Origin of the sequence: Streptomyces sp. WZ-12 (assembly GCF_028898845.1) — a bacterium.
Lineage (GTDB): Bacteria > Actinomycetota > Actinomycetes > Streptomycetales > Streptomycetaceae > Streptomyces.
Genome location: NZ_CP118574.1, coordinates 4,854,298 through 4,969,640, shown reverse-complemented (window position 1 = coordinate 4,969,640; position 115,343 = coordinate 4,854,298). Strand labels below are relative to the sequence as shown.

The 115,343-nt window shown below is 72.6% G+C and carries 89 protein-coding genes, 8 tRNA genes, 3 rRNA genes and 1 riboswitch (2 of these 101 only partly in view); of the genes, 36 read left to right on the top strand and 64 right to left on the bottom strand.

The window, feature by feature from the left end:
- Together PV796_RS21475 and PV796_RS21470 are read left to right on the top strand one after the other, a co-directional pair.
- On the top strand, positions 1–251 hold the 3' end of the coding sequence (locus tag PV796_RS21475; RefSeq protein WP_274914943.1) for a DUF4232 domain-containing protein. The gene continues 475 nt to the left of window position 1, outside the view; 251 of the gene's 726 nt are visible here — the last part of the coding sequence; its start codon lies beyond the left edge, outside the window; it ends in the stop codon at positions 249–251.
- Between the two features lie 113 nt (positions 252–364).
- Positions 365–910 carry a DUF4232 domain-containing protein gene (locus PV796_RS21470; RefSeq protein ID WP_274914942.1) on the top strand — a complete coding sequence of 182 codons (546 nt, stop codon included), beginning with the start codon at positions 365–367 and terminating at the stop codon, positions 908–910.
- A 76-nt stretch (positions 911–986) separates the two neighbouring features.
- Here PV796_RS21470 and hemB read toward each other — a convergent pair whose 3' ends face one another.
- The 5 genes from hemB to PV796_RS21445 form a co-directional block, all read right to left on the bottom strand.
- Complete coding sequence (gene hemB, locus PV796_RS21465) at positions 987–1,979, bottom strand: porphobilinogen synthase (protein ID WP_274914941.1); 993 nt, start codon at positions 1,977–1,979, stop codon at positions 987–989.
- Positions 1,980–2,108: 129 nt separating this feature from the next.
- Entirely contained in the window at positions 2,109–3,767 is a 1,659-nt protein-coding gene (locus PV796_RS21460) for a uroporphyrinogen-III synthase (RefSeq protein ID WP_274914939.1), read from the bottom strand.
- Complete coding sequence (gene hemC, locus PV796_RS21455) at positions 3,764–4,741, bottom strand: hydroxymethylbilane synthase (RefSeq protein WP_274914938.1); 978 nt, start codon at positions 4,739–4,741, stop codon at positions 3,764–3,766. The genes PV796_RS21460 and hemC overlap by 4 nt, the downstream gene beginning before the upstream one ends.
- Entirely contained in the window at positions 4,738–6,135 is a 1,398-nt protein-coding gene (locus tag PV796_RS21450) for a glutamyl-tRNA reductase (protein WP_274914937.1), read from the bottom strand. Before PV796_RS21450 ends, hemC begins: the two co-directional genes overlap by 4 nt.
- Before the next feature lie 73 nt (positions 6,136–6,208).
- The gene (locus tag PV796_RS21445; protein WP_274914936.1) at positions 6,209–6,988 is read right to left on the bottom strand and encodes a redox-sensing transcriptional repressor Rex; all 780 of its coding nucleotides are present in this window, start codon (positions 6,986–6,988) and stop codon (positions 6,209–6,211) included.
- 332 nt (positions 6,989–7,320) lie between these two features.
- Between PV796_RS21445 and PV796_RS21440 the strand changes: the two genes are divergently transcribed.
- The 4 genes from PV796_RS21440 to PV796_RS21425 all read left to right on the top strand — a co-directional run bounded on the left by PV796_RS21440 (position 7,321) and on the right by PV796_RS21425 (position 11,299).
- A complete protein-coding gene (locus PV796_RS21440) occupies positions 7,321–7,599 on the top strand; it encodes a glutaredoxin family protein (protein WP_274914935.1) in 279 nt (92 codons plus the stop codon).
- Positions 7,600–7,837: 238 nt separating this feature from the next.
- Complete coding sequence (locus PV796_RS21435) at positions 7,838–8,704, top strand: HAD family hydrolase (RefSeq protein WP_376568857.1); 867 nt, start codon at positions 7,838–7,840, stop codon at positions 8,702–8,704.
- Positions 8,705–9,034: 330 nt separating this feature from the next.
- The gene (locus PV796_RS21430) at positions 9,035–9,817 is read left to right on the top strand and encodes an ECF subfamily RNA polymerase sigma factor, BldN family (RefSeq protein ID WP_274914933.1); all 783 of its coding nucleotides are present in this window, start codon (positions 9,035–9,037) and stop codon (positions 9,815–9,817) included.
- Positions 9,818–10,096: 279 nt separating this feature from the next.
- Positions 10,097–11,299: a DUF5667 domain-containing protein gene (locus PV796_RS21425; RefSeq protein ID WP_274914932.1), complete on the top strand. Its 1,203-nt coding sequence runs from the start codon at positions 10,097–10,099 to the stop codon at positions 11,297–11,299.
- Positions 11,300–11,347: 48 nt separating this feature from the next.
- On the opposite strand, the gene PV796_RS21420 is transcribed toward PV796_RS21425, so the two are convergent.
- From PV796_RS21420 to PV796_RS21365, 12 genes are all read right to left on the bottom strand, one after another.
- Positions 11,348–12,343 carry a lysophospholipid acyltransferase family protein gene (locus tag PV796_RS21420; protein WP_274914931.1) on the bottom strand — a complete coding sequence of 332 codons (996 nt, stop codon included), beginning with the start codon at positions 12,341–12,343 and terminating at the stop codon, positions 11,348–11,350.
- 14 nt (positions 12,344–12,357) lie between these two features.
- Complete coding sequence (locus tag PV796_RS21415; RefSeq protein WP_274914930.1) at positions 12,358–13,404, bottom strand: NAD-dependent epimerase/dehydratase family protein; 1,047 nt, start codon at positions 13,402–13,404, stop codon at positions 12,358–12,360.
- 201 nt (positions 13,405–13,605) lie between these two features.
- Positions 13,606–13,704 (bottom strand): 30S ribosomal protein bS22, encoded by a 99-nt coding sequence (locus PV796_RS21410; protein ID WP_003948845.1) that lies wholly within the window; start codon positions 13,702–13,704, stop codon positions 13,606–13,608.
- A gap of 119 nt (positions 13,705–13,823) precedes the next feature.
- Entirely contained in the window at positions 13,824–14,033 is a 210-nt protein-coding gene (locus tag PV796_RS21405; protein ID WP_014144137.1) for a helix-turn-helix domain-containing protein, read from the bottom strand.
- 128 nt (positions 14,034–14,161) lie between these two features.
- On the bottom strand, positions 14,162–14,977 hold the full coding sequence (locus PV796_RS21400) for a phosphatase (RefSeq protein ID WP_274914926.1): 816 nt from the start codon (positions 14,975–14,977) through the stop codon (positions 14,162–14,164).
- A 499-nt stretch (positions 14,978–15,476) separates the two neighbouring features.
- Entirely contained in the window at positions 15,477–16,652 is a 1,176-nt protein-coding gene (locus tag PV796_RS21395; protein WP_274914924.1) for an acetoin utilization protein AcuC, read from the bottom strand.
- Complete coding sequence (locus PV796_RS21390) at positions 16,603–17,865, bottom strand: MFS transporter (RefSeq protein ID WP_274914923.1); 1,263 nt, start codon at positions 17,863–17,865, stop codon at positions 16,603–16,605. The genes PV796_RS21395 and PV796_RS21390 overlap by 50 nt, the downstream gene beginning before the upstream one ends.
- A gap of 85 nt (positions 17,866–17,950) precedes the next feature.
- Entirely contained in the window at positions 17,951–18,601 is a 651-nt protein-coding gene (locus tag PV796_RS21385) for an HAD family hydrolase (protein WP_274914922.1), read from the bottom strand.
- Between the two features lie 93 nt (positions 18,602–18,694).
- A 5S ribosomal RNA gene (rrf, locus tag PV796_RS21380) occupies positions 18,695–18,811 on the bottom strand.
- Positions 18,812–18,882: 71 nt separating this feature from the next.
- Positions 18,883–22,003 (bottom strand): 23S ribosomal RNA (locus PV796_RS21375).
- 304 nt (positions 22,004–22,307) lie between these two features.
- Positions 22,308–23,835: ribosomal RNA gene (locus PV796_RS21370) — 16S ribosomal RNA — on the bottom strand.
- The 16S, 23S and 5S rRNA genes sit together here, the layout of an rRNA operon.
- Positions 23,836–24,562: 727 nt before the next feature.
- A complete protein-coding gene (locus PV796_RS21365; protein ID WP_274914921.1) occupies positions 24,563–25,126 on the bottom strand; it encodes a MarR family winged helix-turn-helix transcriptional regulator in 564 nt (187 codons plus the stop codon).
- Between the two features lie 190 nt (positions 25,127–25,316).
- Here PV796_RS21365 and PV796_RS21360 point away from each other — a divergent pair, with 190 nt between their 5' ends.
- The gene (locus PV796_RS21360; RefSeq protein ID WP_274919164.1) at positions 25,317–26,603 is read left to right on the top strand and encodes an MFS transporter; all 1,287 of its coding nucleotides are present in this window, start codon (positions 25,317–25,319) and stop codon (positions 26,601–26,603) included.
- 87 nt (positions 26,604–26,690) lie between these two features.
- Here the strand turns inward: PV796_RS21360 and PV796_RS21355 are convergent, their stop codons facing one another.
- On the bottom strand, positions 26,691–28,469 hold the full coding sequence (locus tag PV796_RS21355) for an ATP-binding SpoIIE family protein phosphatase (protein ID WP_274914920.1): 1,779 nt from the start codon (positions 28,467–28,469) through the stop codon (positions 26,691–26,693).
- Positions 28,470–28,764: 295 nt separating this feature from the next.
- Entirely contained in the window at positions 28,765–30,162 is a 1,398-nt protein-coding gene (locus PV796_RS21350) for an NAD(P)/FAD-dependent oxidoreductase (protein WP_274914919.1), read from the bottom strand.
- Positions 30,163–30,602: 440 nt separating this feature from the next.
- Here PV796_RS21350 and PV796_RS21345 point away from each other — a divergent pair, with 440 nt between their 5' ends.
- Both PV796_RS21345 and PV796_RS21340 read left to right on the top strand, forming a co-directional pair.
- Positions 30,603–31,409 carry a TetR/AcrR family transcriptional regulator gene (locus PV796_RS21345; RefSeq protein ID WP_274914918.1) on the top strand — a complete coding sequence of 269 codons (807 nt, stop codon included), beginning with the start codon at positions 30,603–30,605 and terminating at the stop codon, positions 31,407–31,409.
- 351 nt (positions 31,410–31,760) lie between these two features.
- The gene (locus PV796_RS21340) at positions 31,761–33,755 is read left to right on the top strand and encodes a sigma-70 family RNA polymerase sigma factor (RefSeq protein WP_274919163.1); all 1,995 of its coding nucleotides are present in this window, start codon (positions 31,761–31,763) and stop codon (positions 33,753–33,755) included.
- Positions 33,756–33,999: 244 nt separating this feature from the next.
- On the opposite strand, the gene PV796_RS21335 is transcribed toward PV796_RS21340, so the two are convergent.
- Positions 34,000–36,075 carry an asparagine synthase-related protein gene (locus PV796_RS21335; protein ID WP_274914917.1) on the bottom strand — a complete coding sequence of 692 codons (2,076 nt, stop codon included), beginning with the start codon at positions 36,073–36,075 and terminating at the stop codon, positions 34,000–34,002.
- 705 nt (positions 36,076–36,780) lie between these two features.
- Between PV796_RS21335 and PV796_RS21330 the strand changes: the two genes are divergently transcribed.
- From PV796_RS21330 to PV796_RS21310, 5 genes are all read left to right on the top strand, one after another.
- Positions 36,781–38,229: an MFS transporter gene (locus PV796_RS21330; RefSeq protein WP_274914916.1), complete on the top strand. Its 1,449-nt coding sequence runs from the start codon at positions 36,781–36,783 to the stop codon at positions 38,227–38,229.
- 215 nt (positions 38,230–38,444) lie between these two features.
- A complete protein-coding gene (gene lhgO, locus PV796_RS21325; RefSeq protein WP_274914915.1) occupies positions 38,445–39,698 on the top strand; it encodes an L-2-hydroxyglutarate oxidase in 1,254 nt (417 codons plus the stop codon).
- Positions 39,699–39,938: 240 nt separating this feature from the next.
- Positions 39,939–40,778, top strand: a complete 840-nt coding sequence (trmB, locus tag PV796_RS21320; RefSeq protein ID WP_446750614.1) for a tRNA (guanosine(46)-N7)-methyltransferase TrmB — start codon at positions 39,939–39,941, stop codon at positions 40,776–40,778.
- Between the two features lie 98 nt (positions 40,779–40,876).
- A complete protein-coding gene (locus PV796_RS21315; RefSeq protein WP_274914914.1) occupies positions 40,877–42,205 on the top strand; it encodes a PrsW family intramembrane metalloprotease in 1,329 nt (442 codons plus the stop codon).
- A gap of 116 nt (positions 42,206–42,321) precedes the next feature.
- Positions 42,322–42,624 (top strand): hypothetical protein, encoded by a 303-nt coding sequence (locus PV796_RS21310; RefSeq protein WP_026247493.1) that lies wholly within the window; start codon positions 42,322–42,324, stop codon positions 42,622–42,624.
- Positions 42,625–42,726: 102 nt separating this feature from the next.
- Here the strand turns inward: PV796_RS21310 and PV796_RS21305 are convergent, their stop codons facing one another.
- The gene (locus PV796_RS21305) at positions 42,727–43,692 is read right to left on the bottom strand and encodes an aldo/keto reductase (protein WP_274914912.1); all 966 of its coding nucleotides are present in this window, start codon (positions 43,690–43,692) and stop codon (positions 42,727–42,729) included.
- 146 nt (positions 43,693–43,838) lie between these two features.
- Entirely contained in the window at positions 43,839–45,110 is a 1,272-nt protein-coding gene (locus PV796_RS21300) for a M23 family metallopeptidase (protein WP_274914911.1), read from the bottom strand.
- Between the two features lie 272 nt (positions 45,111–45,382).
- Positions 45,383–45,529: riboswitch (cyclic di-AMP (ydaO/yuaA leader) on the bottom strand.
- Positions 45,530–45,950: 421 nt separating this feature from the next.
- On the opposite strand from PV796_RS21300, the gene PV796_RS21295 reads away from it, so the two are divergent.
- On the top strand, positions 45,951–47,057 hold the full coding sequence (locus PV796_RS21295; protein ID WP_274914910.1) for a DUF2332 domain-containing protein: 1,107 nt from the start codon (positions 45,951–45,953) through the stop codon (positions 47,055–47,057).
- Between the two features lie 98 nt (positions 47,058–47,155).
- Here PV796_RS21295 and PV796_RS21290 read toward each other — a convergent pair whose 3' ends face one another.
- The 7 genes from PV796_RS21290 to PV796_RS21260 all read right to left on the bottom strand — a co-directional run bounded on the left by PV796_RS21290 (position 47,156) and on the right by PV796_RS21260 (position 56,377).
- A complete protein-coding gene (locus PV796_RS21290) occupies positions 47,156–48,295 on the bottom strand; it encodes a PP2C family protein-serine/threonine phosphatase (RefSeq protein WP_274914909.1) in 1,140 nt (379 codons plus the stop codon).
- Positions 48,296–48,684: 389 nt separating this feature from the next.
- Positions 48,685–49,605: a LysR family transcriptional regulator gene (locus tag PV796_RS21285; RefSeq protein WP_274914907.1), complete on the bottom strand. Its 921-nt coding sequence runs from the start codon at positions 49,603–49,605 to the stop codon at positions 48,685–48,687.
- Positions 49,606–49,709: 104 nt separating this feature from the next.
- A complete protein-coding gene (locus tag PV796_RS21280; protein WP_274914905.1) occupies positions 49,710–51,305 on the bottom strand; it encodes an MFS transporter in 1,596 nt (531 codons plus the stop codon).
- A gap of 925 nt (positions 51,306–52,230) precedes the next feature.
- Positions 52,231–52,303: transfer RNA gene (locus PV796_RS21275), tRNA-Lys, on the bottom strand.
- Between the two features lie 271 nt (positions 52,304–52,574).
- Complete coding sequence (locus PV796_RS21270; protein ID WP_274914904.1) at positions 52,575–54,818, bottom strand: DEAD/DEAH box helicase; 2,244 nt, start codon at positions 54,816–54,818, stop codon at positions 52,575–52,577.
- Positions 54,819–55,355: 537 nt separating this feature from the next.
- Positions 55,356–55,886, bottom strand: a complete 531-nt coding sequence (locus tag PV796_RS21265) for a hypothetical protein (protein WP_274914903.1) — start codon at positions 55,884–55,886, stop codon at positions 55,356–55,358.
- Positions 55,887–56,026: 140 nt separating this feature from the next.
- A complete protein-coding gene (locus PV796_RS21260) occupies positions 56,027–56,377 on the bottom strand; it encodes a metallopeptidase family protein (protein WP_274914901.1) in 351 nt (116 codons plus the stop codon).
- Positions 56,378–56,483: 106 nt separating this feature from the next.
- Here PV796_RS21260 and PV796_RS21255 point away from each other — a divergent pair, with 106 nt between their 5' ends.
- The 4 genes from PV796_RS21255 to PV796_RS21240 all read left to right on the top strand — a co-directional run bounded on the left by PV796_RS21255 (position 56,484) and on the right by PV796_RS21240 (position 58,471).
- A complete protein-coding gene (locus tag PV796_RS21255; protein ID WP_274914900.1) occupies positions 56,484–58,115 on the top strand; it encodes a metallophosphoesterase family protein in 1,632 nt (543 codons plus the stop codon).
- An 83-nt stretch (positions 58,116–58,198) separates the two neighbouring features.
- A tRNA-Glu gene (locus PV796_RS21250) sits at positions 58,199–58,271 on the top strand.
- Positions 58,272–58,318: 47 nt separating this feature from the next.
- Positions 58,319–58,393: transfer RNA gene (locus tag PV796_RS21245), tRNA-Asp, on the top strand.
- A 4-nt stretch (positions 58,394–58,397) separates the two neighbouring features.
- Positions 58,398–58,471, top strand: a tRNA-Phe gene (locus PV796_RS21240).
- A 250-nt stretch (positions 58,472–58,721) separates the two neighbouring features.
- Here the strand turns inward: PV796_RS21240 and PV796_RS21235 are convergent.
- Entirely contained in the window at positions 58,722–59,825 is a 1,104-nt protein-coding gene (locus tag PV796_RS21235) for an ABC transporter permease (protein ID WP_274914899.1), read from the bottom strand.
- A 143-nt stretch (positions 59,826–59,968) separates the two neighbouring features.
- Here PV796_RS21235 and hrpA point away from each other — a divergent pair, with 143 nt between their 5' ends.
- The 3 genes from hrpA to PV796_RS21220 all read left to right on the top strand — a co-directional run bounded on the left by hrpA (position 59,969) and on the right by PV796_RS21220 (position 64,645).
- Positions 59,969–64,006, top strand: coding sequence for an ATP-dependent RNA helicase HrpA (gene hrpA, locus PV796_RS21230; RefSeq protein WP_274914898.1), 4,038 nt, complete (start codon positions 59,969–59,971; stop codon positions 64,004–64,006).
- 107 nt (positions 64,007–64,113) lie between these two features.
- Positions 64,114–64,188 (top strand) — tRNA-Asp (locus PV796_RS21225).
- 220 nt (positions 64,189–64,408) lie between these two features.
- The gene (locus tag PV796_RS21220) at positions 64,409–64,645 is read left to right on the top strand and encodes a DUF6274 family protein (protein WP_274914897.1); all 237 of its coding nucleotides are present in this window, start codon (positions 64,409–64,411) and stop codon (positions 64,643–64,645) included.
- A gap of 513 nt (positions 64,646–65,158) precedes the next feature.
- Here PV796_RS21220 and bldC read toward each other — a convergent pair.
- Entirely contained in the window at positions 65,159–65,365 is a 207-nt protein-coding gene (bldC, locus tag PV796_RS21215) for a developmental transcriptional regulator BldC (protein ID WP_003980577.1), read from the bottom strand.
- Positions 65,366–65,867: 502 nt separating this feature from the next.
- On the bottom strand, positions 65,868–66,704 hold the full coding sequence (locus tag PV796_RS21210) for a hypothetical protein (protein ID WP_274914895.1): 837 nt from the start codon (positions 66,702–66,704) through the stop codon (positions 65,868–65,870).
- Between the two features lie 191 nt (positions 66,705–66,895).
- Between PV796_RS21210 and PV796_RS21205 the strand changes: the two genes are divergently transcribed.
- Both PV796_RS21205 and PV796_RS21200 read left to right on the top strand, forming a co-directional pair.
- Positions 66,896–68,056 carry a Leu/Phe/Val dehydrogenase gene (locus PV796_RS21205; RefSeq protein ID WP_274919161.1) on the top strand — a complete coding sequence of 387 codons (1,161 nt, stop codon included), beginning with the start codon at positions 66,896–66,898 and terminating at the stop codon, positions 68,054–68,056.
- 310 nt (positions 68,057–68,366) lie between these two features.
- Complete coding sequence (locus PV796_RS21200; protein WP_274914894.1) at positions 68,367–68,615, top strand: DUF3073 domain-containing protein; 249 nt, start codon at positions 68,367–68,369, stop codon at positions 68,613–68,615.
- A gap of 162 nt (positions 68,616–68,777) precedes the next feature.
- Here PV796_RS21200 and purM read toward each other — a convergent pair whose 3' ends face one another.
- Positions 68,778–69,848: a phosphoribosylformylglycinamidine cyclo-ligase gene (gene purM / locus PV796_RS21195; protein WP_274914893.1), complete on the bottom strand. Its 1,071-nt coding sequence runs from the start codon at positions 69,846–69,848 to the stop codon at positions 68,778–68,780.
- Positions 69,849–69,881: 33 nt separating this feature from the next.
- Positions 69,882–71,441, bottom strand: a complete 1,560-nt coding sequence (purF, locus tag PV796_RS21190; RefSeq protein WP_274914892.1) for an amidophosphoribosyltransferase — start codon at positions 71,439–71,441, stop codon at positions 69,882–69,884.
- Between the two features lie 43 nt (positions 71,442–71,484).
- Here purF and PV796_RS42410 point away from each other — a divergent pair, with 43 nt between their 5' ends.
- Positions 71,485–71,694 carry a putative leader peptide gene (locus PV796_RS42410; protein WP_446750613.1) on the top strand — a complete coding sequence of 70 codons (210 nt, stop codon included), beginning with the start codon at positions 71,485–71,487 and terminating at the stop codon, positions 71,692–71,694.
- 239 nt (positions 71,695–71,933) lie between these two features.
- Positions 71,934–73,415 carry a sulfatase family protein gene (locus PV796_RS21185; RefSeq protein ID WP_274919160.1) on the top strand — a complete coding sequence of 494 codons (1,482 nt, stop codon included), beginning with the start codon at positions 71,934–71,936 and terminating at the stop codon, positions 73,413–73,415.
- Positions 73,416–73,449: 34 nt separating this feature from the next.
- On the opposite strand, the gene PV796_RS21180 is transcribed toward PV796_RS21185, so the two are convergent.
- From PV796_RS21180 to purS, 6 genes are all read right to left on the bottom strand, one after another.
- Positions 73,450–74,247 (bottom strand): maleylpyruvate isomerase family mycothiol-dependent enzyme, encoded by a 798-nt coding sequence (locus PV796_RS21180; RefSeq protein WP_274914891.1) that lies wholly within the window; start codon positions 74,245–74,247, stop codon positions 73,450–73,452.
- 125 nt (positions 74,248–74,372) lie between these two features.
- The gene (locus tag PV796_RS21175) at positions 74,373–74,582 is read right to left on the bottom strand and encodes a hypothetical protein (protein ID WP_274914890.1); all 210 of its coding nucleotides are present in this window, start codon (positions 74,580–74,582) and stop codon (positions 74,373–74,375) included.
- Positions 74,583–74,593: 11 nt separating this feature from the next.
- On the bottom strand, positions 74,594–75,145 hold the full coding sequence (locus PV796_RS21170) for an ArsR/SmtB family transcription factor (RefSeq protein WP_274914889.1): 552 nt from the start codon (positions 75,143–75,145) through the stop codon (positions 74,594–74,596).
- 166 nt (positions 75,146–75,311) lie between these two features.
- Complete coding sequence (purL, locus tag PV796_RS21165) at positions 75,312–77,564, bottom strand: phosphoribosylformylglycinamidine synthase subunit PurL (RefSeq protein WP_274914888.1); 2,253 nt, start codon at positions 77,562–77,564, stop codon at positions 75,312–75,314.
- Entirely contained in the window at positions 77,561–78,319 is a 759-nt protein-coding gene (gene purQ / locus PV796_RS21160; protein ID WP_274914886.1) for a phosphoribosylformylglycinamidine synthase subunit PurQ, read from the bottom strand. Before purQ ends, purL begins: the two co-directional genes overlap by 4 nt.
- On the bottom strand, positions 78,316–78,579 hold the full coding sequence (gene purS / locus PV796_RS21155; RefSeq protein ID WP_274914885.1) for a phosphoribosylformylglycinamidine synthase subunit PurS: 264 nt from the start codon (positions 78,577–78,579) through the stop codon (positions 78,316–78,318). The genes purQ and purS overlap by 4 nt, the downstream gene beginning before the upstream one ends.
- A 300-nt stretch (positions 78,580–78,879) precedes the next feature.
- Between purS and PV796_RS21150 the strand changes: the two genes are divergently transcribed.
- The 4 genes from PV796_RS21150 to PV796_RS21135 all read left to right on the top strand — a co-directional run bounded on the left by PV796_RS21150 (position 78,880) and on the right by PV796_RS21135 (position 80,078).
- Complete coding sequence (locus PV796_RS21150; protein WP_274919159.1) at positions 78,880–79,200, top strand: histone-like nucleoid-structuring protein Lsr2; 321 nt, start codon at positions 78,880–78,882, stop codon at positions 79,198–79,200.
- A 119-nt stretch (positions 79,201–79,319) separates the two neighbouring features.
- Positions 79,320–79,391 (top strand) — tRNA-Gly (locus tag PV796_RS21145).
- Positions 79,392–79,464: 73 nt separating this feature from the next.
- Positions 79,465–79,537, top strand: a tRNA-Gly gene (locus tag PV796_RS21140).
- Between the two features lie 468 nt (positions 79,538–80,005).
- A tRNA-Gly gene (locus tag PV796_RS21135) sits at positions 80,006–80,078 on the top strand.
- Positions 80,079–80,128: 50 nt separating this feature from the next.
- Here PV796_RS21135 and PV796_RS21130 read toward each other — a convergent pair.
- Both PV796_RS21130 and PV796_RS21125 read right to left on the bottom strand, forming a co-directional pair.
- Positions 80,129–81,028 (bottom strand): phosphoribosylaminoimidazolesuccinocarboxamide synthase, encoded by a 900-nt coding sequence (locus tag PV796_RS21130; protein ID WP_274914884.1) that lies wholly within the window; start codon positions 81,026–81,028, stop codon positions 80,129–80,131.
- Between the two features lie 109 nt (positions 81,029–81,137).
- A complete protein-coding gene (locus tag PV796_RS21125) occupies positions 81,138–82,373 on the bottom strand; it encodes an MFS transporter (protein WP_274914882.1) in 1,236 nt (411 codons plus the stop codon).
- A 101-nt stretch (positions 82,374–82,474) separates the two neighbouring features.
- On the opposite strand from PV796_RS21125, the gene PV796_RS21120 reads away from it, so the two are divergent.
- Positions 82,475–83,383 (top strand): LysR substrate-binding domain-containing protein, encoded by a 909-nt coding sequence (locus PV796_RS21120; protein ID WP_274914879.1) that lies wholly within the window; start codon positions 82,475–82,477, stop codon positions 83,381–83,383.
- A 17-nt stretch (positions 83,384–83,400) separates the two neighbouring features.
- Here PV796_RS21120 and PV796_RS21115 read toward each other — a convergent pair whose 3' ends face one another.
- The 3 genes from PV796_RS21115 to purD all read right to left on the bottom strand — a co-directional run bounded on the left by PV796_RS21115 (position 83,401) and on the right by purD (position 88,652).
- Positions 83,401–84,882, bottom strand: coding sequence for a N,N-dimethylformamidase beta subunit family domain-containing protein (locus tag PV796_RS21115; RefSeq protein ID WP_274914877.1), 1,482 nt, complete (start codon positions 84,880–84,882; stop codon positions 83,401–83,403).
- 176 nt (positions 84,883–85,058) lie between these two features.
- Positions 85,059–86,909: a hypothetical protein gene (locus PV796_RS21110; protein WP_274914876.1), complete on the bottom strand. Its 1,851-nt coding sequence runs from the start codon at positions 86,907–86,909 to the stop codon at positions 85,059–85,061.
- A gap of 486 nt (positions 86,910–87,395) precedes the next feature.
- Entirely contained in the window at positions 87,396–88,652 is a 1,257-nt protein-coding gene (gene purD / locus PV796_RS21105; protein ID WP_274914875.1) for a phosphoribosylamine--glycine ligase, read from the bottom strand.
- 294 nt (positions 88,653–88,946) lie between these two features.
- Here purD and PV796_RS21100 point away from each other — a divergent pair, with 294 nt between their 5' ends.
- Positions 88,947–89,756 (top strand): SLATT domain-containing protein, encoded by an 810-nt coding sequence (locus PV796_RS21100; protein WP_274914874.1) that lies wholly within the window; start codon positions 88,947–88,949, stop codon positions 89,754–89,756.
- A gap of 61 nt (positions 89,757–89,817) precedes the next feature.
- Here PV796_RS21100 and PV796_RS21095 read toward each other — a convergent pair whose 3' ends face one another.
- The 4 genes from PV796_RS21095 to PV796_RS21080 form a co-directional block, all read right to left on the bottom strand.
- The gene (locus PV796_RS21095) at positions 89,818–90,468 is read right to left on the bottom strand and encodes a hypothetical protein (protein WP_274914873.1); all 651 of its coding nucleotides are present in this window, start codon (positions 90,466–90,468) and stop codon (positions 89,818–89,820) included.
- 96 nt (positions 90,469–90,564) lie between these two features.
- A complete protein-coding gene (locus PV796_RS21090; protein ID WP_274914872.1) occupies positions 90,565–91,242 on the bottom strand; it encodes a GntR family transcriptional regulator in 678 nt (225 codons plus the stop codon).
- Positions 91,243–91,399: 157 nt separating this feature from the next.
- Complete coding sequence (locus PV796_RS21085) at positions 91,400–92,809, bottom strand: aspartate aminotransferase family protein (RefSeq protein WP_376570177.1); 1,410 nt, start codon at positions 92,807–92,809, stop codon at positions 91,400–91,402.
- A 237-nt stretch (positions 92,810–93,046) separates the two neighbouring features.
- The gene (locus PV796_RS21080; RefSeq protein WP_274914869.1) at positions 93,047–93,847 is read right to left on the bottom strand and encodes a polyphosphate polymerase domain-containing protein; all 801 of its coding nucleotides are present in this window, start codon (positions 93,845–93,847) and stop codon (positions 93,047–93,049) included.
- Between the two features lie 385 nt (positions 93,848–94,232).
- On the opposite strand from PV796_RS21080, the gene PV796_RS21075 reads away from it, so the two are divergent.
- Positions 94,233–95,756, top strand: coding sequence for a serine/threonine-protein kinase (locus tag PV796_RS21075; protein ID WP_274914868.1), 1,524 nt, complete (start codon positions 94,233–94,235; stop codon positions 95,754–95,756).
- Between the two features lie 95 nt (positions 95,757–95,851).
- Here PV796_RS21075 and PV796_RS21070 read toward each other — a convergent pair whose 3' ends face one another.
- Entirely contained in the window at positions 95,852–97,138 is a 1,287-nt protein-coding gene (locus PV796_RS21070) for an adenylosuccinate synthase (protein ID WP_274914867.1), read from the bottom strand.
- Between the two features lie 237 nt (positions 97,139–97,375).
- Between PV796_RS21070 and PV796_RS21065 the strand changes: the two genes are divergently transcribed.
- Positions 97,376–98,413: a hypothetical protein gene (locus tag PV796_RS21065; RefSeq protein ID WP_274914866.1), complete on the top strand. Its 1,038-nt coding sequence runs from the start codon at positions 97,376–97,378 to the stop codon at positions 98,411–98,413.
- A gap of 19 nt (positions 98,414–98,432) precedes the next feature.
- On the opposite strand, the gene PV796_RS21060 is transcribed toward PV796_RS21065, so the two are convergent.
- Positions 98,433–98,945 carry a GbsR/MarR family transcriptional regulator gene (locus tag PV796_RS21060; protein ID WP_274914865.1) on the bottom strand — a complete coding sequence of 171 codons (513 nt, stop codon included), beginning with the start codon at positions 98,943–98,945 and terminating at the stop codon, positions 98,433–98,435.
- Positions 98,946–99,038: 93 nt separating this feature from the next.
- Between PV796_RS21060 and PV796_RS21055 the strand changes: the two genes are divergently transcribed.
- Positions 99,039–100,022 (top strand): ABC transporter ATP-binding protein, encoded by a 984-nt coding sequence (locus PV796_RS21055; protein WP_274914864.1) that lies wholly within the window; start codon positions 99,039–99,041, stop codon positions 100,020–100,022.
- Positions 100,019–101,677, top strand: coding sequence for an ABC transporter permease (locus PV796_RS21050; RefSeq protein WP_274914863.1), 1,659 nt, complete (start codon positions 100,019–100,021; stop codon positions 101,675–101,677). The genes PV796_RS21055 and PV796_RS21050 overlap by 4 nt, the downstream gene beginning before the upstream one ends.
- Before the next feature lie 128 nt (positions 101,678–101,805).
- Here the strand turns inward: PV796_RS21050 and PV796_RS21045 are convergent, their stop codons facing one another.
- The 13 genes from PV796_RS21045 to PV796_RS20985 form a co-directional block, all read right to left on the bottom strand.
- The gene (locus tag PV796_RS21045; protein WP_274914862.1) at positions 101,806–102,462 is read right to left on the bottom strand and encodes a response regulator; all 657 of its coding nucleotides are present in this window, start codon (positions 102,460–102,462) and stop codon (positions 101,806–101,808) included.
- Positions 102,459–103,763, bottom strand: a complete 1,305-nt coding sequence (locus PV796_RS21040) for a sensor histidine kinase (protein WP_274919158.1) — start codon at positions 103,761–103,763, stop codon at positions 102,459–102,461. The genes PV796_RS21045 and PV796_RS21040 overlap by 4 nt, the downstream gene beginning before the upstream one ends.
- Positions 103,764–103,879: 116 nt before the next feature.
- Positions 103,880–104,707 carry an alpha/beta hydrolase family protein gene (locus PV796_RS21035; protein ID WP_274914860.1) on the bottom strand — a complete coding sequence of 276 codons (828 nt, stop codon included), beginning with the start codon at positions 104,705–104,707 and terminating at the stop codon, positions 103,880–103,882.
- Positions 104,704–106,044 (bottom strand): kynureninase, encoded by a 1,341-nt coding sequence (gene kynU / locus PV796_RS21030; protein ID WP_274914859.1) that lies wholly within the window; start codon positions 106,042–106,044, stop codon positions 104,704–104,706. The genes PV796_RS21035 and kynU overlap by 4 nt, the downstream gene beginning before the upstream one ends.
- Positions 106,037–106,927 (bottom strand): tryptophan 2,3-dioxygenase family protein, encoded by an 891-nt coding sequence (locus PV796_RS21025; RefSeq protein WP_274914858.1) that lies wholly within the window; start codon positions 106,925–106,927, stop codon positions 106,037–106,039. Before PV796_RS21025 ends, kynU begins: the two co-directional genes overlap by 8 nt.
- Before the next feature lie 246 nt (positions 106,928–107,173).
- Positions 107,174–107,587: a DUF3151 domain-containing protein gene (locus PV796_RS21020; RefSeq protein WP_274914857.1), complete on the bottom strand. Its 414-nt coding sequence runs from the start codon at positions 107,585–107,587 to the stop codon at positions 107,174–107,176.
- Between the two features lie 175 nt (positions 107,588–107,762).
- A complete protein-coding gene (locus PV796_RS21015; protein ID WP_274914856.1) occupies positions 107,763–109,322 on the bottom strand; it encodes an MFS transporter in 1,560 nt (519 codons plus the stop codon).
- 112 nt (positions 109,323–109,434) lie between these two features.
- On the bottom strand, positions 109,435–110,457 hold the full coding sequence (fbaA, locus tag PV796_RS21010; RefSeq protein WP_274914855.1) for a class II fructose-bisphosphate aldolase: 1,023 nt from the start codon (positions 110,455–110,457) through the stop codon (positions 109,435–109,437).
- Between the two features lie 250 nt (positions 110,458–110,707).
- Positions 110,708–111,250: an orotate phosphoribosyltransferase gene (pyrE, locus tag PV796_RS21005; protein ID WP_274914854.1), complete on the bottom strand. Its 543-nt coding sequence runs from the start codon at positions 111,248–111,250 to the stop codon at positions 110,708–110,710.
- A 43-nt stretch (positions 111,251–111,293) separates the two neighbouring features.
- Positions 111,294–112,127, bottom strand: a complete 834-nt coding sequence (locus tag PV796_RS21000) for an aldose epimerase family protein (RefSeq protein ID WP_274914853.1) — start codon at positions 112,125–112,127, stop codon at positions 111,294–111,296.
- Positions 112,128–112,233: 106 nt separating this feature from the next.
- Entirely contained in the window at positions 112,234–113,184 is a 951-nt protein-coding gene (locus PV796_RS20995) for an SRPBCC domain-containing protein (RefSeq protein ID WP_274914852.1), read from the bottom strand.
- A gap of 63 nt (positions 113,185–113,247) precedes the next feature.
- Positions 113,248–115,002: a polyamine aminopropyltransferase gene (locus PV796_RS20990; RefSeq protein WP_274914851.1), complete on the bottom strand. Its 1,755-nt coding sequence runs from the start codon at positions 115,000–115,002 to the stop codon at positions 113,248–113,250.
- A 143-nt stretch (positions 115,003–115,145) separates the two neighbouring features.
- Positions 115,146–115,343 carry the end of a DUF2617 family protein gene (locus PV796_RS20985; protein ID WP_274914850.1) on the bottom strand. 321 nt of this gene lie beyond the right edge of the window, so the window shows 198 of its 519 coding nt (coding positions 322–519); its start codon lies beyond the right edge, outside the window; its stop codon occupies positions 115,146–115,148.

Below are 115,343 nucleotides of genomic sequence, written 5' to 3'. Positions count from 1 at the left end.
CGCCGGTCTTGGAGGACAGCAAGCCCCAGGCCGCCACCTCGCTCAAGCCGGGCGCGCAGGGCTATGCGGGCGTCATCCTCTCCGCCGGCGACGGCAGCGGCGGCGAGGGCTACACCGCACGGCACCTGAAGGTCGGCTTCCAGGACAGCGACAAGATGGCCGACGCCGCACTCCAGGCCGGCGGCGTGCACATCGACAATGCGCTGCGGGTCACCTACTGGCTGACCCGCGCGGCCGACGCCCTCCAGTAACACCCGGCGCCGCCAACACCCGGCACCGGCAGCCTACTTCGCCCACCGCACCCGGCCCGCCGAAGGCCGTCCAACGGCACCACACGGGCACCCGAGAAAGGAACCCCACCACCATGCTGACCCGACTCCGCCGCCGCTCCACCCGCGCCACGGCCACCGCCGCGGCCCTGACCGCCACGCTGGCCCTCGGCGCGCTGGCCTCCGCCCCGGCCACCGCCGCCGCCAAGGCCCCGAGCAAGCCGGTCACCTGCACCGCCGCCACCACCAAGGTCACCGTCCAGAAGGTGAACCGCCCGCTCAACCACCTGCTGCTCACCGCCACCAACACCGGCAACAAGCCCTGTTACGCGTACGGCGCGCCCGTCCTCCGCTTCGACGACGCCCAGGCCGCCACCTTCGTGCTCCAGGACAGCGTCCCGCAGGCCGTCGTCACCCTGGAGCCGGGCCAGAGCGCGTACGCCGCCATCGGCACCGAGTCGCCGGAGGGCACCCACGGGTACCAGGCGCACGAGCTGGGCGTGCTGTTCTCCAACCGCGCGATGGACGGCAGCGTGGGCGGCTGGGCCCGCCCGAAGCTGCCCAAGGGCGGTGTGTACGTGGACAGTTCGGCCTTCGTCACCTACTGGCAGACCGACCCGGCCGACGCCCTGGTGTGGTGAGACGCCGGCCGGCATGACGAAGCCCCGGGCGCCGCAATCCCGTTGCGGCGCCCGGGGCCCTTCGCGTCGTGGCCGGTCAGCGCAGCTTCCGCGCGACCTCCGTCGCCCAGTAGGTGAGGATCGTCTGGGCGCCGGCCCGCTTGATGCCGGTCAGGGTCTCCAGGATCGCCTTGTCGCGGTCGATCCAGCCCTTCTCGGCGGCCGCCTCGACCATCGCGTACTCACCGGAGATCTGGTACGCGGCGACCGGCACGTCCGCCTCGTCCGCGATCTTCGCCAGCACGTCGAGGTAGGGCAGCGCCGGCTTGACCATGACCATGTCGGCGCCCTCGTCGAGGTCGAGCGCCAACTCCCGCAGCGACTCCCGGAGGTTGGCCGGGTCCTGCTGGTAGGTCTTCCGGTCGCCCTGCAACGACGAGCCGACCGCCTCGCGGAACGGGCCGTAGAACGCCGAGGAGTACTTCACGGCGTAGGCGAGGATCGACACGTCCTCGTGGCCGGTCTGGTCCAACGCGTCCCGGATGACGCCGACCTGACCGTCCATCATGCCGCTGGGGCCCACCACGTGGGCGCCGGCGTCGGCCTGGACCTGGGCCATCTCGGCGTACCGCTCCAGGGTCGCGTCGTTGTCGACCCGCCCCCGGGCGTCCAGCACCCCGCAGTGGCCGTGGTCGGTGAACTCGTCCAGGCACAGGTCCGACATGATCACCAGGTCGTCGCCGACCTCGGCCCGCACGTCCCGGAGGGCGACCTGGAGGATGCCGTCCGGGTCGGTGCCCGCCGTCCCCACCGCGTCCTTCTTGGCGTCCTCGGGCACGCCGAACAGCATGATCCCGGAGACCCCGGCCTCGACCGCCTCGACCGCGGCCTTGCGCAGGGTGTCCCGGGTGTGCTGGACGACGCCCGGCATGGCGGCGAGCGGCACCGGCTCGGCGATGCCCTCGCGCACGAAGGCCGGGAGGATGAGGTCGGCCGGATGCAGGCGGTGCTCCGCGACCATCCGCCGCATGACGGGGGTGGTGCGCAGCCGGCGCGGCCGCGCCCCCGGATAGCTTCCGTACTTCGTCATGCCCTCCACGCTACGCCCGCCCCGCACCCGCCTTTGCCGACGGAACGTCGGCCCCCGGGGCGGTGGAGCGCGCATGCGCGAGGGGCGCCCCCGGACGGAGGCGCCCCTGCGCGGCGTGCTGGATCCCGCTCAGCTACGGGCCCGTCGGCGCGAGCCCGGCCGCCGCTCGCTGGGGCGGGTCACCGGGTCCCCGGCCTCGACCGCGGCGTCGCGGCGTGCCGCGCCGAAGTCCGCGAGCGCCTCGGCCAGCTTGTGCACCGACGGCTCGGGCGACATCACGTCGACCCGCAGCCCGTGCTCCTCGGCGGTCTTGGCGGTGGCCGGGCCGATGCAGGCGATCACGGTCACGTTGTGCGGCTTGCCGGCGATGCCGACGAGGTTCCGCACGGTCGAGGACGAGGTGAACAGGACCGCGTCGAAGCCGCCGCCCTTGATCGCCTCGCGGGTCTCGGCCGGCGGCGGCGAGGCGCGCACGGTCCGGTAGGCGGTGACGTCGTCGACCTCCCAGCCCAGCTCGATCAGGCCGGCCACCAGGGTCTCGGTGGCGATGTCGGCGCGCGGCAGGAAGACCCGGTCGATCGGGTCGAAGACCGGGTCGTAGGGCGGCCAGTCCTCCAACAGACCGGCCGCGGACTGCTCGCCGGACGGCACCAGGTCGGGCTTCACGCCGAAGGCGACCAGCGCCTTGGCGGTCTGCTCGCCGACCGCCGCGACCTTGATGCCGGCGAACGCCCGGGCGTCCAGCCCGTATTCCTCGAACTTCTCCCGGACGGCCTTGACGGCGTTGACCGAGGTGAAGGCGATCCACTCGTAGCGGCCGGTGACCAGGCCCTTGACCGCGCGCTCCATCTGCTGCGGGGTGCGCGGCGGTTCGACGGCGATGGTCGGGACCTCGTGCGGCACCGCGCCGTAGGAGACCAACTGGTCGGAGAGCGAGGCGGCCTGCTCCTTGGTCCGCGGGACCAGCACCCGCCAGCCGAACAGCGGCTTGTTCTCGAACCACGAGAGCTGGTCGCGCTGGGCGGCGGCGCTGCGCTCGCCGACCACGGCTATGACGGGCTGCCCGCCGTCCGGCGACGGCAGCACCTTGGCGGCCTTGAGGACCTGGGCGACGGTGCCCAGCGTGGCGGTCCAGGTGCGCTGCCGGGTGGTGGTGCCGGCGACCGTGACGGTCATCGGGGTGTCCGGCTTGCGGCCGGCGGCCACCAGTTCGCCGGCGGCGGCGGCCACCGAGTCCAGGCTGGTGGAGACCACCGCGGTGGCGTCGCTGGTGCCCAGCTCGGTCCAACAGCGCTCGTCGGCGCTGCGGGCGTCGATGAAGCGCACGTCGGTGCCCTCGGCGTCGCGCAGCGGCACTCCGGCGTAGGCGGGCACGCCGACCGCGGCGGCGATGCCGGGCACGACCTCGAAGACGATGCCCTCGGCGGCGCAGGCCAACATCTCCTCGGCGACGTAGCCGTCGAGCCCGGGGTCGCCGGTCACCGCACGGACGACCCGCTTGCCGGCCCGCGCGGCCGCCATGACAAGATTGGCAGTGTCCCGAAGGGCTGAAACGCCCGTGGGACTGCCGGGAATTGACGCCTCGTCAGCAGACGCCTGCAACGGGGTGTCCACCTGCGCGCGTGCATGCACACGCACGACGTCCAGGACCTGCGGGTCGGCGACGAGGACGTCGGCGGAGGCCAGTGCCTCCACCGCGCGCAGCGTCAGCAGGCCCGGGTCTCCCGGCCCGGCACCCAGGAAGGTGACCTGACCGGAGGCGGAGTGGTTTGGGGCGGTGGGGTTCAAAGTGCTCGCTCCCCCATAAGACCGGCCGCACCCTTAGCGAGCATCTCGACGGCGAGTTCCCGGCCCATGGCGAGCGGGATCGATTCATCGTCAAGAGAGGCAGGTACGTGCCCGGTGGTGGACAGCTGCACCAACGTGCTGCCGTCGGTCGTGCCGACGACACCGCGCAGGTGCATTTCGGTGAAAGCCTGCTCGTCAGCCTGGACGTCGGCCAGCGCCGCCACGGGGGCGGAGCAGCCGGCCTCCAGGGCGGCGAGCAGGGAGCGCTCGGCCGTCACGGCGGCCCGGGTTGCCGGGTCGTCGAGCTCGGCGAGCGCGGCGATGAGGTCCGCATGGGTCGCGGCGACCTCGATCGCCAGTGCCCCCTGGCCGGGGGCGGGCAAAACCACGTCGGGCGACAGCAGTTGCGTCGCCTCGTCGATCCGGCCGATCCGGGTGAGGCCGGCGGCGGCCAGCACGACCGCGTCCAGCTCACCGTTCTCGACGAAGCCGATCCGGGTGTCGACGTTCCCCCGGACCGGGACGGTCTCGATGCGCTTGCCCAGGACCTTGGCCCAGGCGTTGAGCTGCGCCATCCGCCGGGGCGAACCGGTGCCCACCCGGGCGCCGTCGGGCAGCTCCTCGAAGGTGAGCCCGTCCCGGGCGATCAGCGCGTCCCGGGGGTCCTCGCGCACGGGTATGGCGGCCAGCACCAACTCCGCGGGCTGCGCGGTCGGCAGGTCCTTGAGCGAGTGGACGGCGAAGTCGATCTCGTCGGCCAGCAGCGCGTCGCGCAGCGCGGAGACGAAGACGCCGGTGCCGCCGATCTGCGCCAGGTGCTCGCGGGAGGTGTCGCCGTAGGTGGTGATCTCCACCAGTTCGACGGGGCGGCCGGTCAGCGCGCGCACCGCCTCGGCCACCAGCCCGGATTGGGCCATGGCCAGCTTGCTGCGCCGGGTGCCCAGGCGCAGGGTGCTTCTCGTACTGTCGGTCATGCCCGCTCCCGTGCTGCTTCGGGCCGGTCGGCCCGGGTGTCGGCCCTGCTGACGGCGGCGACCGTCTGCGGGTCGAGGTCGAACAGTTCCCGCAGCGCGTCCGCGTACCCAGCGCCGCCGGGCTCGCTGGCAAGCTGCTTGACCCGCACGGTGGGCGCGTGCAACAGCTTGTCGACGACCCGCCGGACGGTCTGGGTGATCTCCGCGCGCTGCTTGTCGTCGAGGTCGGGGAGGCGGCCCTCCAGCCGGCCCATCTCGCTGCTGACGACGTCCGCGGCCATGGTGCGCAGGGCGACCACGGTGGGGGTGATGTGCGCGGCCCGCTGGGCGGCGCCGAACGCGGCGACCTCTTCGGCGACGATGCCGCGGACCCTGTCCACGTCGGCGGCCATCGGGCCCGCCGACGGAGTCGACTGGTTGGGCACGGTGGCGGACGCCTCGGCCAGCGACTCGATGTCGACCAGGCGCGCCCCGTCGATCCCGTGCACCGCCGCGTCGACGTCGCGCGGCATGGCGAGGTCGAGCAGCCACATCCGGTCGGTGCGCCCGACGAGCGCTGCCGTGACCTGCTCACCGGTCAGCAGCAGCCCAGCCGCGCCGGTACAGGAGACGACGATCTCGGCCTCGGCCAGCTCCGCCGCGACGGCGTCCATCTCGACCGCGCGGGCGGCCAGCCCGGTGCCGGCGCCCGGCCCACCGGGCTCGGTGAGGATCTGCACCAGCCGCTCGGCGCGGGCCACCGTCCGGTTGGCGACGGCCAGTTCACCGACGCCGTTGCGGGCGAGGGTGGTGGCGGCCAACGACGACATCGAGCCGGCGCCGATCACCAGCGCCCGCTTGCCCCGCGCCCAGCCGGCGACGTCCGCGCCACCGGCGAGCTGCTCCAGGCCGAAGGTGACCAGCGACTGGCCGGCCTTGTCGATCCCGGTCTCGCTGTGCGCGCGCTTGCCGACCCGCAGGGCCTGCTGGAAGAGGTCGTTGAGCAGCCGCCCGGCGGTGTGCTGTTCCTGGGCGACGGCCAGCGCGTCCTTGATCTGGCCGAGGATCTGCCCCTCGCCGACCACCATGGAGTCCAGGCCGCAGGCCACCGAGAAGAGGTGGTGGACGGCGCGGTCCTCGTAGTGGACGTAGAGGTGCGGGGTCAGCTCCTCCAGGCCGACGCCGCAGTGGCGGGCCAGGAGGGTGGACAGCTCGGCGACGCCGGCGTGGAACTTGTCCACGTCCGCGTAGAGCTCGATGCGGTTGCAGGTGGCGAGCACCGCGGACTCGGTGGCCGGCTCGGCCGACACCACGTCCTGGAGCAGCTTGCCGCGGTTCTCCGGGGCGAGCGCGGCCCGCTCCAGCACGCTCACCGGCGCGCTGCGATGGCTCAGTCCGACGACGAGGAGGCTCATGCCCGCACCCCGCTTCGCGAGGCACGGCCTTCGCCCGTGACGCACCTTTCCCTGGTGTGCTCGCTGCGCTCGCTCATGCCGGCATCACGGCGGGGACGTCCCCGTCGGGTCCCTTGCGTTCGGTCGCGACGGCCGCGGCGGAGGCCGGGGACGCCACCGGGGTGCCCTCAGGGGCGCCCGCGCCGGTCTCCTCGCCCGCCTTGCGCTGCTCGTGGAAGGCGAGGATCTGCAGCTCTATGGACAGGTCGACCTTGCGGACGTCCACCCCGTCGGGGACGGTCAGCACGGTCGGCGCGAAGTTGAGGATCGAGGTGACACCGGCGGCGACGAGGCGCTCGCAGACCTGCTGGGCGGCGCCGGCCGGCGTGGCGATCACGCCGATCGAGACGCCGTTGTCCTGGATGATCTGCTCCAGCTCGTCGGTGTGCTGGACCGGGATGCCCGCGACCGGCTTGCCGGCCATCGCCGGATCGGCATCGATCAGCGCGGCGACCCGGAAGCCGCGGGAGGCGAAGCCGCCGTAATTGGCGAGCGCGGCGCCGAGGTTACCGATACCGACGATGACGACGGGCCAGTCCTGGGTGAGGCCGAGCTCCCGCGAGATCTGGTACACGAGGTACTCCACGTCGTAGCCGACGCCGCGGGTCCCGTAGGAGCCGAGGTAGGAGAAGTCCTTGCGCAGCTTCGCGGAGTTGACTCCCGCCGCGGCTGCGAGCTCCTCGGAGGACACCGTGGGGACCGAGCGCTCGGAGAGCGCGGTCAGTGCACGCAGATACAGCGGTAGCCGGGCGACGGTGGCCTCGGGGATGCCTCGGCTTCGGGTCGCCGGTCGGTGAGTTCGGCCAGTTGCCACGGTGCTCCTGCGGGTAGAGCGGGGCTGCGGGCGGCCGTCAGCAACCCGACCGCCCTGTCTCTTGCAGGCTATGTCTTTGTGAACGCGTGCACAAAGATGGTGTCCGCTTTGTCCGGGCAAAGTGATGGGGCTCACGCAGCTTTTACGGGGGCCCACGGAACCAACTCCACCGTCACACCGTTCGCGCGCGCCACCGGTGATTCGCGGCAGCACAGACGGGAGCACGCGCCCTCACTCCTCACCGCTATGCCCCCGGGAACCTGCAAATCGCCCATCGATGGTAAGCGAAACGACCGCCCCGGAGCGCCCCCGCGAACCGGCACAATGACCCCATGGCCCCCTTGTTCAGCCGCACCCCCCGCAAGAGCCCCGCCGACCGGATGGTCACCCTGGTCGGGAAGCCGGGCTGCCACCTCTGCGACGACGCCCAGGCGGTGATCGAGGAGGTCTGCGCGCAGACCGGTGCGTCCTGGGAGAAGAAGGACATCACCGAGGACGCCGAACTGCACCGCAAGTACTGGGAGCAAATTCCGGTCGTCCTCATCGACGGCGCCCAGCACGACTTCTGGCGGGTCGATCCCCAGCGGCTGCGCACCGCACTGGGCGCCTGAGCACCCCGCCCCGCACCGCTTCCCCCTGCTCGCGGGCCTCGCGGTTGGCCGTAACGCAACCGTCGGGCGCCCCGGTGCCTCCGGACACGCGCCCGTAACCGGCTGCACCGAACAAACTGGCTACGCTAGCCGCATGGCCCGCCCGTCGCCCGCCCATCGCCCTGATCGGAGCCCCGCCGGGGCACTCTTCCCCACGGGGTGGTTCACCCGCCGCAGACGACCCGCCACCGCACGCAGCGTGCTGGCCGGCGAGGCCGCGGCCGAGGCCGCCCGGAAGTCGTCGCAGGAGGCGCCGCCCGTCGAGGAGCCGGCCGAGCCGGAGTTCCCGGTCGTCGGCGACGCCAGCGCGGCCGCCTTCTTCGACCTCGACAACACGATCATGCAGGGCGCCGCCCTCTTCCACTTCGGCCGCGGCCTGTACAAGCGGCACTTCTTCCACAAGCGCGACCTGGCCCGCTTCGCCTTCCAACAGGTCTACTTCCGGCTGGCCGGCGAGAACTCCGAGGACATGGCGGACGTCCGCAACCGCGCGCTCTCCATCGTCCAGGGCCACCGCGTCGCCGAACTCATGAGCATCGGCGAGGAGATCTACGACGAGTACATGGCCGAGCGCGTCTGGCCCGGCACCCGCGCGCTCGCCCAGGCCCACCTCGACGCCGGCCAGAAGGTGTGGTTGGTGACCGCCGCACCCGTGGAGACCGCGACGATCATCGCCCGCCGACTGGGCCTGACCGGCGCGCTGGGCACCGTCGCCGAGTCCGTCGGCGGCGTCTACACCGGCAAGTTGGTGGGCGAGCCGCTGCACGGACCGGCCAAGGCCGAGGCGGTCCGCGCGCTGGCCGCCGCCGAGCACCTCGACCTCTCGCACTGCGCCGCGTACAGCGATTCGGCCAACGACATCCCGATGCTCTCGCTCGTCGGCCACCCCTACGCGATCAACCCCGACACCCGGCTGCACAAGCACGCCCGGGAGCACGGCTGGCGGGTGCGCGATTACCGAACGGGCCGCAAGGCGGTGCGGATCGGCATCCCGGCGGCCGCCGGGGTGGGCGCGCTCGCGGGCGGCGCGGCCGCCGCCGTGGCCCTCCAGCGCCGCCGCCGCTGACCGTCCTTGATCACCGGGCCCGGCGGCGGACCATCCGCACTCCCTACCCCCGCCGGTGCCCCGTCAGTCCCTTTCCTGGCGGTTAACCACAACACGCCCTTCAACCAGGCAGATTGCGCTCCCTTCCGATCAATAGTTGTCCAGTAATCGATACTTGATCCGCCACCAATCGGACACGGACCGTAAGTAATCGATGATTTGAGCAACTGGGTGTAGCGCTGCCTGTACGAAGCGTTATTCTCCTCAGACGCAATCCGGAACCCACACGTCCCTACGACGAGTGAACGGTCCCGCACTGCACGTGATGGAAGCTCTGCCTCTGGGAGTCCCGTGTACCCACACGTCGGGGTTGACGCCTCGGGCCTGGCTACGCTGCGTACGACGCTCGTCGACCACCTGCGCAGTTTTGTCCCCACCGCGTACGCCGTCCCCGCATTCGCCACAGCCGTGCCCACCGGCCCCTGCTACGCGCTGGCCGACGGGAGCGCTACGGTCGGCAAGGCCGCCACCGTCGGCAGGAGCCGCCGCGCCGGCACCGCCACCGCGCGACGCCCCGCGGACAGCGACAGCCGTCGCATGATGGACCTCGTCGAACGCGCCCAGGCCGGCGAGGCCGACGCCTTCGGCCGGCTCTACGACCAGTACGCCGACACGGTGTACCGCTACATCTACTACCGCGTGGGCGGCCGCGCCACGGCCGAGGACCTCACCAGTGAGACCTTCCTCCGCGCCCTGCGTCGCATCGGCACCTTCACCTGGCAGGGCCGTGACTTCGGCGCCTGGCTGGTGACCATCGCCCGCAACCTCGTCGCCGACCACTTCAAGTCCTCCCGCTTCCGCCTGGAAGTCACCACCGGAGAGATGCTCGACGCCAACGAGGTCGAGCGCAGCCCCGAGGACTCGGTCCTCGAATCCCTCTCCAACGCCGCCCTGTTGGAGGCGGTCCGCAAGCTCAACCCCCAACAGCAGGAATGCGTTACCCTGCGGTTCCTCCAGGGCCTCTCGGTCGCCGAGACCGCCCGCGTCATGGGCAAGAACGAGGGCGCCATCAAGACCCTCCAGTACCGGGCCGTCCGCACCCTGGCACGGCTCCTCCCCGAAGACGCCCGCTGACGCACGCTGATGGCCGGACCTCTCCGACATCCCCAACACCCCGCCCACCACTCACCGTTGGTGATCAGCCATGCCCTGACGGTCAGATCATCGTGAGTGCGTAACCCGTGTGCCGCGCCGCTCGTTGTGCGGAATGCAGGCTCCACGCGGTCACGCCATGTCCGCCGCCTCTCACTCGTTCGAGTGGCCACGGACAGACGGCGTGCAACCATCCGGCCCGTCTGGATAGTCAAAGCCAGTCCGGGGAGTCGAGCGGGATGACGAGAGGAGGTGCCGCCCGTGATCGCGAATGTCTCGGTGCACCGGCGGGCCAACGCCTTCGCCCAGGCCCTGGAGGAGCAGGAGCTCAAGGGCGCGGCGGCCGAGGACCAGGTCGACAATCCGGCCCAAGTGCCGGCAGATGCACGGCTGTTGGCGGTCGCCGACGGCCTCGGGGAGCTCCCGAGGCCGGAGATGGCCGCCGAGGTCAAGACTGTCCAACGTGCCCAGCTCGTCGCCGCGATGGAGGCCGCCTTCGCCGAAGGCGCCACGTCCGGCGACGCCAGGGTGCCCGAGCAACGCGAGCCCAAGGGCGCGCACCGTCCCACCACTTCGCTGGGCCGACTCCGCCCGCGCTCCCGCCTCTCCAAGGGGCTGGCGGCCGGCGGCCTGACGGTCGGCGTCGCCGCCGGCGCCTTCAGCGGGGTCGCCGCGGCCAGCACCGACGCCCTCCCCGGTGACTCCCTCTACGGCCTCAAGCGCGGCATGGAGGACCTCCGGCTCACCATGACCGACGACGACGAGGGCCGTGGTCAACTCCTCCTCGACCAGGCATCCACCCGGATGTTGGAGGCCCGTCGCCTGATGGACCGCGGTCGGTCCGCGCACCTCGACCACGAGGCGCTCGCCGAGATCCGCAGGGCGCTGGCCGGCGTCCGCCACGACGCCGGCGAGGGGCACCGCCTGCTGCACGCGGCATACGAGCGGGACGGCTCCCTCGGCCCCATCCAGGCGCTGAACTCGTTCACCAGGTCGCACCGCGACACCTGGTCGAAGATGCGCGACAAGCTCCCGGTGCAGCTCACCGACGTGCGGGACGAGGTGAGTTCGGTCTTCGACGCCATAGACGACGAGGTCGGTCCGCTGCGCTCGATGCTCCCGCAGGGCCCGGAGGGCCGCGGCCGGCACCGCGGCACACCCGCGGGCGGGGGCACCGGTGGCGACGCGCGCCGCCCGTCCCCGTCCGGCAGCGAGCCCGCGTCCGACGGGCGGGGCACCGCGCAGCAGGCCCCGCGCCCCTCGGCCTCGCCGTCCCCGCAGCAGGACGGCCTGCTCGGCGGCACCGCGGACGGTCTGCTCAACCCGCCCCACAAGGGCGGCAGCACGCCGCACGACGGCGGTCACGGCAAGGACGGCATCGGCCGCCCCGACGTCACCCTCCCGCCGCTGCTGCCCGGGCTCCTGCCCGACCTGGGCATCGACGGCGACGGCCCGGCCAAGTAGGCGGGCCAGCGGCCCCGTTCCGGCGCTCGGTGTTCTTCCGACCGTTCCTCAGAAGAACACCGAGCGCCGCTGCACGAGCAGCTTGTAGAGGGTGTGCTGGATGGTCTCCCGGACCTGGTCGGTCAGGTTGAACATCAGCATCGGGTCGTCGGCCGCCTCCGGCGAATAGCCGTCCGTGGAGATCGGCTCGCCGAACTGGATCGTCCACTTCGTCGGCAGCGGCACCACGCCCAGCGGCCCCAGCCACGGGAAGGTCGGCGTGACCGGGAAGTACGGCAGCCCCAGCACCCGCGCCAGCGTCTTGGCGTTCCCGACCATCGGGTAGATCTCCTCCGCGCCCACGATCGAGCACGGCACGATCGGCACCCCGGCCTTCAGCGCCGTGGAGACGAAGCCGCCCCGCCCGAAGCGCTGGAGCTTGTAGCGGTCCGCGAACGGCTTCCCGATGCCCTTGAAGCCCTCCGGCATCACCCCGACGATCTCCCCGCGCTCCAGCAGCCGTTGGGCGTCCTCGGCACAGGCCAGGGTGTGCCCCGCCTTGCGGGCCAGTTCGTTGACCCCCGGCAGGACGAACACCAAGTCGGCCGCCAGCAGCCGCAGATGGCGCTGTGCCGGGTGGTTGTCGTGCACCGCGACCTGGAGCATCAGGCCGTCCCACGGCAGCGTTCCGGAGTGGTTGGCGACGACCAACGCGCCGCCCTCGGCGGGGATGTGCTCCATCCCCTTCACCTCGACCCGGAAGTACTTGTCGTGGATCGGCCGCAGCAGCGACATCAGGACCTGGTCGGTCAGCTCCTGGTCGTAGCCGAAGTCGTCGACCTCGTAGTCGCCGGTGATCCGCCGGCGCAGGAAGGCCAGCCCGCCGGCGATCCGCTCGTCCAGCGTCCGCCCGCCGGCCGGCCGCGCGGCGGGCGGCGGCTCCGGATCGGTACGGGCCTCCGGGACGGGCGCCAGCGCCGTGCCCCGGCCGGTGCGCCCGGTCCGCCGGGCCTTGCGGCGGGCCCGGGGCTCCTCGCCGAAGGGAATGACCTTGGCGTCCGCCATCGTGGCTGAACTCCTCACTGGCTCGGGCCGCGGCGCGCGAGGAGCGTGCCGAGCCGGTCGACGGTGCGGGCGAGGGACTCGGGCGGCAGCAGCCCGGGTCCGCGGCTGCGGGCGAATTCCTCGAAGGTCTCCGCCGTGGTGTAGCGGGGGTGGAAGCCCAGTGTCTCGCGCATCTGCGTGGTCTCGACGACCCGCCCGTGGGTGAGCATCCGGATCTGCTCGGGCGAGAAGTCGGTGATGCCGAGCGACCGCAGGACCGTGCCGGCCCAGGTGACGGTCGGCAGGAAGAGCGGGAGGGTGGGGCGTCCCAGGCGCCGGGAGACCTGTGAGAGCAGCAGCACGCCGTCGCCGGCGATGTTGAACGTGCCGCTGTTGAGGGTGCCGCGGCGCGGCGCGGCGGCGGCGATCCGCAGCACGTCGATCGCGTCGTCCTCGTGGACGAACTGCAGCCGCGGGTCGTAGCCGAGGACGGTCGGCAGGACGGGCAGCGCGAAGTACTCGGCGAGCGGCGAGTCCGCGCACGGGCCGAGGATGTTGGCGAACCGCAGGACGCAGACCGCCACGTCGGGGCGGCGCCGGGCGAAGCCGCGGACGTACCCCTCGACCTCCACGGTGTCCTTGGCGAAGCCGCCGCTGGGCAGCGACTTGGGCGGGGTGTTCTCGGTGAAGACGGCCGGGTCGCGGGGCGCGGAACCGTAGACGCTGGTACTGGACTTGACGACCAGGCGCTGGACGTTCGGGGCCTTCTGGCAGGCACCGAGCAGCTGCATGGTGCCGATGACGTTGGTCTCCTTGACCGAGGCCCGGCCGCCGCGACCGCTGAGGGCCGTGCCGTTGATGTCCATGTGGACGACGGTGTCGACCCCGGTCTCGGCCAGGACCCGGGCGATCTCCGGATGTCGGATGTCGGCCTTGAGGAATTCGGCCCCGCCGAGGTGGTGTTCCGGGGCGACCGCATCGACCCCGATCACCCGGTCGACGTCCGGATCGCGCTGGATCCGGCGGACGAACCGGCCCCCCAGCTGCCGTGCGACGCCCGTGACGAGCACGACGTTGCCCAAGATCGGCCCTCCTTCTCGCAGTGGCTTCCACCTGCGCCGAGCAGTGCGGTTCACGCTATCCGGTCGGTGTTGCCGGGTGATGACCGCGCGATGCCCGGGACGACATTTGCGTCCGACCACCGTCCATACGGCCCACACACGCACCGCGGCCCCTCACCACCCTGGGGTGGTGAGGGGCCGCGAAATCGCGATCAGCGTCGCTTACTTCTTGTTACGACGCTGGACGCGGGTGCGCTTGAGCAGCTTGCGGTGCTTCTTCTTCGCCATCCGCTTGCGCCGCTTCTTGATAACAGAGCCCACGACTACCCTCGCTCACTTCGAATCACTCGGTGCGGGGCGTCCGAGCCCACACTACCTACATCGGGCCAGGGTACCCGGCGCCGGCCGTACCGCGTAATCCGAGGGTCGTCGAACGAGCGTCAGGCCGACTCCACCCCCACATACGACTCACGGAGATAGTCGTGCACCGCCTGCTCCGGCACCCGGAAGGACCGTCCCACCCTGATCGCGGGCAGATGACCGCTGTGCACCAGGCGGTACACGGTCATCTTCGACACTCGCATCACCGTGGCGACTTCCGCCACTGTCAGAAACACAACCTCGTTCAACGGCCTCTGGTCCGCAGCCATCACACACCTGCACCTTCCGCATAAGACGGGCACCGGCTTCCCCTCCGGTGACTCTTCGTCGCCATGCGTTCACTCCCCAGATTAGGGGCGGGTGATGCGAGTGGGGAAGAGGAGCAGCGAACGGCCGCCTATCGGGACAGACATGCCTTATTGAGGACATAGTGGATCAGCGGACGGTAGCGAGCGGAGGGGGCCGCATCGTCGAGCGGGACCACCGCGGAGAGCCGTCCCTCGGCCCGTCCGACGAACGGCGCGGGGTCGTCGGCATCGGCCAGTCCGATCGCCTCGATGCCCAGCTGACCTGCTCCGCAGACCCAACCGTGGTCCCCGATGACCAGCCCCGGGAGCCGCCCGCAGGACGCCGCCGCCACCCCTAAAGCGGTCCGCACCGGCAGGGGGGAATGAGTGTGCACGCCCCCCGCGACCAGCGCGCCCCCCGCGCCGGGTTCGCGCATCAGCGCGACTCCCCCTACGTAGTCGAGAACCCGAGTGCGTACCCCGAACCGGGTCGCCATGTCGATACGGTGGCCATACGCCGGAGTGAGGACGGGGCAGCCCGCCGCCGAGAGGGCGTCTGCGAGGGCGGCGTAGAAGTCCAACAGCCGGTGCGGATGGCCGGTACCCAGCAGCACCGGGACCCGACGCCCGGCGGCCGCGCCGATCCGATCCGCGAAGGCGTCCAACGCGGCGATGGTGCGGTCGGGTTCGATCACATCCGGGCCGGAAGTGTGCGATGGATCGTCCGAAATCCCGCACTCCTGCCCCATCAGTCGCAGTACCTCACCGAAGGACCACTCCCGCTCCGGCTCAAGCCCCAGCAGCACCCGGGGGTCGCGGGCCGCGAACAGCCGGTACCGCCGCAGGCTCTGCTCCCGCGTGGTCGCGATCGTCCCCGCGAGCCGCGCCTCGATCAGATACGCCCGCAACACCCCGGTTCCCAACACGGGCCCCATGCTGACCCGTTGGCCGGAAACCGCATGCCCGAACCCGCCGGTAGTCACACATCCGGGGCAGCCCCGGCCCGCACCCCCTCCGACGAGACCGCCACAGGCCGCCCCTCGGCGCCCGCGCGCCGCCCTCGTGCCGACCGCGCGCTGCCCTCGCGACGCCCTCACGGGCCGTCCCCCTGCGGCGCCCGTGGCATCCCCGCGGCATGTTGATGAGCCACCCCACTACGCGCTCGCCGCGCTCCACGGCATCCCCTCACGGGCCACCCCCCTGCGCGCTCGCGGCACCTCCACAGCACGCACCCGGCCCCAGGACACGGCACGCCCGCGGCCCCCCACGACACGTCAACTCGCCCCGCTCCCGCGGAATATCCCCCGCCCCCACCCCGTTGTGGCCCCGCAGGGGGCCCTCGCGTCCCCTACGGGATCCGTTCCCCTCTCCCCTACGGCGCCCCCGGCCCCTCCCCCGCCCCCTGGCGACAGCGGCCCACGCACCTCACGGCAGCAACCCGTGCGACGGGAAGACCGCCCGCCGGGTCGCCAACACCGCCTGGTCGAGCCGGTCGGCCGGGTCGTAGCCGCCGTCGACGAAATCCCGCCACTGCGGCGCGCGCCCGTCCGTCATCCGGCGCGGCGCCAACTGCCGCGTCCGGCGGAAGACTTCGTGCCGCCACTCCTCCGGCACCTCCGACGCCGGGTCGATCGGCCGGTGTCCGGCGATCGCCACCAGATGCGTCCAGCTACGCGGCACCACCTCCACCACCTCGTAGCCGCCGCCCCCGAGGGCGACCCACCGCCCCTCCGCGTGCTCGTGCGCCAGGGCGTGGCAGGACTCGGCCACCGCCCGCTGCGCGTCCAGGCTCACCGCCAGGTGCGCCAACGGGTCCTCGAAGTGGGTGTCGGCGCCGTGTTGGGTGACGAGCACCTGGGGGCGGAACGCGGCCAGCAGCTCCGGCACCACCGCGTGGAAGGCCCGCAGCCAGCCCGCGTCACCCGTCCCGGCCGGCAGCGCCACGTTCACCGCGCTGCCCTCGGCGCCCTCGCCGCCGGTCTCTTCCGGCCACCCGGTCTGCGGGAACAGTGTCCGCGGATGCTCGTGCAGCGAGATCGTCAGCACCCGCGGGTCCTCCCAGAAGGCCGCCTGGACGCCGTCTCCGTGGTGCACATCCACGTCCACGTACGCCACCCGCTCGGCACCCAACTCCAACAGCCGGGCGACGGCCAGCGCCGCGTCGTTGTAGATGCAGAAGCCCGCCGCGCCCCCGGGCATCGCGTGGTGCAGCCCGCCCGCGAAGTTCACCGCGTGACGCGCCTCCCCGCGCCAGACGGCCTCCGCGGCGCCCACCGACTGCCCGGCGATCAGCGCCGACGCCTCGTGCATCCCCCGGAACGCCGGGTCGTCCATGGTCCCCAACCCGTAGGCGACGTCCGCGGAATCCGGGTCGACGGAGGCCCGGCGGACCGCCTCGACGTAGTCGGCCCGGTGCACCAGCCGCAGCGTGGAGTCACCGGCCGGCTTGGCGGCCACCACCTCCAACGGCCCCTGGTGGAGCCCGTACGCCTCCACCAGGCGCATCGTCAGGGCGAGTCGGACGGGGTCCATCGGATGCCCCGGCCCGAAGTCATAGCCCGTTACTGCCTCGTCCCACATCAGTCGTGCGCGGCCGCTCATGGTCGTCACCGTATCCGGCCGACGACGCGCCGAACGAGCGGGCGTACACCAACGTCACCAGGACCAGGGCCATCGGCACCAGCATCGCGCCGCGATAGCTCCAGGCGTCCCCCAGCGCCCCCACCAGCGGCGAACCGATCAGAAAACCAACGTAGTTGAAGATGTTCAGTCGCGCGATGGTCGCGTCCGAAGCCCCCGGGCCGTGCCGTTCGACCGCGTACCGCCCGGCCGCCGCGAAGGTCTGCGGCACGATCACGCACAGCCCGAGCCCCAGCAAGGTGAAGCCCACCATCCCCACCCAGGCCCCCGGCGCCGTCGCCACCACGACGAAGCCGGCCGCCGCGACCACCGTCCCGGTCCGCACCACCGCGACCGGCCCGAAGCGCCGCACCCCCAGGTCCCCCACGGCCCGCCCGAGCAACGCCATCACCATGTAGACGTTGTACGGGACGGTCGACAACTGCTCGGAGCTGCCCAGCACGTCCTGGAGGTACTTCGCGCTCCAGTTGGAGACCGTCGAGTCCCCGATGTACGCAAACGTCATCACCAGGCACAGCGGCAACAACAGCCGCATGGCCACCGGCGCCGTGATCGCCGCCCCACCGACCTCACCGCCCCCGTCCGCCACCCGCCCATCGTCCCCGTCGACGAACCACCGGCCGATGACCAGCGCCAACGGCACGAAGACCGCGACCACCGGCCCGTACAGCAGCACCAACGACAGCCTCCCGTGCGCTCCCACCCACGCCAGCGAGGCCCCGACGATCCCGCCGAGGCTGTACGCGGCGTGGAAGCCGAGCATGATGCTGCGGCCGTACGCCCGTTGGAGGCTCACCCCGAGCATGTTCATCGACGCGTCCAGGGCCCCGACCATCAGCCCGAACACGGCCAGTGCCACGGCCACTTGGGCCAGCGAGCCGACCGCGCCGACGGCCAGCAGCGCCAGGCACACCACGGGCTGCACACTGCGCAACACCGTGCCGGGCCGCACCCGCCTCACCAGATGCTCGGTGGCGACGCTGCCGACGCCGGCGAGCACCGGAACGGCCGCCAGGAAGGCCGGCAGCAGCGCGTCCGAGATCCCGTAGCGCACCTGCACCGCCGGTATCCGGGTCACGAGCAGGGCGAAGACCGCCCCCTGGACGAAGAAGCTGAGGGCGAGCGCGATCCGGCCGTGCCGCAGCCGCGCTCCCACCATGTGAGGGGGCGTCATGGCGCGCCAGCCTAGAACTCCTCACTACCGCTGGGTAGATGGATCACACGCCCAATTCCCCCTACTGCCAGGGCAGTTACCGCACCTACTGCAACAGTTGCGGCAGCTTCGTCATGTCGGAGAACAGTGCGGTGGCCCCGGCCTCCGCCAGCTTCGCCGCCGGCGTCATCGCCGTGAACCCGTACACGTCCATCCCGGCGGCCACCGCCGCCCGCACCCCCAGCGGGCTGTCCTCGACCACCGCGCACCGCCCGGGTGCGACGCCCATCTCCCGCGCCGCGTGCAGAAAAAGATCGGGCGCCGGCTTTCCACGCCCCACGTCCTGCGACGAAAAGACTCGCCCCGCTCCGAAGTGCTCAAGCAGCCCGGTCTTCGTCAACGCCACCCGTATCCGCTCATGGCTCCCCGACGATCCGACGCAGTACGCCACGCCGTCGGCCGCCAACTTCCCCAGCACCGCCTCCACCCCGGGCACCGGTTGCAGCCGCCTGCGGAACTCCGCAAAGACCAGCGCATGAAAACTGGCCTCGAAGTCCGTCGGCAACGCCCGCCCGGACCTGTCCCGCACCATGTCGCGGATGCGCTGCACCGACCCGCCCATGAAGTCACGCAACGATTCCTGGTACGTGGTCGGGTGCCCCAATTCGGTGAGGTACCCAGCGAGGATCTGATTGGAGATCGGTTCGCTGTCCACCAGGACACCGTCATTGTCGAAAATGATCAGGTCGTAGCGCATCTCCCGAGCCTACCTACCGCCCGGCAGCACAACGCAAAAAAGGCTCCGGCCCCCGAACCACAATAAGGTTCAAGGGCCGGAGCCATAAAAGAAGTTCGGCGGCGTCCTACTCTCCCACAGGGTCCCCCCTGCAGTACCATCGGCGCTGAAAGGCTTAGCTTCCGGGTTCGAAATGTAACCGGGCGTTTCCCTAACGCTAAAACCACCGAAACACTATGAAACTTAGAACAACCGTTGGTCTGTTCGTGGCTTCAGAACCAACACAGTGGACGCGAGCAACTGAGGACAAGCCCTCGGCCTATTAGTACCAGTCAACTCCACACCTTACGATGCTTCCATATCTGGCCTATCAACCCAGTCATCTACTGGGAGCCTTACCCCATCAAGTGGGAGGGAGCCCTCATCTCGAAGCAGGCTTCCCGCTTAGATGCTTTCAGCGGTTATCCTTTCCGAACGTAGCCAACCAGCCATGCCCTTGGCAGAACAACTGGCACACCAGAGGTCCGTCCGTCCCGGTCCTCTCGTACTAGGGACAGCCCTTCTCAAGACTCCTACGCGCGCAGCGGATAGGGACCGAACTGTCTCACGACGTTCTAAACCCAGCTCGCGTACCGCTTTAATGGGCGAACAGCCCAACCCTTGGGACCGACTCCAGCCCCAGGATGCGACGAGCCGACATCGAGGTGCCAAACCATCCCGTCGATATGGACTCTTGGGGAAGATCAGCCTGTTATCCCCGGGGTACCTTTTATCCGTTGAGCGACGGCGCTTCCACAAGCCACCGCCGGATCACTAGTCCCTACTTTCGTACCTGCTCGACCCGTCAGTCTCACAGTCAAGCTCCCTTGTGCACTTACACTCAACACCTGATTACCAACCAGGCTGAGGGAACCTTTGGGCGCCTCCGTTACCCTTTAGGAGGCAACCGCCCCAGTTAAACTACCCACCAGACACTGTCCCTGATCCGGATCACGGACCCAGGTTAGACATCCAGCACGACCAGAGTGGTATTTCAACAACGACTCCACACCAACTGGCGTTGGCGCTTCACAGTCTCCCACCTATCCTACACAAGCCGAACCGAACACCAATATCAAGCTATAGTAAAGGTCCCGGGGTCTTTCCGTCCTGCTGCGCGAAACGAGCATCTTTACTCGTAATGCAATTTCACCGGGCCTATGGTTGAGACAGTCGAGAAGTCGTTACGCCATTCGTGCAGGTCGGAACTTACCCGACAAGGAATTTCGCTACCTTAGGATGGTTATAGTTACCACCGCCGTTTACTGGCGCTTAAGTTCTCAGCTTCGCCTGAACGAATCCAGACTAACCGGTCCCCTTAACGTTCCAGCACCGGGCAGGCGTCAGTCCGTATACATCGCCTTACGGCTTCGCACGGACCTGTGTTTTTAGTAAACAGTCGCTTCTCGCTGGTCTCTGCGGCCACCCCCAGCTCAGACAGAAAATGTCATCACCAGAAATGGCCCCCCTTCTCCCGAAGTTACGGGGGCATTTTGCCGAGTTCCTTAACCATAGTTCACCCGAACGCCTCGGTATTCTCTACCTGACCACCTGAGTCGGTTTAGGGTACGGGCCGCCATGAAGCTCGCTAGAGGCTTTTCTCGACAGCATAGGATCATCCACTTCACCACAATCGGCTCGGCATCAGGTCTCAGCCTTAACATGTGACGGATTTACCTACCACACGGCCTACACCCTTACCCCGGGACAACCACCGCCCGGGCTGGACTACCTTCCTGCGTCACCCCATCGCTTACCTACTACAAGTCTGGTCCGTCGGCTCCACCACTCCCCTTTGCCCGAAGGCTCCAGGGCGGCTTCACGGACTTAGCATCGCCTGATTCAGTATTGGGCGCTCCAAAGCGGGTACCGGAATATCAACCGGTTGTCCATCGACTACGCCTGTCGGCCTCGCCTTAGGTCCCGACTTACCCTGGGCAGATCAGCTTGACCCAGGAACCCTTAGTCAATCGGCGCAAGAGTTTCCCACTCTTGTATCGCTACTCATGCCTGCATTCTCACTCGTGAACCGTCCACAACTCGTTTCCACGGCTGCTTCACCCGGCACACGACGCTCCCCTACCCATCACCACACCCGTTAGGGCTCTCATGGCAATGACACGACTTCGGCGGTGTACTTGAGCCCCGCTACATTGTCGGCGCAGAATCACTTGACCAGTGAGCTATTACGCACTCTTTCAAGGATGGCTGCTTCTAAGCCAACCTCCTGGTTGTCTCTGCGACTCCACATCCTTTCCCACTTAGCACACGCTTAGGGGCCTTAGTCGATGCTCTGGGCTGTTTCCCTCTCGACCATGGAGCTTATCCCCCACAGTCTCACTGCCGCGCTCTCACTTACCGGCATTCGGAGTTTGGCTAAGGTCAGTAACCCGGTAGGGCCCATCGCCTATCCAGTGCTCTACCTCCGGCAAGAAACACACGACGCTGCACCTAAATGCATTTCGGGGAGAACCAGCTATCACGGAGTTTGATTGGCCTTTCACCCCTAACCACAGGTCATCCCCCAGGTTTTCAACCCTGGTGGGTTCGGTCCTCCACGAAGTCTTACCTCCGCTTCAACCTGCCCATGGCTAGATCACTCCGCTTCGGGTCTAGAGCGTGCAACTCAACGCCCTCTTCGGACTCGCTTTCGCTACGGCTTCCCCACACGGGTTAACCTCGCTACACACCGCTAACTCGCAGGCTCATTCTTCAAAAGGCACGCAGTCACGACGCAGAAACAAAGTCTCTGCGCGACGCTCCCACGGCTTGTAGGCACACGGTTTCAGGTACTATTTCACTCCGCTCCCGCGGTACTTTTCACCATTCCCTCACGGTACTATCCGCTATCGGTCACCAGGGAATATTTAGGCTTAACGGGTGGTCCCGCCAGATTCACACGGGATTTCTCGGGCCCCGTGCTACTTGGGTGGCTCTCAAGCAAGCCGCTGACGTTTCAGCTACGGGGGTCTTACCCTCTACGCCGGACCTTTCGCATGTCCTTCGCCTACATCAACGGTTTCTGACTCACCGACCGGCCGGCAGACCGATCAAGAAAGCTCCCACAACCCCGCACTGGCAACCCCTGCCGGGTATCACACCAATACGGTTTAGCCTCATCCAGTTTCGCTCGCCACTACTCCCGGAATCACGGTTGTTTTCTCTTCCTGCGGGTACTGAGATGTTTCACTTCCCCGCGTTCCCTCCACACTGCCTATGTGTTCAGCAGCGGGTGACAGCCCATGACGACTGCCGGGTTTCCCCATTCGGACACCCCCGGATCAAAGCTCGGTTGACAGCTCCCCGGGGCCTATCGCGGCCTCCCACGTCCTTCATCGGTTCCTGGTGCCAAGGCATCCACCGTGCGCCCTTAAAAACTTGGCCACAGATGCTCGCGTCCACTGTGCAGTTCTCAAACAACGACCAGCCACCCGTCACAACCTGCACCAAGCAGACCTACACCGGGACCGGCACACCGAAGGACGAGCAACGCTCGCACCCTCAGACACCCAACAGCGCGCCCAACACAACCAGCCAAGACCCCGCGTTCCACGCCGAAGCAGTACTAACAGTCCCAAACCGATCGTGCCGAATAGTCAACGTTCCACCCATGAGCAACCAGCATCAGACACTCGCCGATGTACTGGCCCCTGACCAAGCACAAAACTTGGTAAGAAGTGCTCCTTAGAAAGGAGGTGATCCAGCCGCACCTTCCGGTACGGCTACCTTGTTACGACTTCGTCCCAATCGCCAGTCCCACCTTCGACGATTCCCTCCCACAAGGGGTTGGGCCACCGGCTTCGGGTGTTACCGACTTTCGTGACGTGACGGGCGGTGTGTACAAGGCCCGGGAACGTATTCACCGCAGCAATGCTGATCTGCGATTACTAGCAACTCCGACTTCATGGGGTCGAGTTGCAGACCCCAATCCGAACTGAGACCGGCTTTTTGAGATTCGCTCCACCTCACGGCATCGCAGCTCATTGTACCGGCCATTGTAGCACGTGTGCAGCCCAAGACATAAGGGGCATGATGACTTGACGTCGTCCCCACCTTCCTCCGAGTTGACCCCGGCAGTCTCCTGTGAGTCCCCATCACCCCGAAAGGCATGCTGGCAACACAGAACAAGGGTTGCGCTCGTTGCGGGACTTAACCCAACATCTCACGACACGAGCTGACGACAGCCATGCACCACCTGTACACCGACCACAAGGGGGCGACCATCTCTGGCCGTTTCCGGTGTATGTCAAGCCTTGGTAAGGTTCTTCGCGTTGCGTCGAATTAAGCCACATGCTCCGCTGCTTGTGCGGGCCCCCGTCAATTCCTTTGAGTTTTAGCCTTGCGGCCGTACTCCCCAGGCGGGGAACTTAATGCGTTAGCTGCGGCACGGACGACGTGGAATGTCGCCCACACCTAGTTCCCAACGTTTACGGCGTGGACTACCAGGGTATCTAATCCTGTTCGCTCCCCACGCTTTCGCTCCTCAGCGTCAGTATCGGCCCAGAGATCCGCCTTCGCCACCGGTGTTCCTCCTGATATCTGCGCATTTCACCGCTACACCAGGAATTCCGATCTCCCCTACCGAACTCTAGCCTGCCCGTATCGAATGCAGACCCGGGGTTAAGCCCCGGGCTTTCACATCCGACGCGACAAGCCGCCTACGAGCTCTTTACGCCCAATAATTCCGGACAACGCTTGCGCCCTACGTATTACCGCGGCTGCTGGCACGTAGTTAGCCGGCGCTTCTTCTGCAGGTACCGTCACTCTCGCTTCTTCCCTGCTGAAAGAGGTTTACAACCCGAAGGCCGTCATCCCTCACGCGGCGTCGCTGCATCAGGCTTTCGCCCATTGTGCAATATTCCCCACTGCTGCCTCCCGTAGGAGTCTGGGCCGTGTCTCAGTCCCAGTGTGGCCGGTCGCCCTCTCAGGCCGGCTACCCGTCGTCGCCTTGGTAGGCCATCACCCCACCAACAAGCTGATAGGCCGCGGGCTCATCCTTCACCGCCGGAGCTTTCCACACGAAACCATGCGATCCCGTGTCATATCCGGTATTAGACCCCGTTTCCAGGGCTTGTCCCAGAGTGAAGGGCAGATTGCCCACGTGTTACTCACCCGTTCGCCACTAATCCCCTCCCGAAAGAGGTTCATCGTTCGACTTGCATGTGTTAAGCACGCCGCCAGCGTTCGTCCTGAGCCAGGATCAAACTCTCCGTGAATGCTTTACCCGACTGCGTTTAACTAAAAACCGCCGGTGAGACACTCGCGTTGAGCGGAACCACAAGGAGGAATAATCCCCGTGGTTCACAGCGTCCTCGCTGTGTGCGCCTCCCAAGAAACTTGGAAGGACTTTTCAAAGGAACCTCATCCCCCACGATGTGGGGAACGGGGTATCAACATATCTGGCGTTGACTTTTGGCACGCTGTTGAGTTCTCAAGGAACGGACGCTTCCTTCGGCCTGCCCTCGCGGGCTTCCTCCGGGCGCTTCCCTTCAGTCTTGCGTCTCCGACTCTATCAGATCCTTTCGGCCCTGATTTTCGCCGGTGCGATTCGACCTTTCGGTTTCTTCGCGGTTCCAACCTTACCAGATCCGTTTCCGTCTCCGGCCCCCCGTTGGAGCGGGGTTCGACCGCTTCGCTTTCGCTTTTCGGCCTTTCCGACTTTATCAGATCTTCTTTCGTTCCGGGCGGCTCCAGGAGGAGCTGCGGTCGGTTCGAATTTCGTTCCGATTCCCCGTCGGCGAGGTGATCACTACGTTAGCGGAATTCCTCGGTGACGCCTAATCAGACGCCCGGAATGAATTTCGACATGCGGAATTCAATCCCGTTGAAGGGCCGTGCAGTAGTGAGGTGCCGCGAAGCGGCGGGATGGTCACCGCAGAACCGTTCCGGCTCTTTGGCAACTCGGAGAACACTACGGATCGGGGGAGGGTGTGTCAACCTGGGTCAGTCGAGGTCGCTGAGGCGACCTTCGGCGTCCGGCTGGGCGGCCTCGACCCGGCGCAGCAGGCGGGTCAACGCGTCGCCGAGGATGCGGCGTTCGTCGCCGGAGAAGTCCTGGAGGAGCTCCTCCTCGAAAACCGTGGCCAGGCGCATCGCCTCCAGCCACTTCTCGCGGCCCTCGTGGGTCAGCTCGACGATGACGCGTACGCGGTTGGTCTCGTCGCGCTCACGGGTCACCAGGCCCTCGTTCGCCATGCGGTCGATGCGGTGGGTCATGGCGGCCGGGGTGAGGCCGAGGTGTTTGGCCAGTTCGCCGGGCCCCATGCGGTAGGGCGCCCCGGAGACGACGAGGGCCTTGAGGACCTCCCATTCGGCGTTGCTCATGCCGAGCGTGGCGGTCTGGCGTCCGTAGGCGACGTTCATCCGTCGGTTGAGGCGCTGGAGTGCGGAGACGACCTTCTCGACCTGGGGGTCGAGGTCCTGGAACTCGCGCTGGTAGGCCGCGATCTGTTCCTCAAGGCTCGGCTCGGCGCTCGGCCCGGCGGCCGGTTCTGCGGGCTCTGGCATGCGGCGAAGTATGACACGGAAGTCATTGGCGTTGAAGTTCTTCGTCATGTAGTCTTTAGCTTCGAACTTTAGGGTCGAAGTCTTGAGGGTGTGACTGTCCGGTCTTGGACGTCCCGCACCGTTCCTCGGCTCGGCCCGGGGGGTTCCTTACTCGTTATCCATCTTTGCGACCTGACCTAGGTAGGTGAGTGTGACCACCGCGATGGGCGCCGCGCTGCGCCGGATCCAGCTGGGGAACGCGCTGAGCGCGTTCGGCAACGGCTTCACCGTGCCGTATCTGTACGTCTACGTGGCGAACGTGCGGCATCTCGGTGCGAGTACGGCTGGTGTGGTGCTGGCGATGCTGGCGATCTCCGCGCTGGTCGTGCTGCCGCTGACGGGCCGGGCCATCGACCGGCGGGGGCCGCTGCCGGTGGCCGTCGTCGGTACGGTCTCGGCGGCCGTCGGTTCGCTGGGGATCGGGCTGTCGGCGAGCGAGCCGATGGTGATCGCGTCGGCGGCGGCGCTCGGTGCCGGTATAGCGGTGATCCAGCCCGCGCTCGCCACGATGATCGTGTGGTGCTCGACGACGGTGACCCGCTCGCGGGCGTTCGCCACCCAGTTCTTCCTGAACAACCTGGGGCTGGGGATCGGCGGCCTGGTCGGCGGTCAGTTGGTGGACGAGGCGCACGCGTCCAGCTTTGTGCGGCTGTTCGCCATCGAGGCCGTGATGTTCCTGGTGCTGGGTGCGGCGATCGCGACCGTGCGGCTGCCGCGGGCGCCGAAGGTCGAGGACGCGGTGCCGTCCGCGGATCGGGCTGCGGGCGCCTGGCGGACGCTGTTCGGCGACCGGCGGATGGTGTGGCTGTGCGTGCTGGGCTTCGTGCTGTTCTTCGCCTGCTACGGGCAGTTCGAGTCGGGGCTGGCGGCGTACGCCACGGAGGTCACCCGGATCGAGCCGGCCACGTTGGGCATCGCCCTGGCGGCCAACACCGCGGCGATCGTGGCGGCGCAGTTCGTGGTGCTGAGGCTGGTCGAGCGGCGGCGCCGGAGCCGGGTGATGGCGCTGGTGGGGCTGATATGGACGGTGGCGTGGATCGCCGCCGGGCTGTCCGGGCTGGTGCATGGGGCGCAGGTGGTGGCGACGGTGCTGCTGATCTCCACGTACGCGCTGTTCGGCGTCGGGGAGTCGCTGCTGTCGCCGACGGTGTCGCCGTTGGTGGCGGATCTGGCGCCGGCCTCGCTGATCGGTCAGTACAACTCGGCGTTCGCGCTGGTCAAGCAGTTGGCGTTGGCGGTCGGGCCGGCCGTCGGGGCGCTGATGGTCGGGCACGGGATGCATGTCGCGTACATCGCGATGTTGACGATGTGCGCGGTGGGGATCACGGTGCTGGCGCTGCGGCTGGGGCGGATGCTCACTCCGGCGCAGGACCAGCCGTACCGGGCGGCCGTGCCGGCGCAGCGGGTGGAGGCCGAGCCGGTGGCCGCAGCCGTCTGATCTGAGGCGCGTTCCAGGGGCGGCGGCCGTCGGTGGCACGGCCCCGCCCCGGCCGGGCGGCCCCGGTAGTGGGCCGCGGGCCGGGGATCAGCTCTTGGGCAGGGCGAATTCGCACCAGACCGCCTTGCCGCCGCCCGGGGTCCGGCGGGAGCCCCAGGACGAGGCGATGGTGGCGACGATGGAGATGCCGCGGCCGGTCTCGTCGACGGGCTCGGCCCGACGGCGGCGGGGCAGGTGGTCGTCGCCGTCGGTGACCTCGATGATCAGGCGGCGGTCGGTGCGGCGCAGGCGTAGGCGCATCGGCGGGGTGCCGTGCTGGAGGGAGTTGGCGACGAGTTCGCTGGCGGCCAGCACGCCGAGGTCGTGGAGTTCGGGGGAGAAGCGCCAGGAGGCGAGGACGCCGGAGGCGAAGGCGCGGGCCCGGGGCGCGGCCTCGGTGCCGCCGTGGAGTTCGAGCGCGGCGTTGTGGAACAGCTCGGCGTCGTGGCCGGTGCGAACCGGGTTCTGGATGACGAGGATGGCGACGTCGTCGTCGTGGGTGGCGGTGATGCCCAGGGAGCGCAGCAGCCGGTCGCAGACGATGTCGGGGGCGCCGGTGGCGCCGGCGAAGGCGCGTTCCAGGCCGGCGACGCCCTCGTCGATGTCCTTGTCGCGGCGCTCGACGAGGCCGTCCGTATAGAGGACGGCGCTGCTGCCGGGGCCGAGCGGGACGGTGCCGGAGGTGTGCAGCCAGCCGCCGGTGCCCAGGGGCGGGCCGGTCGGTTCGGCGGCGCGGCGGACGGTGCCGTCGGCGTCGCGGACGAGCATCGGCAGGTGGCCGGCCGAGGCGTAGACCAGGCGGCCTTCGTTGGGGTCGTGGACGGCGTAGACGCAGGTGGCGATCTGGCTGGCGTCGATCTCGGCGGCCAGGCCGTCGAGGAGTTGGAGCACCTCGTGGGGCGGGAGGTCGAGGCGGGCGTAGGCGCGGACGGCGGTGCGGAGTTGGCCCATGACGGCGGCGGCGCGCACCCCGCGGCCCATGACGTCGCCGATGACGAGTGCGGTGCGGCCGGCGCCGAGGGTGATGACGTCGTACCAGTCGCCGCCGACCGCGGCGTCGGTGCCGCCGGGTTGGTAGGTGGCGGCGACGCGCAGGTCGTCGGGCTGTTCCAGTTCCTGGGGGAGCAGGGAGCGTTGGAGGGTGACGGCGGCGGCGCGCTGGCGGGCCTCGCTGGCGCGGAGCCGCTCGGCGGACTCGATCTGGTCGGTGACCTCGGCGCCGAAGACCAGGACGCCCTTGTGCGGGGCGACGCAGGCGACCTCCGGGTCGGGGGCCGGGCCGCTGTCGGCGACCTCGATGGGGGTGCAGGTGAAGGTGTAGTAGCCGTCGCGGGTGCGGTCGCCGCCGGCGCCGGCGGGGACCTTGCGGGACTTGACGGTGCGTGGCTTGCCGCTGCGCAGGACCTGGTCCATCAGGGGCAGCAGGCCCAGTTCGCCGAGCTCGGGCAGGGCCTCGCGGGCGGTGCGGCCGGCGGGGCGGGGGCCGAAGACGCCGGCGTAGGCGCCGTTGACGTAGGCGATCCGGTGCTCGGGGCCGTAGACGACGGCGACCAGGGCGGGGATGGTGCCGAGGATGTCGTGGACGGAGAGCGCGTCGACGGTGGGCGGGGTGGCGTGCGGCGGGGCGTCCTCGCCGGCGGTGCCCTCGGCGCGGGCCGCGGGGACGGTGCCGGGCGGGCCGGCGGCCGTGTCGCCGGTGGGGGCGGGCGTGGCCGAGTGTGCGGTGGGCCCGGCGGGCGGGGTGGTCGACGGGGCGGCGCGGTCGGCCCGGGCGGCGGTGCGCCGCTGGGTACCCGGGAATTTGGCGCTCCAGCGCGTGAAGATCACGGAGGGATACCTCTTACTTCGCGTCGTCGCGCGGGGTCGGGCCGTTGGCATGGGGGAGCGCCCCGTGGCGTGGCTGGGGGCGCTGTCGGCACCCTCTGGTGGAATGCAGCAAACGTCCTGAATCCTCGTGATTGTCACTCTTCGCAGATACGAGCCCACCCATGGTCACACGTCCAGTGTGGCCGACTGGACGGTCATCCGTCAGACGCCGGGCGCGCGGGCGTAGTTCCCGGTACCGCGGTGGCCGGCCGGCATCGGTCGGGCGGGCGGTCAACGTCCCTGGTGGGGCGGTCGGTCAACTGGCTTCGTTGTGCCGGCCGGTGCCCGCGGCGAGTTCGAATTCGGCGCGCGGGTTCTCCAGCGAGCCGAGGGAGACGATCTCCCGCTTGAACAGTCCGGCCAGGGTCCATTCGGCGAGGATGCGGGCCTTGCGGTTGAAGGTGGGCACCCGGCTGAGGTGGTAGGCGCGGTGCATGAACCACGCGGGATAGCCCTTGAGTTTGCGTCCGTAGACGTGCGCGACGCCCTTGTGCAGGCCGAGCGAGGCCACCGAACCGACGTATTTGTGGCGGTAGTTGTGGAGCTCGCCGCCGCGCAGGGCGGCGGTGAGGTTCGCGGCGAGCGTCTTGGCCTGGCGGACGGCGTGCTGGGCGTTGGGGGCGCAGAGGGTGCGCGGGGCGTCCGAGGTGGCGGGCAGGGGCGCGGTCAGGTCCGGTACGGCCGCCGCGTCCCCGGCCGACCAGGCGTGCTCCGCGCCGTCCACCTGAAGCGCGGCGGTGCACTTGAGGCGGCCGTGGCCGGCCAGTGGCAGACCGCTGGCGGCGACGATGGGGTGGGGCTTGACGCCGGCGGTCCACACCAGCGTCCGGGCGGGGAAGCGGGAGCCGTCGCTGAGCCGGATCAGGCGCCGTTCGCAGGAGTCCAGGCGGGTCGTGAGCCGGACGTCGATGTTGCGGGCGCGCAGCTCGCGGACGGCGTAGCGGCCCAACTCGGGTCCGACCTCGGGCAGGATCCGGTCGGTGGCCTCGACCAGGATCCACTTCATGTCCTCGGACTGGATGTTGTGGTAGTAGCGGACGGCGTAGCGGGCCATGTCCTCCAGTTCGGCCAGCGCCTCCACGCCCGCGTAGCCGCCGCCGACGAAGACGAAGGTCAGCGCCGCGTCGCGGACCTCGGGGTCGCGGGTGGAGGAGGCGATGTCGAGCTGTTCGAGGACGTGGTTGCGCAGTCCGATGGCCTCCTCGACGGTCTTGAAGCCGATGCCGACGTCGGCGAGGCCGGGGACGGGGAGGGCGCGCGAGATCGATCCGGGCGCGAGGATCAGCTCGTCGTAGGCGAGGGTGTGGGCGGCGTCGCCGGTCTCCCGCGCGGCCAGGGTGGTGAGGGTCGCCTTCCGTTCGTCGTGGTCGATGGCGGTGACCTCGCCGATGACGACGGTGCAGTGCGGCAGCACGCGGCGCAGCGGGACGACGACGTGGCGCGGGGAGATGGAGCCGGCGGCGGCCTCCGGCAGGAATGGCTGGTACGTCATGTACGGGTCGGGGTCGACGATGACGATCTCGACCGTGCCCTGCCGCAGTTCCTGCTTGAGCGTGCGCTGCAGCCGCAGGGCGGTGTACATCCCCACGTAGCCACCGCCGACCACGAGAATGCGCGCCACGGCGTCCGAATGCTCCGAAGACACAGTCTTCACAGAGGTTCTCCTCGCGGTGTCGACCAGGCCGGGGCGCCACCGAGCGGGCGGCCGGGCCGGCGGCGCGGCCACCCGCTACGGGCGCTGTGCCCCCGGAGCGCACAGCACTGTTCCATGACGCACTGCCGCAACGGCTTTGTCCACAGGTCGGTCGAAAAGTATGGCCGGTACCCGGCGGTGGTGCGGAGCGGGACATTCCACATCACCGTTGCGAAGTACGCTGGTCAGCCGGAGATGGGCGCGAGGCGGGAGGAAGGGGGCGCCGAGCGAATCCGGCCCATTAGGCCGATCGGGGGGCGTAGTAGGCGGAGGACCCTCTTCAATCTTGACGCGGGCTCAACTATGTTCGTATCTCGTTGGGGTGCACCCTTTCGTCGGGTCACCCCGGCCGTCAGGGCGGGGAGTCTCCGGGGGGAGACGTCATTACCGGGGGATCACATATGCACATTCAGGGCTCTCAATGGCCGACGGCGGTCACCGTGACCGCCGCTTCCGACGGTGCCAACGGCGCCGGGGGCAAGGGAACGGGCGCCGCGACCGGCGCCAACGGTCGGAGCGCACCGCTGCGGGTCGACGCCCAGCGCAATTTGGAGCACGTGCTGCGCGCGGCGCGCGAGGTCTTCGGCGAGCTGGGGTACGGCGCGCCGATGGAGGACGTGGCGCGGCGGGCCCGGGTCGGGGTCGGGACGGTCTACCGCCGCTTCCCGAGCAAGGACGTCCTGGTCCGGCGGATAGCCGAGGAGGAGACCTCCCGGCTGACCGAGCAGGCGCGGGCCGCGCTGGGTCAGGAGGACGACCCGTGGTCGGCGCTGGCGCGGTTCCTGCGGACGTCGGTGGCCTCGGGGGCGGGGCGGCTGCTGCCGCCGGGCATCCTGCGGGTCGGCCCGGGCGAGGAGCGGGTGCCCGACGGCCTGGGCGAGGTCCGGGTGCCGGAGGGCGGGACCGAGGCGCGGGTGCCGTTGCAGCGGGCCGCGCCGGGCGAGGCGGACGCGGCGCGTCCCGGCACCGGCACCGGCACCGGCACCGAGGAGATGCCGGGCGGGCAGGCGTTGTTGGAGGTCGTCGGACGGCTGGTGGAGCGGGCCAGGGCGGCCGGTGCGCTGCGGGTCGACGTCACGGTCTCCGATGTACTGCTGGTGATCGCCACGGGCGCGCCGGCGCTGCCGGATCCGGGACAGCAACAGGCCGCCGCCGCACGGCTGTTGGAGATCCTGCTGGAAGGGCTGCGGTCACGTCCCACCACCTGATGCGGGGCGGCCGGCCCGGCGGCGCGGTGCATACGGCACGGAGGCGCGCGGGCGGGCGGTGCTTGGCGTTGGGGTGGGTCAGCGGGGGCGGTCGTCGCGTCGCCGGGCGTAACGGGCGTGCCAGGGCTGCCCGTAGGGGCGGGCCGTGGGCCCGGGGTTTCCGGGGCGGGTGTTCCGGATGCGGTGGCCGGGGCTGGTGTGGTGCGGCCGGGGCGGGCGGACCGCTGCCGGTGAACGTCAGTACGGGCGCCCCGGAGGGGTGGTTGCCCACCCGGGCCCTGAAGCTCGGGCCCCGGGTGTGGCACGCTTGCGCGGTGTTGCGGTGTGACGGTGGGTTCGGGGGCCTGGGCGATGGGCGTTGACGGGCGGGACGAGCGGCGCGGCGAGGGCGCGGGCGCAGTGTCGGGTCAGGTGCCGGGCCAGTCCGGGCCGTTGGGGGCGACGCCCCCGGCGGCCGGTCCGGAGGGCGCCGGGCCCAGCGTGCCGGCGCAGCGCAGGCACTCCCGGCGACGGGCACGGCCGGCGGAGGCCGAACCGACCGCTGAGGGCGTCGAGGCCGGACTGCCGCCGTCCGACGCCCAGTTGGTGGCCGCCATGCGGGCCGGCGACGACAGCGCCTACGAGGAGCTCTACCGCCGGCACGCCGAGGCGGTGCGCCGGTACGCGCGTAGCTGCTGCCGGGATGCCCACACCGCGGAGGACCTGACCGGCGAGGTGTTCGCGCGCACCCTCCAGGCGGTGCGCGGCGGGGCGGGGCCGGATTCGGCGGTGCGCGCCTATCTGTTGACGACCGTCCGGCGGGTCGCCGCGGTCTGGGCGAAGACCGCCCGGCGGGAGCACCTGGTCGAGGACTTCGCGGTGTTCGCGGTGACCGCGGCCGGCTCGTCCCTGGACGACGACACCCTGGACCTCGGCGCGGACGTCCGGGCGATGCACGAGGCCGAGCAGACGATGGCGGTGCGGGCGTTCCAGAGCCTGCCGGAGCGCTACCAAACGGTGTTGTGGCACACCACCATCGAGGACGAGTCGCCGAGCGAGGTCGCGCCGCTGCTCGGGCTGACCGCCAACGCCACCGCCGTCCTCGCGCACCGGGCCCGGGAGGGGCTCAAGCAGGCGTATCTGCAGGCCCATGTGAGCCAGTCGCTGACCTCGGGCGGCGACTGCGCGCGCTACGCCGACCGGCTCGGCGCGTACGCCCGGGGCGGGCTGCGGATGCGGGCCGAGCGGGGGCTGCGCAAGCACCTGGACGAGTGCGCCCGGTGCCGCGGCGCGGCCCTGGAGGTCGCGGATCTCAACCAGCGGATCGGTGCGGTGCTGCCGGTCGCGGTCATCGGTTGGTTCGCGGCCGGGTACGCGATCAAGGGTGCCGCGGCGGTGGCCGGCGTCGCCGGGGCCGGGGCCGCGGCGAGCGCCGGGGTGGCCGCGGCCGCCTCGGGCTCCGGGTCCGGGACGGCCGCCGGCGCCGGCGGGACCGCCGCGGGGTCCGGTGCGTCCGCTGGCTCCGGCGGGGCGGCCGTGGGCGAGGGGTTGGCCGCGCCGGTGAAGGTCGCCGTCGGGGCCGGGTTGGTGGTCGTGGCGGGCGCGGCGCTGGCGTTCGCGCTGTCCGGGTCGTCGCAGCCGGGCCCGAAGCCGCGGGCGCAGCCGCCGGCACCCTCGGTGCCGGCCGTGGAGCCGACTCCCCCGCCGTCCCACCCGCCGCGGCCCCCGGTGAGCGCCCCGGCCCCGAAGCCCAGCCCGACGCCCGCGCCGCCCAGGCCCACGCCGGCGCCGCCGAAGCCCGCCCCCACGCCGACCCCGACCCCGAAGCCGACACCGACTCCGACGCCGACACCACCGAAGCCCACGCCGACACCGACTCCGACTCCGACGCCCACCCCGACCCCGACCCCGACGTCCACGCCCACACCGCCGTCGACGTCGTATCAGGTCAACGCGTTGCCGTACGACTTCGCGGGCGACGGCACCAAGCCGGAGATCCGCGCCTTCGACAGCAGTTGGCTGTGGAAGCGGAACCACCCGAGCATCGGCGGCACGGCCTATCCCCACGGGGTGAGCGTGCACGCGTCGTCCTCCGTGGTCATCGACCTCAACCGGCAGTGCACCGCGTACGACGCGGTGGCCGGCGTCGACGACCTCAGCCTGGGGCTGGGCGCGCTGCGCTTCTCGGTGTACGCGGACGGGGTCCGGCTGTGGCGGTCGGCCGTGGTGCACGGCGGGCAGCCGGCGGTGCCGGTGCACGTCCCGTTGGCCGGGCGCAAGACGCTGCGCCTGGTGGTCGAGCCGGAGAGCGCGGGCGATCTGGTGGCGCTGGGGGACTGGGCGCGGTCGCAGATCAACTGCCGGTGAGGGAACGGGCGGTGGCGGGCGAGCCGGCCACCGCCCAGTAGCGGGGCGCGGTAATGGCAGTCACGTCGGAATGTGCGCCGGTGTGCGCCCCGGCCCTGGGCGCGCGGGGAAGACCGTGCGCCGGGTTGGTGCGCCGTTCTGCCGGGAGCACCGGGGCGGGGCCGTGCTCCGGTCGTCCGCCCTGCGGGAATACGGGCGGCGGGGCCGTTCCCAACGGGCCGCCCGCGCCGGGCGGTCGGGCAGCTCAGGCGAGCCGGGCGCGGGGCACCACGCCACCGGCGAGGGCCCGTTGGCGCGGCGCCTCCGCGCCCGTCCAGCACGAGCCGCGGCGGGCCAGCAGCCGGCGCAGCCACAGCTCGGTGGAGACCAGGTCGGCCAGCCCGTCCAGGGGCAGCGGGGCGCCCTCGGCGGCCGCCCGGAGCGCCTTGCGGACCACCCGCGCCTCGATCAGTCCGGCGTCGGCGAGCAGGGGCGCGTCGAAGAGCCGGAGCAACTGGCCGGCGGCGGCGCGCAGTCCGGCGCGGACCGCGGCGGAGTGCGGGTGGTACGCGGCGGCACCCCAACCGGACGGCAGGTCCCGGACGCCGGCGCCGGTCAGGACGGAGCGCAGGACGGCCGCGCGGGCGCCGGGCTGCACCCGGAGGGTGTCCGGCAGGGCGCGGCAGGCCAGCACCACCTGGTTGTCCAGGAAGGGGGCGTGCAGCCGCTGGCTGCGGACCTCGGCGGCCTGCTCGAAGATGCGGTGGTCGGCGGCCTGGCGGGCCAGCGCGGCCCGGGCCCGCCGCTCGCCGGGGCGGCCGGCGGCGGGCGAGCGGCGGGCCGCGTCCCCGAGGCGCGCCGCCACCTCGGCCAGCGCCTCCCCCGTGAGCCAGCGGGCCGCGGGCCCGGGGCGGCACCAGGTGAGCGCGGCCAGCGAGGCGTCCACCGCACCGCCGGCCACCGGCTCGTCGGCGAACTCCCGCTCCCGTAGGCGGCGGGCGGCCTCGGCGATCCCCGTGGCGTAGGGGGTGCGGGCGAGCCTCCGGGCGGCCCGGTAGACGGTGAACGGGACCAGGACGGAGTGCGCGGACGGGCCGTCCGCCCTGGCCAACGCGGTGACCGGGCGCAGCAGATGGCGCCGGCGGCGGTCCATGAGGAGGTCGGCGAGGCGGGCCGGGTGGGCGTCGAGGACCTGACGGGCGCCGTTCCCGACGAAGTGGTCGGCGCCGCCGGACACCAGCCGGCTGCGGTGCCGGCCGGCGACGACCAGCGCGGGGCCGGGCTCGTCCGTGAGCGGGAGGGCGTCGAGGCCGGTGTACGGGAGCGCCTCCTCGCCGGCCGCGACGACGACGTGGTGCAGCCGGGGGTTCTCGGCGATCCCGCGGGCGCGCTCCAGTTCTGCCTCGTGGTCGTCCTGACCGCCCCGGGTGGCGCGGTCGTTGAAGGTCACCGCCAACAGGCGCTCGCCGTGGCCGTTGATCCTCCCTGGCTGGCCGGGGAGTCCGGCGGCCAGGAGGGCGAGCGTTCCGGAGGCGCTGCCCCCGGAGAGGTCGGCGCCGATGCCGGGGGCCGGGCCGCCGCGCGCCGCGCGCCGCTCCGCGGGGCCCATGCCGGGCACCGGGCCGGGGTCGAGCCGGTCCAGGCCGTCCGGGTCGGGGGCGAAGCGGGGGGCCGCCAGGCGGGCGCGGACGGCCTCCACCAGGGCCTCGCGGACGCCGTCCACGGCCTGTTCCGGGGCGAGTTGGGGGGTGGCGACGGCGAGGGAGGCGGGCGGCTCGTAGGAGGCGCGCTCGCTGGTGCCGGTGCGCAGCACCAGGGCGTGGCCGGGTGGGACGCGGTGCACGCCGTCGTACGGGGTGCCGGTGCCGAGGGCCTCGGGGGCGTCCGGGCAGGCCAGCAGCGCGGCCAGGTGGCCGACGTCGAGGCTGGCCTCGACGAGGTCGGCGAGGGGCAGGGCGGCGGTGGCGTACGCGGTGCCGCCGGCCCAACGGGTGTGGAAGACGGGGCGGGCGCCGGCCAGGTCCCCGGTGACGGTGATCCGGCGTCCCACCTGGGCGACGGCGGTGTAACTGCCCGGCCAGGCGGTGAGGTGGCGCAGCGCGCCCCCGCGGGCGGCGAACAGGCCGACCTTCAACTGGTCGTCGGTGGCGCCGCAGACCCCGAAGACGGCGAGCCGGGTCTCCGGGTCGGCCTGCACGACGCGCACCTCATGGGGCCGCCAATCGCCCACCGCCCAGAGGGGATCGGGGTCGCCCCACAGGAGTTGGGCGCCCACCGGCAGCAGCGAGCGGCACCCCTTGTCGGTGGTCGCGGCACTGCTCCACCCCACCAGCCAGCGCATCGCCGCCTCCACCCGATTCCCCGTCCGCCCGGGTGGCCGGCGGCCGCCCCGCACAGCGGATTCCCCAGTCTGCCGTGCGGTCCATGCTGCCATGGCGCTGGCCTGCGGGCGGCTGCGGAGACGGCCCGTATGCGGGCGGTCCTTCGGTGCGCGGCGCCGGCGTTGAGCGGGTGTGGTGGTCGGGTGCCGGGCGGGCGCGGTGCGGGGCAACGGCCCCGGGTGGCCCCCCGTGTGGCCCCCGGAGCGGTCGACGGCGCGAAAGCACCACCCGTCGATTTTCGGCCAAAGTCCGTGCCGTTCCGCCGAGTTGGGTCCCGGCCGGCGTCCCGGACTCGACCGCCGTGCGGCGCGGCGGCCGGGTGGGCGCCCGGTCCCCGCGACGGTCCGGGAAGCGGGCTGCGCCTCCCGGACCGGACCGCCACCCGCGGGGAATGAGGTGGCGGTGTCCCCCAGCCCACTGGATCCAGTACAGCGGGCCGACCCACGCAGAACTCATCGAAGCGCGGGGGGCGTTGAGGGGCCAGCGCGCACGGACGGGCGCATGGGCACACGTACCCGGAGCACATGCCAATTCCCGCACCCCCGTTTGAACACGAATCTCGCCATCCAAGACACCGACCCTTAACGGTCGGGATCCGGCGAACTACTCTGGGTGGACGCATGCCCCGGGGTACGGGGCGGCTGTCGCTGTGTCGAGGGGTGCGCATGTCCAGGGATACACGCGGGCCGAACGAGAAGCTCGGCACCGTTCTCGCCCTCGCGGGGATCAGCAATGCCGGACTGGCGCGCCGGGTCAACGACCTGGGTGCCCAACGCGGTCTGACGCTTCGCTACGACAAGACGTCGGTGGCCCGGTGGGTCTCCAAGGGCATGGTGCCCCAGGGCGCCGCGCCCCATCTGATTGCGTCCGCGATCGGCAGCAAGCTGGGGCGACCGGTGCCGTTGCACGAGATCGGCCTGGCCGATGCCGATCCGGCGCCCGAAGTCGGGCTGGCCTTCCCCCGTGACGTGGGCGCGGCGGTGCGCTCAGCGACCGAGTTGTACCGTCTCGATCTCGCCGGCCGGCGGGGCAACGGCGGCGGCATCTGGCAGAGCCTGGCCGGATCCTTCGCGGTCAGCGCGTATGCGACCCCCACCTCCCGTTGGCTGATATCGCCGACCGACAGTTCGGTGGCGCGGGAGACGGCCGAGGCGCGGGAGAAGGACGCCGCGGCCGCCGGTGACGCCGGGACCCCGCAGCACGTCGGCCACAGCGACGTCACCAAGCTGCGCGAGGCGGCCGAGGACGCCCGGCGCTGGGACTCCAAGTACGGTGGCGGGGACTGGCGTTCGTCCATGGTGCCGGAGTGCCTCCGGGTGGACGCGGCGCCGCTGCTGCTCGCCTCGTACAGCGACGAGGTGGGCCGCGCGCTCTTCGGGGCGACGTCCGAACTCACCCGCCTGGCAGGCTGGATGGCCTTCGACACCGGCCAACAGGAGGCCGCCCAGCGGTACTACATCCAGGCGCTGCGGCTGGCCCGCGCCGCCGCGGACGTCCCCCTGGGCGGGTACGTGCTCGCGTCGATGTCCCTCCAGGCGACCTACCGGGGCTTCGCCGACGAGGGCGTCGACCTGGCCCAGGCCGCCCTGGAGCGCAACCGCGGGCTGGCCACCGCGCGCACCATGAGCTTCTTCCGCCTGGTGGAGGCGCGGGCGCAGGCCAAGGCCGGCGAGGCGCGCGCCTGCGAGGTGGCGCTGAAGGCGTCCGAGGGCTGGCTGGAGCGCTCCCGCAGCGGCGACCCGGACCCGTCCTGGTTGGACTTCTACTCCTACGAGCGGTTCGCCGCCGACGCCGCCGAGTGCTACCGGGACCTGCGGCTGCCCCGTCAGGTGCGGCGCTTCACCGAGCAGGCGCTCTCCCGGCCGACGGAGGAGTTCGTCCGCTCGCACGGGCTGCGCCTCGTCGTGTCGGCCGTCGCCGAACTGGAGTCCGGCAATCTGGACGCGGCGTGCGCCGCCGGCACCCGGGCCGTCGAGGTCGCCGGCCGCATCTCGTCCGCCCGCACCACGGAGTACGTCCGGGACCTGCTGCACCGCCTGGAGCCGTACGGGGACGAGCCCCGGGTGGTCGAACTCCGGGAGCGGGCGCGGCCGTTGCTGGCGGCGCCGGCGTAGCCGGCGGGCGCGGAGGGCGGCCGCGGGTGGCGGTCGGGGAACGGAGATCGGGCGCCCTGCGCGGGGCGGGTGCGCGGCCGCGGGTCGTCTTCGCAGGTCAGGCTGGATCGCTGCGGATTGTCGGTGCCGCCCGTCATGATGGACTACGGCGTCGGCGATGACGCGCGGGCCCGCGGCGACGGGCGGGCCGGCGGTCATGCGGTTGGGGAGGTGCAGTGGCGGCGTACGACTGCGATGTGCTGGTGATCGGTGCCGGGATCGTGGGGCTTTCCACGGCCCGTGCCCTCACGCGCGCCGCGCCGGGCATACGCGTCGTGGTGCTGGAGAAGGAGCCCGGTGTGGCCCGCCACCAGACCGGGCGCAACAGCGGGGTGATCCACAGCGGCATCTACTACCCACCCGGTTCGCTCAAGGCCCGCTTCGCCCTCCAAGGGGCGGCGGAAATGGTCAAGTTCTGCACGGAGCATGACATTCCGCACGAGGTCACCGGCAAGCTGATCGTCGCCACCGACCGCGGCGAGCTGCCCCGGCTGCACGGCCTCATCCAGCGCGGCCGGGAGCACGGGCTGCCGGTCCGGGAGCTGGGCCCGGCCCAGATCGCCGCGTACGAGCCGGAGGTGCGCGGCCTGGCCGCGATCCACGTCGGCACGACCGGCGTCTGCGACTTCGGCGCGGTCGCCCGGGAGTTGGGCCGGCTCGCCCAGGAGGACGGCGCGCGGGTCGTCCTCGGCGAGGAGGTCACCGCCATCGGGCGCCGCCCCGGCCGGGTCGCGGTCCGCACCGCCGGCGGCACGGTCTACCGCGCCCGCGCCCTGGTCAACTGCGCCGGGCTGCACTGCGACCGGATCGCCCGGCTGGCCGGCGACGCCCCGGGCATGCGGATCGTGCCGTTCCGCGGTGAGTACTTCACCCTCGCCCCGGAGCGCGCGGCCCTGGTCCGCGGCCTGGTCTACCCGGTGCCCGACCCGGCGTTCCCGTTCCTGGGGGTGCACCTCACCCGCGGCATCGACGGCGCCGTCCACATCGGGCCGAACGCCGTCCCCGCGCTGGCCCGCGAGGGGTACGACTGGCGCACGCTGCGCCCCGCGGAGCTCGCCGGGACGCTGGCCTTCCGCGGCTCCTGGCGGATAGCCCGCCGCCACTGGCGCTACGGCGCGGGCGAGCTGCACCGCTCGCTGTCCCGCCGGGCCTTCGCGGACGCGGTCCGCCGGCTGCTGCCCGACGCCCGGGAGGAGGACCTGCTCCCCTGCCCCGCCGGCGTCCGGGCCCAGGCCGTCCTCCCCGACGGCACCCTCGTCGACGACTTCCTCTTCGCCGAGTCCCCCGGCATGGTCCACGTCCTCAACGCCCCGTCGCCGGCCGCCACGGCCTGCCTCCCGATCGGCCGCGAGGTGGCCCGGCGGGTCGCCCGGCTGTTGGGCATACCGGCGGGCGAGGTGCAAGACGGCCGCTCCCCGGCGGGGAGCTGAGGCGCGCCCCCGTTACCTCGCCCACACCGCACCGCTCCCCAGGAGGCCGACGCCGCCCGCCCCGCCCGCACCGCGCCGCCCGTAGGCCACCGTGCCCCACCTGCGCCTCTACGGGCGGGCCGGGGCGCGGGCCCGCCGGGGCCGGGGGCGTCGGCCGGCGTTCTCCCCGATCACCGCGCCCGGCGGTGCCACCCTCGACGGTCCCTTCCGCCCCGGCGCCCTCCGTAGAATCGACGCACTGTGTCCGAGAACCCCGCCACCCCCAAGACCCTCGCCGCCGATGCCGACGCCACGGGCGCGGACGCCGCGGTGACCACCGTCGCGACCGCCGCCCCGGCCGCCGTGCCCCGGCGCGGCAAGCCGATGTTCCCCGACGGCACGGGGCCGGCGGCCGACCCCGCCGGCTCGCACCACGAGCGGCGGATCCGGTCCTTCCAACCCCGCCGCAGCCGCGTCACCGCCTCGCAGGGCGAGGCGCTGCGCCGGCTCTGGCCGAAGTGGGGCGTGGACGTCGACGGGCTCTCCCGCCTCGACCTCGACGCGTTCTTCGACGGGCTGCCGGTCGTCCTGGAGATCGGTTTCGGGATGGGCGAGGCCACCGCGCAGATGGCCGCCGCCGCCCCGGAGACCGGCATCCTCGGCTGCGATGTGCACACCCCTGGCCAGGGCCATCTGCTCGGTCTCGCGGAGCGGAACGGTCTGTCCAACATCCGGGTGGCCAACGGCGACGCGATCATCCTGCTGCGCGAGATGCTCCCCCCGGCGTCCCTGGCCGGCCTGCGCGTCTACTTCCCGGACCCCTGGCCCAAGAAGCGCCACCACAAACGCCGCCTGATCCAGCCGGAGTTCGTGGCGCTGGCCGCCACCCGGCTCGCGCCCGGCGCCCTGGTGCACTGCGCGACCGACTGGGAGCCGTACGCCGAGCAGATGCTGGAGGTCCTCTCCGCGGAGCCGGCGCTGGAGAACCGCTACCAGGACTACGCGCCGCGACCGGACTTCCGGCCGCTGACGAAGTTCGAGGGCCAGGGCCTGGACAAGGGCCACACCGTCCACGACCTGCTGTTCCGTCGCCGGGCCTGAGGGCCGCGGTCCCCTGGGGCCGTGCCCCGGCACCCCCGTGTCCTCGCTGGCGGCAAACTCGCCTGCCCGCGCCGCTCCACCCTCGTTAGGGTCGATGGGTGTACCCGTCACCGCCGCCGCTCCCCGAGCGCTCAGCCGGCCCGCCGCCGTACACACCCGCCGAGGCCCACCCCGGGCCCCGGCGCCGGTTCGCGCCCTGGCGCAGCCGGACCGTCCGGGCCATCGCACTGGCCGCGCTGCTCGCGCTCTCCGGCGTGCTCATCCTCGGCATCGTCCGGCGCCAGACCGGCACCGAGGGCTTCCTGGTCGGCCTCGGGCTGGCCGTCTTCCCCGTCCCGCTACTGATAGCGGCGTTCTGCTGGCTGGACCGCATCGAGCCCGAGCCCTGGCGGAACCTCGCGTTCGCCTTCGCCTGGGGGGCATGCGCCGCCACCCTCGTCGCCGTACTGGCCAACGGCTTCGCCACCGACTGGCTGGCCAGCAACCTCGCCACCGCGTCCCCGACCGAGGCCGAGGCATGGGGTTCGACGGTGGTCGCCCCGATCGTCGAGGAAGTGGTGAAGGCCGCCGCCATCGCCCTCCTCTACCGCTTCCGCCGCCGCGACTTCGACGGGATCACGGCCGGCATCGTGATCGCCGGCATCACCGCCACCGGCTTCGCGTTCACCGAGAACGTCCTCTATCTGGGCAGCGCCTTCGGCGAGGACCAGTCCATGGGCCACACCGGACTGACCTCCCTCACGGCCGGCACCTTCTTCGTGCGGATCGTGGTCTCCCCGTTCGCCCACCCGTTGTTCACGATCCTCACCGGCCTGGCGTTCGGCATCGCCGCGACCCGCTACCCCCGCCGCCGCGGTGCCCGGACCGGGCTCGTGCTCCTCGGCCTGACCACCGCGATCCTGCTGCACGGCGTGTGGAACGCCGCCTCCTCCCTCGGTGACGCCGGCTTCCTCACCGTCTACGGCGTCTTCATGGTCCCGGTCCTGCTGGCCCTGACGTGGCTGGCGCTCTGGGCCCGCCGCCAGGAGCTGCTCTCGGTCCGCGAGTACCTCGCCCCGTACACCGCCGCCGGCTGGCTGGCCGCGCCCGAGCCCACCGCCCTCGCCTCGCTGAAGACCCGCGCACTGGCCCGCGACATAGCCCGCCGCACCCACGGCCCGGCCGCCGCCCGCGCCGTCACCGCCTACGGCGCGCTGGCCACCGCGCTCTCCTTCCACCGACGCCGCGCCCATCTGACCGGCCCGACCGCCGACTTCGCCGCCCGGGAGCGGGAACTCCTGGACGGCCTGTGGCACTACCGGTCGTGGGCGGGCCCGGCGCTGCTCCAGGCATGGGCGGGCCGGACGGCGACGCCGGAAGCGGTGCCGGACCGGCCCGGGGGCGCGCCCGGTTCCGACGCGGCAACGGGCCGGCGCCCCGCCCCGTAAGGGACCGCGGTCGCGCGAGCGGCGCCGGCCGCCCGCCCCGCTCGACCGTGCCGCCCCGCGGTGCGGGGGCCGCGCGTAGGCTCGTGGGAGTTGTCCGCGAAAGGGAGGATTCTGCGATGGCTGGGATACCGACGAGCGTGGTGGCGGCCACCGGGCTGGTGGGCGGTTACGGCGTGGCCCGGTGGACCAAGAAGCGGCCCCTGGGCGGGGTGGCGCTCGCGGCGGCCGGCGCGGTGGCGGCCCGCGGCTGGCAGCAGAAGGCCGGCACGAAGGCGGCCGCCGCGCTGAGCGGCGCCTATGTGGCGGCGTTCGCGGGGTCCCACCCGCTGGCCAAGAAGATCGGGGCGTGGCCCTCGGTGTTCGCGGTGGCCGGCGGCGTCGCGCTGGCCTCATGGGCGGTGGCGGACCGGCGCGGCTGACGCCGGCGGCTCCACTGCGGGGCCGATCGCCAGGAGCAGACCGCAGAGGGGCCGGCCATACGGGCCGGCCCCTCTGCTGCGTCGCTCAGGCGGCTGCCGTTCTCAGGCCGACGCCTCCGTGAGGAGGGCGACCTCGGCGTCGGTGAGGGTGAGCTCGGTGACGGCCAGGAGGGCCGGGAGCTGGGCGGCGTTGCGGGCGCTGGCGATGGGGGCCACGACGGTGGGCTGGGCGGCGAGCCAGGCGAGCGCGACGGTGGTCGGCTCGGTGCCGTGGGCCGCGGCGACGGTGTCGAGCGCGGTGAGGACGCGGCGGCCGCGGTCGGTCTCCAGATGCGCGGCGGCCGTCCCGGCGCGGGCGCTGTCCACGTTGACGCCCGGGCGGTACTTGCCCGTCAGGAAGCCGGAGGCGAGCGCGAAATACGGGACGGCGGCCAGGCCGTTGCGGGCGGCCACGTCGGCGAGCTCGCCCTCGTAGGTGTCGCGGGAGACCAGGTTGTAGTGCGGCTGGAGGGCCGCGTAACGGGCCACGCCCTCGCGGTCGGAGAAGTCCAGCGACTCCTGGAGGCGCTGCGCGGAGATGTTGGACGCGGCGATCTCGCGGACCTTGCCGGCCTTGACGAGGTCGTCCAGGGCGGTGAGGAACTCGCTCACCTCGACGGACTCGTCGTCGAAGTGGGTGTAGTAGAGGTCGATGTGGTCCGTGCGGAGACGGGTCAGGGACCGGTCGACGCCGGCCTTGATGGTGGCCGCGGACAGGCCCTTGTAGTCGGGGTGGGCACCGACCTTGGTGGCGATCACGACCTGGTCGCGGTTGCCGCGGGCCGCGAGCCAGTTGCCGATGACGGTCTCGGACTCACCGCCCTTGTTGCCCGGCGCCCAGGCCGAGTACATGTCGGCGGTGTCGATGAAGTTGCCACCGCCGGCCACGTAGGCGTCGAGTACGGCGAAGGACTCGGCCTCGTCGGCGGTCCAGCCGAAGACGTTGCCCCCGAGGCAGAGCCGGGAGACGGACAGCGAACCGAGCGGCTTGCGGTCGGGAACGGAGCTGTGGGCGTGTGTCGCGGTCATGCCCTGCTACAACGCGGGAGCGCGGGGAATTGTTCCTCGCGCTGCGGGAGTTGTTCCCCGCTCCGGGCGGGGAGTTGAGGCCGGTGCCGGGCCCGGGAGGGCGCGCGGGTGGCCGCCCACGGGGTGCGGGCGGCCGGGTCGGGGCGTCAGACGGTGACCCCGCGGTCGCGCAGCCACGGCACCGGGTCGATCGGGGCTCCGCCGTGCGGACGGACCTCCAGGTGGAGGTGCGGAGTGGTGGCGTTGCCGGTGGCGCCGACGCGGCCGATCACCTCTCCCGTATGGACCCTGCCCGACGTCTTGACCATGGAGGACAGGTGGCAGAACCAGAGCTCCGTGCCGTCGTCGAGCGTGACGACGATCCGGTAGCCGTACGCTCCGGCCCAGCCCGCCTGGGTGATGGTCCCGTCGTGAACCGCCTTGACCAGCGTGCCCGTTGGGGCCGCGAGGTCCTGCCCGGTGTGGTCCGCGGCCCAGCGGTCGCCGGCCTGTCCGAAGCCGGTGGCCAGGGTGTGCGAGGAAACCGGGGCGACGAAGTCCTGGGCGGGGCGGGCGGGTTGGTCGGCTTCCGGAGAGGCGGGGGAGGCGGGCCGCGCGGCCGGGGCCGCCGGTTCCTGAGAGGTCTGGGTGGCCTGCGTTGTCTCCGTGGCCTGGGTGACCTGGGTGGTCTTCGCGTCCGGCTCCGGCGCCTGTGTGGCGGCCGGCGTCTCCTCCGTCCCCGTCTCCGGCGCCTCCTCTGTCTCGGACGCCTCCTCCGCCCCGGGCTTCTGCGGCGCGCTCTCCTGGGTCGCGGCCGCTCCCTTGGCCTCCGGCCCCACGGGGCCGCCCTGTTGGGCGTCGGCTCGGACGTCGGCTTGAGCATCGGCCGGGCGGACGCCGCCCTGCTGGAGGATGCGGTTGCGCAGCGCCTCGGCCGCGCCCGCACCCTGGGCGGCTTCCGCCGGGGCGCCGCCGGCCCGCGAGCCGTGCGCGGGGGGAGCGAAGGCGTCCGTGGCGGTGCTCGCGGCGGCCACCGGGGCGTTCGGGACGTCCACGGCGGCGTCATCGGCCGTCCCACCGGGATCGGGCATCGAGATCGGGGCCGGCGGCCGGCCCTCGGCCGCGGCCACCCCGCTCGCACCGACCGCCGCGATCACGCCGACCCCCAGGGCCGTACCGCCGCGCGCCAGACCGCCGCTGCGCTGCCTGGCCACCCGGTGCTTGCCGCGCAGCGCACGGAGGCCCTCTTCGTCGGCGCCGGCCTCGTCGAGATCCGCCTCATCGACGCCCCTCTCGTCACCCGTGCCCCACGCGCCCGCGACACCGCCCCCTTGGAGACCGTGCACCGCCCCACCATCGGCCAACCCGCCCTGGCCGACGCCCTCATGGGCCGGCCACTCCGGGGTCGGCCCATGGTGGGGCGCCCCCTGCTGGAGCATCGCCTCGTCAGCGGAAGAAGCGACGGAAGCGACGGAAGCAACGGAAGCAGCAGAAACGGTGGAGGCAGGGGAAGCGGGCGAAGCAGCGGCATCAACGAAGTCGCCACCCCCACCCGAAACATCCACACCAACACCACCGGAGGCAACGGGCCCGGCGGGGCCGCCGAGGCCGAGACCGAAGCCGATCGTGCCGCTGAAGTCGGCGGGGCCGCCAAGGCCATAGCCGGATGGAGCGTGAGGGGCGGGCCTGTTGGACGCCACGGGGGCGCTCTCCTTTCCTTCCTTCTCGCCTACCGGGTTAGCTGACGGGTTCGGAGCAGGAAGGTCTCCTACGAACGCCTCCTGGCGGGAAGCGCCCGATTCACCCCAAGAGGGTGGTTCCCCGGTTCCCTCCGCTCAATTCCCAGCAATTCCAGGCGGATCCGACGGGCATCCACCAAACCGGTCGATCCGGGCGGCGCGACGCGGGTCGGGGACACGGTCGAGCAGGGCGGCGGCCGGCTCGTGCGGGACGGGTCGGGGTCGTTCTGGGCGTGCGGAAAAAGCGCGTGCGGGATTCGGCGTCGGCGCACGGTGCCGCCACTTGCGACGGCTGGGACGACCGCGCTCCGTTATCGGACAGTAATAGAGACGACGAGGGAAATCCAAGCGTTCCCATGAATCCACAAGGGTTCCGCCCGGCCTTCACAGCGGCCCCGGCTGGAACATTTCCCTTCAAGCCATCCCAAACCAGGGCGAGTTGACGTCACCGCGTCAAACGATCTCGCGACGATTGTGCGCGACTTGTTATGCAGAGGGATGCCTCGCGATCACGGAGGGTGAGGGCGATAACGTCGCCCCATGGTCGTCAACGTTGCGAACACCGGAAACGTCGTCAACACCCCGCAGGAAGTGGCGGATCGGTACCGGGAGTTCTCCTGGCAGCAGGCGCGCGGGCGGTCCGAGGCGCACGAGGAGTTGGCCACCCGGATCGGCCAGGACGACGAGTTCTGCGAACTGCTGGCGGGGTCACTGCCGGCCGGCAACAAGCAGCAGCCGAACCTCCTGCTCGCCGCGGTGCGCTATCTGGACGGCCCGCACGCGGAGTTGGGGCCGCGCGGCGCGGCCGCGTACGGGCGCTGGCGCGAGTGGACGATCCGGCACTGGGACGAGGTCCGCTCGGTGATCATGCAGCGCGCCACCCAGACCAACGAACCGGCCCGCTGCGCCGCGCTGCTGCCGCTGCTGGCCCGTCTGGCGCAGCCCCTGGCCCTCCTGGAGGTCGGAGCGTCGGCCGGGTTGTGCCTGCACCCGGACCGGTACCGCTACCGCTACGTCCAAGAGGGGCGCGACGTTGCGTGCGGCGCCCCGGATTCCCCGGTCACGTTCACCTGCCGCACCAGCGGGCCGGCCCCCTTCGACGACGGCGACGCGACGACGCTGCCCGGCGGGCTCCTCCCCGACATCGTCTGGCGCGCCGGCATCGACCTGAACCCGCTGGACCCGGCCGGGAACCCGGACGACCTCCGCTGGCTGCGGGCGCTCGTCTGGCCCGGCGACGAGGCCCGCGGCGCGCGCCTCACGGCCGCCGTCGAGGCGGTGCGGCCCGCACCGCGCCCCGTGCTGGTCCGCGGCGACCTGGTCGATGAGTTGCCGGCGCTGGCCGCCCAGGCACCGGCAGCGGCGACGCTGGTGGTCTTCCACGGCTCGGTGCTGAACTACCTTCCTCCCGCCCGGCGCGAGGAGTTCGCGCACCGCGTGCGGACGCTGCTCGCCGAACGGGACGGCGGCGGGCACTGGATCTCCCAGGAGCACCACAGCGTGCTGCCGTGGATCACCGCACCGGAACACCGCTCCCTGCGGCCCGAGGACGGCATGCTGCTGACCCTCGCGGTGGACGAGCGCCCGGTCGCGCTCACGGACCCGCACGGCCGGAGCGTGCACTGGCTCCGATCCGCGCACCCGTAGGCGGTGCCGGACATTCCCAACGGCCCTACGGGGGCCGGGCCCGCGGCGGACGCGGGAAGCCGGGGCGCCACCGCGGCCAAGGGGGCGCGGCCCGCGCCCTACGTCCCCAAGGGGCGCTGGACCGCCAGCAGCGCCATGTCGTCCGCGGGCGCCTCGCCCGTGTACCGGGCGACGTCCTCGATCACCACGTCCAACAGGTCGTCGGGGCCGTCGAAGCGGCTGCCGCGCAACCGGGTGCACGGGTCGTAGAACGCGCCGGCCCGGTTGCGGGCCTCGGTCACCCCGTCGGTGAACAGGAACAGCATCCCGCCGGCCGGGAAGAAGACCTCGTCGGAGCGGTCCGGAAAACCCGCCACGTCGGTCAGGCCCAGCGGCAACGCGGCGGTGGCCGGCGGCAGTTCCCGTAGGCCGCCGTCCGGGGTGAGCAGCAGAGGGGACGGGTGGCCGCGGTTGAGGATGCGCAGGACGGACTGGTCTCCGGCGGGGACCTCCGCCAGTACGGCCGTGGTGAAGCCCTCGTACTCGTCGAGGCCCGCGCGGCGCCCGCCCTCCCGTTTGAGCGCCCGCTCCAGCCGGTGCGCCACCGCCTCCAGGGTGGCCTCCTGATCCGCCGCCTCCCGGAAGGCGCCGACCACGACCACCGCGGCCTCCACCGCCTCCAGTCCCTTGCCCCGCACATCGCCGACGATCATCCGCACGCCGTGCGGGGTGTCCTGGATGGCGTGGAGGTCGCCGCCAATACGAGCGCCGGCCCGGGCACCGACGTAACGGGCGGCGACCGCGAGAGACGCCAATCGATCGGGCGGGGCCGGCAGTACGGCCCGTTGGGCGGCCTCCGAGACATCCCGCACGGAGGCCAGCCGGGCGTCGCTGATCCGCACCACCCGGTTGATGCCGAGCGCCAGCAGGGCGACGACCACCACCGTGATCGCCTCGGTCACCGACTCGTAGTAGTCCTCGACGCCGTGGTACGTGGCGACCAGGAGCTCGCTGATGATGGCGGCCAACGCCGTGACGCCGGTGGCCCGTAGGGAGAAGAGGGGAGCCGCGACCAACGGGGCGGCGGCGAGGAACGGGGCCGCGGTGTACTGGGGCGGCGTGACGAGGTCGAAGAGCACCCCGATGACGACCAGGGCGGTGGGCAGCCAACGGGCCAACCGGCGGCCGAGCGGGGACATGTGGTCGCGGCGGGAGCGCCGTTCCCCGCTGCCCGTGCGGTTCCTGCCGCGTCGACGCATCCGCACCGGCCTCTTCCCACTCCGCCCGCCCGGTGGCGCGCTCGTTCCGCCCCCACCCGTCGTGCCGCCCTGGTCCGTTGCGCCGCCCGCGGCCCCCACGCCGTCCCCGGCCGTCCCGCCGATTCCCGCGCCCCGGGCCACCTGCGCCGCCCACTTCGCCTGCCGTGCGCTGTGCCCTCCCCCGCCGGCCTGCTGCCTGCTGCCTGCTGCCTGCTGCCTGCTGCCTGCTGCCTGCTGCCTGCTGCCTCAAGGCTTGCCGCCGCTCCACCGGGTGGCGAGTCCTCCTGAGCCAAATGGGGTAGGCACAGGCTGGGGCCACCCCGCCCCCTAAGGGGCCACCCCCTCACCCCCTTACGGCAACCACCCGTCGCCCCGCCCCCGCTCCCCCATTACGCCTCCGGGCTTTCCCCTCCGGGCTCCGGCACGATCCCGGTGCCTGCCCCGCCGCCCTCGCACTGGTTGACCGTGGCCCGCGCATGGGCGATGAAGCGCCGGGTCAGCGGATGCCCGTCGTGCCGCGGGAAGACGATGTGCAGCGGCATCAGGGGCGCGTCGGGGATCGCCACGAAGGCGATGAACGGGTGCACCCGTTGGCGGCCGATGGACTCCGGCACGACGCCGACGCCTCGGTTACCGGCCACCGCCTCCAGCCACTCGTCGAAGTTCCCGCACCGGACGGCGATTTCCGGCCGCTCCTCCGGCGGCCAGTCCGACGCGTCCGTCATCCCGCCGGCCTCGTTCAGCACCAGCGGCATACGGGCCAACTCCCGCCAGCCGACCTCGTCCCGGGCCGCGAGCGGGGAACGCACCGACACCGCGGCGATCCGCCGCTCGTGCAGCAGCGTCACCGCCGTCAGGCCCGGCGCGGTGACGTTCCCCCGCAGGATCGCGATGTCGACCTCGCCGTTGTCCACCCCGGCCAACGCCGCGTCCCGCCGGTAGACCCGCGCCCCGACACCGGTCTCCGCCTCGAACCGCTCGATGGCGGCCTGCGGCCAGGTGGCCGGAAACCCCCAGGCGAATCCGATCCGGAAGAGCGGCGCGTCCGGGGCCGGCAGGAGCGCCGTCTCCAAACGGGGCAGCAGTTCGCGGAGGTCCCCGTAGAGTCGCTCGCCGGCGGCGGTCAGGGTGACCTGTCGGGTGGTGCGCTCCAGGAGGCGGTAGCCGAGCAGTTCCTCAAGGCGGCGGATGGTGCGGCTGACCGTGGGCTGCGAGAGGCCGAGGCGGTCCGCGGCCCGGGTGAAGTGCCGCTCCTCGGCAAGGGCCGCGTAGCAACGGAGGTGGTGCAGCTCGATGCCCGGTATCGCCATGATCGGCATCCTAGGCTCCCGTACAGCGGCCCGAACGGGCTCGACGGCCCGGTCGGCCTCGATGGGCCACCGGACCACCGCCCCCGGACCACCACTCCCCTCACTCACCTCGCTCCCCTGTCTCCCACCTCCTTCAACTCACCCTTCATGCCCGCCTCTTCCGCCCCACCCGACGTCCCGCGGCGCCCCCGCATCCCGACCCAGATCACCAGGAACGCAACGACGGCCACCCCGCACAGCAGCCACATCGCCGCCTGGTTACCCCGGAGGAACAGCTCCCTGGAGAGCGCCTCGGCGCCGCGCCCGTCCAGCCCGGTGTGCGCGCGCAGCAGCCCGTTCCCCACCCCCGGGTCGGCCACCGCCCGCGACACCCACTCCCCGCCCGGCAGCCGGCGCGCGGCCAGCGCCCCGTCCAACGCGTCCCGCGCCGACCGGCGGTAGACCGCCATCCCGACCGCCAGCCCGATCGCCCCGCCCAGGTTGTGGAAGGTCCACGACGAACCCACCGCGGTCCCCGCCAGCCGCTCCGGTACGGCGGACAGCGCGGCCACGGTGGCCGGGCCGAGGACGAGGGCCCAGCCGATCCCCATCAGCGCGAACGCCGCCATCACGAGGACGACCCCGCTCTCCGTGCTGAACTGCGCCTGGAGCGCTGCCGACAGGGCGAACGCCACGAACCCGCCGCACAGCAGCAGCCGCGGCGGGAAGCGGTCCACCAGCCGCCCCACGACGGGCGACAGCACCGCCATCACCGCCGTGCACGGCAGCAACATCAGTCCGCTCGCGGTGCCCCCGTCGTGCCGTACGGAAACCAGGTACAGCGGCATCAGGAAGAACGCCAGGCAGTAGAAGAACGCCAGGGAGAAATCGGCGGTGAGCGCGCCCAAGAAAGTGCGGTTCCCGAACAGTTGGAAATCGATGAGGGGCGCCGCCACTTTGCGTTCCACCCCGCAGAAGGCGAGCACACCGACGATTCCCACGGCCAACAGCCCGAGAATGCGGACCGATGTCCAGCCCCAGGCATCGCCCAATGTCAGGCCGAGAACCACTGCGGGCAGCGCGAGGCTGATGAGCGCCAGCCCAGGCCAATCCAGCTTTCCTGTTCCGGCGACGCGCTTCCCTGACACCCGCACGGAGAAGAAGCACACGGCCAACCCGACGGCCGTCAGCGGCACGTTCATCCAGAAAACCCAGCGCCAGCTCAACTGCCCGACGATGAATCCGCCCAGCATCGGCCCGATCGCCAACCCGAGCCCGTTGACGCCGTAGAGCGCCCCGATGGCCCGGCCGCGCTGCTCCGGCGGAAAGGTGTCGGAGACCAGCGCGCCCGTACTGGTGTAGAGCACGGCGCAGGCGGCCCCTTGGACGAAGCGGCAGACGATCAGCATCCGGACGTCCCCCGCGCACCCGGCCGCCAGAGAGGCGAGGCCGAACACCGCGGTCCCGGAGTAGAGCACCCGCCGCCGGCCGTGACTGTCGGCCAACCGCCCCATCGTCACCATGAACATCGACAGCGCGACGATGAACATGTTGACGATCAGTTGGAGTTCGGTGACCGTGGCCCCCATATCCCCCTGGATGGCGGGAGCCGCGGTATTGACGATGGTGAGGTCGATACAGCCGAGAAAACTGATGACGCTCAGCCCGGCGAATGCCCACCATCGACGCCCGGCACGTTCCCTCCTCTCAACGGACCGCACGGATTCACCAACGGATACCCCGGGCGTCCTAGACGCCCCGCTCCCGCCTTCTCTGCGATCCGCCGCCTTCACGCACTCCGTCACAATTCCCCCTCCGGGCCGGCGAACGACGCCCTGCCGCTCCCCCGACATCCCCCGACGACGCTAAATACGGCGCCCCGCCCGGACAAATAGCCTTTCCGTCCGACCTATACGCACCGCGAATGAATCGACGCACGTCCGCCCCGATCGCCCCCCAGCGCGAGCCATAGTGGTCCGGCGTCGGCGCCGCCGTCCCCAAGGGGCAGCTCCCCAAGGCGAGGCGGTGCGCGCCTCCAACGGGCGGGGGCGGACGCGCTCGGCCGCCTCGGTCTCGGTCAACATGGCCGAAACCGAGCCGCTCGCGCCCGAGCGCCCGGCGGCAACCGGCTGGACGAGCCGTTCCGGCATCGCCCCCGGCACCGCGCCCGGCACCGCCTCATGCAGAGCTTCCGCCCCCGCCACTCCGCGATGTGACGCCGCGACGGACGTGGGGCGGGTGGGGCGCGATGACACCCGCGTGACTACCGACCGCCGGCGACGCCCTCACGGCGACCTCGGCACCGCCCGGCGAGCCCGCCCGCGGTTCGCTCCCGCCCCGCTCCTCAACGCCCCGACACCGCCCGCCGTTTGGGCCCTCGACCGGCTGTCCGACCGCCTGGAGCCCAGCGCCCCGCGGCATCCGGGGCCGGGAGACCGACGCGATCGGCGCCTCCACACCGCTCCCGAGGACCGCCGCACACCCGCCCCCACCCGACGGCCCGGGCCCGCACCCCGCCCCGGACCGACCAACGGAGCAACGCAGCCGTCGCAACGCGGCCGCGGCAATGCGAAACGCCCCGACCGGAGTCTTCCGATCGGGGCGCCGAACCGCAGGTCATGGTCCCTGTCCTGCGATGGATTTCGGTGGGCCATCAGGGGCTCGAACCCTGAACCAATGGATTAAAAGTCCACTGCTCTGCCAATTGAGCTAATGGCCCGCACCGAGCAGCATAGCCGGAGGTCCTGCCACAGCCCGAAGGCATGGCGGATCTGGCCAATCCACGGCGTGCCACGACGGCGCTCAGCCGGCCGCGCTCGCCCCGGATACGGACCTCCACCGCGCCCGCACGCGGCGCGCCGGGGCCACCGCGCGCCGGGTGCGACAGGCGCCCCGCGGTCCGCCAACACGCAGGGCCCGTACGGCACTTGCGTGCGTACGGGCCCTGCGCGAGCCGTGTGGGCTACCGGCCTGTATCGGCCACGGTCGGATCAGCCGTTGCGCTTCCAGCGCGGCTTGTCCTCGCGCCGGCCGAAGCCGGAGGTGCTACCGGAGCCGCGGTGGTCGTCGCGCCGGCCGTAGGGGCGGTCGCCGCCGGAACGGAAACCGGAGGACGGCCGGCCGCCGGAGCGGTCGTCACGGTTGAACGGACGGTCGCCACCACCGGGGCGGAAGGGGCGCCCGCCGCGGTCGTCGCGGTTGAACGGACGGTTCGGGCGCTCGCCACGGTCGCCGCGGTGGAGGCCACCGCGGTCGTCACGACGGTCGAACGAGCGGCCGCCGCCGAAGCCACCGCGGTCGTCACGGCGGTCACGGTCACGGTCGCGGCCGAAGCCACCACGGTCATCGCGACGGTCACGGTCACGGTCGCGGCCAAAGCCACCACGGTCATCGCGACGGTCACGGTCACGATCCCGGTCACGACCGAAGCCGCCCCGGTCATCACGACGGTCCCGGCCGCCGAAGCCACCGCGGTCGTCACGACGGTCACGGTCCCGGCCGCCGAAGCCGCCGCGCTCGTCACGACGGTCATCGCGGCGCTCGAAGGAACGGCCACCGCCGGAGCGGTCGTCACGACGGTCACGGTCGCGGCGCTCGAAGTTGCCGCGGTCGTCGCGGCGGTGCGGCCGCTCGTCACGACGGTCGTCGCGGCGCTCGTCCCGGCGGCGCTCGCCGGAGCCGGACTGGGTCGGCACCGCGGCCTCGGCCACCGCCTCGGCGGCCGCCTGGGCGTTGGCCGCCAGGGCCTCCGCCGGGTCCTCGCCGCGCTCGCGGGCGGCGCGCGCGGTCAGCCGGTCGGCCTCCTCGCGCAGCTCGGTGGCGCGGGCCTGGAGCCGCTCAAGCTCGCGGGTCATGGAGCCGACCTCGCGCTCGGCCTGCTTGGCGACGTTGTTCGCCGACTCGGCCTGGACCTCGGTGAGCGAACGGGCGCCGGTGATCTTGGCCAGGTCCTCGTCGAACGCGCCGGCGCCGCCGACGATGTGCCGCGAGGCGTCCACGCCCGCGTCCTCCATCAGCCGGAAGATCTGGCGGCGCTGGTGCGGCAGGGACAGCGAGACCACGGTGCCTTCCTGACCGGCGCGGGCGGTGCGGCCGGCGCGGTGCAGGTAGTCCTTGTGGTCACCGGCCGGGTCGACGTTCAGGACCAGGTCGATGCCGTCGACGTGGATGCCGCGGGCGGCGACGTCGGTGGCGACCAGCGCGTTGACGTAGCCGTCCTTGAAGTCGGCGAGGACGCGGGTGCGCGCGCCCTGGGTCATCCCGCCGTGCAGCGCGTCCGCCGTCACGCCCGCCTCGATGAGCTGCTCGGCGACCCGCTCGGCGCCCAACTGGGTGCGGACGAAGATGATGGTGCGGCCCTTGCGGGCGGCGATGGCGGCGGTGACCGGCGCCTTGTCCTTCGGCTTCACGACGAGGACGTGGTGGGTCATGGTCGTGACATTGCCCTGGGCGCTGTCGACCTCGTGACTGACCGGGTTGGTCAGGTAACGCTTGACCAGCGTCGAGATCTCGTTCTCCATCGTGGCCGAGAACAGCATCCGCTGGCCGCCCTCGGGCACCTGGTCCAGCAGCTCGGTGACCTCGGGCAGGAAGCCCAGGTCCGACATCTGGTCGGCCTCGTCGAGGACGGCGACCTGGACGTCCTCCAGGGAGCACGCGCCGCGGTTGATGATGTCGCGCAGCCGGCCCGGGGTGGCGACGAGGATGTCGACGCCGCGCTCCAGCGCGTAGATCTGGTTGCCCATGGACGTACCGCCGCAGACGACCTTCATCTTCAGGCCGAGCACGTCGCCGTACGGCTGGAGGGCGTCCGCGACCTGCATCGCGAGTTCACGGGTCGGGGTGAGGATGACCGCGCGCGGCTTCTTCTTCTCGGTGCGGCCGTCGGCCAGGCGGGCCAGGGTCGGCAGACCGAAGGAGAGCGTCTTGCCGGAGCCGGTGCGGCCACGGCCGAGGATGTCCTTGCCGGCCAGCGCGTCCGGGATGGTCGCGGCCTGGATCGGGAACGGGGTGGTGACGCCGTTCTGGGCCAGCTTGCGGACGACGCCCTCGGGCAGACCGAGGTCCGCGAAGGTCACGGTCCCGGCGTCGTCGTCCTCTGCGGGCTCGACGGCTTCGGTACCGGCGTCCTGCGCCACGGTCTCTTCGACGGCCTCGGGGGCCGGCTGGACGGGCTGGTCTTCGGGGGCCTCGCCGTTTGCGGGCAGGGCGGACTGGTCAGTGGAAACGGACATGCGAAATGCGAAACCTTCCGGAGTCTCGGCACGCGCCCACAACTCCGTGTGATTTCACAAAGACCGCCTCAATGCGGTCAGCCACGGCAAGGGAGAGAACGCGCCACACGGCGCGCTGTTTTCAGGGCGCCGGGCAAATGGGATCAAACGATCTACCACCATACGCACCCTTCCCCCGGCAATGCAAATGGCCTCCTCGCGGCCCTCCCCCGGCCCGCGCCCCGGCACCGTCAGGCGTCCCACTCCATCTGGGGCGTCATCGGCGAGGAGAGTGCGGAGGAACCGGCCCCCGGCGAGGAGGAGTGCGCGACGGACGACGACGGCTCGGCGGGCGGCGACTTCGAGCCGGGCGGTGGCGGGCCGGCCCCCGGCGCGCCCCCGCCCGACGGCCCGCCCGAGGGGCCGCTCGGCGGCGCGCTCGGCGAGCCGGGGGTCGGCGCACCGGGCGGGGACGACGGCCGGCCGGGAGCGGAGGACGAGGGCTGCGCGGGGCGCGACGGGCGTCCCGGGCCGGCGGTTCCGCCGCGGCCCGGCGCCCTACCGGGCTCCGGCCCGGAAGGCTTGGCCGGCTGCGCGGGCGCTCCCGGCCCCACCGGCGGCGAGGACGGCCCCGCGCTCGGCGACGGCCCGGCGTCCTCCACCCGGCCGGTGTCCCCCGCGCCCCCGCCGGCCGGCCCGCCGCGGGCCGCCGTGGCCCGGCCGCCGCGGCCCGGCGCCGCGGCCGTCGGCGGTCAGCCCACCGGGGGCGGAGTGCTTGCCCTTCCCGTCGCCGGGCCGGGCGGCGCTGCCCGACGGCGCCGGCCGCCCGGGATCGCTGACGCTCATGCAGCCGGCCAGCGAGGCGGCCAGCGCGGAGACGGTCAGCGCCGCGGCGGCGACCCGCTTCATCGAGCGCGTGCCCGTTCCGGAGGCGGACGTCGCGCCACCGGGCAGCGCGCCATCGGGCGTTGCGGACGCGGGCGTTCCGCCGACGGGAGCGGCCGCCCGGGCGCCGGGCGCGCCGGCGGCGGCGACCCCGACCGTCGACGGGTCGGTGGCGGACAGTGGGCGAGGGGGCAGCGAGTGCACGGGCGGGACCTCCGGATCCGGAGCGCAGGGACGGCGTCGGACGCCCTGCCCAACTCCCGCCCCCCACCTGAGGACACGCCACGACCGTCACACCCGCCCCGGCGCTCCACCGCACCCCGCCGGGCCCGCCCCCCGGCCGGTCAGCCGTAGCCGAGCGCGTGCAGCCGCGCGTCGTCGATCCCGAAGTGGTGGGCGATCTCGTGAACGACCGTCACCTCCGTCTCCGCGACCACGTCCTCCCTCGTGTCGCACATCCGCAGGGTCGGTCCGCGGAAGACGGTGATCCGGTCCGGCAGGACGCCCGCGTACCACTCGCCGCGATCCGTGAGCGGGGTCCCCTCGTAGAGGCCGAGCAACTCGGGGTCGTCGGCCGGGGGCTCGTCCTCGACGAAGACCGCCACGTTGTCCATGAGCCGGGTCAGCTCCGGCGGGATCCGGTCCAGCGCCTCGGCGACCAGTTCCTCGAACTCCTCGCGCGTCATTTCCAGCACGCCCCCATTGTCCGGCAACGGCCGCGCGCCGGGGGTCCACGCCCGGACACCAACCGGAGGCGCCCCGTCCCGCATGACGGACGGCGCAGCCGGGCATACCGGACCAATGGCCCGCGCCGCGCGCTCCCGGACCCCGCATCCCGACCCGCCAGGCCGCCCCCGCCTCCGCCTGCCGGGCCCCCGCCGTCCCGGCCGCCCGTTCCTGCGGCCCGGCACGGCGCGGAGACCGCCCGCCGCCCGCCGCCGCACGCGCCCCGGTGCCACGCTCGCGCCGCCCGCGCACCCGTACGCCCGGGCCGCCGGCCTGGTAGTCGTCAGCCTGCTCGGCGCCTGGTTGGGGCTGCTGCTCCTCGGGGGCGTCAAGGCCCCCGTCGGCCCGGTGGACACCAGCATGGCGCTGCGGCCGTCGCTGACCGGCGGCACCCGGATCACCGTCCCGCCCCTGGGCGACCTGGAGTTGGACAGTCACCGCGCCCCCGTCCGGCTCGACGTCGACGTCAACCGGCTGGACCCAGCCCGCTCCGCCGAACTGGTCGACCACCCCGAGCGGTTCGCCGGCCTCCAGAAGCAGGTCACCCACGACGTGCTGCGCGGCGCCGCCGGCCTGGTGGCCGCCTCCTGCGCCGCGGTGGTCGGCGGCGCGACCGCGCTGGCACTGGTCGTCTACCGCCGCCCGCGCCGCGCCCTGGCCGCCGGCGGCCTCGCCCTCACCCTGCTCACCGCCTCCGGCGCCGCCGCCTACGCCACCTGGAACCCGAAGTCCGTCCTGGAGCCGCGGTTCTCCGGACTGCTCTCCTCCGCCCCGTCCGTGGTCGGCACCGCCCGCAACATCGTCAGTGAATTCGACGTCTACCAGAAGGAGTTGGCGCGCCTCGTCACCAACGTCAGCAAGCTCTACGACACCGCCTCCACGCTCCCCGCCTACCAGCCGGACCCCACCACCCTGCGCGTCCTGCACGTCTCCGACATCCACCTCAACCCGGCGAGCTGGCACATCATCGCCTCGCTGGTGCAGCAGTACCGGATCAACGTCATCGTCGACACCGGCGACACCATGGACCACGGCTCGGCCGCCGAGAACCGCTTCCTGGACCCGGTCGCCACGCTCGGCGCCCCGTACGTCTGGGTCCGCGGCAACCACGACTCCCGCACCACCCAGCGCTACCTCGCCACCCGCCGGCACGTCACGGTCCTCGACGACGGCCAGGTCACCCAGGTCGCCGGGGTGCGCATCGCGGGCGTCGGCGACCCGCAGTTCACCCCGGACCGCTCGGTGGCGGCGGCCGGCGACGCGGCCGAGCGGACCGCCGGCGGCAAGCTCGCCGACGCGTTGCGCACCCAGCGGCTGGCCGGCACCCCGGTCGACCTCGCGCTGGCCCACAACCCGACCGCGGTGACCGAGGCCGACGGCCTGGTCCCCCTGGCGCTCGCCGGCCACCTCCACCACCGCGAGATCAGCACGCTCCCCCAGGGCACCCTGCTGATGGTGGAGGGCTCCACGGGCGGCGGCGGGCTGCGCGCCGTCCAGAACAAACAGCCCGCGCCCGTCCAGGCGTCGGTGCTCTACCTGGACCGCACCACCAAGCGGCTCCAGGCGTGGGACGAGATCACCCTGGGCGGACTGGGGCTCACCCGCGCCGAGGTCAGCCGCCACCTGCCCCGCGAGAACCAGCCCGCCGCACCCGGCGCCACCCCCTCCGCCCACCCGTCCACAACGCCTTCCGACGGGCCCGGGTAAACCGTTTTGGCGAACGGTCCTCCCATCCCATATGCTTCTCACGTCCCCGACGGGGCCGGTAACGGCGCCAAGGCGGGCCATCAGCCCTCATCGTCTAGTGGCCCAGGACGCCGCCCTTTCAAGGCGGTAGCACGGGTTCGAATCCCGTTGGGGGCACGCACCAACCGTGTGCGAGACTGGTTCACGCCACTCGCACAATGCAAGGTCCTGTGGAGCAGTTTGGAGTGCTCGCCACCCTGTCAAGGTGGAGGCCGCGGGTTCAAATCCCGTCAGGACCGCTGCGGCTGGGTAGCTCAGTTGGTACGAGCGTCCGCCTGAAAAGCGGAAGGTCGCCGGTTCGACCCCGGCCCCAGCCACACCCATTGGGAGAAGGTCCCGGTTCGATTCTCGAACCGGGACCTTCTTCGTTGTTCCGCAACCCCTGTTCCCTGTGGGGAACTTGGGGAGAAAATTCTTGGTGGGTTTTCTTGCGGGCTTGCCACTTGCCGAAGGGGCCGTCCCCGGGAGTTCTCCCGGGGACGGCCCCTTCGGCGTTGCTGCTCGTCGACGGCGCCCCTGGGTGCGTTCCGTCGACGCGTTCCGTTGGGTTCGGAAGCGCGGGGTGGTTCAGGCGCCGGCGGCGTGCGCCGGGGCGGGGGCCGGTTCGCGGCCGCCCGGGTGGCGGTGCCGCCAGGTCCAGAAGACCGTGCAGGAGACCAACGACCAGCCGGCCAGCACCAGGAAGGGGAAGGCGTGCTGGTGGCCGCGGAAGTAGACCGCGGCGTGCTGGGCGTTGACCGAGGCGCCCGGCGGTAGCCAACGGCCGATGAGGCCGAGGACGGACGGGAGCAGCGGCCAGGAGACCGCGCCGCCGGACGAGGGGTTGCCGAGCAGGACCATCAGGCCCCAGGTGGGGATCATCGCCCAGCGGCCCATCAGGGTGTTGAACATCGTGAAGACCATCCCGGACGTGAACATCGTCAGCGCGAGGATCAGCCAGGACTCGACGAACGGCAGGCGGAGCGCGCCCAGCCACCAGTCGGCCACCGCGACGATGGCGAAGCCGCCGAGCAGGGCGTAGGCGACGGTGAAGGCGATCCGCTCGGCCGGGTTGAGGCCGCGGGCGTGCACGCTGAGCTGGATGGCGCCGACGAAGCCGATGATCACGGCCGCGAGGGAGACGTAGAAGAGGGCCAGGCCGCGCGGATCGCCCTTCTGGAGCGGCTTGATGTCCCGGACGGTGACGGGCACCCCGGTGGCCGGGCCGACCTTGACGGCGGCCTCGGACAGGAGTTGGGCCACGGAGGCGCCCGAGGCGCCGGCCACGTCCAGCTCCACCCCGCGGCCGCTGGCGCGCAGCACCGCGTACTCGCGCTGCTCCTCGACGGCGTTCCGGGCCTCGGGGTAGGTGGCGTACTTGGTCAGTCGGAGGGAGGCGTTGAGGGCCTTCTCCAGGTCGGCGACGAAGGCCCGCTGCTCCGGGGCGGCGGGGCCGGTGACCACGGCGGTGGGGATGTGCCGGGGCGCCGGGTTGGCCATGGCGTAGGTGTACGAGCCGGCGAAGAGGCCGGCCGCGGCGGCGAGGATGACCGTCAGGACGACCGCCGGGAGGAACGGGGACTTCTTGAAGGCCGCCCAGTGCTGCGCCGCGGTCCGGGGCCGGCCGTGCGCGCCGTGCGGGGCGTGCGGGGCGTGCGGGGCGCTCTCACCTTCATGTTCATGATCATCCATGGGAAACACGCTAAGCCAATGATGTCGGACATACCGCCCGGGGGTCCGGTGCCGCCCGGCCGGCCCGTGGAGCGTTCCCGACCCGGGTACCGCCGTGAAATGGTTCGCCAGTCTTTTCCACGAGGTGAGATCCTGGGGGACGTATGTCCAGTCAGCCTGCCTCCGCCCCGTCCGAGAGCGCCGCGCCCGCGCTGCCCTCCCTGCTGAAGCGCCTTCCCGAGCTGATGCTGCGCGATCAGCAGCGGTTGGGGCGCCGGCTCGACGGCGCGCGCCGGATCCGTAAGCCCGAGGCCCGGGCGGAGGTGCTCGCCGAGATCGCCGCCGGCATCGACGAGGCGGAGCTGCGGGTGGCGCAGCGCCGCGCCGCGATGCCGCGGGTGAGTTATCCCGAAGAACTCCCGGTCAGCCAGAAGAAGGACGAGATCCTGGCGGCCATCCGCGACCACCAGGTGGTGATCGTCGCGGGCGAGACCGGCTCCGGCAAGACCACCCAGATCCCCAAGATCTGTCTGGAACTGGGGCGCGGCGTCCAGGGGCTGATCGGGCACACCCAGCCGCGGCGGATCGCGGCCCGTACGGTCGCTGAGCGGGTGGCCGAGGAGCTGCGGACGCCCCTGGGCGAGGCGGTCGGCTGGAAGGTCCGGTTCACCGACCAGGTCGGCGACGACACCCTCGTCAAGCTGATGACGGACGGCATCCTGCTCGCCGAGATCCAGACGGACCGCGAGCTGCGCCAGTACGACACCCTCATCATCGACGAGGCGCACGAGCGCAGCCTCAACATCGACTTCATCATGGGCTATCTCGCCCAGTTGCTGCCCAAGCGCCCGGACCTGAAGGTCGTCATCACCTCCGCGACGATCGACCCCGAGCGGTTCGCCCGGCACTTCGGCCGCTTCGCCACCGTGGACGCGACGGCGGACGACGAGAAGTCGACCGCCCCGATCGTCGAGGTCTCCGGGCGCACCTACCCGGTCGAGGTGCGCTACCGGCCGCTGTTGGAAGAGGGCGGCGCGGACCCCGACCGCGACCAGATCACCGCGATCTGCGACGCGGTGGACGAGCTCCGCGCCGAGGGCCCCGGCGACATCCTGGTCTTCCTCTCCGGCGAGCGGGAGATCCGCGACACCGCGGACGCGCTCAACAAGAAGAACCTCGCCGCCACCGAGGTGCTGCCGCTGTACGCGCGGCTGTCGCACGCCGAACAGCACCGGGTCTTCCAGCGCCATACGGGCCGGCGGATCGTACTGGCCACCAACGTGGCCGAGACCTCGCTGACCGTCCCCGGCATCAAGTACGTGATCGACCCGGGCATGGCGCGGATCTCCCGCTACAGCTTCCGCACGAAGGTGCAGCGGCTGCCCATCGAGCCGGTCTCGCAGGCCAGCGCCAACCAGCGCAAGGGCCGCTGCGGCCGGACCAGCGACGGCATCTGCATCCGGCTGTACTCGGAGGAGGACTTCCTCTCCCGGCCGGAGTTCACCGACGCGGAGATCCTGCGGACCAACCTCGCCTCCGTCATCCTCCAGATGACCGCGGCCGGCCTCGGCGACATCGAGAAGTTCCCGTTCATCGACCCGCCGGACCGCCGCAACATCAAGGACGGCGTCGACCTGCTGCGCGAGCTGGGCGCGCTGGACACCGCGCAGAAGGACGCCCGCAAGCGGCTGACCCCGCTCGGCCGCAAGCTCTCCCAACTGCCGGTGGACCCGCGGCTGGCCCGGATGGTACTGGAGGCGGACCGCAACGGCTGCGTCCGCGAGGTCATGGTGATCGCGGCCGCGCTGTCCATCCAGGACCCGCGCGAGCGCCCGTCGGACAAGCAGCAGCAGGCCGACCAGCAGCACGCCCGCTTCAAGGACGAGACGTCGGACTTCCTGGCGTTCCTCAACCTCTGGAGTTACGTGCGCGAGCAGCAGAAGGCGCTGTCCTCGTCCGCGTTCCGCCGGATGTGCCGCGGGGAGTTCCTGAACTACCTGCGGATACGCGAGTGGCAGGACATCTACTCGCAGTTGCGGACGGTCGCCAAGAGCATGGGCGTCCACCTGAACGACACCGACGCAGCGCCCGAGCACATCCACACGTCGTTGCTCTCCGGTTTGCTTTCGCACATCGGACTCAAGGACGCGGACGCCAAGAACGAGTACCTGGGCGCCCGCAGCGCCAAGTTCGCGGTCTTCCCCGGCTCCGCGCTCTTCAAGAAGCCGCCGCGCTGGGTGATGTCCGCCGAGCTGGTGGAGACCTCCCGGCTGTGGGCCCGGGTGAACGCCCGGATCGAGCCGGAGTGGATCGAGCCGCTCGCCGGACACCTGGTGAAGCGGAACTACAGCGAGCCGCACTGGGAACAGAAGATGGCCGCGGTCATGGCCTACGAGCGGGTCACCCTCTACGGCGTCCCGATCGTCGCGCAACGCAAGGTCAACTACGGGCGGATCGACGCCGAGGTCTCGCGCGAGCTGTTCATCCGGCACGCCCTGGTGGAGGGCGACTGGCGCACCCACCACCAGTTCTTCCATGACAACCGCAAACTCCTCGGCGAGGTCGAGGAGTTGGAGCACCGCGCCCGGCGCCGCGACATCCTCGTCGACGACGAGACCCTCTTCGACTTCTACGACCAGCGGATCCCGGCAGACGTGGTTTCCGGGGCGCACTTCGACTCCTGGTGGAAGAAGCAGCGCCACGACGAGCCGGACCTGCTCAACTTCGAGCACTCGATGCTCATCAACGAGTCCGCCGAGGCCGTCACCAAGGACGACTACCCGGACTCGTGGCGGCAGGGGAAGCTGAAGTTCAAGGTCACCTACCAGTTCGAGCCGGGCGCGGACGCGGACGGCGTGACCGTCCACATCCCGCTCCAGGTGCTCAACCAGGTCTCCGCCGAGGGCTTCGACTGGCAGATCCCGGGCCTGCGCGAGCAGTTGGTGACCGAGCTGATCCGTTCGCTGCCCAAGCCGATCCGCCGCAACTACGTCCCGGCGCCGAACTTCGCCGCCCGTTTCCTGGACTCCACCGTCCCGCTCCAGGGGGCCCTGCCGTCGGCGCTGGCCGCCGGTCTCCAGCGGATGGTGGGGGTCCCGGTGGACGCCGCCGACTTCGACCTCGGCAAGGTCCCCGACCACCTGAAGATCACCTTCCGGGTGGTCGACGAGCGGCGCCGCAAGCTGGCCGAGGCCAAGGATCTGGAGGCGCTGCGGCTCCAGTTGAAGCCCAAGACCCGGGCCGCCATCTCCCGGGCCTTCGAGCAGGCCGAGAAGCGGCCCGGCAAGGACCGCAGGGGCGGCGGGGACGAGGCCGCGCCGGCCGGCCCGGAACAGCGCACCGGCCTGACGTCCTGGACGATCGGCACGCTCCCGCGCACCTTCGAGACCCGCCGCGCCGGCCAGCCGGTGAAGGCGTACCCGGCGCTGGTCGACGAGGGCAGCAGCGTCGCGGTGCGGCTGTTCGACACCGAGGCCGAGCAACTGGCCGCCATGTGGGCCGGCACCCGCCGCCTCATCCTGCTCAACATCCCCACCAACCCCGCCAAGTTCGCCCAGGACAAGCTGAGCAACCAGCAGAAGCTGGCCCTCTCCCGCAATCCGCACGGCTCCATCGCGGCGCTCTTCGACGACTGTGTGACCGCCGCCGCGGACCGGCTGATCGCGGCCCGGGGCGGCCCGGCCTGGGACGAGGAGGCGTTCCGCAAGCTGTTCGACGCGGTCCGGACCGACCTGGTCGACGCGACGCTGAAGACCATCCAGCAGGCCCAGGAGGTGCTGGCCGCCTGGCAGGCGTGCGAGCGCCGGCTGAAGGCGACCGCGTTCCCCTCGCTGCTGCCGTCGCTGACCGACGTCAAGGAGCAGTTGGCGGCGCTGATCAAGCCGGGCTTCGTGACCGCGCACGGCGCCAAGCGGCTGCCGGACCTGATGCGTTACCTGGTCGCCGCCGACCGCCGGCTGACCCAACTGCCCACCAACGCCGAACGGGACCGCAGCCGGATGGCGAAGGTGAAGGAGATGCAGGACGAATACGCCTGGCTCCTGGAGCAGTTCCCCCAGGGCCGCCCGGTGCCGGCCGCGGCCCGGGAGATCCGCTGGATGATCGAGGAGCTCCGGGTGAGCTACTTCGCGCACGCCCTGGGGACCGCGTACCCGGTCTCCGACAAGCGGATCATGAAGGCGGTGGACGCCGCGGTTCCGTAGCCCGGACCGCACCGCGGGACGACGGCCGGGACCGAGTTCGACCGCACCCCCTGACCTGCTGTACAGTCTTGCTTCGCAGCCCGCCGCAAGCGGAAAGCGAAAAGCAAGGTCCTGTGGAGCAGTTTGGAGTGCTCGCCACCCTGTCAAGGTGGAGGCCGCGGGTTCAAATCCCGTCAGGACCGCATGTCACGGCCCGCACCGTTCACCGGTGCGGGCCGTTGTGGTGTTCGGCCCGCACCGGGTGTTCCCCGGTGCGGGCCGTCGCGTTTTCGGTGGACGGGGTGCGGGCGCGGCGCCTCGAAGACCCCGGTCGACGCGGACCGGACCCTTCGGCCGTCTTGACGGCGGCACCGGCCGCGGGTACTCACTGAGGCAGGGCGTGGGGCCGGGAGGTGGCGTGTGATGACGACCGCGGTACGGCACGAGACCAGGGCGCTGTTGCGCGCCCATCTGTCGGCGGCACTGCGCTACGGCTACCGCCACCGGACCCGGCAGTGCCCGGTGTGCCATCAACTGCTGCGGCTCGCCATGGAGCCGCACGGCGCCCGTTCCGAGCGCCCGGCGCCCTCGACCGCCCCAGATCCCTCCCCGGCCGCCTGCGAGCCGCCGACGGAGGACGAAAGTCCCGCCGCCCGGTGACCAAGGACGGCTGCGCCACCGGTCGTGCGGTGGAAGGCTGTTGAGAAGGGAACGGCGGAAAGGCGCTATACCTCAGCGCCGTTCACCCTTCAAGAACTCCGGGATGTGACGGGAGTCACCGAACAGGTTTCGCGGGATGGGGAACTTACTACCCGTCTACAACGGGTCAATTTAATATGTGCAATTGCACTACCCCTTAAGCACCCCGAAACAAGACCGCCAGGTCTGCTCTGATGGCACCCATCAGGGCCCTTGAAGGGGGTGTCACGCGCCTTTGGGCGCCGGTCGACGCCGGGGCGACCCAAGCGCCGCGAGCGGCCGGCGAACGGCCGCACACAAAAAGAGATCGCGCCGGACCCGGCGGAGTCCAGCGCGATCGATGACGTACCCGAGTGAAGTGGGTGTGGGCCTGTTGGGGCAGGCGCCGCGTCGTATGGAGCTGTGGTGGAGCAGGTGGTACGAAAGGGCGCTTCCGGGTTGGGGGGCCCGAAAACAGCCTGGTTATGCGGTTATTCAGGACTCGCTGCGCTGCTGCGGGATACCCGCGAGCAGTGCGCGGACCTCAGCCTCGCGGTAACGCCGGTGCCCTCCGAGCGTGCGGATGGACGTGAGCTTGCCTGCCTTGGCCCAGCGGGTCACCGTCTTCGGGTCCACGCGGAACATCGTGGCGACCTCAGCGGGGGTAAGCAGCGGCTCGGCGTCAGGGGTGCGAGCGGTCATGAGCGGCCTCCTCGGGAGAACCGAACCATCACGGTTCTTTCCTCTAAATTCTGCACCTTGACCCACGTTGCCCGAAATGGCGGACGCGGGCCGAGTCGGTTATAGGACGAACGGCTTGTCCTCGGCACTACAACTACACCATCTGTCCAGCCACGTCGGCCAAACCGATGGAATTGCCCTCTCAGGTGTTCAACCTTGGCGGATGCCGATGGACCGTGCCATAGCGGACAGTCACACCCCCGTGACGATCAGTCACAACATGACCAGCCGCCATGAGACCCCTCAAGGAGCGCAATACCGATCTATCCGCCCTTAGTTGGACGGAAGGAGCCCAAGTCAGGCTCCTTGTCCTATTTTGACACGAGGGTGCGCCTTGGGAGCAAGACCCGAAGTCAGTGCTTTAGGTCACGCTTGGGGCAATAGCCCGGATCAGGACCTACGTCCCGTACGTCCCGTCAGTTGCGGCGCCGCACCCGGCAACTGGGCGCCGACCCACCGGCGTTCAGCTGGAGAACTGACGTTCGCGCACCGCGCGCCACCGCTGCGAGAGCTTCTCGTACGCGGCGCCGGCCCGCTCGCCGTCCCCCTCGCGCAGCGCCGCCAGCCCCTCCGCCACCTCCGCGGCGGAACGGTCCTCGGCGAGCTGCCCCTCGGGCACCGCGTGCACCAGCCCTCCGTAGTCCAGCTCCACGAGCGAGCGCGGGTGGAACTCCTCAAGCCAGCGCCCCACATCTACCAGGCCGTCGATCAACGGTCCCTCTTCCAGGGCATCCCGAAGCGTACGCAGTCCGCGCGCGACCCGTCGGCGCGCCTGCACCATCGGCGTCCGGTAACGCAGCGCAGGGACCGGCTCACCCTTCGCGTACTCCCGCTCGTCGTCGTCGAAGAGGACGAACCAGCGCACCGGGATGTGCCAGGTGGACGCCCGGATCCAGGGCCGGGCGTCCGGATTGCGCTCGCGCCACCGCTCGTAGTCGGTGGTCGCCTGCCGGCGCACCACCGGGGGCAGCGCGGCATCCAGTACGGACGCCGGCAGCAGCTCCTCCAGGGAGGCCAGCGCCTGCCAGCCGCGCAGCCGGGTCCGCCAGGGGCAGACGCAGGTGACGTCGTCCACGACGGCGACGAACGCGTCCCCGCTCTCGTGCACCGGGACCGGCACCGGCGGGGTCGGCAACAGATCGGCCAGCGCCCGGCGCTGCTCGTCCAGGGCGGTGGGGGTGGCGTCGCGCTTGGCGTAGCGCGCCCAGTAGGAGCGCTCCGGCTCGGGAAACGCTGCCAGCGGTTCGTAGACCCGTAGATACGCCACATACGGGACCCGCACCGACGACGCCACGGCCACGCCCGCTCCTCCAAAGGAAAGCCCACCGGCCGGAGTTGCCTGCCTCCGCCCGGTCCGGATACGGCAGATCGTCCCACGCTCGTCCCCCGGGAGAGGGTGATCCTCCGTACCTGGCCGATCAACCCGCCCTCCAGGTCTTACGCTCATCCCAACCGGCCCTCCCCACCCACAGGAGGGCGTCCTTCGTGACTATGGGAGTCACCACAGTGACCGACGTACGTCCTGCCGCCTCCCCCGAGTTCTCCGCCCCGTTCGAGCCGGGGACGCCTCCCCCCGCCGCCCCCGGTGGCGCGTTGCAGACCCTGTTCCGCACGGAGCAGGGCGGCCACGAGCAAGTCGTCCTCTGCCAGGACCGCGCCAGCGGCCTGAAGGCCGTGATCGCCGTCCACAACACCGCGCTGGGCCCCGCCCTCGGCGGCACCCGTTTCCACGCCTACGCCTCCGAAGAGGAGGCCCTGCTGGACGCGCTGAACCTCTCGCGCGGCATGTCGTACAAGAACGCCCTGGCCGGGCTCGACCACGGCGGCGGCAAGGCCGTGATCATCGGCGACCCCGAACTGGTCAAGACCGACGAACTGCTGCTCGCCTACGGCCGGTTCGTGGCGTCCCTCGGGGGCCGCTACGTGACCGCCTGCGACGTCGGCACCTACGTCGCCGACATGGACGTGGTCGCCCGGACCAACGAGTGGACCACCGGCCGCTCGCCGGAGAACGGCGGCGCCGGCGACTCCTCGGTGCTGACCGCCTACGGCGTCTTCCAGGGCATGCGGGCCTCGGCGCAGCACCTGTGGGGCGACCCCACGCTGCGCGACCGGAAGGTCGGCATCGCCGGCGTCGGCAAGGTGGGACACCACCTCGTCGAGCATCTGCTCAAGGACGGCGCCGAGGTCGTGGTCACCGACGTCCGCGCCGGGGCGGTGGACCGGATCCTCGACCGCCACCCCCGGGTGACCGCCGTCGCCGACACCGCCGCGCTGATCCGCACCGAGGGCCTCGACCTCTACGCCCCCTGCGCGCTCGGCGGTGCGCTCAGCGACGAGACGGTGCCCGTGCTCACCGCGAAGGTGGTCTGCGGCGCCGCCAACAACCAACTCGCGCACCCCGGCGTGGAGAAGGACCTCTCGGACCGCGGCATCCTCTACGCCCCCGACTACGTCGTGAACGCCGGCGGGGTCATCCAGGTCGCCGACGAGCTCCACGGCTTCGACTTCGACCGGTGCAGGGCGAAGGCCGCGAAGATCTTCGACACCACGCTGTCGATATTCGCTCGTGCGAAGGCGGACGGTATCCCGCCGGCCGCGGCGGCCGACCGGATCGCCGAGGCGCGGATGGCGGAGGGGCGTCGCGCCTGATCCGACGCGGCCCAAGTGGCCAGAAACACACCCTTGTGCGGCCCGTCGCGGGGGCTGGGGGAGACATCTCTCACCACCCGTCGGCGGGTCGCCGTACAGGACAGGTTAAAATCGCAGTTGACCAGCGTGGACGGGGCGCCGTGCCGGTCGTACCGAGCGGTGGGTGATGCGGGCGACGTACCGTATGGCCGCGGAAGCAGGTACCGTTAAAGCCCTACAGGCCGGTCTCTCTGTCGAGAGCCCGCTCTGAATCATGAACGCGTGTCAAGACTCTGGGGCCAATGAGCCCCGTCACTGAGGGGGTCGACCCATGGGGCGCGGCCGGGCCAAGGCCAAGCAGACAAAGGTCGCCCGCCAGCTGAAGTACAGCAGCGGTGGGACGGATCTCTCACGACTGGCCGACGAGCTTGCATCGCAGTCGGACCAGCAGCCTCCGAACCGAGAGCCGTTCGAGGACGAGGACGAGGACGACGACCCGTACGCGCGGTACGCAGAACGGTACAACACCGAGGACGACGAAGAAGAGGGCCACTCCTCGAACCAGCGTCGTCGCGCCTGATCGCGCTGCTGACCGCCGGTCCAGCAGCGCCCAGGCGCCTTCACGCGTCGTGCGCTCACGGGACTCATAACACCATCACGGACCCGGTCCGGGGAATCCCCCAGGCCGGGTTCTGTGCTGCGCGCGGGACCACCGGACCGGCGGTCCCGCGTGCCTTCGGTGTCAGCTCGCGTAGTCACCGGTGAGGGTCACAGCCTCTGCGTGAGCGCCGCGCTCGACGATCTCGCCGCTGACCCAGGCGTCCACGCCGCGGTCGGCGAGGGTCGTCAGGGCGACGTCCGCGGACTCCTGGGGGACCACGGCGATCATGCCGACGCCCATGTTCAGGGTCTTCTCCAGCTCCAGGCGCTCGACCGAGCCGGCGGTGCCGACGAGGTCGAAGACCGCGCCCGGCGCCCAGGTGGCACGGTCCACCGTGGCGTGCAGGCCGTCCGGGATCACCCGGGCCAGGTTGTTGGCGAGGCCGCCGCCGGTGATGTGCGAGAAGGCGTGCACCTCGGTGGTGCGGGTCAGGGCCAGGCAGTCCAGCGAGTAGATCTTGGTGGGCTCCAGCAGCTCCTCGCCGAGGGTGCGGCCGAGCTCCGGGACCTCCTGGTCCAGGGACAGGCCGGCGCGGTCGAAGAGGACGTGGCGGACCAGGGAGTACCCGTTCGAGTGAAGTCCGGAGGAGGCCATGGAGATCACCACGTCGCCCTTGCGGATGCGATCGGCGCCCAGGACCCGGTCGGCCTCGACCACGCCCGTGCCGGCGCCGGCGACGTCGAACTCGTCCGCGCCCAGCAGGCCCGGGTGTTCGGCGGTCTCGCCGCCCACCAGCGCGCAGCCGGCCAGCACGCAGCCCTCGGCGATGCCCTTGACGATCGCGGCGACCCGCTCCGGGTGGACCTTGCCGACGCAGATGTAGTCCGTCATGAACAGCGGCTCGGCGCCGCACACGACCAGGTCGTCGACGACCATGGCGACCAGGTCGTGGCCGATGGTGTCGTAGACGCCCATCTTGCGGGCGACGTCGACCTTGGTGCCGACGCCGTCGGTGGCCGAGGCCAGCAGCGGACGCTCGTAGCGCTTGAGCGCGGAGGCGTCGAAGAGGCCGGCGAAACCGCCCAGCCCGCCGACGACCTCGGGGCGGGTGGCCTTGGCGACCCACTTCTTCATGAGGTCCACGGCACGGTCGCCGGCCTCGATGTCGACGCCCGCGCTCGCGTAGCTGGCACCGGTTGATTCAGCGGACATGGCTGAGAACTTTCGTTTGGGTGGGTACGAGCTCTACGGGCGACGCAGCGCGTCGGCGCCGCCGACCCCGGCGGTGAGCGTGCGGACGCCGTCCACGTCGGACGAGGCCGGGGCCTTGGTCTCGGACTCCAGGAGGTGCTTGCCCAGCAGCTCCGGGTCCGGCAGCTCCATCGGGTACTCGCCGTCGAAACAGGCGTGGCACAGCTTCGACTTGTCGATCGCGGTCGCCTCGATCATGCCGTCGATGGAGATGTACGCCAGCGAATCGGCGCCCAGCGACTTGCCGATCTCCTCGACGCTCAGCCCGTTGGCGATCAGCTCCGCGCGGGTGGCGAAGTCGATGCCGAAGAAGCACGGCCACTTGATCGGCGGGGACGAGATCCGGATGTGGACCTCGGCGGCGCCGGCCTCGCGCAACATCCGGACCAGGGCCCGCTGGGTGTTGCCGCGGACGATCGAGTCGTCGACGACCACCAGGCGCTTGCCGCGGATGACTTCCTTGAGCGGGTTGAGCTTGAGGCGGATGCCGAGCTGACGGATGGTCTGCGAGGGCTGGATGAAGGTCCGGCCGACGTAGGAGTTCTTGACCAGGCCGGAGCCGTAGGGGATGCCGCTGGCCTCGGCGTACCCGACGGCGGCCGGGGTGCCGGACTCCGGGGTCGCTATCACCAGGTCCGCGTCGGCGGGCGCCTCGGCGGCCAGCTTGCGGCCCATCTCCACCCGGGAGAGGTAGACGTTCCGCCCGGCGATGTCGGTGTCGGGGCGGGCGAGGTAGACGTACTCGAAGACGCAGCCCTTGGGGCGGGCCTCGGCGAAGCGCGAGGCGCGCAGGCCGTTCTCGTCGATGGCGACCATCTCGCCGGGCTCGATCTCCCGGATGAAGCTGGCGCCGACGATGTCCAGGGCGGCGGACTCGGAGGCCACCACCCAGCCGCGCTCCAGGCGGCCGAGGACCAGCGGGCGGATGCCCTGCGGGTCGCGGGCGGCGTAGAGCGTGTGCTCGTCCATGAAGCAGAGCGAGAAGGCGCCCCTGACGTGCGGGAGGACGCGCGGCGCGGCCTCCTCGACGGTCAGCGGCTTGCCGTCGTCGTCGACCTGGCCGGCCAGTAGGGCGGTCACCAGGTCGGTGTCGTTGGTGGCCGCGACCTGGGTCGCCCGGCCACCGTCGCGGGGCAGCGCGGCGACCATCTCGGCCAGTTCGGCGGTGTTGACCAGATTGCCGTTGTGGCCGAGCGCGATCGATCCGTGCGCGGTGGCGCGGAACGTCGGCTGGGCGTTCTCCCACACCGAGGCACCGGTGGTGGAGTAGCGGGCGTGGCCCACGGCGATGTGGCCTTGGAGGGAACTGAGGGAAGTCTCGTCGAAGACCTGGGACACCAGGCCCATGTCCTTGAAGACGAGGATCTGGGAGCCGTTGCTCACCGCGATGCCCGCGGACTCCTGTCCACGGTGCTGCAGCGCGTACAGCCCGAAGTAGGTGAGTTTGGCGACCTCTTCACCCGGGGCCCAGACACCGAAGACGCCACAGGCGTCTTGCGGGCCCTTCTCCCCGGGGAGCAGGTCGTGGTTGAGTCGTCCGTCACCACGTGGCACGCCCCAGAGTCTAGGGCAGGTCGCGCATTCATCCGAACCGGGGATGGTCGGCGGCCTGGAGGGATGCATGAACGGGACGTTGCGGATGGTTGACGTGCCCACGGCCACGCGGCCAGGATTCCTGCCCATGCAGACCCCGCAGCCCTTGGCGCGCCTGGTGCGTCACCGGGTGCCCCGCCGCGCGCCGCGCCTCGTCCGGCGCCGCCACGTCGATCTCGGTCGGCTGGCCAGCGCCGTCTGTCGCCGCGGCTGACGACAGTGGCCTCGCGCCGCCGCCGAGGCCGCGCCACCGCTTCTGAGCTGCACTTTCGCGTTCTTCGTCGCTGCTGAGGCAGAGCCTTTTCTGACCTTTTACGGCAGTTTTCCCGCACTGTCCGTATGCCACGGCGGTGTGAGATGCGCGACGTCCCGCTGACCGCCCGCCTCCCCGCCGTCCCCGGGGGCGCGGCGCGTGCCCGTACGGCCCCCGACGACTTCCAGGAGAGCCGACCGATGTCCTCCGTCGATCCCGCCCTTCCGTCCCCCGCCGACCGCTCCCCCGACCACCCGGCACCGGGTCTCTCCCGGCGCGCCTTCGGCGGGTTGGCCGGCGTCGGCGCCGCGGCCGCCGCGGGCGGGCTGGGTGCGCTCGCGGGCGCACCCGCCGCCGCTGCCGCACCGCCGCGGAACGACGAACGTCCGTTCCGGGCCGCCCCCGGCCGGCGCTCGCGGCGCCCCAACGTCCTGTTCATCCTGGGCGACGACCTCGGGTGGGCGGACCTCTCCTGCTACGGGGCGGCCGGCATCCGCACGCCGCACCTGGACCGGCTGGCCCGGCAGGGCGTCCGCTTCACCCAGGGGTACGCGGGGTCCGCGACCTGCTCGCCCACCCGCTTCTCGCTCTACACCGGCCGCTACCCGGGCCGTACGAAGGGCGGTCTGGCCGAGCCGATCGCGGACCGCGGCGTGGGGCTGGACCCCGGCCACCCCACGCTCGCCTCGCTGCTGCGGGACGCCGGCTACGCCACCGCGCTGATCGGCAAGTGGCACTGCGGCTATCTCCCGGACTACAGCCCCACCCGCTCCGGTTGGGACACCTTCTTCGGTAACTTCGGTGGCGCGCTGGAGTATTACTCGAAGCTGGGCCTCGCCGGGGAGTACGACCTGTACGAGGGCGACGCCACCCATCGGGACCTGCGCTACTACACCCGGATCCTCACCGAGCGGGCGGTGGACCACGTCACCACGGCCGGGCGGGGCGGCGGCCGGCCCTGGCTGCTGAACCTCAACTACACGACGCCGCACTGGCCGTGGATCGCGGAGGGTGACACCGAGGGGAGCGCCGAGATCGCCCGCCGGATCAGGGCGGGCGACCGGAAGGCGCTGTTCCACGAGGACGGCGGTTCGCTCGCGACGTACCGCGCGATGGTCGAGGACCTGGACCGCTCGATCGGTCAGGTGCTGGCCGCGCTCCGGCGCTCGGGCCAGGAGGAGGACACCCTCGTCTTCTTCGCCAGCGACAACGGCGGGGAGCGCTGGTCGTACAACTGGCCGCTGTCCGGGGAGAAGGCGTCGCTCCAGGAGGGCGGCATCCGGGTGCCGACGCTGGTGCGCTGGCCGGCCCGGATCGACGGCGGGCAGGTCAGCCACGAGCCGGTGTTCACGCCCGACTGGACCGCCACCCTCCTGGAGCTCGGGGGCGCCCGCCCGGACCGCGCCCACCCCCTGGACGGGACGAGCCTGGCGGGCTACCTGCTGCGCGGGGAACGCCTCGCCGAGCGGGACCTGTTCTGGCGGGTGCGCGGCGAGAGGGCACTGCGCCGCGGCGACTGGAAGTACTACCGCGGCAAGGGCGGCCGGGACCAGCTCTTCCACGTCGCCGCCGACCCCCGGGAGCAGGCCGACCGGGCCGGGCACGAACGGGAGTTGCTGGCCCGGCTGCGGGCGTCCTGGGAGGCGGTGGACCGGATGCTGCTGCCGTATCCGCCGCAGTGAGCCGCGGCGGCGCGCGGCGCCGGGCCCGGCCCGCTCAGCTCATCACGGGCAACAGGCCGCCGAGGTCGGCCCGTTCGCCACTGGCGCTGACCTTCGCCGCGTCCAGCGCCGCCGCCCAGTCGGCGCGGCCGGTGGCCAGCCGTATCCAGGTCAGCGGGTCGGTCTCGACGACGTTGGGCGGGGTGCCACGGGTGTGCCGGGGGCCCTCGACGCACTGCACGACGGCGAACGGCGGCACCCGGACCTCGACCGAGCCACCGGGCGCCTTGGCGGCCAGCCCGTCGGCCAACAGCCGGGTGGTGGCCGCCAGCGCCTGCCGGTCGAAGGGGATCTCCGTGCCGAGGGCGTCGGCCAGATCGTCGGTGTGGACGACGAGTTCGACGCAGCGGGTGACCAGATAGTCGCCGAGCAGCATCGCGCCGGGGCGGCACGGGATGACCCGGTCGTCCGGCTCGCCGGGCACCACCTGGGCGAACTCCTCGGCGGTGCGCTCCAGCAGCTCCACCGGGTCGTGCCCGGCCGCGAGTTCGCGGACGTGCTCGTCGATGCCGGTGGCGTACTGCGCGGTCGCGGACGGCCAGGCCAGGACGGTCACCTCCGGCTCGGGCGGGGCCGGCAGCCGCAGGGCGCGCACCACGCTGCCGACCGCCATGGACAGATGGGCGGCCAGCTCCCGCACCGTCCAGTCGCCGAGCCGGGTGGGCGCCGCGAGCTGCTCGGGGGTGAGACCGCCCACCACCCGCCGGACCTCCGCGTATTGGGCGGTGACGGCGGCGCGGGTCTTGGCCGGGTCGTACCGGCGGGGGCGCGGGGTGCGGGCGGCGGGAGACATGCGGCCAGCCTAAGCGGCACCACTGACAACCGGACCGGTTCGCCCGGCCGCCGCGGTGCCGCCCGGCGCCTCAAAGGGGCTGCCTGCCCCGCCCGTTGGTGGGGTGTCGGGGCGGCCGGAGGCGGTCAGCCGCTGCTGAGGCGGCGGCCCTGCCACGCGACGGCGCCGACGGTCAGCGACAGGCCCCACGTCGCGCCGGCGAAGCGGGAGAGCGCGTCCACGTAGATCGTGTCGTCGGCCAGGTAGAGCTGCATCGCGTAGGCGAACACCGCGGCGCCCAGCACGGCGAACGCCGCGGCGGCGGACCAGAGCAAACGGCTGTCGTTCTCGGACAAGTGGGCCTCCCCTAGGTGGGCCGGGCGTCGGAGCGCCCGGCGGCAATCAGCATCACCAGCAGCGGGACGACCCGCTCGACCGGTACCTCGTACCGGCCGCGGGTGGTCGTGCGCAGCCAGCCGGCAGCGGTCAACTGCCGTAGGTGGTGGTAGATCTGGCCGGTCGTGCCGGTGCCGTCGAGCTCGGTGAGCTCGGCGGCGGTGCAGCGGCCGTGGAGCACCTCGCGCAGCAGCCGCAGGCGCACCGGCTGGCCGAGCGCCGCGAACGCCTCGGCGGACGCGGCCCAGTCGCCGTCCATGACGGTGTCGGTGGGCAGCCCGTACTGCCACTCGTAGCGCAGCCCGGCCGGGGTCCGCACGGCACCGGTGAACATCACGCCCCCGTTGACGGCGCCCAGGCCGGCGAGTTGCTCCTTGAACCCGTTCAGGGCCCACAGCGCGTCGTTCGCCCCCCGCCTCGGCGTGGACGGTGGCGCGGCGGGCGCGGCGTCGGTCGCCCCGACGGCCTCTTCCAGCGCGGCCAGGCGGCGCTCCAACTCGGCCACCCGCTCTTCCAGATCCACTCCCCCAGATTACGTAGTTACGTAATTACGGGCAAGCCTCCTTGTGCAGCGCCCGGAACCGGCACAGGGCCCGCACCAACGCCAAAACGGCCCGCCAGGCACTCCTGGCGGGCCGTTCCGGCGCGAAAGGTCAACGGAGCGCGCGCACCGCCCTGTTGGGCGGGGCCTAGGCGACGATCCCCGGGAGGGTCGCCTCGTGGGCCGTCCGCAGCTCGCTCAGCGGGATGGTGAACTGCCCCTGGACCGCGAGCTCTTCGCCGTCCACCACGCCGATCCGGGTGGCCGGCAGCCCCCGCGCACCGCACATGTCGGTGAAGCGGAGCTCCTCGCTGCGCGGCACCGCGACGACCGCCCGGCCCGCCGACTCCGAGAAGAGGAAGACGAACGGGTCCAGGTCGTCCGGCACCACCAGCCGGGCGCCCTTGCCGCCGCGCAGGCACGACTCCACCAGCGCCTGGACCAGACCGCCGTCGGAGAGGTCGTGCGCGGCGTCGACCATGCCGTCGCGGGATGCGGAGATGAGGATCTCCGCCAGCAGTCGCTCGCGCTCCAGGTCAACCCGCGGCGGCAGCCCGCCGAGGTGCTCGTGGATCACCTGCGACCAGGCCGAACCACCCAACTCAGCGCGGGTGTCGCCGAGCAGGTAGAGCAACTGGCCCTCCTCCGCGAAGCCGACCGGGGTGCGGCGGGTGACGTCGTCGATGACGCCGAGCACCGCGACCACCGGGGTCGGGTGGATCGCCACCTCGCCCGTCTGGTTGTAGAGCGAGACGTTGCCGCCGGTGACCGGGGTGCCCAGCACCTGGCAGGCGTCGGCGAGCCCGCGGGTGGCCTCCGCGAACTGCCACATCACCGCCGGGTCCTCGGGCGAACCGAAGTTCAGGCAGTCGGAGACCGCGAGCGGCTTGGCACCGGTGGCGGCGACGTTGCGGTACGCCTCGGCCAGCGCCAACTGCGCGCCCGCGTACGGGTCCAGCTTGGCGTAGCGGCCGTTGCCGTCGGTGGCCACCGCGACGCCGAGGTTGGTCTCCTCGTCGATCCGGACCATGCCGGAGTCCTCGGGCTGCGCCAGCACCGTGTTGCCCTGCACGAAGCGGTCGTACTGGTCGGTGATCCACGCCTTGGACGCCTGGTTGGGCGAGCCGACCAGCCTCAGCACCTGGGCGCGCAGCTCGTCGGCGCCCGCCGGGCGGGGCAACTTCCCCGCGTCGTCGGCCTGGAGGGCGTCCTGCCACTCTGGGCGGGCGTACGGGCGGTGGTAGGTCGGCCCCTCGTGGGCGACCGAGCGCGGCGGCACGTCGACGATCTGCTCGCCGTGCCAGAAGATCTCCAGCCGCTCGCCGTCCGTCACCTCACCGATGACGGTGGCGATGACGTCCCACTTCTCGCAGATCGCGAGGAAGCGCTCGACCTTGTCCGGCTCGACGATCGCGCACATCCGCTCCTGCGACTCGCTCATGAGGATCTCCTCGGGCGAGAGCGAGGAGTCGCGCAGCGGAACGGTGTCCAGCTCGACCCGCATGCCGCCGGAACCGGCGCTGGCCAACTCGCTGGTGGCGCAGGACAGTCCGGCGCCGCCGAGGTCCTGGATGCCGGCGACCAGCTTCTCCCGGAAGATCTCCAGGGTGCACTCGATGAGCAGCTTCTCCTGGAACGGGTCGCCGACCTGGACCGAGGGGCGCTTGGCCGGCTTGCCCTCGGAGTCGAAGGTCTCCGACGCCAGCACCGAGACGCCGCCGATGCCGTCGCCGCCGGTGCGGGCGCCGTAGAGGATGACCTTGTTGCCGGACCCGGACGCCTTCGCCAGGTGGATGTCCTCGTGCTTCATCACGCCGACGCAGAGCGCGTTGACCAGCGGGTTGCCCTGGTAGCAGGGGTCGAAGACGACCTCGCCGCCGATGTTGGGCAGGCCCAGGCAGTTGCCGTAGCCGCCGATGCCGGCGACGACGCCGGGGAGCACCCGCTTGGTGTCGGGGTGGTCGGCGGCGCCGAACCGCAGCGGGTCCATGACGGCGACCGGGCGGGCGCCCATCGCGAGGATGTCGCGGACGATGCCGCCGACGCCGGTGGCCGCGCCCTGGTAGGGCTCGATGTACGAGGGGTGGTTGTGCGACTCGACCTTGAAGGTGACCGCGTAGCCCTGGCCGACGTCCACCACGCCGGCGTTCTCCCCGATGCCGACGAGCATCGCGTCGTTCTCGGGGGCCTTCTCGCCGAACTGCTTCAGGTGGACCTTGCTGCTCTTGTAGGAGCAGTGCTCGGACCACATCACCGAGTACATGGCCAGCTCGGCGCCGGTCGGCCGCCGGCCGAGGATCTCCCGGATCCGCGCGTACTCGTCTTCCTTGAGGCCGAGTTCGGCCCAGGGCTGGTCGGCGTCGGGGGTCGTCGCCGCGTGCTTGACGGTGTCGAGGCTCATGCGTTGACCAGCTTCTTCAGGATCGAGGTGAAGAACCCGAGGCCGTCGGTGCGGCCGGTGCCGATCAGCGGCTCGACGGCGTGCTCGGGGTGCGGCATCAGGCCGACGACATTGCCCGCCTCATTGGTGATGCCGGCGATGTCGCGGAGCGATCCGTTGGGGTTTTGGTACCCGTCGGCGGCCGGGCCGTCGGTGAGGTAACGGAAGGCCACCCGGCCCTCGGCCTCCAGCATGTCCAGCGTCCGCTCGTCGGCGACATATCGGCCGTCGATGTTCTTCAGCGGAATGCTGATCTCCTGGCCCCGGTCGTAGTCGGCGGTCCAGGCGGTACCGGCGTTCTCCACCCGCAGCTTCTGGTCGCGACAGATGAAGTGCAGGTGGTTGTTGCGCAGCATCGCGCCCGGCAGCAAATGCGTCTCGGTGAGGACCTGGAAACCGTTGCAGATGCCCAACACCGGCATACCGGCCCGGGCTTGTTCGATCACGGTCTCCATCACCGGCGAGAACCGGGAGATCGCCCCCGCCCGCAGGTAGTCCCCGTACGAGAAGCCGCCGGGCAGGACCACGGCGTCGACCTGGTGCAGGTCCTTGTCGCGGTGCCACAGCGGCACCGCCTCCGCCCCGGCCGCCCGGACCGCGCGCTGGGTGTCGCGGTCGTCGAGCGTGCCGGGAAAGGTGACGACTCCGACCCGGATGTTGCCGCGGCCCGAAGGGCCTCCGTCACGGGTGGTGGTGGGTGACGGGTGGGCGGTCATGACTCGGCCCGCGCGGCTTCGTCGACCCGGACGGTGAAGTCCTCGATGACGGTGTTGGCGAGGAAGGTCTCGGCCATCTCATGGATACGGGCGAGGGCGGCCTCGTCGAGGGGGCCCTCCACCTCAAGTTCGAAACGCTTGCCCTGACGGACGTCGGCGATGCCCTCGAATCCCAGGCGTGGCAGTGCGCGCTGCACCGCCTGCCCCTGCGGGTCGAGGATCTCCGGCTTGAGCATGACGTCGACTACGACGCGTGCCACTGGCACTCCCGGTGGTGTGGTGCGTAAGGCGGTGTCCTCACAGTACCGTGTTCGAAAATCTACGCGCATAGATATGCGACGTGCCCGATCCCGGGTCGGTTACCGGGAGCGTGCCTGCCAGGAAAAATCTGCGAAAAGAACGGGGGGCCGGATTGCGGCAGGACACGCTGACGAAATTAAATGGGCTTCACAATGCAATGCCCATCGCTGTACAAATGAAAAAGCATTGATCCCAATCAGCCGGATCTGGAGCATCACCCCACGTCAACAAGGGGTCGCTCGATGAAAGGACCGATATCCGTGGCGCAGCGCGTAGTAGTGACGCTCTCCGATGACATCGACGGAGGAGAAGCCGCAGAGACGGTCATCTTCGGTTTGGACGGGAAGTCGTACGAGATCGACCTCAATCCCACCAATGCGAAGAAACTGCGCGGCGCTCTCGCCCCGTTCGTGGAGGCCGGCCGCAAGCGGGCCAAGTCCGGCAAGACCTTCCACCGGACCGCGGTGACCGCCGACCCGGCGGCCGTCCGCGCCTGGGCCCGCTCCCATCAGATGGACGTCCCGCCGCGCGGCCGCATCCCCAAGAAGGTCTACGAAGCCTTCAACGCGGCCAACCACTAACCGACTTGCCGACGTCCGCGGGTGCGCACACCGCCGACTTGCACAGCACCCCTACTGATCAGCTAGAGTCTGGAGCACGCCGAGGGGCGAGGCCGAAAGGCCGGGCCCCGAGGAGTCACGCGGGTGTAGCTCAGTAGTAGAGCGCCCCCTTTCCAAGGGGGAGGCGCAGTGTGCAATCCCTGTCACCCGCTCTGACAGTTCAACCGGTCCAAATGATCAGGTAGAGTAGCTGTCGCGCCACCGGTGAAAGCCGAGTGGATGCCTGCGGACGTAGCTCAGTTGGTAGAGCGCAACCTTGCCAAGGTTGAGGTCGCGAGTTCGAGCCTCGTCGTCCGCTCAGAGAAAAGGCCCCGGTTCACGCGAACCGGGGCCTTTGTCGTATTCCCACGCCTCCAAGCCCTGAAGTCCCCAACTGCCCAAGTTCCCGAGTTCCCGGGCGGAAAGGCGGGGCGGCTCCCGGGATCTCGGCCGGCGGGGCGGCCGGGCGCGGTGTCGCGTGCCTTATCGCGGGAAATCGCGGCCACGGGCGCGATGTGGCGGTGAACACAGTGCGAGGCGGGGTGCCGGGGCGGCGGGCGGAAACCGGGCGGCGGGGCGGGCCGGACCTAATGGCGTGGCGACGGGCGGGAGTTGGGGTCGCTCGGGAGCGGGCGAGGGCCGCATCTGGGGCGCGGGTGGGACGCGTTCGCGGGGCGGCCGCGGACGGAGGTGGCTCCGGGGCGTGCGTCGGGGGCCCGGAAGTTGGCTATAGTAGGGCTCGCACCGCGCAGCGGCGAACGGAAACGGAAGCCGGCGCACGGAGCGTGCGGACGTAGCTCAGTTGGTAGAGCGCAACCTTGCCAAGGTTGAGGTCGCGAGTTCGAGCCTCGTCGTCCGCTCAGAGAAAAGGCCCCGGTTCACGCGAACCGGGGCCTTTGTCGTGGGGGCGTCAGGACCAGGGGTGGCCGGTCAGGCGCGCGTACGCCTCCAGGTACTTGGCGCGGGTGCGGTCGACGACCTCCTGCGGGAGGGCCGGCGGGGGCCGCTCGCCGGTGCGGTCCCAGGCCGCGGCGGGCGAGGTCAACCAGTCGCGGACGAACTGCTTGTCGAAGGACGGCTGGGCGCGGCCCGGCTGCCACTGGTCGGCGGGCCAGAAACGCGAGGAGTCGGGGGTGAGGACCTCGTCGGCCAGGGTGAGGCGGCCCTCGTGGAAGCCGAACTCGAACTTGGTGTCGGCGAGGATCAGGCCGCGCTCGCGGGCGATGTCGCGGGCCCGGCCGTAGACCGCGAGGGTCGCCTGGCGGAGCTGGGCGGCGGTCTCGGCGCCGACCTGGCGGGCGACCTCTTCGTAGGAGACGTTCTCGTCGTGGTCGCCGACGGCGGCCTTGGTGGCCGGGGTGAAGATCGGCGCGGGGAGTTCGGAGCCGTCGGTCAGGCCCTCGGGGAGCGCCAGCCCGCAGACCGTGCGGGACTCCCGGTACTCGGCGAGGCCGGAGCCGGTGAGGTAGCCGCGGGCGACGCACTCCACCGGGACCATGGCCAGGGAGCGGCAGACGAGGGTGCGGCCGGCCCAGTCGGCGGGGGCGCCCTCGGGGACCTCGGTGGACAGGACGTGGTGCGGGATCAGGTCCGCGAACTGGTCGAACCACCAGAGTGAGAGCCGGGTCAACACCCGCCCCTTGTCGGGGATTTCGGTGGGGAGCACCCAGTCGTAGGCGGAGATGCGGTCGCTGGCGACCATGACCAGGTCGCCGGCGGCGTTCTGGTAGAGGTCGCGCACCTTGCCGGTGTGCAGGTGGGTGAGACCCGGGACCTGCACGGGCTCGGGCTTTTCTACGAATCCGGACACGCTGCCTCCGCGTAGGTTGATCCAGGAGTCCCGGTGATTCTCCCGTATGCGGGGCGGGGGCTCCGCCGCAGGGTCGCCGTCGGGGGAGCGGCGGCCCCGCGACGGGCGGTCAAGCGGAGGTTCGGGCTCCGGGGCGGGCCACGGCGGCGAGGGTGAGCAGCGCCAGGGCGGCGACGGCGGCCAGGATCGTCGCCGTGGAGAACGCGCCGCCGAGCAGGGTGACCGCGTACGGGGTGCAGAAGCCCAGGTAGCAGACGGCCCAGAAGCGGGCGGTGACGCGGGCCAGGTGGTGCGGGGGCGCCAGGGCGCCGACCTCGGTCAGGCCGTAGGCCACGCACAGGCCGTAGCCGGCGCCGATCAGCGCGGCGGCGAGCAGGGCCACCGCGGGCTGGGCGTGCGCCACGGCCAGCGCGCCGGTCAGCAGGCCGGCGGCGGTGACGAGCAGGCCGGCGACTGCGGTGGCGAGGCGGTGCCGGGCGCTCAGCCGGCGGGCGAGCGGGGCGACGAGCAGGCCGGCCCCGGGGGTGACGGCGGTGACGATGCCCGCGTAGACGGTCCCCCAGCCGCGCAGGCCGGCGTCGACCTGCGCGGGCAGGACGGCGAAGGCGATCGCGGGGGCGGCGAACACCCAGGGGGCGACCGGGAGGACGAGGCGGCGGAACGGGGTGCGGTAGGCGGGGGCGGTGCGCTCCTGGGTCGCGGCGGCCGGGGCCCGGGGCGGGACCGTCTCGGGGGCGCGGGCGGCGCCCAGCGCGGCGGCCGCGGACAGGGCCAGGTGCGGGACGTAGGCCAGGACCATCGGGTGCGGGGCCCACTGGGCTATCAGGGAGGCGGCCAGGCCGCCGGTGGCGAAGCCCGCGGAGAGGAAGAGGCCGGAGCGGCGGGCGGCGGCGCCGGGGGTGGGGGCGGCGCCGTACGGCGCGGTGGAGAGCTCCTTGATCCAGACGCTGCCGGCGGTGAGCAGAGTGCCGGCGCCGACGCCGGTGAGGAAGCGGCCGGGCCACAGCAGGGCGGGCGCGACCGGGCCGCACATCAGCAGGCAGGTCGCCAGGGCCGAGACGGCCAGCGCGGTGAGGGCGACCCGGCGGCGGCCGTGCCGGTCGGCGAGCGGGCCGCCGAGGAGGAGGGCGGGGATCAGGCCGAGCACGTAGACGGCGAAGAGGGCGGTGGTGGTGGCGGCGGTCAGGCCGAGGTGGTCGCGGTAGGCGCCGAGGAGGGAGGAGTACTGGTTGGCGCTCCACCCGGAGGCCGTCATCAGCCAGCCGGCACGGAGCCAGTGGCGGGGGGCGGGGGCCGCGGAGGCGGCCGGGCCGACCGGGGCCGCCGGGGTGTGTGTCAGAGGCATGAGGGCTGTTGTACGGCGCGGGCGGGCCGGCGCGCCGCCCCCGTTCAGGAAATGTGAACGGCTCGGTGTGAACGCGCGGGGCCCGGCCTATCGTGGCCGGTATGGATCTGCGCCGGCTGTCTTCGTTCCTGGCGGTGGTCGAGGAGCAGCACTTCGGCCGGGCCGCGGCGCGGCTGTTCCTGTCGCCGGCCGCGGTCACCCAGCATGTGCAGCAGTTGGAGCGGGAGTTCGGGACCCGACTGTTGGAGCGCGGCCGGGGCCCGGTGGTCCCGACGGTCGCCGGGCAGCGGCTGGTCTCGCACGCCCGGACGCTGCTGGCCGCCGCGAACGCCGCGGTGGAGGACGTGACCGAGGCCGTCCGGGACCGGCCGGCGGCGGGGCGCGGGCTGCGGGTCGGGGTGATGAGCCACGGGTCGGCGGAGGTGACGCCGGCCGCGGTGAACGCCTTCCGCCGGGCCCGGCCCGATGTCCCGGTGTCGTTGGTGCAGTTGAACTTCACCGAGCACTGCTCCGCGCTGCGCGAGGACCGGGTGGACGTGGCGTTCGTCCGGCCACTGGTGCGGGCCGAGGGCATCGAGGTGGACGTGCTGACGACCGAGCAGCGGATCGTGGCGGTCTCCGCCCGGTCACCGCTGGCGGACGCGGCGCGCGAGGGGGTGCGGATCGCGGACGTGCTCGACCTGCCGTTCCTGCGGCTGCCGGCGCGCACCCCGCGGCCGTTCGTCGACTACCTCTACTTCCAGGAGGGCGAACGGCGGGCGCCGGACTGCGCGTTGAACCCGCACGACGTGCTGACGAGCGTGGCGGCGGGGCGCGGTGCGGGGTCCGGGCTGAAGTCCTTCGCCCGGTACTACCCCTGGCCGGGGACGGTGTTCGTGCCGGTGCTGGACGCGCCGAGCGCGCAGAGCGTGCTGGCGACGCGGGTCGGGGACGCCAATCCGGAGGTGCGGATCTTCCGGGCGCTGACGGTGGCGCTGGCACGGGAGTTGGGGGAGTACGCGGCCCGTTAGCGCGGCGGCCGGGCGCTTCAGTCGCGCTTGCAGATGCGGTCGAGGAGGTTGGCCGTGGCGCGCTGGACGCGCTGGTCGACGTGGCCGGGGCGGTCGAGCGCGGGCGACCAGGCGAAGGTGCCGGAGGAGAAGACCAGGGCGCCGCTGGGCGCGCGGTACAGGGAGGTCTCCTGGTGGCGGCGGACGCCCTCGCCGTCACGGTACGGGGAGTGCGCGAGCAGGATGCGGCGGGTGTGCTCGGGGAGGCTGGTGCGCGGGAAGTAGCGGTCGGCCTCGCCGGCGACCAGGCCGGCGAGCTCGTCGCCCTCGTGGGCGCCGGTGGCCTCCCACAGCCAGTGGTCGGCGTTGCGGACCACCAGGGGGACGGGCTCGGGGACCCGGCCGGCGTACTGGATGCCCATCAACCGCTGTTCCGGAGCGCCCAGTTCGCGCCAGAGGGCGGGGCGGCCGGGGCCCTGGCGCTTGCGGCAGTTCAGCAGCGAGTCCGGGCCGGCCGGCGACGGGGCGAGCTCCACCTGCCAGTACAGGGTGTTGGCGGAGAGGAAGACCAGGGAGGTGCCGGCGTCCCGGGCGGCCTCGACCGTGCGGCGCATCGGGACCGACCAGTACTCGTCGTGGCCGGGGAAGACCAGGCCGCGGTAGCGGGTGGGGTCGACGCGGCCGGCGTGCAGGTCGCGGGCGTCGGCGTAGGCGAGGTCGTAGCCGTAGCGCTCGGCCCAGCGGATGAAGTCGTAGGCGTGGCCGACGTGGAGGGGAAGACCGGCGCCGGCGTAGGGGCGGTCGAAGGAGACGGTGGTGGCGGCGTCCCGCTCGCCGAGGAGGGCGCCCTTCTCGTCCCAGGCGTGGTAGAGGCTGGCGCCGGTCCGGCCGTCCTCGGGGTAGAGGTTGTACGCCTGCCACGTGATGTCGGGGAGCAGCAGCAACAGGTCGGCGGGCTCGGCGTCGCGGACGGTGAAGGGGACGTGCGAGCGGTAGCGGCCGTCGGCGGTGGTCAACACGGCGACGTAGGCGCCCAGTTGCCAGTACGCGGGGACCTGGAGGCGCCAGGAGAGCCACCAGTGGTGGCAGGAGACGGTGCGGTCGACGAGCAGCGGGGCCGGCTGGACGATGCCGGCGAGGCGGGGGCTGGTGGTGATCTTGGCGGCGCCGGCGCCGGCGTAGTGGCCGATGCGGTAGACGTCGATGCTGAAGGGCTGCGGCGGGTCGACCGAGACCCGGAAGTCGATGGCGTCGCCGGGGGCCACCGCGCCGGGGACGGCGAAGCCCTTGATCTGGCGGTGGACGTCGTCGGCGGTGCGGGGGCCGTTGTGTTTTCGCGGTGCGGGCACCCGTAGGTCGCCGTGGGCGACGGCCGGGTCGACGTACCAGGGGATGATGCGGCCCGAGTCGAAGTAGGTCTCGCTGCCGCGGAGCCAGGGCAACGGCCCCTGTCCGAACGGGTCCGTGACCGCGTGGGCGAGGGCACCCGACTCCCAGCGCCTGATCTGTTCCGTCGCCACCCTGCACTCCCCTCCCGCGTCTCCCATGACCGCGGCCCACCGGGCCTACCCACCCCCCAGCACATCACATTACGCACTCACTTCGTCACCCTTCGTCGTGAATTTAGGTGCCCTTGCCCCGAAGCGCGAACTGGAAGGGAACATGCAGCCGGTGCGGCGGGCGCCGCGCCCTGGGCTCAGCCCAGCCGGACCGGCTTCTCCGGGCGGACGCCGACGCGGTGCAGCCAGCCGCGGAGCGGTTCGGCATCGCCCTCGTCGACCAGGCTGAGGACCGGGCGGCCCAGGTCGGCGCGGCGGGCGCCGTCCACCAGGAGGGCCGGGCCGTCGAGCCAGTCCAGACCGGGGGCGGCGCCGGCGGTGTCCACGGCGGCGCAGCAGACCATGGCGGTGACGTGATCGGCGAGCAACTCCCGGCCGGTGCGCGGCGGTTGGAGGGGGAAGAGCGGGAGGGCGCCGTCGCTCGTGCCGTCGCTCCAGGGGGCGTCGGCCGGCGGGGCGCCGTGGGCGGCCTGGCGGGCGGCCTGCTCGCGCTCCTCGCGGGCGACCTCGGCGCCCAGCCGGGCGGCGAGCAGATCGCCGGCGCGGGTGTCGCGGGCCAGCCGGTCGATGACCCGGGCCAGGGTCGGCCCGGGGGACGGGGCGGGGGCGGCGCCGGCCCGCTCGGGGCCGAGGGCGTGCGACAGGCCCGCGGGGTGGTGCGCGGCGGGCGTACGGGCGCGGGCCCCGGCGTAGGTGAGGCGCGGGGCCGGGGTGGGCCGGGGGGCGGGGGTGGAGTCGGGGGCGTCCGCGGGGACGGCGGGGCGGTCCGGCGTACGGGACGGCTCCGGCGCCGGGCGGTCGAGATCCGGGCCGGCGACCGGGAGTTCGTCGAGGACCCGGTGCAGGCGGGCGGCCTCCAGGCGCCACTTGCGGTCCACGATCTCCTGCGGGTACTGCTGCCAGCCGACCGGCGACCAGTCCGGGCCGGGCTCGGGCGGGCCGCCGTGGAAGAGCCGGGCGGCCAACAAGGAGGCGGCCCGGTCGATGGTGCCGGGCTCCTCCAGGAGGTCGCAGGCGGGCCGCTCGCCGAGCCGGGAGGTGAAGCCCTCGGCCAGGCGGTCACGGCGCGAGAGCTCGGTGAGCGCGGAGACCACGCCGGCGTCCAGGCGGGAGGGCCAACGCCCCATGCGCCAGGCGGGCAGCGCGACCCGGGTGAGCAGCCGGTCCCAGCCCGCGTACGCCAGGCCGACCTGCTCCTGGGCGACCAGCCGCAGGCCGTAGTCGACGCTCTGGGCACGCTCGGAGGCGGCGGCCGCGACCCCGCGCTCCATGAGCGTGGCGTGCTCGCGGGCGGCGCGCAGCAGCAGCCGGGCCACCCGGCCGACGAAGCGGAACGGGAGGGCGCCCAGCGGACCGCGGGCGCGGCCGGCGACCGCGACGGCCGCGTCCAGGCCGCGGATGAAGCGGCGGGCGGCGGCTATGTCCGGGTGTGCCGACGGGCCGGTGCCGGCGACGACGGGGGCCAGCAGGGCGCGCAGCTCGGCGACCCGCATCCACCACAGGAACGGCGAGCCGATCACCAGGACCGGGGCCTCGGGCGCCCGGCGGCCGCCGGGCCGGGCCGGGCGCGGCGGGCCGTGGGCGCGGTGGGTGCGGTCCTCCAGCCAACTGTCGCAGTCCGGGGTGAGGGCTATCGACGAGGGGGCGGGGACGTCGAGGCGGTCGGCGAGATCGCGGACCAGGCGGTAGAGGCCGGGGGCGGCCTCCTCGGCGATCGGCACGGAGGGGCTGAGCGCGGGTCGGGCGCGGGCGACGACTGCGGAGACGAAGGCCGTCAGCAGCAGGCTCAGCGCCGTGAGGCCGCCGGCGGTCCAGCGGGCGACGGCCCAGCCGCCCTCGGTGCCGAGCCGGCCGGTGGCGCCGCCGACGAGGAGCACCACGGCGACGGCGGCAGGCAGCAGGGCGAGGGCCAACGCCGCACCGCGGACGCGGAGCACCGCGAGGGCGCGGGCACGCGCCACCAGGACGCCTGTTTCCGGACTTGTCACGAGCCTGTACACCCCCAGCGGTCCTAGCGGAGCGGGACGGACGACGGTCGTGCGAGGTGCGGGCGAGCGAGCGACCCACTCCCCCACTGTGGCACCGGCCACTGACATCGCAATGCCGGTGGGCCAGTTGCCGGACGCGCTCGGGGCAACGCCCGGTGCACGCACCGTTCCCCGCGCTCGGGCGTCCACACGAGCGGGGGAGGCCCCGATGACCGGAGCGGCCAACCCCACACCCCCCGTTGTCGGCACGACGACCACAGGAGGCTTGCGCGGCACCCTAGTTGGGGCTGCGGAGTTCGTCAGCCAGATACCCGCCCGGTCACTCGATGGAATGGCTTTGGGTAAAGCCGCGGGCCCGGGAACGGCATTTCTGTGCTGCTTCCCGGCGGGCGGCACGGCCCCGCAACGCACCGAGGCATATGTCGGGGAAATGACATATGCCTCGGTCGCCGTGAAGGCGGGGAAGCGGGCGCCGGCCGCGGTGCGTTACGCCCCCGCTGCCGCCTTCGCGGCGATGTCGGTGCGGTGGTGCGAACCGTCCAACGAGATCTTGTCGACGGCGCGGTAGGCACGCTCCCTGGCGGTGGTCAGGTCGGCGCCGGTGGCCGTGACGGACAGCACCCGGCCGCCGGCGCTCAGTACCGCGCCGGACGCGTCGCGCGCGGTGCCGGCGTGCAGCACGTAGGCGTCGGGGGCGTCCTGCTCGGCGACCTCGGCCAGGCCCTCGATCGGGTCGCCGGTGCGCGGGGCGCCCGGGTAGTTGTGGGAGGCGATGACGACGGTGACCGCGGCGCCGTCGCTCCAGCGCAGCGGCGGGAGGGCGGCGAGCGTGCCGGTGGCGGCGGCGTGCAGCAGGCCGGCCAACGGGGTCTTCAGGCGGGCCAGCACGACCTGGGTCTCCGGGTCGCCGAACCGCGCGTTGAACTCGATCACGCGGACCCCGCGGGAGGTGATCGCCAGGCCGGCGTAGAGCAGCCCGGAGAACGGGGTGCCGCGGCGCCGCAGTTCGTCGACGGTGGGCCGGAGGACGGTCCGCAGCACCTCGTCGACCAGCTTGGGGTCGGCCCACGGCAGCGGGCTGTAGGCGCCCATGCCACCGGTGTTGGGGCCCTGGTCGTCGTCGTGGGCGCGCTTGAAGTCCTGGGCCGGCTGGAGCGGGACGACGGTCTCGCCGTCGGTCACCGCGAAGAGCGAGACCTCGGGGCCGTCGAGGAACTCCTCGATGACGACGCGGTCGCAGGCGCCCGCGTGCGCGCGGGCCTCCTCGACGTCGTCGGTGACCACGACGCCCTTGCCGGCCGCCAGCCCGTCGTCCTTGACCACGTAGGGGGCGCCGAAGGCGTCCAGCGCGGTGTCGATCTCGTCGGGGGTGGCGCAGACGTAGCTGCGGGCGGTGGGCACGCCCGCGGCGGCCATCACGTCCTTGGCGAACGCCTTGGAGCCCTCCAACTGGGCGGCCTGCGCCGAGGGGCCGAAGGCCGGGATGCCGCGCGCCCGGACCGCGTCCGCGACGCCGGCCACCAGCGGGGCCTCGGGACCGACGACGACGAGGTCGGCCTCCAGGTCGGCGGCGAGGTCGGCCACCGCCCGGCCGTCGAGGGCGTCGACCCCGTGCAGTTCGGCCACCCCGGCGATGCCGGCGTTGCCGGGGGCGCAGTGCAGCGCGCTGACGTCGGGGTCGAGGGACAGAGAGCGGCACAGGGCGTGTTCGCGGGCGCCGCCGCCGATGACGAGGACCTTCACGGGGTGCAGCCTAGACGAACGCACCAAACGGCCGGCCGCCGGGCGTGCCCCGATCGCACAAGGGTGGGCCCCGGCCGGAAACCACCGGCGCCACCGGCGTCCGCCCGCACGGCGAGAACTCTTTCGGGTGAGATCCGCGGGCGTCCTATACCGGATCCCGCACCACTTCCGGGCGGAAACCGGGTGATCTTGGGACAGAGCCCAACCGTTCGGCGGTAGGAAGGGAGGCGATGCGCGGCCCTCCCGTAGGCCGTGCGCGCACCGCACGGATCCGCGTACGAGGGAGAGCCACGGGTGAGTCAGCCGGAGATGCAGCCCGAGGGGCCCCTTCGGGGCGAGGGCGGGCCCGACCGGGGCCGCGGGCGGTCCCCGGACCGCGACCGGAACGGGGGCCGGCCGCCGCGCCGCCCCGCCGGGCTGCGCGGCCGCGGCGACCTCGTGGGGCGGGCGTTCCCGCACGGCGACTGGGGCGAGCCGGACAACCGGCTGGACGCGCTGTACCTCTGGAGCGAGGAGGGCGCGCTGCGCACCGCCGACTGGTACCTGCGCGACCGGCTGGCCAAGCGTCGGGGGGCGCGGGTGCTGCGGGTGGGGGCCGCGGCCGGGGTGACCGCGGGCGGGGCGCTGCCGCTGCTCGACCTCGCCGGGGTCTGGGAGCACGGGGCGCCGTGGGGCGCGCTGACGCTGCTGATGGCGGCCGTGTGCGTGGGCTGCGACCGGTACTTCGGGGTGACCGCGGGCTGGATGCGGGACCTGGCCACCGCACAGGCGATCCACCGGCGGGTGGAGGCGCTGCAGTTCGACTGGGCGGCCGAGAGCGTGCGGGAGGTGCTCGGTCCCGCGGAGGGCACCGCGAGCGAGGCGGCGGAGCGTTGCCTGAGCGTGCTGCGGCGATTCAACGAGGACATCGGGGAGTTGGTGCGCGCGGAGACGGCGGACTGGATGGTGGAGTTCCGGTCCGGCCCGGTGCCGCAGGCCACGCACGCGGTGCTGCCGTGGGCGGCGCCGCGGCAGGACGGCCACGGGCACCCGGGGCGCTACCCGTTGCCGCCCGGTACGCGGCCGAACATGCCGCGGCAGCGGCCCCCGGAGGCCCCCCGCTGAGCGCGGACCGGCCGGGAGCCCCGCGGGGCCTTCGGCGGCGCCCCCCGCCGGTCCGGCCCGCTCAGCTGAAGACGATCATGGAGCCCTGGCCGAGGCTGCGGGTGGCGGCCGCGTGCAGCCCGAGCCAGACGTGCCGTTCCCGGGCGAACGGGCCGTCGTCCACGGGGACCGCGGTGGCCCGCTCCTCCAGGGAGGTGGGGCCGGCCGGCGGCGCGGGCGCGGCCGGCGGGTTGGCCGGATCGATGCCCAGGGCCGGGGCGACCAGTTCGAGGTCCCGCAGCAGGCCGTGGGAGGACCCCAACGGGCCGCCGCCGGCGAGGAGTTCCTCGGTGGCCAGCGGGTGCGGGAAGTCCACCGGGACGTACGCGCCCGCGTGGTCGTAGTGCCAGACCAGGTGGGACTGTTGCGCGGTGGTCTCGAACATCTCCAGCAACTGCTCGTAGTCGCCGCCGAGTTCGTCGACCGGGGTCACCTCCAGGCCGCACAGCCGCAACAGGTAGGCGCGGCGCAGGAAGTGCAGCGCGTCGTAGTCGAAGCCGGCGACCGGAGCCACGTCACCGGAGAGGCCCGGCATGTAGCTGAAGACCGGGATCTCGGGCAGGCCAGCGCCCACCAGGGCGTCGTTGTAGGCGGCGATCTCTTCGGAGAAGGGGTTGTCGGGGCTGTGGCACAGCACATCGACGAGGGGTACCAGCCACAGGTCACATGCCACGGGTGGGGGCTCGCTTCCGGTCGGGGACGAGGGGCACCGGCGCTCGTAGAGCCACGGGTACGGCCCATTACGGCCGATGGTCGGGACAGCGTAGTGCTAGCCGGGCGTTCCGACGAGAGCGAGGGAGTGCGCGTTGTAGTCGGCGATCAGCCGCTGGGCGGCGGGCAGGTCGTGCCGCAGCAGGGCGTCGGCCAGTTCGCCGTGGCCGTGCCAGAGCAGCCCCTTGAGGCGCGGCTCGCGGCGCAGCAGCGGCACCGCGAACATCCAGGTCTGGACGCGGATCCGGTCCAGGAAGTCGCTGATGTAGGGGTTCTTGACGATGCCGCTCAACTCGCGCCAGAACCGCAGGTCGTAGCCGATGAGGACGTCCAGGTCACCGGCCCGGGCGGCGCGTTCGGCCTCCTCGGCGCGGCGGCGGACGGAGATCAGCACCTCCTCGGGGGCGGTCCGCAGCGCCCGTTCGGCGTTGCTGCGGAAGATCCCCTCGATGAGGAGGGTGCGGGCCTCGACCATGGCGCGGAAGTCGTCGGCGGTGAAGGCGTGCACCTTGAAGCCGCGGTGCTGCTCGACGTCGAGCAGCCCCTGGGCGCACAGGTCGAGCAGCGCCTCGCGCACCGGCGTCGCGGAGACGCCGTACTGGTCGGCGATCTCCTTGACGGTGAAGGGGTGGCCGGACGACAGCCGGCCCGCCAGGACCTCGTCGCGCAGCGCGTCGGCGATCTGCTCGCGCAGCGTGCTGCGCCGTATCACTGAGCTGTCCGGGCCCGGGGCCATGCGGTGCGTCTCCTTCGACGTCCATGACCGCAGGTCCATGCGGCCGCCGCCCACGATAGGCGAGGCGGCGGGAGTGCTCTCACGGGAAGCCGCGCGGCCCGGCGGCCCCGCCACGAGGGGCGGGGCCGCCGGGCCGCGTTCTCGGGCGGGGTGGCGGTCAGGCCGTGTGCGCGTCCGCGGTCGCCAGGGCCTCGTCGAGGGCGGCCAGGCCCTCCTTGGCCTCGGCCTCGGTGATGGTGCACGGCGGGACGACGTGGGTGCGGTTCATGTTCACGAACGGCCACAGGCCGCCGCGCTTGCAGGCGGCGGCGAACGCGGCCATCGGGGCGTTGTCGGCACCGGCCGCGTTGTACGGCACCAGCGGCTCGCGGGTCTCCTTGTTCCGCACCAGGTCGAGCGCCCAGAAGACGCCCAGGCCGCGGACCTCGCCGACCGACGGGTGCCGCTCGGCCATCTCGCGCAGCGCCGGGCCGATGACCTTCTCGCCGATCTCCGCGGCGTTCTCCACGATCCGCTCCTCGGCCATCGCGTTGAGCGTGGCGACGGCGGAGGCGCAGGCCAGCGGGTGACCGGAGTAGGTCAGGCCGCCGGGGTAGGGGCGCTGCTCGAAGGTGGCGGCGATCTCGGCGTTGATCGCCACGCCGCCGAGCGGGACGTAGCCGGAGTTGACGCCCTTGGCGAAGGTCAGCAGGTCGGGGGTGACGCCGAAGTGGTCGGCGGCGAACCAGCGGCCGGTGCGGCCGAAGCCGGCCATCACCTCGTCGAGGATGAAGACGATGCCGTGGCGGTCGCAGATCTCGCGGACGCCGGCGAGGTAGCCGGGCGGCGGGACCATGATGCCGGCGGTGCCGGGCACGGTCTCCAGGATGATCGCGGCGATCGAGGCGGGGCCCTCGAAGGCGAGGGTCTGTTCCAGGTGGGCCAGGGCGCGCTCGCACTCCTGGGCCTCGTTCTCGGCGTGGAACGGCGAGCGGTACAGGAACGGGCCCCAGAAGTGGACGACGCCGGCCGCGCCGGTGTCGGAGGGCCAACGGCGCGGGTCGCCGGTGAGGTTGATCGCGGCGGCGGTGGCGCCGTGGTACGAGCGGTAGGTGGAGAGCACCTTGGGGCGGCCGGTGTGCAGCCGGGCCATCCGGACGGCGTTCTCCACCGCCTCGGCGCCGCCGTTGGTGAAGAAGATCTTGTCCAGGTCGCCGGGGGTGCGCTCGGCGACCAGCCGGGCGGCCTCGGAGCGGACGTCCACCGCGAAGCCGGGGGCGAGGGTGCACAGCTTGCCGGCCTGCTCCTGGATCGCCGCGACGACCTTGGGGTGCTGGTGGCCGATGTTGGTGTTGACGAGCTGGGAGGAGAAGTCGAGGTAGCTGTTGCCGTCGTAGTCCCAGAAGTACGCGCCCTCGGCGCCGGCGACCGGGAGCGGATCGATCAGGCCCTGGGCGGACCAGGAGTGGAAGACGTGCGCGCGGTCGGCCGCCTTCACGGCCTGCCCGTCACCCGCCACCGCCCTTCCCTGGAATCGCTTCGTGCTGCTGTCTTTGTTCGTTGCGGGATCGGGGTGCGGCGTGGTCACGGTCAGTACCTCGGATCGGGTCGCTCGGTTCCGCCGCCGGACAGAGCGGCGAACGGCCCCAGCCTAGGGATCACCGTCCGTCTGCCGATACCGACACTGTGTATGGCGCTCACCGCGAGCGCGGACAGAATGTCTACGGTCCTGGAGGAAACTCCAGGGATGCCCGGGGGTGGGGTGCTTGCCCCCGGGCACCGTCAAGAGCCGCGGCGCTCAGGGCATGCCGCCCCGCGCACCGGTTCAGGCCGCCGCGGCGGTGGGGAACGCGGTCCGCACCGGGCCGCGCCAGTGGTTGGCGTAGAGGTGCGGGCGGAGCGCCGACAGCCCGCCGCAGTACTTGGTGAAGTCGGCGGCCGGGACACCGTACCCGGCCAGCAGCCGGTCGGCCTCGGTGAGCCGGCCGCAGGTCTTGGTCTCGACGACGACCAGGCCGCCGTCGGCCCGTACGGTGCGGCCGGTCTCCGGGTCCCGGCAGACGAGGGCGGCGTCGCAGGTGACCCGTTGGCCGTCGGCGACGAAGGTGGCCCGCTGGTAGTCGGTCTCGATGGAGCGGCCCAGTTCGGTGGGGGCCTGGATGCCGTAGGAGCGGTCGAGCACGGTGGCGAGGAAGTCGCGCGGGGCCGCGCCGAGCGCCGGGTCGCCGGGCATCAGCGGCTGCCGGTGCTTGACCGTCCTGCCGTGCTCCTCCTTGAGCTTGACCTCGAACTGCCGCTCCCCGGTGTCCGCGTAGAGCCGCTCGCGGATCTTGAAGCGGAGCACGTTGCGCTGCCGGTGGTCGTGGAAGGAACGCAGGTCGGGGGTGTCGTAGTAGACGGACCGGTAGCGGAACCAGCGGCGGCCGTTGATGCACAGCGCCGCGAACGGGCCGCCGGGGCGGGCGCGGTCGGTGAGTTCGGCCGCGAAGGCGGCGAAGACCTCGACCGGGACGAGGTAGGTGGTGCTGTAGCGGGCGAGGAGTTCGGCACGGGCCTGGACCTCGGCCAGGGGGACGGGGCGGGCGGCCATGGTGGCGCGCGCGATGGCTCGTACGGCGGGTATCACACGGTCTCCTTGGGATTCGGGGACGGGGGATCGTGCGGGTCCTGTCGTCGCTCTCTGCGGTTTTTCTCCTTTCTTTACGATCGATAACCCCGGAAAGTTCCGCGCCGCGGAATCGGCCATCCATTGCCCAGCTCCCGCCCGGTGCAGCATTTCTGACGTTATGTCAGTTTTCTGTCGACGCCGTGCCGCTTCTCCTGCCGTTACGGACGGCGCGCGAACTCCGGTGCCGGGCAAGGGGGAACGGCCGCCCTCCCCAACAGGCGGGCGTCTTGGCCGAATACCGCCCCCACGGCCGTCCGCCCGGCCTCGATATCCTCACCGCGGACGAGCAACGGCCGCTCCCACAGGGCGAAGCGGGGAGAGCCGGACAAAGGGGCGGCACATCATGGAACAGTCGGGACGGGCGGGGCAGCAGCGACGGGCGGGACGGGCCGGAGGGCTGACACCGCTCGGCGCACGCGATCCCCAACAGATCGGGGACTACCGCCTGCTCGGCCGGCTCGGCGAGGGCGGCATGGGGCGGGTCTTCCTGGCCCGTTCGGACCGCGGCCGGACCGTCGCGGTCAAACTGGTGCGCACGGAACTGGCCCACCAGGAGGAGTTCCGGGACCGCTTCCGCCGCGAGGTGCGGGCCGCCCGGACCGTGGGCGGCCAGTGGACCGCGCCCGTCCTGGACGCGGACACCGAGGCCGAGACCCCCTGGGTGGCCACCGGGTACATCGCCGGCCCCTCCCTCCAACAGGTCGTCGCCCGCTGCGGGCCGCTCCCGGAGCGCACGGTGCGGATCCTGGCCGCCGGGCTGGCCCGCGCGCTGCGCTCCATCCACGCCGCCGGCATCATCCACCGCGACCTCAAGCCGTCCAACGTCCTGCTGACCATCGACGGCCCCCGGGTCATCGACTTCGGCATCGCGCGGGCCCTGGAGGGCGTCACCACGAGCGTGGCCACCCAGACCGGCTCGGCCGTCGGCTCCCCCGGCTTCATGGCGCCCGAACAGGTCCGCGGCACGCCGCTCACCCCGGCCTGCGACGTCTTCTGCCTCGGCTCCGTCCTGGTCTACGCGGCCACCGGGCACCAGCCGTTCGGCTCCGCGACGACCCTGCCGCACGCGATGATGTACCGCATCGCCGAGGAGGAGCCGGACCTGACCGCGCTCCCCGAGGGGCTGCGCCCGCTGGTCGTGGACTGCCTCGCCAAGGACCCCGCCGGGCGCCCGACGCCCGAGGAACTGGTGACGCGGGCGGAGGGCGCACCGGACGCCACCGGGGCGGACGACGAACCGTGGCTCCCGGGGACGCTGGTCGCCCATCTCGGGCGGCACGCCGTGGAGTTGCTGGAGGCGGAGGACCCCCGGGACGGCGCGGAGCGGACCTCCGTCCCGGGGTCGGCCGACGCCCCGCCGGCCACCGTGGCGCCGTCGCCCCGTCCGGCCCCGGCGCACCGCCGCACCCGCCGGACGCTGCTGGCCGCGGCCGCGCTGGTGCTGGCCGGGGCGGCCGCCGCCACCGGGTACGCGCTGCTGGGCGGCTCGGACGGCAGCGCCGCCGCCACCGAGAAGTCCGCCCCGGCGGCGAACGGCGCCATCCCGACCGCATATCTGGGCATCTGGTCGACGACGGTCGGCGACTCCAACCTGGACGTCCGCCGCTTCACCCTCGTCCAGGGGAAGCCGGGCGAGGTCGTGCTGCGGATGGAGGCCACCGGCCCCACCTACGAGTGCCGCTTCACGGCCGCCCTGAAGAGCGCCGGCCCGCCGGTCCGCCTCGGCCCGTCCACGGTGGTCTCCGGCACCCCCGACACCTGCCGCCCCGGTACCGGCTCCACCCTGGAGCTGATGGCCGGCCAGCTGCGGCGCACCTTCGACGACGCGGGCGGCAAGGCGCCGTTGCTGTACACGAAGACGGGGTGACGGCGGGAGGCGCGATGCCTCCCGCCGCCACCCCGGACGGCGGTCGTCCCCAAGGGGACCGGCCGGCCGTCAGAGACCGGCCGCCGCGAAATGCCCTACGACAGGAACGAGTTGATCTCGATCGTCTCGTCCCGGCCCGGGCCGACGCCGATCGCGGAGATCGGGGCGCCCGACATCTCCTCCAGCGCCTTGACGTACGCCTGGGCGTTCTTCGGCAGCTCGGCGAAGGTCTTGGCCTTGGTGATGTCCTCGGACCAGCCCGGCAGCATCTCGTAGATCGGCTTCGCGTGGTGGAAGTCGGTCTGGCTGTAGGGCAGTTCCTCGACGCGCTTGCCGTCGATCTCGTAGGCCACGCAGACCGGGATCTGCTCCCAGCCGGTGAGGACGTCGAGCTTGGTGAGGAAGAAGTCCGTCAGGCCGTTGACCCGGGTCGCGTAGCGGGCGATCACCGCGTCGAACCAGCCGCAGCGGCGGTCCCGACCGGTGGTGACGCCGCGCTCGCCACCGATGGCGCGCAGCGCCTCGCCGTCCTTGTCGAACAGCTCCGTCGGGAACGGCCCGGCGCCCACGCGGGTGGTGTACGCCTTGAGGATGCCGATGACCCGGCTGATCTTCGTCGGGCCGACGCCGGCGCCGGTGCAGGCGCCGCCGGCGGTCGGGTTCGAGGAGGTGACGAAGGGGTACGTGCCGTGGTCGATGTCGAGCAGGGTGCCCTGCCCGCCCTCGAAGAGCACGACCTTGTCGTCGTCCAGGGCCTTGTTGAGGATCAGGGTGGTGTCGGCGACGTAGCCCTTGATCTTGTCGGCGTAGCCCAGCAGCTCCTCGACGACCTGACCGGCCTCGATGGCGCGGCGGTTGTAGAGCTTGGTCAGCAGCTGGTTCTTGACGTCGAGGGCCGCCTCGACCTTCTGGGTCAGGATCGACTCGTCGTAGAGGTCCTGGACCCGGATGCCGGTGCGGTTGATCTTGTCGGCGTAGGTCGGGCCGATGCCGCGGCCGGTGGTGCCGATCTTCCGCTTGCCGAGGAAGCGTTCGGTCACCTTGTCGACGGTGATGTTGTACGGCGTGATCAGGTGCGCGTTACCGCTGAGCAGCAGCTTGGACGTGTCGACGCCGCGCTCGTTGAGTCCGCTCAGCTCGGAGAGCAGGACCGCCGGGTCGACGACGACACCGTTGCCGATGACCGGGGTGCACCCCGGCGAGAGGATTCCGGAAGGGAGGAGGTGCAGTGCGTACTTCTGGTCGCCGACGACGACCGTGTGGCCGGCGTTGTTGCCGCCCTGGTAGCGCACCACATAGTCCACGGACCCACCGAGCAGATCGGTGGCCTTTCCCTTGCCTTCATCACCCCACTGAGCACCGAGCAGCACAAGTGCGGGCACAGGCGTACACCCCTTCCGGGCGGGGCATGTCCAACGTGCGTGGATGGCGCGGCGCTACGCGTGTGCTCGCGTGGCGTCGGCCAGAGCCGTCGGACCGGTGCCCCGGAATAGACGAAGCCCCTGGCGCAATAGCGCAAGGGGCTCTTGCACCGAGATGCTACCTGAGGAAGGACCGAGGTGTCGGCGCAGTCTTCTGGGCACTCTCCCGCGGACTCCGTTCGGGGGTGCCCCCTGCTTGTGGTCATCGACCCGGTCGCCCGCCGGGCGGACGGCGAATCCGTGCGGATCGCCAAGGACGTCCTGTGCGCCGGCGCGGGGGCGAAGATCTGTCTCCCGGAGGGGCCGGCGGAGTTCGCCCAGGCACTGTCCCGGCGCGGCCGGCGCCGCCCGGTGGTGATCGGCGACGACCGGGCGCTCCTCAGGGCGGTGGGCCTGCTCCACAAGGAGCGGGAGCTGGCCGGGGTGGCGCTGTCGATGGTGCCGGTGGGCCCGCCGGAGACGGTCGCGCTGAGCCGGACCCTGGGCGTCCCCACGGACGCGGTGGCCGCCGCGCGGGCCGTCCTGGACGGCGGGGAGCGGCCGATGGACCTGCTCACCGACGACAGTGACGGCATCGTGCTGGGCGGCCTGCGGATCCCGTGCGGCGATCCGGCCGGGCCGCTGGCGGAGTACGGGGCGGCCCACGGCGCGTGCCGGGAGCGCACGGAGCACGCCGACGACCGGGCGGCGGAGGCGGACCCGCCGGCGGAGCGGGCCGCGGCCCTCGGGGACGGCGGGTTCTCCGGTGGCGCGCGCCCGGGGGAGGGGATCGACCCGGTGGACCCGGCCGGCGGGCACCGCCCCTGGTGGGCGCCGGCCGCCCGCACCGCCCGTACGGCGCTGTCGCTGCTCGCCGCGCCCGGAGCGGGGCGGTGGGGCACCGCCCGCCCCGGCACGACGGGCCCCGGCGGGAGCCGGCGGGCGCGGGTGCCCGCGCAGCGGCTGCGGCTGCGGGTCGAGGCCGACGGGGCGCTGCTGGCGGATCTGGACCGACCGGTGCGCGGGGTGTCGGTGGTGGCGGGCACCGGCGACGACGGGCGGCCGGGCGGGCTGGCCGAGGTGATCGTGCACTGGCCGGGCGGGGAGCGCCCGGTGCGGGTCGCCGCGCGGGCGGTGACGGTGTCCGGGGCGGACTTCCACTACCGGGCGGACGCGCTGGTCGGCGGGCCCGTACGGACCCGGACCTGGACGGTGCAGCAGGGGGCCTGGCGGCTGCAGCTACCGCGGCAGAGGTGAGCCGGGGCGCGGGGTCGCCCTAATCCGCGCGGAGCTCTTCGAGGTGGTCGCGCCAGCGCTCCAGCATGCCGGCGAGCTCGTGCTGCATGAACTCCGTGAAGGCCAGCGTCTCGCCGATCCGGCGGCCGGCGGCGCTCTCCTTGCCGAGGCTCTCGACGCCCTCACGCAGGGTGTTCTCCCAGCGGGTGAGGACGCTGTCCCGGCGGGTCAGGGCCTCGTACCACTGGTCGCTGTGGACGCGGTAGCGGTCGCGGCGGGAGCCGGGCTCGCGCTCGCGGCTGACCATGCCCACCTGGGAGAGGTAGCGGATCGCGCCGGAGACGGCCGCCGGGCTGACCTGGAGCCGCTCGCCCAGGTCGGCGGAGGTCAGCACGCCGGAGTCGGACGCCAGCAGGCAGGCGAAGACCCGGGCCGGCATCCGCTGCATCCCGGCGTCGACCATCTGCGCCGCGAACCGCTCGACGAAGGTCAGCACCGCCGCGTCGTCACGGTCGGCCGTCCGGCCGGCTGCCCGCTCTCGCTCTTCGCTCATGTCCGCATCATCTCCCCTGATCAGAGCCGGTCCCTCAACTTTATACACTTTCTTAGCTTCACAATTTTGTGAAGCTCACGTATCTTCGAAACCATGACGCAGGCGCTCTCGCCCTCCCCCGCACTGCGGGTGGCCGGGCTCCACAAGTCCTTCGGCGCGACCCACGCGCTCGCCGGCCTCGACCTCACCGTTGAGGCCGGCGAGGTGCACGGCTTCCTCGGGCCCAACGGCGCGGGGAAGTCCACCACCCTGCGCATCCTGCTCGGCCTGCTCCGCGCCGACCGCGGCACCGCGCAGGTCCTGGGCCAGGACCCCTGGCGGGACGCCGTCGAGATCCACCGCCGCGTCGGCTACGTCCCCGGCGACGTGACCCTGTGGCGCAACCTCTCCGGCGGCGAGGTCATCGACCTCTACGGCCGGCTGCGCGGCGGGCTGGACACCGGCCGGCGGGACGAGTTGCTGGAACGCTTCGAGCTCGACCCCACGAAGAAGGGCCGCACCTACTCCAAGGGCAACCGCCAAAAGGTCGCCCTGGTCGCCGCGTTCGCCGCCGACGTCGATCTGCTGATCCTCGACGAGCCGACCTCCGGGCTGGACCCACTGATGGAGGAGGTCTTCCAGAGCTGCGTGGCCGAGGAGCGTGACCGCGGCCGCACGATCCTGCTCTCCAGCCATGTGCTCTCCGAGGTCGAGGCGCTGTGCGACCGGGTCAGCATCATCCGCAAGGGCCGCACCGTCGAGTCCGGCTCCCTGGGGGAGCTGCGCCATCTGACCCGGACGACCGTCGTCGCCGAGCTGGCCGGCCCGCCGACCGGACTCGACGGCCTGCCCGGCGTCCACGGCCTCTCCGTCCAGCCGGTCCACGGCGGCCCCGGCTGCCGCGTCCGGCTCCAGGTGGACACCGAGCGGCTGGGCGCGGTGCTCGGCCCGCTCGGCGCGGCCGGACTGCGCAGCCTCACCAGCACCCCGCCCACCCTGGAGGAGCTGTTCCTGCGCCACTACCAGGACGATCTCCCCCGCGACGGCCGGCCGGGCCACCGGTCGGGCGCCCGGGCCGACGGGGCGGTGGCCCGATGAGCGCCCTGACCGCGCCGACCACCGCGCGCTCCCGCGGCGGGCGCCAACTGACGGGCACCGGCGCCCTGTTGCGCCTGGCCCTGCGCCGCGACCGGCTGATGCTCCCGGCCTGGGTGCTGCTGCTCGGCCTGACCGTGATCGCCACCGGTTCCTCCTTCGCGGCGCTCTACGACACCGCCGCCAAGCGCGCCCAGCTCGCCGCGTCGATGAACGCCAACGGCTCGCTGCGCGCGTTGTACGGACCGGTCTTCGACGACTCCCTGGGCGGCCTGGTCGCCTGGCGGATGGCCGGGTTCGGCGCGGTGCTGGCGGCCGTGATGAGCCTGCTGATCGTCGTCCGGCACACCCGCGAGGAAGAGGAGACGGGCCGTCAGGAGCTGCTGTCCGCCGCAAGGGTGGGGCGGCGGGCGCCGCTGACCGCCGCGCTGCTGGCGGCGACGATCGCCGATGCGGGGGTGGCCGCGCTGACCGCCGCCGGGCTCACCGCGTCCGGGCTGCCGGTGGCCGGGTCGCTCGCCCTGGGCCTGGCGATCGGCGGCACGGGGCTGTTCTTCGCCGCGCTGGCCGCGATAGCCGCCCAGTTCACCGAGAGCGCCCGGCTGGCCAAGGGGTTGACCGGCGCGGCCCTCGGCGCCGCCTTCGCGCTGCGCGCCGCCGGGGACGCCTCCGCCGGCAGCGGCTCCCCCGGGAGCGGCGCCGACTCCCCGCTCACCTGGCTCTCCCCCATCGGCTGGGCGCAGCACGTCCGCGCGTTCGCCGGCGAGCGCTGGTGGGTGGTGCTGCTCCTCGCCGCCGCGACGGCGCTGGCCACCGCGGCCGGCTACGCCCTGACCGCCCGTCGGGACGTGGGCATGAGCTTCCTGCCGGCGCGGCCGGGGCCGGCCCGCGCGCCCCGTTCGCTCGGCGGCCCCACCGGCCTGGCCTGGCGGTTGCAGCGGACCGCCCTGGCCGGCTGGACGGCCGGCTTCGCGCTCGCCGGGGCGGTGTTCGGCGGGGTCGCCAAGGGCGCGGTGGACATGGTCGGCGGCAATGCGCAGACCCGGGAGATCGTCCAACGGCTCGGCGGGGAGCGGTCGTTGACGGACGCCTTCCTCGCCTCGATGACCGGCATGCTCGGCATGGTCGCGGCGCTCTACGCCGTGGGCGCGGTGCTCCGGATACGGGCCGAGGAGACCGGCGGCCGGGCCGAACCGGTCCTGGCGGGCGCGGTGGGCCGACTGCGCTGGGCGGCCGGCCATCTGGCCGTCGCGTTGGCGGGCACCGCGGTGCTGCTGACCGCCGGCGGGCTGGCCCTGGGGCTCACCTACGGCGCCTCGGCCGGCGATGTCGCCGGCGGCAGCGGCCGGGTGCTGGCCGCCGCGCTCGCCCAGGTCCCGGCGGCGTGGACGCTGGCCGCGGTGGCGATGTGCGTGCTCGGCCTGCTGCCCGCGGCCAGCGGCGCGGTCTGGGCGCTGACCGGCGGCTGCCTCGCCCTCGGCTGGCTCGGCCCGGTGCTGCGGCTCCCCCGGTGGGCGCTGGACCTCTCGCCGTACGGGCACCTGCCGAAGCTGCCCGGCGGTGCGGTGACGGCCGCGCCGTTCCTCTGGCTCACGGCCCTGACGGCGGTGCTGATATCCGTCGGCCTCGCCGGCCTCCGCCGCCGCGACATCGGCTGAGGCCGCCCCACCGTCGTGCGCCGTCGGGGCGGTAGCCGACCCCGGCGGCGCACTCGGCCCGCCCCGCCCCGGTCGTCCACAGGGTGTGGACGGCCGGGGCGGGCGGCACCGTCGACCGTCCCTCGCCCTCAGCCGCCCGGCGTGACCAGCCGCGCCTCGTAGGCGAAGACCGCCGCCTGGGTGCGGTCGCGCAGCCCCAGCTTCACCAGGATGCGGCTGACGTGCGTCTTCACCGTCGACTCGGCGACGACGAGATGCGCGGCGATCTCGCCGTTGGACAGGCCCTGGGCCACCAGCACCAGGACCTCCGTCTCCCGCTCCGTCAGGTCTCCGATGCGCTCCTGGGCCGGGGCGCGCGGCGACCCCAGCCGGGAGAACTCGTTGATCAGCCGCTTGGTGACGGTCGGGGCGAGCAGCGCCTCGCCGTCGGCGACGATCCGCACGCCCTCGGCGAGCTGCCCGGCCGAGGCGTCCTTGAGCAGGAAGCCGCTGGCCCCGGACCGCAGCGCCTGGTAGACGTACTCGTCCAGGTCGAAGGTGGTCAGCACCAGCACCTTGGCGTCCGCGTCGGCGGCGACGATCTCGCGGGTCGCCTCCAGGCCGTTCATCTCCGGCATCCGGATGTCCATCAGGACCACGTCCGGCTTGAGCAGCGCCACCTTCTGCACCGCCTGCCGGCCGTCCACCGCCTCGCCGACGACCTCGATGTCCGGCATGGCGTTGAGCAGGACGGAGAAGCCCTCGCGGACCATCACCTGGTCGTCCACGATCAGCACCCGGATCATGCGGCGCCCCCGCCCGTCGCGTTGGCCGCCGGCAGGAACGCCGCCACCTCGAAACCACCCTCCTGTGTCGGCTCGGCCGTCATCTCGCCGCCGAGCATCTGCACCCGCTCCCGCATGCCGAGCAGCCCGTGGCCGGCGCCCGGCGAGGGCTTGGCCAGCCGGCTCGGGGCACCGTTGACGATTCGCAGCCCGATCCCGCCCAGGACGTAGGAGACCTCCACCCGCGCCTCCGCGCCCGGCGAGTGCCGCAGCGCGTTGCTCAGCGCCTCCTGCACGATCCGGTACGCGGACAGCTCGACGCCCTGCGGCAGCGTCCGGGCCGCCCCCGTGATCACCGCCTCGACGGTCAGCCCGGCGCCCCGGACGCTCTCCAGCAGCGAGTCCAGGCTGGCCAGGGTCGGCTGCGGGGCCTCCGGGTCGCGTTCGGCGAAGGCGTCCGGGTCCTCGGAGCGGACCACGCCGAGGATGCGGCGGAGCTCGGTCAGCGCGGCGACGGCGTTCTCCCGGATGGTGGCGAAGGACTTGGCGAGCTCGGGCGGCGGATCGGCGACCCGGTACGGCGCCGCCTCGGCCTGGATGGCGATCACCGACATGTGGTGCGCCACCACGTCGTGCAGCTCCCGGGCGATCAGCGCCCGCTCCTCCAACAGCGTCCGGCGGGACCGCTCCTCGGCGGTGACGCTCTGGGTCTCGACGACCTGCCGGCGCTCCTCCCGCCAGGCCCGGACCGCCGCGGCGGAGACCAGCACCACCCCGGAGAAGAACGCCACCGGCGGCATGTCGCCCAGCGCACCGCCCCGCGCCACCAGCGACAGCAGCGTCCCCGCGCCGAAGGTGATCACCCACATCTCCACCGCCAGCCGCGGCCGGGTCCGCAGCACCACCAGCGTCATCACCACGAGGTGGATGGCGAAGGCGCCGCCCCAGACGCTGGCGTACGGCGAGAGGAAGCGGTCGCCGATCCACCACACAGCGACAGCCCCCAGCGACAGCCAGAAGGCGCCCACCGGCCGGAACAGGACCAGCAGCGGCGGCACCGCCACCGCCAGCGCCAGCGCCACGTCGATCGCGCCGCGCACCGGGCTGGTGTCGTAGCCGGGAGCCGCGGACCCCAGGAAGATGATGACCGCGAGCAGCGCCACGGCGCAGTGCGGGAGCCAGCTGGCCCACCGCCGGGCCCGGCCGGGCAGCCACGGCAGCCGTCGGGCCAGCTTGGCATCGTCCAGCGGCGGCATCGGTCGGAAGGCGAAGGCATCGACGCAGAGGTCCTGGCGCAGGGTGTGCAGCGCGCCGTGAGCCATGCGCGCCTCCGAGCGCAGGGGGCCCTGCGTCTGGGTCGTCTCGTTCACGTACACCACGGTAAGCAGCGACGACCCGCCCGGGCGTCCCCACCGAAGCGGATCTGCCGGGGTCCGTCTCAAGTACTACGCGGTGCGGTCGGGCCGCCACCGAGCGGTTCCCCGGGCGCCGGCCCGGCATCGGACGTATCACCGCGCAGCAGCGCGAGCAGCGTCCGGAAGGGCCCGGTGCCCGGTGTCAGCGCGGCGAAGTGGCCGGCGCCGGGCAGCTCGCGCAGCGCGGTGGCGGACGGGTGGGCGGCCGCGTAGCGGCGCGAGAGGTCCACGGGGACGTCCGGGTCGGCGGTGCCGTGCAGCAGCGTGACCGGGACGCCGGCCGGCGGGTGGCGGACCGGGTCGGCGGCGGCCAGCCGGCCGGCGAAGCCGGGGCCGGTGCCGAGCAGCCCGGCGACCGCGCCGTCGCTGAGGCCCAGCTCGTGGGCGCGCGCCAGATCGGCGACCGGCGCCACGGCGATGACCTCGGTCACCGGCGTACCGGGGCGGGCGGCCGCGAGCAGCGCGAGGTGGCCGCCGGCGGAGTGCCCGACGAGCACCACCTCCCGGGGCCCGGCCCCGGGCAGCGCCCCGGCGTCGGCCGCGGCCGCGACGGCCGCCGGCACGTCCTGGAACGTCTGCGGCGCGCCCCCGCCCGCCCCCACCCTGCGGTACTCGGCGAGCGCGACCGGCACCCCGTGCCGGGCCAACTCCGCCGCGCACGGCGAGAGATGGTGCCGGTCGTACGCGGCCCGCCAGAACCCGCCGTGCAGCAGGACGACGAGGGGCCCGGCCCCCGGCCAGCGCCCGTACAGGTCCACGACCTGGTCCGGGTGCGGGCCGTAGGACACCGTGCGGTCCGGCGCCACCGGGGCGAGCCCCAGCAGCGCCGCCTCCTCGTCCGCCGCGCTCACCCGGCGTCGCCGCCCGCCGCGGGCCCCTCGTCGGGCGCCGCCGCCGGCTCCCCGTCGGCCCGCTCCCGCAGGATCTCGCCGAGCACCCGCGCCGCCCGCTCCGCGTCGGCGAAGGTGGTGTAGAGCGGGGTGAAGCCGAAGCGCAGCAGGTCCGGAGGGCGGTAGTCGCCGACCACCCCGCGCCGGATCAGCTCCGCCATCACCTCGCCGGCCACAGAGGCGCCGTCCGGCCCCGGTGCGCAGGCGAGCGACACCTGGCTGCCGCGCCGCCGGTGTGCGGTCGGGGTGGCCGAGCGGACCCGCCCGGGCGGCGCGTACGCGGCCACGCACTCCAGGAAGAAGTCCGTCAGCGCCAGGCTCTTGGTCCGCACCTCCTCGATGGAGACGCCCTCCCACGCCTCCAGCGCCGCCTCCAGGGCCAGCATCGAGAGGATGTCGGGGGTGCCGACGCGGCCGCGCAGGGCCCCCTCGGCCGGGGCGTAGTGGGGCTCCATCCCGAACGGGTCGGCGTGCGAGTTCCAGCCCGGCAGCGGCGACTCGAACCGCTCCTGGAGGCTCTCGCGGAGGTAGAGGTAGGCGGGCGAACCCGGGCCGCCGTTGAGGTACTTGTAGGTGCAGCCCACCGCGAGGTCCACCCCGCAGGCGTCCAGCGCGACCGGCAGCGCGCCGGCGCTGTGGCACAGGTCCCACACCGCCAGCGCGCCCGCGGAGTGCAGCGCGGAGGTGATCTGGGCCATGTCGTTGAGCTCGCCGGTGCGGTAGTCGACGTGGTTGACCAGCGCCAGCGCGGTGCGCTCGGTGACCTCGTCGGCGATCCGCGCGGGCTCCACCGGGCGCACGGCGAGGCCGGCCATCCGGGCCGCGGAGCGGGCGACATAGCCGTCGGTGGGGAAGGTCGTGGCGTCGACCAGGATCTCCGTGCAGCCCTTCCCGGCCATCCGGATGCCGCCGGTCACCGCCTTGAAGACGTTGATGCTGGTGGAGTCGCCGACCACGACCTGGCCCGGCGCGGCCCCGATCAGCGGGGCGATCTTCTCGCCGATCCGCTCGGGCGCGGTCCACCAACCGGCCTCGGTCCAGGACCGGATGCGCAGCTCGCCCCACTCGCGGCCGATCACCTCGGCTATCCGGCCGGGCACCGAACGGGGCAGCGCGCCCAGCGAGTTGCCGTCGAGGTAGACGGTGTCGTCGAGGACGAAGCGGTCGCGGGTGGTCGTCAGCGGCCCGGCCGCGTCCAGCTCCGCGGCGCGGTCCGCCAGCGCGGGTGCCCCGGCGTCCAACGGGCCGGGGCGCTGCGGGGTGTGCGACCCCTGCGGGGTCTCGCGGCTCTCAGACATGGCTTCGCGCCGTCCACAGCTCGGGGAAGACGTTCTTGCGGGCCCGCTTCTCCAACCAGGCGACGCCCGCGGACCCGCCGGTACCCATTTTCGCTCCCATCGCCCGCCGGGTCGCCACGAGATGGTCGTTGCGCCAGCGCCAGACCAGCTCCGCGACATCGGTCAACAGCTCGGCCAGCCGCGCCAGTTCACCGTCCTGCGGCCCGTCGAGGATCCGCGCCCAGACCTCCTCGACGGCCTCGTCCGGCTCGTACCGCCCGGCCGGGTCGCGCCGCAGGACGGCCTCCGGTACGGGGTGGCCGCGGCGCGCCAGCAGCCGCAGCACCTCGTCGTACAGGCTCGGTTCGTGCAGCGCCTTCTCCAGCGCGGCGTGGTCCTCCGGGGAGCCGCGGTGCGGCACCAGCATCGCCGCGGACTTCTCGCCGAGCAGGAACTCCAGCCGCCGGTACATCGTGGACTGGAAGCCGCTGCCCTCGCCGAGCGCGCCGCGGTAGGCGTTGAACTGCGCCGGCGTCAGCCTGGCCAGCGGCTTCCAGGCGGCGTTCAGTGCCTCCAGCTCCCACGTGGAGCGGCGCAGCGCGTCCACCGCCACCGGCAGGTCGTCCCGGCGCAGCGCCTCGGTGGCGGTGTGCCACTCGTGGACGATCACGGTGAACCACAGCTCCATCACCTGGGTCGTGACGAGGAAGACCATCTCGCCCGGGTCGTCGGACTGGAGCTGCTGGAGGTGGGTGAGGACGTCCGCGCGGACGTAGTCCTCGTAGGGGGTGGTGGCGCTGGCGCCGATGCTCAGATCGGGACCGAACGGCGGCTCCGCCTCGGTGGCCGCGGCGTCCGGCTCCGGGGCGCCGTGCGCGGAATGTCTGGGAGACGGCTTCGACATGAGGGACTCCTCAGGTGCGAACTACCGGGTAGCGGTCCGCTCCTTCCTCGTCGGCTCGGGAGCCCCGGTCCCCTCGGGCCGGGGATGCCCCGACCCACTGAAATCATCGGTGCTGCACCACCACCGCGCAAGGGCCGGCCGCGATCGCGCGGCCGGCCCCTGCGGACCGCCCCGGAAGACCGGGACGGGGTGGTTCACGGTGGTTCGCGGCGACTCATCGTGGCGACCTGAGGAGGGACGGCGACCTCAGGAGAGGGTGTCGGCCGCGGTCGGCGAGGAGTCGCGGAGGAAGGTCGAGCAACGCTCGTACTCCTCCTGCTCGCCGATCGCCTGGGCGGCGCGGGCGAGGGCGTGCAGCGCGCGCAGGAAGCCGCGGTTGGGCTCGTGCTCGAACGGCACCGGGCCGTGGCCCTTCCAACCGGCCCGGCGCAGCGCGTCCAGGCCGCGGTGGTAACCGGTGCGGGCGTAGGCGTACGACTCGACGACCCGGCCGGCCTCGAAGGCGTCGTCCGCGAGCTGGGCCCAGACCAGCGAGGAGGCCGGGTACTTCGCGGCCACGTCGGCCGGCGCGGCGCCCGAGGCGAGCAGCTCGCGGGGCTCGGGGTCGTCGGGCAGGTGGGTCGGGGGCGGTCCCCCGAGGAGGTTTTCGTGAATGGGCATGGTGCCAGTTTGCCCCGTCGCTGCGCCTGGGCCGCCTCCCGCGTCGTCGGCTTTCCCGCCGTGGGGGTTGTTTGCGCCTGCGGCGCGGGGCCGCTGCGCGGGGCTGTCGGGTGCGGTGACGGGCCTGCGAGGTGGGGGTGCATGGGGGCTCGCGCTGGTGGGTTGCTGCGGGTGGTTACGGGGGTGTGGTGTCACCAGGGGCCGGACCCGTGGGCGGGTGGGGGGTGGTGTCGCCGGGGTCCAGGGGCGGGGAGGTCATGCCGCAGTGGTAGGTGCACTCGGTGTGGGACGGCTCCTCGGGGGGCTGGGGGGCCGTGCGGCGGACGGTCAGCCAGGCGATCAGGGCGCCTACGAGGAGGACCAGGGCGCACAGGGGCATGGCGCGGCGGAAGGCGGCGGCGAAGGCGGGGGGCGAGCGGTATGCCTCCGGACTCATGCCGGCCAGGAGCGGGAGGGCGGCGACGGCCATCAGTCCGGCGGCGCGGGCCGCGGCGTTGTTGATGCCGCTGGCCAGGCCCGCCCGGTCGACGTCCACCGAGGCCAGCACGGTGGCGGTGAGCGGGGCGACCAGGGTCACCATGCCGGCGCCCAGCACCACGAGGGCCGGCAGGACGTCGGTGACGTAGGTCGCGCCCGGGCCGACGCGGGTCATCAGGAGCATGCCGGCGGCGCAGAGCAGCGGGCCGACGGTGAGCGGGATGCGCGGACCGATGCGCTGTCCCAGTTCGCCGGAGCGGGCCGATAGGAGCAGCATCAGCACGGTGGTGGGCAGCAACGCGGTGCCGGCTTGGAGGGCCGAGTAGCCCGCGACGACCTGGAGTTGGAGGACGGAGAGGAAGAAGAAGCCGCCGAACGCGGCGTAGACGCAGACCGTCACCGCGTTCACGGCGGTGAACTGCCGGATGGCGAAGATCTGCGGCGGCAGCATCGGGTCGGCCCGCCGCCGCTCGACGCGCAGGAAGGCCGCGCCGAGCAGCAGCCCCAGCAGCGCGGGCACCAGCACGCCGGGGGAGGCGCCCCGGCCCGGCGCCGCGATCAGGGCGTAGCTGACGCCGGCCAGGGCCAGCGCGCCCAGGACCGCGCCCGGTACGTCGAAGCCGCGCGCCCCGGCCGCGCCCCGCTCGCGGGTCTCCGGGACGTGCCGCAGCGCGATCGGCACGCAGGCCACCGCCAGCGGCACGTTGAGGAAGAACACCCAGCGCCACCCGACGCCGTCCACCAGCCAGCCGCCGACGAACGGGCCGACCGCGGCGGCCACCCCACCCAGGCCGGACCAGGCACCGACCGCCCGCGCCCGGTCGTCGGGGTGGAAGACGGCCTGGATGAGGGCGAGCGAGCCGGGGGTGAGCAGGGCGCCGCCGATGCCCTGGAGCGCGCGGGAGGCGACCAGCACCCCGGCGTTCGGCGCCATCCCGCACAGCAGCGAGGCCACCGCGAACCAGACGACGCCGATGACGAAGACCCGGCGCCGGCCGTACCGGTCGCCGAGCGAACCGCCCAGCAGGATCAGGGAGGAGAGGGTGAGCATGTAGGCGGTGACGGTCCACTGGAGGACCGCCAGGTCCGTGTTGAGGTCCGCGCCGATCCTCGGCAGCGCGACATTGACGACCGTGCTGTCGAGCATCGCCATGCCCGAGCCGAGGACGGTCGTGGTCAGCACCCAGCGGCCCTGCGGCGAGGCCAACCGGATCCCGCCCGGCGCGCGGCTCGGCTCGCTCCTCGCCGGCTCATCCATACGGTGAGCATGCCCCGATCCGGGGCCGTCCGCCCGTCCGGCCGGTCAGGGATGCGAAGGGCCCCGCAACCGGTGCCGGTTGCGGGGCCCTTCAGAACCGCTTGAGCAGCGCTTACTTCAGCTTGGTGCCGGTGGAGCGCAGGTTGCCGCACGCCTCGGTGACGCGCTTGGCCATGCCGGCCTCGGCCGCCTTGCCCCAGGTGCGCGGGTCGTAGGTCTTCTTGTTGCCGACCTCGCCGTCGACCTTCAGCACGCCGTCGTAGTTGCGGAACATGTGGTCCGCGACGGGGCGGGTGAAGGCGTACTGGGTGTCGGTGTCGAGGTTCATCTTGACCACGCCGTTCTCCAGCGCGGTGGCGATCTCCTCCTCGGTGGAGCCGGAGCCGCCGTGGAAGACGAAGTCGAACGGCGCGGTCTTGCCGTACTTGGCGCCGACGCCCTGCTGGAGGTCCTTCAGCAGCTCGGGGCGGAGCACGACGTTGCCCGGCTTGTAGACGCCGTGGACGTTGCCGAAGGAGGCGGCGAGCAGGTAGCGGCCCTTCTCGCCCAGGCCCAGCGCCTCGGCGGTACGCAGCGCGTCGTCGACCGTGGTGTAGAGCTCGTCGTTGATCTCGTGGGTGACGCCGTCCTCCTCGCCACCGGTCGGGGTGATCTCGACCTCAAGAATGATCTTGGCGGCGGCGGCGCGGGGCAGCAGCTCCTGCGCGAGGGCCAGGTTGTCCGCGAGGGTTTCGGCGGAGCCGTCCCACATGTGCGACTGGAAGAGCGGGTTGCGGCCGGCCTTGACGCGCTCCTCGGAGATCGCGATCAGCGGGCGGACGTAGCCGTCCAGCTTGTCCTTGGGGCAGTGGTCGGTGTGCAGCGCGATGTTGACGCCGTACTTCTCGGCGACCACGTGCGCGAACTCGGCGAGCGCCACCGCGCCGGTGACCATGTCCTTGTTGTACTGACCGCCCAGGAACTCCGCACCACCGGTGGAGATCTGGATGATGCCGTCGCTCTCGGCCTCCGCGAAACCGCGCAGCGCAGCGTGCAGGGTCTGCGAGGAGGTCACGTTGATGGCCGGGTAGGCGAACTTGCCTGCCTTCGCCCGGTCCAGCATCTCGTTGTAGACCTCAGGGGTTGCGATGGGCATCTGTCCGCTCCTTGTGTGTGCGGGGTGTGCGTTCTTGGCCCTGACCAGGGGGCGACGGCTTCGCCGTGGCACATCCTCCCAGACTCACCGGATTGCTCCACATCCCCCATGGGACGGCCGGCGTCCGAAACCGAGGGATGTGGCGTCGAACGGCAACCGGTGTTTCACGTGAAACCCTGGCTGTGGCTTCCCGCGAAACACCGGTCCTACGACGAATCCGCAGGTCAGCGAAGACGACCCGATCGAGTTGTCAGCTCAGGCCGAGGTCGCCGAGCTGGTAGCCGGTGAGGTAGGGGAGCCCGGCGCCGTCGATGGCCGAAGCGGCACCCCGGTCGACGATCGTTGCCACCGCAACCACCTCGGCGCCGGCCTCGCGCGCCGCCTCGACGGCGGTCAGCGGCGAGCCGCCGGTGGTGGAGGTGTCCTCGACGACCAGGACCCGGCGGCCCTTGATGTCCGGGCCCTCGATGCGGCGCTGCATCCCGTGGGTCTTCTGCGCCTTGCGGACGACGAAGGCGTCCAGCCGGCGGCCGCGGGCGGCGGCGGCGTGCAGCATCGACGTCGCCACCGGGTCGGCGCCGAGCGTCAGCCCGCCGACCGCGTCGAAGTCGAGCTCGGCGGTGAGGTCGAGCATCACCTGACCGACCAGCGGCGCCGCCTCGCTGTCGAGGGTGATCCGGCGCAGGTCGATGTAGTAGTCGGCCTCCTTGCCGGAGGAGAGCGTCACCTTGCCGTGCACCACGGCCTTGTCCTTGATCTGCTGCAGCAGCGCGCCGCGCACGTCGTCAGTCATGCGCACGAGCTTAGGACAGCGCCCTCACCCCGGCGCTCGCCGGCTACAGCGCGCGCCAGCGCCAGGTCGTCGAGACCTCCAGCGGGTCGATCGGGGTGACCAGCCGCGGGGCGGTGTTCAGGCCGTTCGGCGGGCCGGACTGTGGCTCCACGCAGACCGCGGCCTCCTGCTCGTCGTAGACCACGACCCACTCGGCGCGGCTGGAGACCGTCAGCTCCAGCCGGCCCGGCCAGGTGAGCGTGACGTCGACGCCGCGCGGCATCCCGAAGCAGTCGTCCCACGGCCCGGGCCTCGGCGTGATCCGGCGGCCGGTCGGGAGGTGGTCCGACCCGCGCTCCTCCTGCCACTCGGGAGCGAAGTCGACGCGGACGTCGTCGCCCCCGTCGAGGTTCCGCAGGAACCACGGGTGCCAACCGGCCTGCGCCGGGAAGGAGTCGCCGGTCGCCTCGACGCCCATGCTGAGCGTGAGCGACCCGCCGTCCTCCGCCAGCTCGACGACCTGGGTGACGGTGCCCGGATACGGCCAGGGGGCCGCGGGGTCGGCCAGGTCGTAGGTGAAGGCGGCCCCGGTGTCGTCGACGCGCGCGGTGCGCCAGCGGAGGTCGCGGCCGGTGCCGTGGATGGCGTGCGGCGGGGAGTTGACCGGCATCCGGTGCAGCTCGCCACCGTTGCGGAACCGTCCCTGGTCGATCCGTCCGCACCACGGGACCATCGGGAAGCAGCCGTACTTGTCGCCCTGGCGCAGCAGTTCCGTGCCGCCGATGCGCAGGCTGCCGAGGCGGCAGCCGTTGTCCGGGTGCACGGTCAGTTCGGCGTCCCCGGCGGACAGCAGCACGCCGTCCGCGCCCCGCTCCTGCATGGTGTTCTCGGTGCTCACGGAAGCGACCCTAACGGTGCGCCAGCCCGCGGCCGGGCATCCGGGCCGCGCCGCCGGCGGTGGCCCACCCCGGCACACCAGGCACCCGCCCCCGCGGGCCGGCCGGTCACCGGCGCCGCCGCAGCACCCGTCCGACCACCACCGCCGACGCCAGCACCACCGCGGCGGCGGGCGCCGCCCAGCGCAGCGGCACCGCGCCGCCGCCGGGCTCCGGCGCGGGCACCGGCGCGTAACGGCCGCGCGGCGGGGCGTGGTCGACCTCCTCCGCGCTGCGGCCGATCATCGTCCGGCGGGCGTGCGCGGCCTCCGCGGGCGCGGCCGTGGTCAGTTCCTCCGGATCGTCGGGGCCGGGGCCGTCGGCGGTGTCGAGGTCGTCGGAGTCGTCGAGCGCGGGGGCGGCCTCGTCGGGGGCGGCCCCCACCGCCTCGGTCCCGGCCGGGTCCTCGGGGTCGGCGACCACGCTGACGTCGTCCTCGGCGTCGCTGAGCGGGTCGAGCGACGGCGGCGGCACCTCGGTGTCGAAGATGCTCTGCGGCACCGTCCCGGAGTCCTCGGGCAGTGCGGCCAGCGGACGGTCCGCCAGGTCCGCCGCGAGGTTCTCCGCGAAGCGGTCCAGCAGCCGGCGCCCGGCGGTCCCCGCCAACTGGCCCTCGGCGGCGGCCAGTCGGCCGCCGAGGGTGACCGCGCCGGTGCACATCAGCGTCGTCCCGGGGCCGGGCTCGGTGGCCGGGGCCAGCCGCACGGTCAGCGTCACCGCCACCGAACCGTCGCCCCGGGTCTCGGTGCCGGACATCTCGACGGTCACCGGGGCGAGGGGGCCGTCGACGCCGGGGGAGGCGTCCCCCGGGGCGTCGGCCGGGCCGCCGTCGACGGTCAGGGTGCCGCGGTAGGTGATGGTGGAGCTGCCGACCCGCAGCCGCAGCCGGCCCTGGGGGCGGTGCGCGGCGGCGTCGGCGTCGAGTTGGACTCCTGGGACGCAGCGCGCCACGCGCTCCGGTTCGGTGAGCGCCCGTCGCACGGTCCGGACGGGAAACGGAACGTACACCTCATGCTCCATGGCATGGGAGCCTAATTCCTCTGCCCGTGCCAGGGGCACCCCTCGGCGCGGTGTCCGTGCCGCTCATTGCCCGTACCGCGGGTGCATCAGCGTCGAGGGCGGCAGCCCGGGGATGCGCTTGCGGGCCCCGCCCCGCCAGCCGTCCCACAGGTCGCGCAGCGGGGCGGCGGTGGGCGGGGCGTCCGGCGCCGCGACGAGCCGGGGCGGCCGCCGGGCGGCCAGCACGAAGCCCCAGTACCGCGTGGGGCCCGGCGGCGCCGCGGACGGCGGACCGCCCCGCGCACCGGGCCCGGCCGGCGGGGGGAGCGGGGCGACCGAGCGGTCCGGGCTACCGGAGAAGTCCGCTCGCCGGCCGGCGACCTGGTACGGCACTGTCGCGAGGCCCACCGAGCGCAGCGTCGCCTCCACCGTCCAGTACACCCGGGCCCGGGCGAGCGGCGGCCCGGCGTGCACCGCCAGCCGCCCGTCGGGGGCGAGCGTCCGCAGGGCGAGGCCGTAGAACTCCTGGGAGTAGAGCTTGGTGCTGGCGGTGATGCCGGGGTCGGGGAGGTCGGAGACCACCACGTCGTACCGCGCGGCCCGGCCGCGGCGCGAACGGACCTGCTGCCGCAGCCAGTTGAAGGAGTCGGCGGTGACCACCCGGACCCGGGGGTCGTCGAGCGCGTGCCGGTTGAGGGCGGACAACCCCGGGTCGGTGCGCGCCAGTCGGACCACCTCCGGGTCGATCTCCACCACCGTCACCGAGCGGACCGCGCGGTAGCGCAGCAGCTCGCGCGCGGCCAGGCCGTCGCCGCCGCCGAGGACCAGGACCCGGGCGTGCCGGCCGCCGGCCATCGCCGGGCCCACCAGCGCCCGGTGGTAGGCCCGTTCGCTGTCGGAGCTGACCTTCAGCCGGCCGTCGAGATAGAGCTCCAGCGGCCTGCCGGAACCTTTCCTCCCGCGTCCCGAGCCGCTCCCCGCGCCACCGTCGTCGTCCTGCGGGACGTCCGTGCCACCGGTCAGCACCACCTCCTGGACGCCGGTCTGCTCCGCCACCCGGGCCGCCGTCCCGTACACCGCCCGGCGCGCGGCCTGCTCGAACGGGCCGGCCAGCGCCATCCCCGCACCGAGCAGCGCGAGCGCCAGCGCGTTGGCGGCGAGCAGCACCCAGCGCGCGCGGGGGGTCAGGTCGCGGCCGAAGAGCCACAGCACCAGCACCGCGCCGGCGAGGAGGTTGACCGCGCCAGTGACCAGCGCGCCCGTCAACTGCCCCAGGCAGGGCAGCAGGAGGAAGGGGAAGGCCAGTCCGCCGACCAGCGCGCCGACGTAGTCCGCGGCGAACAGGTCGGCCACCGCGCCGCCGGCGTCCTGCCGGCGCACCCGCTGGATCAGCGTCATCAGCAGTGGTATCTCGGCGCCGATCAGCACGCCGATGCCGAGCGAGAAGCCGACCAGCGCGGTGCGGGACTGGCCCAGCCAGGCGAAGCTGGCGTGGAGCGCCATCGCGGAGCCGCCGCCGACCAGCGCCAGCACCGTCTCGACCGCGCCGAAGCCGACCGCGGCCCGGCAGCGCAACCGCTTGGCCAGCAGCGCCCCGACGCCCATCGCGAACACCATGAAGGACAGCACGACCGACGCCTGGGTGACCGAGTCGCCGGTCAAGTAGCTTGCCAGGGCGACCAGTTCGAGCTCGTAGACCAGACCGCAGGCCGCGCAGACGAAGACCACGGTGAGCACCAGCAGCCGACCGAGCCCGCACGGCACCGGCAGGCGGGCCGGCGTCAGGACCTCCGGCGGCCTGAGCGCGCCGACGACGAGGGGCTCTGGCGGGTCGATCATGACATGAACGCTACGTGACGAGAAGGCGGCACTACGTCACCCACAGGAGTGCACTCTAGGTGCTGCGCACACCAGTTGAAGCATCCACGGAAGCGGCACACCACACGCCTCGATCGACACCACGGAGATCCGTCAGAAGCACCCTAGGCCGCGACCGCCGCCCGCACCCCGACCCGCGTCCGGGTGGCCACCAGCCGCCCCTCCTGCGGATAGGCGTGCCAGGTGCGCCAGCGCACCTGACCCTGCTGACGCCGCGCCAGCATGGCGGTGAAGGCGTGCGGGGAGCCGGGGAACGTGCCGGCGAGGCCGTTCGGATGCTCGGCGACCAGCGCGAGCAACTC

What these genes read in the sequence shown, in the direction of transcription:
- PV796_RS21470 (WP_274914942.1), top strand. Translation starts at nt 365, where the DNA reads ATGCTGACCCGACTCCGCCGCCGCTCCACCCGCGCCACGGCCACCGCC.
- hemB (WP_274914941.1), bottom strand. Translation starts at nt 1,979, where the DNA reads ATGACGAAGTACGGAAGCTATCCGGGGGCGCGGCCGCGCCGGCTGCGC.
- hemC (WP_274914938.1), bottom strand. Translation starts at nt 4,741, where the DNA reads ATGACCGACAGTACGAGAAGCACCCTGCGCCTGGGCACCCGGCGCAGC.
- PV796_RS21450 (WP_274914937.1), bottom strand. Translation starts at nt 6,135, where the DNA reads ATGAGCCTCCTCGTCGTCGGACTGAGCCATCGCAGCGCGCCGGTGAGC.
- PV796_RS21440 (WP_274914935.1), top strand. Translation starts at nt 7,321, where the DNA reads ATGGCCCCCTTGTTCAGCCGCACCCCCCGCAAGAGCCCCGCCGACCGG.
- PV796_RS21420 (WP_274914931.1), bottom strand. Translation starts at nt 12,343, where the DNA reads ATGGCGGACGCCAAGGTCATTCCCTTCGGCGAGGAGCCCCGGGCCCGC.
- PV796_RS21405 (WP_014144137.1), bottom strand. Translation starts at nt 14,033, where the DNA reads ATGGCTGCGGACCAGAGGCCGTTGAACGAGGTTGTGTTTCTGACAGTG.
- PV796_RS21395 (WP_274914924.1), bottom strand. Translation starts at nt 16,652, where the DNA reads ATGAGCGGCCGCGCACGACTGATGTGGGACGAGGCAGTAACGGGCTAT.
- PV796_RS21390 (WP_274914923.1), bottom strand. Translation starts at nt 17,865, where the DNA reads ATGACGCCCCCTCACATGGTGGGAGCGCGGCTGCGGCACGGCCGGATC.
- PV796_RS21385 (WP_274914922.1), bottom strand. Translation starts at nt 18,601, where the DNA reads ATGCGCTACGACCTGATCATTTTCGACAATGACGGTGTCCTGGTGGAC.
- PV796_RS21365 (WP_274914921.1), bottom strand. Translation starts at nt 25,126, where the DNA reads ATGCCAGAGCCCGCAGAACCGGCCGCCGGGCCGAGCGCCGAGCCGAGC.
- PV796_RS21345 (WP_274914918.1), top strand. Translation starts at nt 30,603, where the DNA reads ATGCACATTCAGGGCTCTCAATGGCCGACGGCGGTCACCGTGACCGCC.
- PV796_RS21340 (WP_274919163.1), top strand. Translation starts at nt 31,761, where the DNA reads ATGGGCGTTGACGGGCGGGACGAGCGGCGCGGCGAGGGCGCGGGCGCA.
- PV796_RS21335 (WP_274914917.1), bottom strand. Translation starts at nt 36,075, where the DNA reads ATGCGCTGGCTGGTGGGGTGGAGCAGTGCCGCGACCACCGACAAGGGG.
- PV796_RS21330 (WP_274914916.1), top strand. Translation starts at nt 36,781, where the DNA reads ATGTCCAGGGATACACGCGGGCCGAACGAGAAGCTCGGCACCGTTCTC.
- PV796_RS21310 (WP_026247493.1), top strand. Translation starts at nt 42,322, where the DNA reads ATGGCTGGGATACCGACGAGCGTGGTGGCGGCCACCGGGCTGGTGGGC.
- PV796_RS21305 (WP_274914912.1), bottom strand. Translation starts at nt 43,692, where the DNA reads ATGACCGCGACACACGCCCACAGCTCCGTTCCCGACCGCAAGCCGCTC.
- PV796_RS21300 (WP_274914911.1), bottom strand. Translation starts at nt 45,110, where the DNA reads ATGCTCCAGCAGGGGGCGCCCCACCATGGGCCGACCCCGGAGTGGCCG.
- PV796_RS21295 (WP_274914910.1), top strand. Translation starts at nt 45,951, where the DNA reads ATGGTCGTCAACGTTGCGAACACCGGAAACGTCGTCAACACCCCGCAG.
- PV796_RS21290 (WP_274914909.1), bottom strand. Translation starts at nt 48,295, where the DNA reads ATGCGTCGACGCGGCAGGAACCGCACGGGCAGCGGGGAACGGCGCTCC.
- PV796_RS21285 (WP_274914907.1), bottom strand. Translation starts at nt 49,605, where the DNA reads ATGGCGATACCGGGCATCGAGCTGCACCACCTCCGTTGCTACGCGGCC.
- PV796_RS21270 (WP_274914904.1), bottom strand. Translation starts at nt 54,818, where the DNA reads ATGTCCGTTTCCACTGACCAGTCCGCCCTGCCCGCAAACGGCGAGGCC.
- PV796_RS21255 (WP_274914900.1), top strand. Translation starts at nt 56,484, where the DNA reads ATGGCCCGCGCCGCGCGCTCCCGGACCCCGCATCCCGACCCGCCAGGC.
- PV796_RS21235 (WP_274914899.1), bottom strand. Translation starts at nt 59,825, where the DNA reads ATGGATGATCATGAACATGAAGGTGAGAGCGCCCCGCACGCCCCGCAC.
- hrpA (WP_274914898.1), top strand. Translation starts at nt 59,969, where the DNA reads ATGTCCAGTCAGCCTGCCTCCGCCCCGTCCGAGAGCGCCGCGCCCGCG.
- PV796_RS21220 (WP_274914897.1), top strand. Translation starts at nt 64,409, where the DNA reads ATGACGACCGCGGTACGGCACGAGACCAGGGCGCTGTTGCGCGCCCAT.
- bldC (WP_003980577.1), bottom strand. Translation starts at nt 65,365, where the DNA reads ATGACCGCTCGCACCCCTGACGCCGAGCCGCTGCTTACCCCCGCTGAG.
- PV796_RS21205 (WP_274919161.1), top strand. Translation starts at nt 66,896, where the DNA reads ATGGGAGTCACCACAGTGACCGACGTACGTCCTGCCGCCTCCCCCGAG.
- PV796_RS21200 (WP_274914894.1), top strand. Translation starts at nt 68,367, where the DNA reads ATGGGGCGCGGCCGGGCCAAGGCCAAGCAGACAAAGGTCGCCCGCCAG.
- purM (WP_274914893.1), bottom strand. Translation starts at nt 69,848, where the DNA reads ATGTCCGCTGAATCAACCGGTGCCAGCTACGCGAGCGCGGGCGTCGAC.
- PV796_RS42410 (WP_446750613.1), top strand. Translation starts at nt 71,485, where the DNA reads ATGGTCGGCGGCCTGGAGGGATGCATGAACGGGACGTTGCGGATGGTT.
- PV796_RS21185 (WP_274919160.1), top strand. Translation starts at nt 71,934, where the DNA reads ATGTCCTCCGTCGATCCCGCCCTTCCGTCCCCCGCCGACCGCTCCCCC.
- PV796_RS21180 (WP_274914891.1), bottom strand. Translation starts at nt 74,247, where the DNA reads ATGTCTCCCGCCGCCCGCACCCCGCGCCCCCGCCGGTACGACCCGGCC.
- purL (WP_274914888.1), bottom strand. Translation starts at nt 77,564, where the DNA reads ATGAGCCTCGACACCGTCAAGCACGCGGCGACGACCCCCGACGCCGAC.
- purQ (WP_274914886.1), bottom strand. Translation starts at nt 78,319, where the DNA reads ATGACCGCCCACCCGTCACCCACCACCACCCGTGACGGAGGCCCTTCG.
- PV796_RS21125 (WP_274914882.1), bottom strand. Translation starts at nt 82,373, where the DNA reads ATGCCTCTGACACACACCCCGGCGGCCCCGGTCGGCCCGGCCGCCTCC.
- PV796_RS21120 (WP_274914879.1), top strand. Translation starts at nt 82,475, where the DNA reads ATGGATCTGCGCCGGCTGTCTTCGTTCCTGGCGGTGGTCGAGGAGCAG.
- PV796_RS21090 (WP_274914872.1), bottom strand. Translation starts at nt 91,242, where the DNA reads ATGGCCCCGGGCCCGGACAGCTCAGTGATACGGCGCAGCACGCTGCGC.
- PV796_RS21075 (WP_274914868.1), top strand. Translation starts at nt 94,233, where the DNA reads ATGGAACAGTCGGGACGGGCGGGGCAGCAGCGACGGGCGGGACGGGCC.
- PV796_RS21060 (WP_274914865.1), bottom strand. Translation starts at nt 98,945, where the DNA reads ATGAGCGAAGAGCGAGAGCGGGCAGCCGGCCGGACGGCCGACCGTGAC.
- PV796_RS21055 (WP_274914864.1), top strand. Translation starts at nt 99,039, where the DNA reads ATGACGCAGGCGCTCTCGCCCTCCCCCGCACTGCGGGTGGCCGGGCTC.
- PV796_RS21050 (WP_274914863.1), top strand. Translation starts at nt 100,019, where the DNA reads ATGAGCGCCCTGACCGCGCCGACCACCGCGCGCTCCCGCGGCGGGCGC.
- PV796_RS21045 (WP_274914862.1), bottom strand. Translation starts at nt 102,462, where the DNA reads ATGATCCGGGTGCTGATCGTGGACGACCAGGTGATGGTCCGCGAGGGC.
- PV796_RS21040 (WP_274919158.1), bottom strand. Translation starts at nt 103,763, where the DNA reads ATGGCTCACGGCGCGCTGCACACCCTGCGCCAGGACCTCTGCGTCGAT.
- kynU (WP_274914859.1), bottom strand. Translation starts at nt 106,044, where the DNA reads ATGTCTGAGAGCCGCGAGACCCCGCAGGGGTCGCACACCCCGCAGCGC.
- PV796_RS21025 (WP_274914858.1), bottom strand. Translation starts at nt 106,927, where the DNA reads ATGTCGAAGCCGTCTCCCAGACATTCCGCGCACGGCGCCCCGGAGCCG.
- PV796_RS21020 (WP_274914857.1), bottom strand. Translation starts at nt 107,587, where the DNA reads ATGCCCATTCACGAAAACCTCCTCGGGGGACCGCCCCCGACCCACCTG.
- PV796_RS21015 (WP_274914856.1), bottom strand. Translation starts at nt 109,322, where the DNA reads ATGGATGAGCCGGCGAGGAGCGAGCCGAGCCGCGCGCCGGGCGGGATC.
- fbaA (WP_274914855.1), bottom strand. Translation starts at nt 110,457, where the DNA reads ATGCCCATCGCAACCCCTGAGGTCTACAACGAGATGCTGGACCGGGCG.
- pyrE (WP_274914854.1), bottom strand. Translation starts at nt 111,250, where the DNA reads ATGACTGACGACGTGCGCGGCGCGCTGCTGCAGCAGATCAAGGACAAG.
- PV796_RS20995 (WP_274914852.1), bottom strand. Translation starts at nt 113,184, where the DNA reads ATGGAGCATGAGGTGTACGTTCCGTTTCCCGTCCGGACCGTGCGACGG.
- PV796_RS20990 (WP_274914851.1), bottom strand. Translation starts at nt 115,002, where the DNA reads ATGATCGACCCGCCAGAGCCCCTCGTCGTCGGCGCGCTCAGGCCGCCG.